93 protein-coding genes and 1 pseudogene (2 of these 94 running past the window's edge) are annotated in these 115,343 nt (G+C 39.5%); 47 read left to right on the top strand and 47 right to left on the bottom strand.

Features of this window, described 5'->3' with window-relative positions:
• Positions 1-1,249: the 3' portion of a SusD/RagB family nutrient-binding outer membrane lipoprotein gene (locus DVR12_RS12320; protein WP_116975974.1), read on the top strand. 236 nt of this gene lie to the left of the window's left edge; the window shows 1,249 of its 1,485 coding nt (coding positions 237-1,485); the start codon falls outside the window, past its left edge; the stop codon is at positions 1,247-1,249.
• A 91-nt stretch (positions 1,250-1,340) separates the two neighbouring features.
• Here DVR12_RS12320 and DVR12_RS12315 read toward each other — a convergent pair whose 3' ends face one another.
• Positions 1,341-5,027, bottom strand: a complete 3,687-nt coding sequence (locus DVR12_RS12315) for a hypothetical protein (RefSeq protein WP_116975973.1) — start codon at positions 5,025-5,027, stop codon at positions 1,341-1,343.
• Positions 5,028-5,368: 341 nt separating this feature from the next.
• Between DVR12_RS12315 and DVR12_RS12310 the strand changes: the two genes are divergently transcribed.
• Positions 5,369-7,111, top strand: coding sequence for a hypothetical protein (locus DVR12_RS12310; RefSeq protein WP_116975972.1), 1,743 nt, complete (start codon positions 5,369-5,371; stop codon positions 7,109-7,111).
• A gap of 139 nt (positions 7,112-7,250) precedes the next feature.
• A complete protein-coding gene (locus DVR12_RS12305) occupies positions 7,251-8,381 on the top strand; it encodes an acyltransferase family protein (protein ID WP_116975971.1) in 1,131 nt (376 codons plus the stop codon).
• Positions 8,382-8,462: 81 nt separating this feature from the next.
• On the opposite strand, the gene DVR12_RS12300 is transcribed toward DVR12_RS12305, so the two are convergent.
• Entirely contained in the window at positions 8,463-9,137 is a 675-nt protein-coding gene (locus DVR12_RS12300) for a nucleotidyl transferase AbiEii/AbiGii toxin family protein (RefSeq protein ID WP_199417094.1), read from the bottom strand.
• Entirely contained in the window at positions 9,109-9,588 is a 480-nt protein-coding gene (locus tag DVR12_RS12295; RefSeq protein WP_116975970.1) for a helix-turn-helix transcriptional regulator, read from the bottom strand. The genes DVR12_RS12300 and DVR12_RS12295 overlap by 29 nt, the downstream gene beginning before the upstream one ends.
• A gap of 292 nt (positions 9,589-9,880) precedes the next feature.
• On the opposite strand from DVR12_RS12295, the gene DVR12_RS12290 reads away from it, so the two are divergent.
• The 5 genes from DVR12_RS12290 to DVR12_RS12270 all read left to right on the top strand — a co-directional run bounded on the left by DVR12_RS12290 (position 9,881) and on the right by DVR12_RS12270 (position 15,361).
• Positions 9,881-10,489, top strand: a complete 609-nt coding sequence (locus DVR12_RS12290; protein ID WP_116975969.1) for a Crp/Fnr family transcriptional regulator — start codon at positions 9,881-9,883, stop codon at positions 10,487-10,489.
• An 87-nt stretch (positions 10,490-10,576) separates the two neighbouring features.
• Positions 10,577-11,371: a sterol desaturase family protein gene (locus tag DVR12_RS12285; RefSeq protein WP_116975968.1), complete on the top strand. Its 795-nt coding sequence runs from the start codon at positions 10,577-10,579 to the stop codon at positions 11,369-11,371.
• Between the two features lie 252 nt (positions 11,372-11,623).
• Entirely contained in the window at positions 11,624-13,477 is a 1,854-nt protein-coding gene (locus tag DVR12_RS12280; RefSeq protein ID WP_116975967.1) for a tetratricopeptide repeat-containing sensor histidine kinase, read from the top strand.
• A gap of 98 nt (positions 13,478-13,575) precedes the next feature.
• Entirely contained in the window at positions 13,576-14,664 is a 1,089-nt protein-coding gene (locus DVR12_RS12275; RefSeq protein ID WP_199417093.1) for a sensor histidine kinase, read from the top strand.
• The gene (locus DVR12_RS12270; RefSeq protein ID WP_116975966.1) at positions 14,639-15,361 is read left to right on the top strand and encodes a LytR/AlgR family response regulator transcription factor; all 723 of its coding nucleotides are present in this window, start codon (positions 14,639-14,641) and stop codon (positions 15,359-15,361) included. Before DVR12_RS12275 ends, DVR12_RS12270 begins: the two co-directional genes overlap by 26 nt.
• Here DVR12_RS12270 and DVR12_RS12265 read toward each other — a convergent pair whose 3' ends face one another.
• The 3 genes from DVR12_RS12265 to DVR12_RS12255 form a co-directional block, all read right to left on the bottom strand.
• Positions 15,362-15,907, bottom strand: a complete 546-nt coding sequence (locus DVR12_RS12265) for a cupin domain-containing protein (protein WP_116975965.1) — start codon at positions 15,905-15,907, stop codon at positions 15,362-15,364.
• Between the two features lie 65 nt (positions 15,908-15,972).
• A complete protein-coding gene (locus DVR12_RS27780) occupies positions 15,973-16,728 on the bottom strand; it encodes a hypothetical protein (protein ID WP_199417092.1) in 756 nt (251 codons plus the stop codon).
• Entirely contained in the window at positions 16,725-17,294 is a 570-nt protein-coding gene (locus tag DVR12_RS12255) for a cupin domain-containing protein (RefSeq protein WP_116975964.1), read from the bottom strand. Before DVR12_RS12255 ends, DVR12_RS27780 begins: the two co-directional genes overlap by 4 nt.
• Positions 17,295-17,776: 482 nt before the next feature.
• Between DVR12_RS12255 and DVR12_RS12250 the strand changes: the two genes are divergently transcribed.
• Positions 17,777-18,775, top strand: a complete 999-nt coding sequence (locus tag DVR12_RS12250) for a carboxypeptidase-like regulatory domain-containing protein (protein ID WP_116975963.1) — start codon at positions 17,777-17,779, stop codon at positions 18,773-18,775.
• A 164-nt stretch (positions 18,776-18,939) separates the two neighbouring features.
• On the opposite strand, the gene tssD is transcribed toward DVR12_RS12250, so the two are convergent.
• Both tssD and DVR12_RS12240 read right to left on the bottom strand, forming a co-directional pair.
• Entirely contained in the window at positions 18,940-19,326 is a 387-nt protein-coding gene (gene tssD, locus DVR12_RS12245; protein WP_116975962.1) for a type VI secretion system tube protein TssD, read from the bottom strand.
• Between the two features lie 52 nt (positions 19,327-19,378).
• Positions 19,379-20,071: a helix-turn-helix domain-containing protein gene (locus DVR12_RS12240; RefSeq protein WP_116975961.1), complete on the bottom strand. Its 693-nt coding sequence runs from the start codon at positions 20,069-20,071 to the stop codon at positions 19,379-19,381.
• Positions 20,072-20,727: 656 nt separating this feature from the next.
• Here DVR12_RS12240 and DVR12_RS12235 point away from each other — a divergent pair.
• The 3 genes from DVR12_RS12235 to DVR12_RS12225 are packed head-to-tail and all read left to right on the top strand — an operon-like array spanning position 20,728 to position 22,533.
• Positions 20,728-21,612 (top strand): AraC family transcriptional regulator, encoded by an 885-nt coding sequence (locus DVR12_RS12235; protein WP_116975960.1) that lies wholly within the window; start codon positions 20,728-20,730, stop codon positions 21,610-21,612.
• Positions 21,613-21,668: 56 nt separating this feature from the next.
• A complete protein-coding gene (locus DVR12_RS12230) occupies positions 21,669-22,268 on the top strand; it encodes a class I SAM-dependent methyltransferase (protein ID WP_116975959.1) in 600 nt (199 codons plus the stop codon).
• Between the two features lie 25 nt (positions 22,269-22,293).
• Positions 22,294-22,533: a hypothetical protein gene (locus DVR12_RS12225; RefSeq protein ID WP_116975958.1), complete on the top strand. Its 240-nt coding sequence runs from the start codon at positions 22,294-22,296 to the stop codon at positions 22,531-22,533.
• On the opposite strand, the gene DVR12_RS12220 is transcribed toward DVR12_RS12225, so the two are convergent.
• Positions 22,534-23,118 (bottom strand): redoxin domain-containing protein, encoded by a 585-nt coding sequence (locus tag DVR12_RS12220; RefSeq protein WP_116975957.1) that lies wholly within the window; start codon positions 23,116-23,118, stop codon positions 22,534-22,536.
• Positions 23,119-23,321: 203 nt separating this feature from the next.
• On the opposite strand from DVR12_RS12220, the gene DVR12_RS12215 reads away from it, so the two are divergent.
• The 8 genes from DVR12_RS12215 (at position 23,322) to DVR12_RS12180 (ending at position 34,303) form a co-directional block, all read left to right on the top strand.
• Positions 23,322-24,227: a bestrophin family protein gene (locus DVR12_RS12215; protein WP_116975956.1), complete on the top strand. Its 906-nt coding sequence runs from the start codon at positions 23,322-23,324 to the stop codon at positions 24,225-24,227.
• Positions 24,228-24,304: 77 nt separating this feature from the next.
• Positions 24,305-25,768: a DUF3375 domain-containing protein gene (locus tag DVR12_RS12210; protein ID WP_116975955.1), complete on the top strand. Its 1,464-nt coding sequence runs from the start codon at positions 24,305-24,307 to the stop codon at positions 25,766-25,768.
• 3 nt (positions 25,769-25,771) lie between these two features.
• Positions 25,772-26,365 carry a DUF4194 domain-containing protein gene (locus DVR12_RS12205; RefSeq protein ID WP_116975954.1) on the top strand — a complete coding sequence of 198 codons (594 nt, stop codon included), beginning with the start codon at positions 25,772-25,774 and terminating at the stop codon, positions 26,363-26,365.
• A complete protein-coding gene (locus DVR12_RS12200) occupies positions 26,346-29,738 on the top strand; it encodes an ATP-binding protein (protein WP_116975953.1) in 3,393 nt (1,130 codons plus the stop codon). The genes DVR12_RS12205 and DVR12_RS12200 overlap by 20 nt, the downstream gene beginning before the upstream one ends.
• A 258-nt stretch (positions 29,739-29,996) precedes the next feature.
• Positions 29,997-31,388 (top strand): cytochrome ubiquinol oxidase subunit I, encoded by a 1,392-nt coding sequence (locus tag DVR12_RS12195; protein WP_116975952.1) that lies wholly within the window; start codon positions 29,997-29,999, stop codon positions 31,386-31,388.
• Between the two features lie 4 nt (positions 31,389-31,392).
• A complete protein-coding gene (cydB, locus tag DVR12_RS12190; RefSeq protein ID WP_116975951.1) occupies positions 31,393-32,427 on the top strand; it encodes a cytochrome d ubiquinol oxidase subunit II in 1,035 nt (344 codons plus the stop codon).
• A gap of 238 nt (positions 32,428-32,665) precedes the next feature.
• Positions 32,666-33,622 carry a helix-turn-helix transcriptional regulator gene (locus DVR12_RS12185; protein WP_116975950.1) on the top strand — a complete coding sequence of 319 codons (957 nt, stop codon included), beginning with the start codon at positions 32,666-32,668 and terminating at the stop codon, positions 33,620-33,622.
• Positions 33,623-33,697: 75 nt separating this feature from the next.
• A complete protein-coding gene (locus DVR12_RS12180) occupies positions 33,698-34,303 on the top strand; it encodes a GyrI-like domain-containing protein (RefSeq protein ID WP_116975949.1) in 606 nt (201 codons plus the stop codon).
• A gap of 5 nt (positions 34,304-34,308) precedes the next feature.
• Here the strand turns inward: DVR12_RS12180 and rnc are convergent, their stop codons facing one another.
• The 3 genes from rnc to DVR12_RS12165 are packed head-to-tail and all read right to left on the bottom strand — an operon-like array spanning position 34,309 to position 36,552.
• On the bottom strand, positions 34,309-35,028 hold the full coding sequence (gene rnc, locus DVR12_RS12175) for a ribonuclease III (RefSeq protein ID WP_233522379.1): 720 nt from the start codon (positions 35,026-35,028) through the stop codon (positions 34,309-34,311).
• Between the two features lie 10 nt (positions 35,029-35,038).
• Entirely contained in the window at positions 35,039-36,292 is a 1,254-nt protein-coding gene (gene fabF, locus DVR12_RS12170) for a beta-ketoacyl-ACP synthase II (protein WP_116975948.1), read from the bottom strand.
• Positions 36,293-36,315: 23 nt separating this feature from the next.
• Positions 36,316-36,552: an acyl carrier protein gene (locus DVR12_RS12165; protein WP_012788038.1), complete on the bottom strand. Its 237-nt coding sequence runs from the start codon at positions 36,550-36,552 to the stop codon at positions 36,316-36,318.
• A gap of 439 nt (positions 36,553-36,991) precedes the next feature.
• Between DVR12_RS12165 and DVR12_RS12160 the strand changes: the two genes are divergently transcribed.
• From DVR12_RS12160 to DVR12_RS12145, 4 genes are all read left to right on the top strand, one after another.
• On the top strand, positions 36,992-38,068 hold the full coding sequence (locus tag DVR12_RS12160) for an efflux RND transporter periplasmic adaptor subunit (protein WP_116975947.1): 1,077 nt from the start codon (positions 36,992-36,994) through the stop codon (positions 38,066-38,068).
• A gap of 45 nt (positions 38,069-38,113) precedes the next feature.
• The gene (locus DVR12_RS12155) at positions 38,114-41,239 is read left to right on the top strand and encodes an efflux RND transporter permease subunit (RefSeq protein ID WP_116975946.1); all 3,126 of its coding nucleotides are present in this window, start codon (positions 38,114-38,116) and stop codon (positions 41,237-41,239) included.
• Positions 41,240-41,258: 19 nt separating this feature from the next.
• Entirely contained in the window at positions 41,259-42,593 is a 1,335-nt protein-coding gene (locus DVR12_RS12150; RefSeq protein ID WP_158563261.1) for a TolC family protein, read from the top strand.
• A 217-nt stretch (positions 42,594-42,810) separates the two neighbouring features.
• Positions 42,811-43,413 (top strand): family 16 glycoside hydrolase, encoded by a 603-nt coding sequence (locus tag DVR12_RS12145; protein WP_116975944.1) that lies wholly within the window; start codon positions 42,811-42,813, stop codon positions 43,411-43,413.
• A gap of 61 nt (positions 43,414-43,474) precedes the next feature.
• Here the strand turns inward: DVR12_RS12145 and DVR12_RS12140 are convergent, their stop codons facing one another.
• Positions 43,475-44,206 (bottom strand): carboxypeptidase-like regulatory domain-containing protein, encoded by a 732-nt coding sequence (locus DVR12_RS12140; RefSeq protein ID WP_116975943.1) that lies wholly within the window; start codon positions 44,204-44,206, stop codon positions 43,475-43,477.
• Positions 44,207-44,352: 146 nt separating this feature from the next.
• Here DVR12_RS12140 and DVR12_RS12135 point away from each other — a divergent pair, with 146 nt between their 5' ends.
• The 5 genes from DVR12_RS12135 (at position 44,353) to DVR12_RS12115 (ending at position 51,678) form a co-directional block, all read left to right on the top strand.
• Positions 44,353-45,285 carry a ribose-phosphate diphosphokinase gene (locus DVR12_RS12135; protein ID WP_116975942.1) on the top strand — a complete coding sequence of 311 codons (933 nt, stop codon included), beginning with the start codon at positions 44,353-44,355 and terminating at the stop codon, positions 45,283-45,285.
• A gap of 54 nt (positions 45,286-45,339) precedes the next feature.
• Positions 45,340-45,786, top strand: a complete 447-nt coding sequence (locus DVR12_RS12130; RefSeq protein WP_116975941.1) for a GNAT family N-acetyltransferase — start codon at positions 45,340-45,342, stop codon at positions 45,784-45,786.
• Between the two features lie 124 nt (positions 45,787-45,910).
• Positions 45,911-49,357 carry a SusC/RagA family TonB-linked outer membrane protein gene (locus DVR12_RS12125; protein WP_158563260.1) on the top strand — a complete coding sequence of 1,149 codons (3,447 nt, stop codon included), beginning with the start codon at positions 45,911-45,913 and terminating at the stop codon, positions 49,355-49,357.
• 11 nt (positions 49,358-49,368) lie between these two features.
• Complete coding sequence (locus tag DVR12_RS12120) at positions 49,369-50,859, top strand: SusD/RagB family nutrient-binding outer membrane lipoprotein (protein WP_116975939.1); 1,491 nt, start codon at positions 49,369-49,371, stop codon at positions 50,857-50,859.
• Between the two features lie 114 nt (positions 50,860-50,973).
• Positions 50,974-51,678, top strand: a complete 705-nt coding sequence (locus DVR12_RS12115; RefSeq protein ID WP_116975938.1) for a DUF2490 domain-containing protein — start codon at positions 50,974-50,976, stop codon at positions 51,676-51,678.
• A 600-nt stretch (positions 51,679-52,278) separates the two neighbouring features.
• Here DVR12_RS12115 and DVR12_RS12110 read toward each other — a convergent pair.
• The 3 genes from DVR12_RS12110 to DVR12_RS12100 all read right to left on the bottom strand — a co-directional run bounded on the left by DVR12_RS12110 (position 52,279) and on the right by DVR12_RS12100 (position 57,090).
• Entirely contained in the window at positions 52,279-52,770 is a 492-nt protein-coding gene (locus DVR12_RS12110; RefSeq protein ID WP_116975937.1) for a YcxB family protein, read from the bottom strand.
• A gap of 24 nt (positions 52,771-52,794) precedes the next feature.
• On the bottom strand, positions 52,795-53,301 hold the full coding sequence (locus tag DVR12_RS12105; protein WP_116975936.1) for a hypothetical protein: 507 nt from the start codon (positions 53,299-53,301) through the stop codon (positions 52,795-52,797).
• A 540-nt stretch (positions 53,302-53,841) separates the two neighbouring features.
• Positions 53,842-57,090 (bottom strand): vitamin B12-dependent ribonucleotide reductase, encoded by a 3,249-nt coding sequence (locus tag DVR12_RS12100; RefSeq protein ID WP_116975935.1) that lies wholly within the window; start codon positions 57,088-57,090, stop codon positions 53,842-53,844.
• A 342-nt stretch (positions 57,091-57,432) separates the two neighbouring features.
• On the opposite strand from DVR12_RS12100, the gene DVR12_RS12095 reads away from it, so the two are divergent.
• Positions 57,433-58,188: a geranylgeranylglyceryl/heptaprenylglyceryl phosphate synthase gene (locus tag DVR12_RS12095; protein ID WP_116975934.1), complete on the top strand. Its 756-nt coding sequence runs from the start codon at positions 57,433-57,435 to the stop codon at positions 58,186-58,188.
• 445 nt (positions 58,189-58,633) lie between these two features.
• Here DVR12_RS12095 and DVR12_RS12090 read toward each other — a convergent pair whose 3' ends face one another.
• Complete coding sequence (locus DVR12_RS12090; protein ID WP_116975933.1) at positions 58,634-59,362, bottom strand: LytR/AlgR family response regulator transcription factor; 729 nt, start codon at positions 59,360-59,362, stop codon at positions 58,634-58,636.
• Between the two features lie 52 nt (positions 59,363-59,414).
• Entirely contained in the window at positions 59,415-60,443 is a 1,029-nt protein-coding gene (locus DVR12_RS12085) for a sensor histidine kinase (protein WP_116975932.1), read from the bottom strand.
• Positions 60,444-60,659: 216 nt separating this feature from the next.
• On the opposite strand from DVR12_RS12085, the gene dxs reads away from it, so the two are divergent.
• The 3 genes from dxs (at position 60,660) to DVR12_RS12070 (ending at position 64,902) form a co-directional block, all read left to right on the top strand.
• A complete protein-coding gene (gene dxs, locus DVR12_RS12080; RefSeq protein WP_116975931.1) occupies positions 60,660-62,585 on the top strand; it encodes a 1-deoxy-D-xylulose-5-phosphate synthase in 1,926 nt (641 codons plus the stop codon).
• A gap of 52 nt (positions 62,586-62,637) precedes the next feature.
• Positions 62,638-63,684: a flavin reductase family protein gene (locus DVR12_RS12075; RefSeq protein ID WP_116975930.1), complete on the top strand. Its 1,047-nt coding sequence runs from the start codon at positions 62,638-62,640 to the stop codon at positions 63,682-63,684.
• An 87-nt stretch (positions 63,685-63,771) separates the two neighbouring features.
• A complete protein-coding gene (locus DVR12_RS12070; RefSeq protein WP_116975929.1) occupies positions 63,772-64,902 on the top strand; it encodes a PAS domain-containing protein in 1,131 nt (376 codons plus the stop codon).
• On the opposite strand, the gene DVR12_RS12065 is transcribed toward DVR12_RS12070, so the two are convergent.
• The 12 genes from DVR12_RS12065 to DVR12_RS12010 all read right to left on the bottom strand — a co-directional run bounded on the left by DVR12_RS12065 (position 64,894) and on the right by DVR12_RS12010 (position 74,071).
• Positions 64,894-65,274 (bottom strand): hypothetical protein, encoded by a 381-nt coding sequence (locus tag DVR12_RS12065; protein ID WP_116975928.1) that lies wholly within the window; start codon positions 65,272-65,274, stop codon positions 64,894-64,896. The two genes, DVR12_RS12070 and DVR12_RS12065, sit on opposite strands and share 9 nt — an antisense overlap.
• 124 nt (positions 65,275-65,398) lie before the next feature.
• Positions 65,399-66,121 (bottom strand): HAD-IIB family hydrolase, encoded by a 723-nt coding sequence (locus DVR12_RS12060; protein ID WP_116975927.1) that lies wholly within the window; start codon positions 66,119-66,121, stop codon positions 65,399-65,401.
• 96 nt (positions 66,122-66,217) lie between these two features.
• The gene (locus tag DVR12_RS12055; protein ID WP_116975926.1) at positions 66,218-66,931 is read right to left on the bottom strand and encodes a pirin family protein; all 714 of its coding nucleotides are present in this window, start codon (positions 66,929-66,931) and stop codon (positions 66,218-66,220) included.
• A gap of 148 nt (positions 66,932-67,079) precedes the next feature.
• Positions 67,080-67,490 (bottom strand): OsmC family protein, encoded by a 411-nt coding sequence (locus DVR12_RS12050; protein WP_116975925.1) that lies wholly within the window; start codon positions 67,488-67,490, stop codon positions 67,080-67,082.
• Between the two features lie 270 nt (positions 67,491-67,760).
• Positions 67,761-68,390, bottom strand: coding sequence for an NAD(P)H-dependent oxidoreductase (locus tag DVR12_RS12045; protein ID WP_116975924.1), 630 nt, complete (start codon positions 68,388-68,390; stop codon positions 67,761-67,763).
• A gap of 50 nt (positions 68,391-68,440) precedes the next feature.
• Positions 68,441-68,965 (bottom strand): YceI family protein, encoded by a 525-nt coding sequence (locus tag DVR12_RS12040; RefSeq protein ID WP_116975923.1) that lies wholly within the window; start codon positions 68,963-68,965, stop codon positions 68,441-68,443.
• A gap of 38 nt (positions 68,966-69,003) precedes the next feature.
• Complete coding sequence (locus DVR12_RS12035; RefSeq protein ID WP_116975922.1) at positions 69,004-69,873, bottom strand: pirin family protein; 870 nt, start codon at positions 69,871-69,873, stop codon at positions 69,004-69,006.
• Between the two features lie 101 nt (positions 69,874-69,974).
• Complete coding sequence (locus DVR12_RS12030; RefSeq protein ID WP_116975921.1) at positions 69,975-70,886, bottom strand: helix-turn-helix domain-containing protein; 912 nt, start codon at positions 70,884-70,886, stop codon at positions 69,975-69,977.
• Positions 70,879-71,673 carry a segregation and condensation protein A gene (locus tag DVR12_RS12025; protein WP_116975920.1) on the bottom strand — a complete coding sequence of 265 codons (795 nt, stop codon included), beginning with the start codon at positions 71,671-71,673 and terminating at the stop codon, positions 70,879-70,881. The genes DVR12_RS12030 and DVR12_RS12025 overlap by 8 nt, the downstream gene beginning before the upstream one ends.
• A gap of 134 nt (positions 71,674-71,807) precedes the next feature.
• Positions 71,808-72,752 (bottom strand): DUF3078 domain-containing protein, encoded by a 945-nt coding sequence (locus tag DVR12_RS12020; RefSeq protein WP_116975919.1) that lies wholly within the window; start codon positions 72,750-72,752, stop codon positions 71,808-71,810.
• A 96-nt stretch (positions 72,753-72,848) separates the two neighbouring features.
• Positions 72,849-73,265: a large conductance mechanosensitive channel protein MscL gene (gene mscL / locus DVR12_RS12015; protein ID WP_116975918.1), complete on the bottom strand. Its 417-nt coding sequence runs from the start codon at positions 73,263-73,265 to the stop codon at positions 72,849-72,851.
• Positions 73,266-73,324: 59 nt separating this feature from the next.
• On the bottom strand, positions 73,325-74,071 hold the full coding sequence (locus DVR12_RS12010) for a PPK2 family polyphosphate kinase (protein ID WP_116975917.1): 747 nt from the start codon (positions 74,069-74,071) through the stop codon (positions 73,325-73,327).
• Positions 74,072-74,187: 116 nt separating this feature from the next.
• On the opposite strand from DVR12_RS12010, the gene DVR12_RS12005 reads away from it, so the two are divergent.
• Positions 74,188-75,069: a DMT family transporter gene (locus DVR12_RS12005; protein ID WP_116975916.1), complete on the top strand. Its 882-nt coding sequence runs from the start codon at positions 74,188-74,190 to the stop codon at positions 75,067-75,069.
• Between the two features lie 69 nt (positions 75,070-75,138).
• Here the strand turns inward: DVR12_RS12005 and frr are convergent, their stop codons facing one another.
• Positions 75,139-75,702: a ribosome recycling factor gene (gene frr, locus DVR12_RS12000; protein WP_116975915.1), complete on the bottom strand. Its 564-nt coding sequence runs from the start codon at positions 75,700-75,702 to the stop codon at positions 75,139-75,141.
• Between the two features lie 106 nt (positions 75,703-75,808).
• Positions 75,809-76,951 carry a glycosyltransferase family 4 protein gene (locus DVR12_RS11995; RefSeq protein WP_116975914.1) on the bottom strand — a complete coding sequence of 381 codons (1,143 nt, stop codon included), beginning with the start codon at positions 76,949-76,951 and terminating at the stop codon, positions 75,809-75,811.
• Between the two features lie 162 nt (positions 76,952-77,113).
• Here DVR12_RS11995 and DVR12_RS11990 point away from each other — a divergent pair, with 162 nt between their 5' ends.
• Positions 77,114-77,950, top strand: coding sequence for a transketolase (locus DVR12_RS11990; protein ID WP_116975913.1), 837 nt, complete (start codon positions 77,114-77,116; stop codon positions 77,948-77,950).
• 84 nt (positions 77,951-78,034) lie between these two features.
• Here DVR12_RS11990 and DVR12_RS11985 read toward each other — a convergent pair whose 3' ends face one another.
• Entirely contained in the window at positions 78,035-79,258 is a 1,224-nt protein-coding gene (locus DVR12_RS11985; protein ID WP_116975912.1) for an FtsX-like permease family protein, read from the bottom strand.
• A gap of 14 nt (positions 79,259-79,272) precedes the next feature.
• Positions 79,273-79,656: a 30S ribosome-binding factor RbfA gene (gene rbfA / locus DVR12_RS11980; RefSeq protein WP_116975911.1), complete on the bottom strand. Its 384-nt coding sequence runs from the start codon at positions 79,654-79,656 to the stop codon at positions 79,273-79,275.
• A gap of 180 nt (positions 79,657-79,836) precedes the next feature.
• Here rbfA and DVR12_RS11975 point away from each other — a divergent pair, with 180 nt between their 5' ends.
• A complete protein-coding gene (locus DVR12_RS11975; protein WP_116975910.1) occupies positions 79,837-81,669 on the top strand; it encodes an ABC transporter ATP-binding protein in 1,833 nt (610 codons plus the stop codon).
• A gap of 104 nt (positions 81,670-81,773) precedes the next feature.
• Positions 81,774-83,282, top strand: coding sequence for a glycosyltransferase (locus DVR12_RS11970; protein WP_116975909.1), 1,509 nt, complete (start codon positions 81,774-81,776; stop codon positions 83,280-83,282).
• A gap of 80 nt (positions 83,283-83,362) precedes the next feature.
• Here the strand turns inward: DVR12_RS11970 and DVR12_RS11965 are convergent, their stop codons facing one another.
• Both DVR12_RS11965 and ileS read right to left on the bottom strand, forming a co-directional pair.
• Entirely contained in the window at positions 83,363-84,397 is a 1,035-nt protein-coding gene (locus DVR12_RS11965; protein ID WP_116975908.1) for a TraR/DksA C4-type zinc finger protein, read from the bottom strand.
• Between the two features lie 6 nt (positions 84,398-84,403).
• The gene (gene ileS / locus DVR12_RS11960) at positions 84,404-87,730 is read right to left on the bottom strand and encodes an isoleucine--tRNA ligase (RefSeq protein ID WP_116975907.1); all 3,327 of its coding nucleotides are present in this window, start codon (positions 87,728-87,730) and stop codon (positions 84,404-84,406) included.
• Between the two features lie 253 nt (positions 87,731-87,983).
• Here ileS and DVR12_RS11955 point away from each other — a divergent pair, with 253 nt between their 5' ends.
• A complete protein-coding gene (locus tag DVR12_RS11955) occupies positions 87,984-88,448 on the top strand; it encodes a PepSY-like domain-containing protein (protein ID WP_116975906.1) in 465 nt (154 codons plus the stop codon).
• Positions 88,449-88,807: 359 nt separating this feature from the next.
• On the opposite strand, the gene DVR12_RS11950 is transcribed toward DVR12_RS11955, so the two are convergent.
• Positions 88,808-89,725, bottom strand: coding sequence for a helix-turn-helix domain-containing protein (locus tag DVR12_RS11950; RefSeq protein WP_116975905.1), 918 nt, complete (start codon positions 89,723-89,725; stop codon positions 88,808-88,810).
• Positions 89,726-89,893: 168 nt separating this feature from the next.
• Between DVR12_RS11950 and DVR12_RS11945 the strand changes: the two genes are divergently transcribed.
• The 5 genes from DVR12_RS11945 (at position 89,894) to DVR12_RS11925 (ending at position 98,476) form a co-directional block, all read left to right on the top strand.
• Positions 89,894-91,573, top strand: coding sequence for a hypothetical protein (locus tag DVR12_RS11945; RefSeq protein ID WP_116975904.1), 1,680 nt, complete (start codon positions 89,894-89,896; stop codon positions 91,571-91,573).
• Positions 91,574-91,683: 110 nt separating this feature from the next.
• Complete coding sequence (gene gyrB, locus DVR12_RS11940) at positions 91,684-93,666, top strand: DNA topoisomerase (ATP-hydrolyzing) subunit B (RefSeq protein ID WP_116975903.1); 1,983 nt, start codon at positions 91,684-91,686, stop codon at positions 93,664-93,666.
• 329 nt (positions 93,667-93,995) lie between these two features.
• Positions 93,996-94,466, top strand: a complete 471-nt coding sequence (locus tag DVR12_RS11935; RefSeq protein ID WP_116975902.1) for a hypothetical protein — start codon at positions 93,996-93,998, stop codon at positions 94,464-94,466.
• 309 nt (positions 94,467-94,775) lie between these two features.
• Positions 94,776-98,012 carry a TonB-dependent receptor gene (locus tag DVR12_RS11930; protein ID WP_116975901.1) on the top strand — a complete coding sequence of 1,079 codons (3,237 nt, stop codon included), beginning with the start codon at positions 94,776-94,778 and terminating at the stop codon, positions 98,010-98,012.
• Between the two features lie 206 nt (positions 98,013-98,218).
• A complete protein-coding gene (locus DVR12_RS11925) occupies positions 98,219-98,476 on the top strand; it encodes a hypothetical protein (RefSeq protein WP_116975900.1) in 258 nt (85 codons plus the stop codon).
• Positions 98,477-98,990: 514 nt separating this feature from the next.
• Here DVR12_RS11925 and DVR12_RS11915 read toward each other — a convergent pair.
• A complete protein-coding gene (locus DVR12_RS11915; protein ID WP_116975898.1) occupies positions 98,991-99,704 on the bottom strand; it encodes an SIMPL domain-containing protein in 714 nt (237 codons plus the stop codon).
• 149 nt (positions 99,705-99,853) lie between these two features.
• Positions 99,854-103,231, bottom strand: coding sequence for a transcription-repair coupling factor (mfd, locus tag DVR12_RS11910; RefSeq protein ID WP_116975897.1), 3,378 nt, complete (start codon positions 103,229-103,231; stop codon positions 99,854-99,856).
• 134 nt (positions 103,232-103,365) lie between these two features.
• Between mfd and DVR12_RS11905 the strand changes: the two genes are divergently transcribed.
• Positions 103,366-104,085, top strand: coding sequence for a ferredoxin--NADP reductase (locus tag DVR12_RS11905; protein ID WP_116975896.1), 720 nt, complete (start codon positions 103,366-103,368; stop codon positions 104,083-104,085).
• Here DVR12_RS11905 and DVR12_RS11900 read toward each other — a convergent pair whose 3' ends face one another.
• The 5 genes from DVR12_RS11900 to dtd all read right to left on the bottom strand — a co-directional run bounded on the left by DVR12_RS11900 (position 104,086) and on the right by dtd (position 107,973).
• Positions 104,086-104,658, bottom strand: coding sequence for an outer membrane beta-barrel protein (locus DVR12_RS11900; RefSeq protein ID WP_116975895.1), 573 nt, complete (start codon positions 104,656-104,658; stop codon positions 104,086-104,088).
• 45 nt (positions 104,659-104,703) lie between these two features.
• Complete coding sequence (locus tag DVR12_RS11895) at positions 104,704-106,131, bottom strand: glycine--tRNA ligase (protein WP_116975894.1); 1,428 nt, start codon at positions 106,129-106,131, stop codon at positions 104,704-104,706.
• Between the two features lie 69 nt (positions 106,132-106,200).
• Complete coding sequence (locus DVR12_RS11890; protein ID WP_116975893.1) at positions 106,201-107,142, bottom strand: YihY/virulence factor BrkB family protein; 942 nt, start codon at positions 107,140-107,142, stop codon at positions 106,201-106,203.
• 22 nt (positions 107,143-107,164) lie between these two features.
• Positions 107,165-107,494, bottom strand: coding sequence for a nucleotide pyrophosphohydrolase (locus DVR12_RS11885; protein ID WP_116975892.1), 330 nt, complete (start codon positions 107,492-107,494; stop codon positions 107,165-107,167).
• Between the two features lie 26 nt (positions 107,495-107,520).
• Positions 107,521-107,973 carry a D-aminoacyl-tRNA deacylase gene (gene dtd / locus DVR12_RS11880; protein WP_116975891.1) on the bottom strand — a complete coding sequence of 151 codons (453 nt, stop codon included), beginning with the start codon at positions 107,971-107,973 and terminating at the stop codon, positions 107,521-107,523.
• Positions 107,974-108,083: 110 nt separating this feature from the next.
• Between dtd and arfB the strand changes: the two are divergent.
• Both arfB and DVR12_RS11870 read left to right on the top strand, forming a co-directional pair.
• Positions 108,084-108,467, top strand: a pseudogene (arfB, locus tag DVR12_RS11875) (alternative ribosome rescue aminoacyl-tRNA hydrolase ArfB); the annotation flags it as partial.
• Positions 108,468-108,514: 47 nt separating this feature from the next.
• Positions 108,515-110,059, top strand: a complete 1,545-nt coding sequence (locus DVR12_RS11870) for a lipopolysaccharide biosynthesis protein (protein WP_116975889.1) — start codon at positions 108,515-108,517, stop codon at positions 110,057-110,059.
• Between the two features lie 69 nt (positions 110,060-110,128).
• On the opposite strand, the gene DVR12_RS11865 is transcribed toward DVR12_RS11870, so the two are convergent.
• Entirely contained in the window at positions 110,129-110,770 is a 642-nt protein-coding gene (locus tag DVR12_RS11865; protein WP_116975888.1) for an MBL fold metallo-hydrolase, read from the bottom strand.
• Positions 110,771-110,832: 62 nt separating this feature from the next.
• Here DVR12_RS11865 and DVR12_RS11860 point away from each other — a divergent pair, with 62 nt between their 5' ends.
• Positions 110,833-114,282, top strand: coding sequence for a TolB-like translocation protein (locus DVR12_RS11860; RefSeq protein WP_233522378.1), 3,450 nt, complete (start codon positions 110,833-110,835; stop codon positions 114,280-114,282).
• Between the two features lie 238 nt (positions 114,283-114,520).
• Here DVR12_RS11860 and DVR12_RS11855 read toward each other — a convergent pair whose 3' ends face one another.
• The gene (locus DVR12_RS11855; protein WP_116975887.1) at positions 114,521-115,216 is read right to left on the bottom strand and encodes a DUF1361 domain-containing protein; all 696 of its coding nucleotides are present in this window, start codon (positions 115,214-115,216) and stop codon (positions 114,521-114,523) included.
• 4 nt (positions 115,217-115,220) lie between these two features.
• Positions 115,221-115,343, bottom strand: partial view of a diacylglycerol kinase family protein gene (locus DVR12_RS11850; protein ID WP_116975886.1) — the final stretch only. Its footprint extends 258 nt past the window's final position; the window shows 123 of its 381 coding nt (coding positions 259-381); the start codon falls outside the window, past its right edge — the gene reads right to left on this strand; its stop codon occupies positions 115,221-115,223.

Genomic DNA, 115,343 nt, shown 5'->3' with positions numbered 1-115,343 from the left:
ATCTAGTTTCACTCCCTATTCAAGAATGAGAGATGTTACCAAAATGATGGAAGAAGCGAAACGTATTAACAGTAACGCTTATCTTGGAATTGGTAAATTTTTCAGAGCTTTCTACTTCCTGAATCTTACCCTCACGTTCGGAGATGTTCCTTACTCTCAGGCACTACAGGGCGAAACACAACAAACATATATTCCGCCTGCTTATGATGCGCAGAAAGATGTATTCAAAGGAATACTGGCTGAACTGAAAGAGGCAAATGACCTTTTGGCTAAGGAAAACAGCATCATTGCCGGCGATATCATTTATAAAGGAGATGTTGCAAAATGGCGCAAGGCAGTAAATGCATTCCGTCTTAAAGTCCTGATGCTGCTGTCTAAAAAAGAAGCGGATGCTGATCTGAATATTAAAGCTGCTTTTGCTCAAATTGTAAACAACGAACCGCTATTTATCAGCAACGATGAAGATGCACAACTGGTGTTCCTGGATCAGGAAGGCAACCGTTATCCTGAGTTCAACTCCAGTGGCTATGGCTCCGGTATGTATATGGACTCTACCTTTATCCGCAGATTACAGGACAGAGAAGATCCTCGTCTTTTCATTTTCTGTACAAGAACTAAAAATGCAGAAGATGCCGGCTTAGCAATTAATAATTTCGCGGCTTATGAAGGAGGCGACCCTGCTGCTCCATATTCAGAAGTTAATACTAAAGCGGCTAATGGTAAAACATCAAAGGTAAATAACAGATACCATAAAGATCCTACAACAGAACCAATGGTATTGATTGGGTATTCCGAACAACAACTACTTATAGCCGAAGGTATTGTAAGAGGATGGGTAACTGGCGATGCCGATGAGTACTACAAAAAAGGAGTTAAAGCTTCTTTCAAATTCTACGAAACAAATGCAAAAGGACTTGGCCAATATGTAACTGAAAACATTGCAATAGCATACCTGGATAAGCCTATCAACAGCCTGGCTACTGCCACTACAACGGAAGATAAGATTGAAAAGATCATTATGCAACGTTATCTGCGTACTTTCTTACAATCTCCATGGGGCGGATTCTTTGATCAGATAAGAACCGGATACCCTTCATTCCGTCGTCCGGCTAATGTAAATATTCCTTTCCGCTGGATCTATCCACAAGCCGAGTATAATAATAATACCACTAATGTTTCTGACGCAATTAAGAGACAGTTTGGTGAAGGCAACGATAAAATCAGTGCTCAACCATGGTGGCTTAAATAAAATTATAATTATTCAAAGCGAAGGTTATAATCAACTTCAAATAATAAAACCCGCATTAACTGCGGGTTTTATTATTTACAGCTTTCAACAACTATTGCGATACCGGTTGTTGATACTGGTAATTTATTACTTTCAGGATATTACCATCCTTGTCTCTGGTAAGTTTTAATCTTCCTAATCCATCATACTCATAGTAAATGGTATTCCCCTTAGTATCTATTTCGCTTGTAGTTCCTATTAATGGCTGATAAGTATAACTTTTCATCTGTGCATCTACCGGATATACTCTAACGTCATCCACCGGCCCTGTTAATACCTTATTTGTAGTGTAAGGCTGCTCATTTAATATCCATTTACCACCGGAAAGATTCCACCACTGAATAATGTAACTCCTGTTATTAGGAGGTGTAAACGGAACCATATAATTCACGTTAATGTATTTTTTACCGGTATGCGCTACTCCACTGATAATGCCAGCATCTGTTGCTTCTTCAAAACCTTCGTAGAAAAACTCTTTAATCCCGGTAGAATCGTTAGCCATATAAATACTTTCAAAAGAAATTGAACAGTATTTACTAACACTAAAATTAGAATTTGGATAGGCAGATAATACATAATTGCCTGCCGGCATATTCGCAAAATCTATGGATGCAGTACCAGGACACCCTACGCCCTGACCATTGATGCAAAGGGTACCGCTTTTATTCGTAGGCCCTGTAAGTGTGTAATTGAGATATACCGTATAGGTCTTAGGATATTCTCCAAAATTAAAGTTCAAAGTAATGGTTCCCGAACGAAGGTGCTGAAAAGTAAGTGTTTGTGTATGGAATTGTGCTGGATCCCACGACATATATTTACTGTCTCTGCTGTTCCTTGCTGTTTGGAAATTCCTCTTCGTATTAAGTGCATTAAGCACCTTTACAACAGGATAATTTTTATTATAAGCCCATTCTATACTGGTTGGAATCCCATCTCGCTTTATATACGAAAGTATATTCCCCTTATTATCATAATTCAGATACTGATCATCCTGTTCAACAGGATTATTTAATATAGCCAACTGAGTATTTGCCGGTGCTAATACTGTATCTATATTTACAATAGTCTGGTAATCTACCTTACTATATTCCGACTGGTTGCTATTAATACGAACTACATTTTCGAGTGACTGATTGATTATATGTGCCTTCTTCATAGCTTGTTGCCCTTGCCATGCAACAGCAGGTTGATTAAGAATAGAATCGTACGGATATTTATAAGAAGCATAAACAGTATCCTTTTTGCTGTTGATAAATTGATCCCACTTTCTATTTCGATAATTATCGTAGCCAATATTCTTTGTAACAACCATTTCATTCGCCCCATTTTCATCATATGTGGTTTCTATGGTTGATTTCAGATAAGGATAATGCAGATAATTATTGATGGCAAATAGTGCCGGTAGCTCTCTGATAAAAGGCATTGTTTGAATATTTCCATCAGGATCGGTACCCAGCGCACCACCATTATAAATCAATTTATTGTGGTATTGATACCTTCTGATACCATCAGCAAATCTGGTTGAACTATCATTATATTGATATTGGGTTTTCTTTATTAAAGTTTTATTCTTCTTATATAAGGATTCCGATAATAATGCACCTCGTTCTATCTCATTGGAGCAATTTTGTAAGATAGCAAGTTCATTATAGCTATATCGTGTTACAATAGAAAACACTGCCGGTAAGTTCATATAACCATTATCATGGTTAGTATAGTTATAAACAGTAAAACTACTATCGGCGTTCATCTCGGTAACACTAGTATAAGTAATATGATTACCATTGGTATAGTGAAGTGGTAAAACATTGTTGCTGGAGAAAGACCGATAATGGAGTTTTAGTTGAATCACACCGGGATTATTGGCCTGTACCTCAGTATAATCATCTTCATCCATATATTGTGGTTGTCCGCTATTCAACACTCCACTGGATAAGGTATCTCCCGTCAGGAAGTTTCTTGTATAGAAATATTTCTTTGTAACAACCGGACTATTAAATCCGGCAGAAGAATTAATTTGCTTTATTCTTACGCCACCTCCTGGCTTATCCTGAGTCAATGTCTGTACTCCTATTGGTATCTGGTTAATATATTTGGAATAGGAATGTGGCTCATAAATGAATTCTGAAAATCCGCCCGTCGGGTATACAATTTTATTTATTAATCCGCATTGCATAGCACTGAATACAGGTGATCTTCTTTGAGTATAAGTATTCACCATACTGGCATTCATTATATCCGGAACAGTACTCCCCCAATAATTTATTACGTATCCCCTGGTGGGAGGAGGAGGTGAAGGAAACAGCAGATAAATAGGATCTACATTATTGAAGTATCCCCAATGATCTACTTTCAGCGTTGAATAGGAAACTCCGTTCAGTCCTGATGGATTAGTATAACTGAATTTATATGGTGCGGTTGAACTGTTATCTAATCCGGAAATATTCATGGAATCAAGAAACAGTCGATTAGTTGCACTGGAAGTATAAGAAAAGTTATATTTCTGTACTACAGCATTATCAGTACTTTTCAGTATTATCTGATCTAACTTGAAATAAGTTGATTTTACTGGATTATCTAATCCAATTACCTCATAGGTGTAAGCATCTTTTAAAGTTGTCCAATATTTGTTAAAAGGATCGCCCTGGAGATTATAATCCAATAATGTAACGGGTGACTTAACAAATTCAATAGAACCATTGGGGCCACTGATTTTGGAAAGATACACAGGATCTACAATGTATAATTGATCATCATAGGGAACTATTGTAAGTGAGGCAGGAGGTGAAAGTGGAAGTGTTGTTTGCTGTATTCCATATTCTGACCCAAAAGTTGAACAATTAGAAATTACCTGGTAACCATCTCTGGTATACTGCAAATTAATTTCCTGCCCATTTAGCGCCTTCATTTTGGTTAAATACCATGAAGTGGCTACAGTACCTCCATCTCTACGATCGCTAGTTCCTGCACCTACTCCCATTCTGTTATATTCTATGGCTGTAGGGGAACTACCAAAAGTATATTTAGTTCCATCTGGTCCTGTAATGATAAAATCAATAATACTATTCTTTAGCTGCGAAGCATATCTGCTATTGGGTTCTAATATTGATTGCGGACCGGTATGACATTCAATAGCCAAGTCAATTCCTTGCCTGCATTGAATTTTCCATTTACCATCAACATCCATAAAAAAACTGCCGCTCATACCCATAAAATCAAACCTGAACTCATCGGGAGAAAGATCCTTTCGTACATTAATATATAGACGCTTGCTACCAAACAGAGTATCTGCCTCTGCATTCAGCGCTGCTGCAGTTGCCCATGAAGAAGTACCCAATCTTCCGGGATTAAAGAAATGACCCTGTTTTATTTTTGAAGTATCATTGCCCTCCTGATAGGTATAGTTAATAAACTCATCTATCCAATCATTCTGGATACGTGAAATAACTCCACCAGCCTGTAAACTCCATCCCAGTCCTACCCAGGTTGGAATAGTTGAAGGCTTTATGCTTGCGGCATGATAGCTTAATTGTAATGGCAAAATAAGATCCCCTGCCTTAAATTGGTAAAGAGGAATACTGATTTCAGGCAGACCGCTAAATAGCGAAACCGGAATCTGTCCGTATAGGCCCAGAGACGCTGCATTAGGTGTGGGAAATAATTCTCTCTTGGCCATCTGGGCACGGGCATGCCCCATTAGGAATAGTAACAGTAAAACCTGTACATATCTAAGTTTCATAGGTTAAACATTAATGTGATTTATTTAGATTTTAGGTTAAAACGATAGAAATTTTAATGTGGGAAAACCAGGGTCTGCAGATAAGTCAACAACAATTTTATTTCGCTACTGAAAATAATCAAACAAATAATTATTGAAATCAGAAGTTTAAACTAGATAAAATAGCAGGCGTATACCGCAATTTTACCGCACCACCATTTCCTGGTATAAGATCTGATTACGAGAATAATAATGCTTCAAATTTCCTTGTTCAAATTTCCTCTGCGAACTGTTTATATTTTCTATTATTGTATTCATATACTGTTATACTTTCGTAATACTTATACCTAAATCATAAATCAATGAAAATTGTTTACCTATCCCTTTGTCTGTCAGTTTTTAATCTGTTAGCACATGCCCAAAAACCATCTATTCAGTGGGGAGATGAATTCAAATTGCGTAAAGGTAGTACTGATCTGAGAGTTGTTTCTGTAGATAAAACGGGCGCTTATCTTCAGGAAAGTCACCCGGCTTTAAAATCCTACTTCGTTGTTGGAGCTACAATGAGAGAATCGGCCTCGCTTGTAAAAGTTGATAATAACCTAAAGGAAATCTATCGAAACGATTTTAATAAAGAATTGAAAGGTAAAGAATTTGAACAATTTGTTCCTTTTGATGATAAATTATATTTGTTCTCATCTGATTATAGTAAACGCGACAGAACGCTTACTGTACACGCATCCGGAATTGATAAAAATACAGGAGAATTAACAGGAGAATGGAGGCTTGTTGCAACTTATGTGCAGGATGAAAAGAGCGATGATATTAATTTTAAAATCGCTTATAATGTAGATAGCTCTAAGCTTCTGGTTATTAGCAGTATAGAAAAGAGTGAAAGAAATGAATACCGAATCCAGGAACTTGGTAAAAATCTTAAAGCTGCCGGCAAACCTTTAATTATTAAAAATCAGTTCGAAGCCAATAAATATCAACTCGAAGATGTATTATATACAATTGATAGAAAAGTAATTCTGGTAGGACGCATGTATGAGTATGAAGAAGGTAAAAAGAAAAAAGAGAAATTCCTCGATTTTACTAATTACAACATTCGCATCTTTAACGATAAAGGCAAACAGGAAACAGAGATCAATACTACCATCAATGCCAAGTGGCTTGTTAGTACCAAATTGTTGCAGGAAAGAAATAAGGATCTGATCCTTACCGCCTTTTACAGCAACGAAAAGAAAGGCAAAACAATCGATGGATTATTAGTGCAAAGAATTAATGTGAATGATGGAAAAGTAATCTCCACCAGCGATAAAGCTATCAACAATTCATTATTATCCGGAGAGCAGGACAATGCTGGTAATGACGATGCAGATGATAAAGAGGAGAGTAAGGAAGAGAAAAAAATGAGAGATGAACTTAGTAAACTGAAAAATGAAGGCGAAGGTTTTTCGAAACATATGCAATTCAGGGATATTTTTTATACTCCGGATAATGGCCTTGTTATTCTTGCTGAGTATTTCGATCATTATACTACAACTTCTACTCGTTACAGTGGTGGGTCTAACGGCATTCCAGGATCGAGTAGTACTACTACCTACGAGAACTTTATTTCAAAAGATCTCATGATGTGTAAGATTGATGCTTCAGGAAATATTTCATGGTTACAAATTTTGCCTAAAAATCAACGCGAGATCATAACCTATCCAGGCCATAGTACCTATGGTAGTGGAATTTCATTTAGCATGAGCTATTTCATAAGTGGTAATATGCCTTATTATTCTGGATTTGGAGCTATTCAATCAGGTAATACCATACATATCCTGTTAAATGATAACTCTAAGAATGCTACAGTTGTACAAGCCGGACAAAAAGTGAAATCTACCTCCCGCTTTGGCAAAACTGATTGTTATGTCTTAGACCTGGATGCCGCATCCGGTAAATTCAACAGAACAACGTTTTTCTCTAATAAGGATGTACCTACCGCTATGCCACGTTTGGGTGCTGTAATAGGAAATGATATGTATATGGTAGGAAAATCAGACAGAATGCTTGGTAAAACAAAAATTGCAGTAGCAAAGATCACCATCGATAAATAAAAAATAAGAGATCAACTATATTTAAACCCTCAGACGCTACGATCTGAGGGTTTTGTTTTCATATCACTTGCATTTTAATCGATTTAATATCATCTTTATCGTCAGATACCTTGACAATATTCCACATTAATTGAAAACGATGTTTAAAATCAACAACAGTGAACTTTCGGTGGGGAAACCACATTTTGAAATTTTAGATGGACTCAGAGGCCTGGCAGCTGTTGCTGTAGTTGTATTCCATTTTATGGAGATTGCAGTTCCCGATTATCATAATAGCTTTATTGCGCATGCTTACCTGGCTGTAGATTTTTTCTTTTGTTTATCTGGTTTTGTAATTGCTTATGCCTATGATCAACGAATTAACAAAATTGGAATATCAGAGTTTTTCAGGCTTCGTCTCATACGCTTACATCCTCTGGTAATCCTGGGTTCTGTTATCGGGTTACTACTATTTCTTTTTGATCCATTTTCCAATCTTTATCTCAACTATTCAGGAAAAATACTACTGATGTTTCTGGCTTCCTGCCTGATGATTCCATATCCGATAGTTCGTGAAAGATATTTCAATCTCTTTCATCTAAATCCTCCTACCTGGTCGCTTTTCTGGGAATACGTTGCCAATATTGTGTATGCACTTGTTATTGTTCGCCTGGGGAAGAAACTGCTATGGTTGCTGACATTTATTGCTGCCATTGCACTCTTCTATGAATCAAAGCGTTCCGGAAACCTGGGAGTTGGATGGAGCGGAGATAATATCGGTGGTGGTGGTATCAGAGTAGCCTACTCATTCCTTGCCGGGGTTCTGACTTATCGGCTTGGCTGGGTCATTAAATCTAAGCTCGGATTTCTGCCCATCGGAATATTACTGCTGGCCAGCTTTATGCTTCCATTTTCTGAATCGTTCAACTGGTATGCCGAGCCACTGATTGTAATATTTTATTTCCCATTCATAGTGATGCTGGGAGCAGGAGCTCTAAGCACCTCCTTTGGTAATAAAATCTGCCTCTTCGCCGGCGACCTTTCCTATCCACTCTATATGGTACATTATCCTTTTATCTGGTTGTTTATGAGCTATGTTGAAAAGTATAAACCATCTCTGATGGAAATGACCATGATAACGATAATAGGTACTATTCTGCTGATAATATTTGCTTATCTGGTATTGAAGTTTATAGACGAACCAGTGCGTAGAATGCTGAAAAACAGGGGTGCTAAGGTTAATGTTGCTGTGGTGGGGGATTCAGGAGTACATCAGGAACAAAAACATTAATTATGTATGTTATAAAATATTAGAGCCTATTTTAAAAATAGGCTCTAATATTTTATATAGCAGAAAAAAATTCGGAAAAATTTATTCCATCAGCCTTTCAATATATTCAACAATATCAAGTTTAATTATTTCCCAATACTTATCCTTCAGACAAATAGGTTCAAAATCATCATCGGCAGTTGTAAAATCAACAAAATTTGATTTAATAATATTCACATCATGATTGTAAGGATAACGCTGATGATGAAGATCCAACAATTGATTGGGGGAGTAACTATCTATTAAATCATGTAAATCCCAGAAATCTTTTTTTCGACCTCCACGCTGTACAACATCCACCTTCATTGCAATTATTTCTTCAATTGTTGCCATCCTTATAGTCTCTACTATTAGTGGAGGCTGAATAAATTTATCTGTGTAATAAAGATCAAGTTTAATAGCGTTATCCTCATTTGTTCCAATGAAATAGGATTTTCCAATAGCGACCGGGCCAGGAGTTGGGCTAGATACATATTGAAAGGTCTTATGCAAATAAGTATCTATAACTTCAAAATTAATTGAATTATATGGAGCATCAGTAAATAAATCGATATCCACAGACATTCTATGGCCGATTTGAAGACTGAGGGCTGTTCCACCAACTAATCTGAACTCATCAAATATGGCACAAGTCATTAATTTTATCAGAGTAGATTTTAATAATGGAGTAACTGTATTCCAGTATAATTTATTTGGTATGTTTTGAAGATTTTTCATTTTTCAATACTTCATCAACAATAGGTTTTCCATAAAACCGGATTATTTCCTGTTTTTCCTTCTCAGTTCCACGTTCAAATACTCTTTTAATAATTGCCCTTTTTTGCTTTTGCCAATCAATTCTTTCTATTTGTGTGTCCCAGAACAATACCTTTCTCAATTTTGGAAGGTTAAGGGATTTACCGGCACTCTGTTTGCTCTTCTCTTCTTTAATATCATGAAATACTTGTAAAATCATGAAATACCCTTCTTCCATATTTAGAGCATGCTCTATCTTTAATGCAAGAGCAGTGTTCATATTTCTTTTCCCTTTGGTTATTGCACTGAGGATTTGGGGATAAACACTTATTGAAAGAGCAAAATCTCTCTTCTTAAGCTTCCTTTTTTTAAGCTCTCTCTCCAATACGATTCCTGGATGTATCCCTTTTAATATAGAAATATTCTCCTGCATAGTACTAAAATAAACAATTTTGTTTATTTTTTAAAAAAGGAGTAACCAACCAAATGCAATAATTTTAAATTCAATTATATACAAATAATAAAATATTAATTATAAATCAAAAAATGATTCAACCAATACTTTTTTTCTACTTATAACCAACAACACAATCAGAAAATAATTGCAGCTTATAAAAGGTTTAGGAAATGCTAAAAAGATATTGAAGGCCTTCAATATCTTCAGCTGCTTATAAATTTCCTATCTTGCTTCGTTGTTCTATGTCGCTGTAAACTATTTTAGATAGATGTCTGTTTCGATTAATGTTCTGGAAACCTTGTTACAGGAGCTGAGTGGTATTTTGCCAGGCAATATGGCTCCCTTATTTGCAATGACCACCCAGGTAAAGCTGGAGGAGGGAGAAGCATATATCCGGGAAGGTGATAAATCCAGAAAACTGGCCTTTATTGAAAAAGGAATTCTACGGGCTTACTCTGTAAAACCCAATGGGGATGAGGCAACCTTGTTTCTCAGGTGGGAAGGTCATTTCATCGCATCTCACGACACCATCATCCATCATTTACCGGCACGGTTTATTTATCGGGCCCTGGAACCCTCAAGATTAGTAGAAATCAACTACGATAAACTTGAGGAGATATTAAGATTACATCCAGAATTTGAACCTTTACGCAATTATTTTCTGCTTAAAATGCTGGCCGATGCCCTGGAAGGAATTGAAGGATTTGTATTGCTTTCTCCTGAAGAAAGATACCAGAAAATAATAGAAAGTAAGTGGGATATAGTAAACCGGGTTCCGGATAAGTATATAGCTTCCATGATGGGAATTACTCCGGTTTCATTGAGTCGCATCAGAAAAAGGTTACATATCAAAGGGAAAAAAGCCGATGGAAATTAACTTTTGTTAATTGTATTTATTATCGATTGTTAACCAGCCATAGCATGTTGTTGATCTATTTTTGACAAGCTAACTAAACTTGTGAAAATGGATACAATTATCAACCAATCATTACAAATATTCAATAGCTCCGTTCTGCGTTATTTCTTACTGGCAGGCATCCCGTTTATTATTTTCTATAAATTCCTTCCGGCAAAAATGGTATCACGGAAAATCCAGCAACGTAGTGCCAGCAAGAAGGACTTTCTTAGAGAAATATGGCATTCTATGCAAAGTACCCTGGTTTTTACTATCATTACCTGCATAATAATGTTTACTCCCGTTAGAAATTATACTCAGCTTTACACCAATATAAACGATTTTCCGATCTGGTATTTAATCCTGAGTGTTGCATTAAGCCTGGTAATTCATGACACCTACTTCTACTGGATGCATCGGATTATGCACCATAAAACTTTATTCAATCTTACTCACCTCGTTCATCACCGCAGCACCAATCCATCTCCCTGGACTTCCTACAGCTTTCACCTGCTGGAAGCTGTTGTTGAAGGAGGCGTATTACTGGTTATTACAGTAGTGATGCCAATGCACCCATTGTCAGTTTTGCTTTTCACCGTAGTAGCCTTCATGATTAATGTATATGGCCACCTGGGTTATGAACTAATGCCAAAAGGATTCAGGAAGAGCCCTTTATTTGAAGTTTTAAACTCCTCTGTTCACCACAACCTCCACCACAGCAAGTTTAAAGGCAATTATGGCTTATACTTCAGAGTTTGGGATAGATTAATGGGAACAGAACATCCCGATTATGTAAAGGAATACGATAAAGTACAGGCTCGCAGATTTCCCGAAACTGCACAGCAACTGAAACAAGCAGCATAACATTACATCAATATATGTATAAAAACGCCCTGTTTTCTGGCAATCAGAAAACAGGGCGTTTAAGTTTCAAGCCTATATTCAAAATTTTTACGCTACCTCAACCAGATTGTATATTTTTATCTTTCGCACAGGTTTCCGTCATTACCCTTGCCGTTAATCGACGAAACCCTGCGTTTTATCGATGGTACATAGATATACTCCAAAAGTGCTTTATCTTGAGCCATCCTTGCTATTTAGCATAATAGCTAGTTTATGAAGTACCGTTATAGAATTTATTGTCTTTTTATCTTATGTATCGGAGTTTGCCACCATTTATCTGCCAGGCAAAAATCGGTAGATACTACCTCTATTAATCAATGGTTGCAGATTGCCGATCAGAAAGAGGAAGACAAAAACTATGACTCTACTGAATATTACCTGAAAAAAGCATACGATAAAGCCAAAGAACTGGACTTACCACAGGCCCAAATCAAATGCCTTGGTACCTACTCCCAGTACTATTTCAACAGAATGCGCTACCAGGACGCCTTGAGGGTATCTGAAGAACAGTTAGACATCAGCCTCAAATCAGGGAACATGAAAGCGGCTGCTAACGCATATAATAATATTGCAATACAACAAAAAGCATTAGGACAATTACAGCTTGCCACCGAAAATCTAATTAAAGGTATTAAGATTGGAGAATCATTAAAAGATTCAATTAGCCTTCGCAGATATTATAACAATCTATCCTCTATCTTCCTTAGCCTGAATGATGCGAAAAATAGTCTTTATTATTCCAGAAAAAGCTACGAAATAGCTCTATTAATGAAAGACTCGCTCCTGATAGCCAATAGCATGGTAAATCTGGCAACCAGCGAGGTACTCATTCTTCAATACGACTCAGCTATTGTTCACCTGAAAAAAGTCACCGCTATCTCCGAACGATTCAATAACACATATCTGTTATTATATTCCTATGTCAACATTGGGGATATTTACAACAAAATCCTGAAGCCACAAATAGCACTTGAATATTATGAAAAAGCAAACCGTTTGCTTAAATACGATCCTGATCCCGATTTTGAAATGTATACCAATTGTGGATTAGCTTATACCTATTATAACCTTCATGATTATACGACATCCAGAAAATACTTCGATCTTGCCTTTGAGCCTGCTAAAGATCTGATGCCGAAAACTGATTTAAAAGAGTTGTATCAACTGGGAGCAAATATTCACGAAAAACTCAATAATCCCGCTATAGCACTCAAATTCTTAAAGCTTTCAACCATTTTAAATGACTCTATCCTGAATGAGAAAACGCAACAGGCCATTCATGATATTGAGATCAAATACCAAACCTCAAATAAAGAAAAAGCCATTGTTCAACAACAACTACAAATCAGTAATAAGAATATAGAATTACAGAATAAAAACAAAGTTATTCTCAGTTCTATCGTTGTAATAACCTTACTTGTCAGCGGTTGTATTATCATCTATCTGATCTATAGAAACAAAAACCAGTTAATCGAACTAAATCTGCTTAAAGCCCAAATCCATCCACACTTTCTATTTAATACACTCAATAATCTCTATGCTCTGAGTCTGAATAAATCTGATAAGTCGCCGGGTGTTGTATTGGAATTATCTCAAATACTACGATACATTTTATATGAATGTAATACGGCTACGGTAAATCTCGACAAAGAGTTGATAATGATTGAACGCTATATTTCCCTGGAAAAAATCAGGTATGAGAATCATCTGGAGGTAAATATGGTACTGGAAGGAGAGCTGGATAAATATAATATTGTTCCACTATTGCTGTTACCGCTTGTAGAAAATTCATTTAAGCATGGAATAAGTAAGTTAATGGAGGATGGGTGGATCAATATCTCCGCCAAGATGAAAGGAGATCAATTTACCTTCAAAATATCAAATAATAAATTACCGGAAAGTGATAGCCGTGTTCAACCATCTGCTTATGGGAATATCGGGCTATTCAACATCCGTAAACGATTGGATATATTATATCCGGGGAAGCACGATTTAAAAATCATTGATGAAGACGACGTCTTTGTGGTTGTTATGAAAATAACACTGCAAAAAAATAATGCAGGCTAATACGTTATTAATCGACAAAACAAAGCAGTATATCTTCATTAAATCTACAATGCAGAAAGAGGATATATCTTTGCCTTTTCAAATCTGTTCGCACTTTAATGGCTCAAGGAGTCTTTAAACATATTATCTTTTGGGTAATAGTTACCATTGTACTCACCATTTTCTATGGTATGGGGTTACCCGATTATGGCACAGCCTTGCTGGTCATCCTTATGATACTTCCCGTTCATATTCTTTACTTTTATACAGTAGCATATTGGATTCTCCCCAAATACCTGTACAGAAAAAAATATCTTCAATTATGCATATCCCTATTTGCTTGCGTATTCCTGGCTGGACTGTTTTTCAGACTCATTGAAATATTAGTTGCGGATCCATACATTCTTGGTATTATCAGGAAAAAAGACCCTCAATACCAATGGCACAAACTGGATGGTAACTTCTGGCAACAACTTAAGAAACCAGTATATATAATTAATGCATTAGAACAGAGTAACCTCGTAGTTTGGATAGGCATTTCTCTCAAATTTGTTCAAATGTGGTATGAAAAAAGACAACTAGCTGTCCAATCAGAATTAAGCGCCCTTAAAAGTCAGATACATCCACACTTCTTATTCAATACTCTTAATAACCTGTATGCTCTGACACTCAAACAATCTGAACAGTCACCCGCTATTGTTTTGGGATTATCAGATATTCTCCGTTATATGCTCTATGAATGTAGCACAGATAATGTAGAACTGAGGAGAGATGTTGAAATAATGAAGCATTATATAGAATTAGAAAAATTAAGATACGAAGAACGACTGGATCTGAGCTTCAGTATTACAGGTAATCTGGAGAATCAGCGTATTCCTCCGTTATTGATGTTACCTCTTATTGAAAATGCGTTTAAGCATGGAACCAGTGCCACAGTAGATGATGCCTGGGTTAATATCAACCTTTCTCTTAAAGGAAGCAGATTAAAATTTAAAGTTTCTAACAGTAAACCACTTGCAACAGAAAACAATAGTAAAAATCCAAGCGAACAAATTGGACTTACCAATGTAAGGAAGCGTCTGGAACTATTATTTCCTTTTGCTCACCAGTTACAGGTTTTCGACGAAGATGAAGTTTTTGTAGTTATAATGCAGGTGGATCTCAAACAAAATCTAATACAAAATGAAAATCAAGACGCTGATAGTTGATGACGAACCTCATGCTATTGAGGTTATAGAAAAGTACATTGAAAATTTTCCAGAGATCGAACTGGTAGCAAAATGTAATAATGCTATAATGGCATTTCAGATCCTGCAACAAAACAAAATCGATCTAATGTTTCTGGATATTAAAATGCCGGGCCTTCTGGGAACAGATTTTATTCGTAGTCTGAAACACCCTCCCAAAGTAATCTTCACTACTGCCTATCAGGATTATGCTCTTGAAGGCTTTGATCTGAGTGCAGTAGATTATCTGCTAAAACCAATTCCATTCGATCGATTCTTAAAAGCAATTGATAAGGTATTTGCACTATACAAAGTAAATACCAGTCAGAAAATTAATATAGCAGAAAAAGCGGTTGATCAGAAAAGTGATGTATTTCTGTATCTGCGTGTAGAGAGGAAAATGGTAAAAGTAAATGTTGCAGATATCTATTGGATCGAAAGCCTGAAAGATTATATTAAAGTAGTTCTAAAAGATAAAGTACTGATTTCAAAACAAAAGATAAGTTTACTAGAAGAGCTGCTACCAGAAGAAAAATTCATGCGTATTCATCGTTCATTCATTGTATCAACCGACAAAATTGAGAGCTATCACGCCTATTCTGTGGAATTATTAGGCATTGAATTACCAATTGGAAGGAACTATAAAACTGAGTGTCATAAACGATTAAAGAATATATAATTAATTAGCACAATAACGAGTCCGCAACTCTTTATCTATACCCCGGTGTTTTCCGATTTTTGCCAGCAATTGTAGAATTGAAGGCAAGAGTCGCAGCGTTCCGGGAAAATATAAGCCACTCATTTGCGAAACAATTGCTATAGGAATAATCCCGGCTTTAGCATCTATCCCTCTGTCTAATCGTTCTCCTACCAGTCCGCAAATAATCCTTAACGCATTCTCCAGCCCGGGCGCTCCGGGAGCTACAGTTATTCTAAAAGTTACGGCCACGGAGGCTGGATTATAAAACCGGTGCAACTGTTGCGGCGGAATTTTAAAATTAGTTCCTGAATAAAGTATTATAGGTTGTTTACCTGCCATTTCTATATGCAACTCACCTCCCAGAATAGTGAAAGTTTCGGTAAAGAATTTTGGGTAATAAAAAAGCGTAGAAGCACCAGGACTTAAAACAATTTCAATTTCCGTAAATGCTCCTGCTGTTTCTCTGGCAGTGCGAATAAAAGTCACCTGGTTTTTAATCAATGGATTTGTGATGGTTTCTTTCATAAGCCGGAATAATTAAAACCAAAAAAAACGGCCCCCGGAAAAATCCGGGCGCCATTACAGTAAACCTAAAACGTGTATTTTACACCGATTCCACCATATTCGGCCGAGAATCCTTTGTCTTCATAACCATCTTTCAACAGGTAAGATGGTTGCCAGTCTGCACTTACAGCAAGCGGAAGCCCTTTGAACTTATACTCTGCACCTAAAACAGCCGTCAACCCAAAATAGAAGCGACTTGTTTTTCCATAATACTCGTCAAAAAGATCCCTGTACTTGCCTTTCAGACTGAAATTACCAGCGAATGGTCCACCTCCGGCATACCAACGTAGGCCCGGAACAGGTATATCGCCATGATATTCATACATCACTGTAAGTAGCAAATCTGTACCTACAGCATGATATCCTCTGATTCTGAATATTGCTTCTCCAGCATGATTATTTGCAAAGAAATGCTTCCCCGTAAATGCAATACCCCACATCGCCTTAAGACCTACCGCAGAAGAGTAAAGTGCCTGCTGATTAGGATATGATGATGGTTTGGCAGACACCTTCTCCTCTTTTGGGGAAGTTGCTACTGGCTTTGTTTCAGTAGTTGTGTTTTCCGATTTTGCCACTACTTCCTTGTCTTTTGCCGCTGGTGTTGTAGCAGTTGTAGTCGTTTTCGCTGTAGTTTGTTTTGCTGCTGGCTTAGCAGCAGGTTTTGCAGCAGGTTTTGTTGTTTTTGCAACTGGTTTCTTTTGCGTTTGTGTAGTTTTCACCTGTGCATCTAACGATAATTGAAACATTAGCACTAAAGTGCATAGAGATAGAATTGCTTTCAATTTGTTGACTGTTTTAATGGATTATTGAATTTTTTTCTAAATTTCTTTAAGCAAAAAACCGGGCTAAATAATAGATACAACATTCTTAATGTTACTTCGCGGGGTTGTTCTAATCGAAATATTTTATTGTACTTTCTGAGCAGATATACCATTACATGCAATGATGGAACACCCTGAACATCTGTTTCTCCACTATTGGATAGTTGTGTCATCGTTCGTAAAAATTCGGCTGTCTCCAAAGCCGGATCCACTTTCCAATTCACTATAGTTTCCCTGAAACCAGAATTCCAGATGCTATGACGCGTATTCTTTTTAATATGAATTGCTGAACCAGATCTGTAAATATTGATTTCACCATCCATTCTTACTGTTAATTCTCCTTCCAATACTTTTATATATTCGTCTTGATAGGGATGATAATGAACAGGCGGTTCAATAGAAAATGGAAGATATAACGACTCCATTTCCAGCGTATCACTGCCTGTATCAGATGTTAAGAATTTCACTATCTGTCCGGTTATTACATTCTTTATCGTTTGATCGTCGTACATAAATCTACCGGGCATTTGAAATGATTTATTGAATATTTTTTAAGTTTTGTAGTGATAGTATCTATATCGTTTACTCTAGTTTTTTTTAACTACTCCAACCTCATCTTGGTCCAATCATAAATGTTTTCAATCATCTTTACTTGTTACATGACGCAAAAGCCGTAACCATAGTTGTTGCTTTTAGTGGCACTTTAAACATTTTGAGGTAACTTTTAAGGTTAATCATTTTATTTACTTTTTTGTGTTAGACACAGCAATATTGTAATGATTTTTTTTCCTTAGCAAGCACTATGGATATAGGGTTAAGCAACCTTTACATATGCCCGGAAATCACCTACCAACCCCACTTATGACAGATATAATGTTATCTGAAGTCTTAATGTTGTAGTTCGTCTACAAAAGCAGTGTATATAACTATTACAGCCGATTACCCATGTTACTTTTAAGGGTTATTTCTGAACATTGTGCAAGAATTTGACTTCAAAAAATGGAGAGACATGAAAACAAAATACTTTTTCGTAGCAGCGCTTATACTAGCAGGCTGCTCTAAATCTGGCGACTCCAGCGGAGCTCCGGAAGGAGAAAATATTACCTGGGGGCAACAACCCCAATTACCGACAGTGAGTGGTGATGTAACCTTCAATCTGTCTGCCACTCAAGACCAGGTAAATGTAATGGGCACTACCAACCCCCGTATGCCTAATTTCCCTAGCCTTACTGCAAAAGCTAAAACTCTGAGAGGATTTGTTGCAGATCTGAGTGGTAAACCCATTAAAGGCGCGTATATCGGAATCAGGGCCACACTGGATGGTGGCTTATATAGCGGAGCATCAGGCGAGACCAATGAAAAAGGGTATTACGAAATTTCATTGCCGTCCGGTGCCATCCACTTCTATGCTGCAGGCTATACGATCGATTACGGACAAGGCAGAGCAACCGTAGGACTTTATGCTGCCGATGGAAACGTAAATGGTTTTGCTTACCAAAATGGTGCTGTTAAAAACTTCGTACTGCTGTCTTATGGTGTTGCTAATCCGGATATGTTAAGTCAGCGACCTAAAGATGAAACAAATTATTTTGGAGGTTCTATCTATGTAAGCTACCCGCTACATGATCCGGATGATCCGATTCCAACACTGGGCGAGCTACCTCTGAATGCAGAAATAGTGTTAACACTGAAACCCGATGGAAACGGCCTTTTTGGCGAAAACAAAACTTTTATCATCAACAAAAAAGTCGGAACAAAAAATTTCAACATCAACAATATTCCGGTTGGAAAATATACTATTACGGCTAAACTAAAAGATGGTCGTCAATTGAAGATTAGAGGTATTGGTGCAAACAGTATCAATTGGCCAAATTATGGAGTGTTGCCGCGTGAGGCTACCGGCACAGCCTCCATTTTCTTTACACCACTTTATAATTCTACACCTGCTACTGTTCTTCCGCATGCTGGCAACTGGAGAAATGTAGAGTTAAAATTGGAATTGCCATAATATCTCTGATTCATCTCTTTTATGCAATACCATTTTTCCTATATTCTGATTCTATTACTTGTATGTTGTACCTCAGCCGCAATAAAGCAACCATTTTAACTTGCTCATAACCTCCAATTATAGCGGCAATGGTGCATAGTAGACATTGCCGCTTTTCTTTTTTATTATGGCCAGGGATTTTGGTATGCCGAATGGTTCAGTTTCAGTTCCCTGCAGGAAAGAGTTAAACTAATTTGCATTGGCTCTTCATTGAATGCATTAAATTTCTCCGTATAGGAAATACAATATCCATCCACAAAATGTAGTGTTTTAAGTCTCGACATCGCATCTCTTCTATAGAAAATAATACTCCCGCTTTTTGTCAACGTATTTGAAACCATCCAGTCGAACAGCCGGGTTTGACCGGTAGATTCCAACAGCAGATGTATTAGTCCTCCCTTGGCTCTGGAAACGGGTTTACCGGTATGATCAATGCTTTGTGCAAAGGAAAATTTGCACTCGAGGATATTCATTTCTTCCCCGTCGATGTTTAAAATTGCTTTGAAAGACATGGCATGAGTAGGTTAACAAAAATTAAAGATCAGTAAAAATAAGGATTACTAATCAAATCAGATCAAATGCCTGTGCAAAACTTGTAATATCGTAGCTCGATTGCGCTCCTATTTTTGCCTTAATATTCCTGCGGTGAGTAACAGCAGTTTTTTCAGAGATATTTACTTTAATGGCAATTTCAGCTGCGCTGAATCCCAGGGCCAGTAGCCGGAGTATTTCTTTTTCTCTTTTTGTTAGTGATGAAAAGATATGTTGATTACGACGAAGAAAATTATTCTCGTCCAGCAGCCGGTTAACTTTACTGGTAACATGATGTAAGGGATCTATTGGAATAACGCAGGTAATTATGTGGGTAGGAATTCCGCTGGAATCACGAAGAAATACACGTGTAGAGCCAAGGTGCCAGGCCCAGTCGCTCGATAATGTTGTTCTGACCTGTTGAAAAAAGGTAACAGTTACATTTTCGGCTGCCGGTGCTTTTAGCATTGCTTCGATTTTTGGTACATAATCGGCCGCATCATGTGGATTAAAGAAGGTTGTATAGTAGCCTTCGCCCATTGTCTTTAGCTCATCCAGGGTGACTCCCAGTTCGTGTATGCCACGTGGCGACATATATTCCACATGATTCTTCACAACGTTCATAACAATAATAACAGCCGGAATTTCTGTATCGATCATTTGTAAAGCCTGCAACTTTTCAGTCAGACTATTCGCATTATTATCAAATTCTCTGTGCTCAATCATGTAGAGGAAGTGATCTTGTATAGGTAATTGCTATATGTGTTACAGTTATCTGCCCATTTGTACTACAAATTTATAAAAAAAAAGAAAGGGTCCATTCTGTTGAATAGACCCTTTTTTGGGGATATAAATACGGTGATGGATAAAGTATAATAAAAAAGCTTAAAGACTAAAAGACTGTTGGTGCAAAGATAAGGCAGCAATAGTCGTTTACCAATACCTATTTATGAGTATTTTTAATTTAAAAGGTAAGACAGGGTGACGTTTCAGCATAAATAGTTATCTAGTTTAACCGTAAACGTTATAGATGCTGTATTGACAGGGATATTATCCCTGTCGTACAACACCACGTGGGTAATTAATCTGATTAACTATGGAATAGAAAAGCCAACGATCCAGTAAAAAGCTCTTCACAACCACAATATGTTCTTATACAAAAGAAGCAGATTATCAATCTATATCATAATACTTTTTTAGCCATTAATTATACTTTAACAACTGAAAAACAATGTTTTCTAAATATAAATGTTTAATTAAACATTGAATAATAAAGGGATTAATGAAATTTTATTTTTTCCGATAGATACATTAATTTCATAGTGCTTTTTTATCTTTAATAGTAAACTATTCCACGAAATTAATACCTGCTTATAATTGCAATGAAGAGCAAAATATTAAGAGAGATTACGCCGCTAACTCAGAGTGATTGTTTTACACTGTTCTCCAGAGAGAAGAGAGACTTTGATTTCCCGCTACATTATCATGATGAATTTGAATTGAATTTCATTCAATATGCCAGTGGGGCCAAAAGAATTATTGGAGATCATATCGAAGAAATTGAGGAGCTGGAATTGGTATTGGTAGGCCCTAATCTACAACATGGTTGGTTTACCCATAAACACGACGGGGATATTATGAAGGAAATTACAATCCAGTTTCACCGCGACTTATTCGATGAAAAGTTTCTTCAGCGAAATCAAATGAGTTTTATTAGAAATATGTTTGAGCGTTCATTGAGGGGTATTCTGTTCTCTCAGGAAACAACCAGACAAATTATGCCTCGTTTAATTAAACTTTCGCAGCAGCAGGGATTTGATTCCGTATTGGAACTGATGTCGATTTTACATGATTTGTCGACTAGTCGGAATATGCGCATTTTGTCTGATGCTACTTTCGGCAATGTAGAATCATTTTCCTACAACAGCCGGAGAGTGGAAAAGATCATGAATTATCTGAACGCCAATTTCGATAAAAATGTTTCTTTGGGAGAAGCTGCCAAATTAGCATCTATGACAGAAGTGGCATTTAGCCGGTTCTTTAAGGCTCGTATTGGTAAAACGTTTGTAGATACCCTGATTGAAATTCGCCTGGGGCATGCTTCCAGATTATTGATAGATACCACTCATACTGTAAATGAAATCGCCTATAAATGCGGGTTCAATAATATTTCAAACTTTAATCGCATCTTTAAAAAGAAAAAAGATTGTACCCCGAAAGAGTTCAGGATGGCTTATACCGCCTCCGGAACCAGAACATTTATTTAAAAAAATAACAGTGTTTACTTAATCGGCTGAGGGTAAAATCGTACCTTTGCGCCCTCATGCAAAATTTTACGTTTTTAAAGCCGAATTGTTTTATCAACGATGCAGCATTCGACTGGTTGTATCCAGAACAGATCCAACAACATTCAAGACGGCACTGGACGCCGCTTGGAATTGCCAAAACTGCTGCTCGTTTCCTGGCCACCGGCCCTGGGAAAAAGATACTCGATATCGGTAGTGGGGTAGGGAAATTTTGCCTGGTAGGAGCCCGCCATTTTCCGGAAGTCTTTTTCCATGGAGTAGAACAACGCGTCGACCTCCATCAGCACGCCCTGGAAGTTAAAGACGCTACTGGTATCCATAACGCTTTCTTTACCCATGGGAATTTTACGCAAATCGATTTTTCCGAATACGATGGCTTCTATTTCTACAATGCTTTCTTCGAAAATCTGACAGATTCAGATCATATAGATCACACTGTCGAATATTCCGCCAGTTTATACCATTACTATTGCCGCTATCTCTTTAAAAAACTGGAGGAATGCGCAAGCGGCACCCGCCTCGTAACTTTTCATAGCCTGGAAGATGAGATACCTCCTTGCTTTCAATTAGTAGATGCGTCTAACGACCTGATGCTAAAAATGTGGATCAGAAGATAGGATTCGATATATAAAAATTAATACAATGACGAAAGAGAAACATGCTTTACAGATTCTGGCTAAACTTTCTACAGCCACAGACTATTCACAGGCAGATCAGATTCTGAATAACTCAGAAAATGAGCTGCAGGCTTTATATAAAGAAGTCATTCCGGTTCTCGAAAATAAAATAACTGAACTCTCACCGCTTGACTGCAACAGCCTTCAATGGAGCATTTACAAATACACACTGGTGTATACCCGCTCTCAAATGGAGATGGCCTGATCAGGCACTTATCGCAAGCTGGTTACCGATAGCCGCTATAATCTTTTCTACAGGAAGTGAATTTTGTAAATAATGATCTACAAATGCAAAATTGATTTCTGAAGAAGGGGATAGCACATATACTGCTGGTACCGGTACATCTTCATTTACTCCTGAAACCCGGCCCCAAATTGGATCAGTTTCACTGTATATACCTGCTTTGCGGGCAATACGGTGCTGAGTATCATGTATTATATCAAACGCCGGACTGGTTGGATGAATCGCTTTAAATTGCTTTTTATCCTCCGTAGATATTACTACTAATTTTGCCCCTGCCGCTTCAACTGCCGCCTGCAATTGCTGCAACTCAGCAAAATATCTGTCGCCATACGCATTCCAATGCCAGGAATAAAAAGCTACTACCAACGGCTGTGTTCCTAAATTGAATAAACGCCCTCCTTCTTCCAACGATACCTCCGGAAAATATGCTCCCCGCTCCAATGGATTAATACGAACCCTGTTACGATTTGGACTAGGAAAATTTTCTGGCACCGGCTCTGTAAGAAAATCGGCATATCTGTAAAGTGTAGAAGAAGCTGTAGACATAATATTTCTTTTTTAATGGCTGATATCCGGCCGCTGTTTTAGGTTTGGTTTCGATTCTGAAAACAAATATAAAGCAAAAAATCAATTTCCCTACTAAATCTATAGACTATTAGGGTAAATAAATTATAAACTATTGGTTTCTAACATTATATTTTTCCTTTTTTTTATTTAAATTGATATAGTCTGTCTAAAACCCTAAAATTATGCTGCTGAAACACAGGCTCTCTATAAGCCAGATTTTTGCTTTCACCTGGAAAGTCGACCTTCTCCTCCTCGCATGCTGCACCCTTGTCTATTTCTTAGATGTCCACTATCTATACTTTAAACTCGAAATTCCTGTAGGCATTTCTGCCGTATTAGGTACTGCCATCGCTTTCTTTATTGGCTTCAACAACAACCAGGCATACGACAGATGGTGGGAAGCCCGCAAAATTTGGGGCGCAATTACAAACGATTCAAGATCCTGGGCCCGAAGCCTGTATAATTACCATAATTCAACCGAAGTGGCCACCCAAAGCCTAATTCGACACATGATCTACAGACACCTGGCATTCGTTTATGCCCTCAAAACCGCACTCCGTAAACGGCCAGACGATTACTATACCCGATATCTAGCTCAGGATGAAATTGAAGCCGTGCAAAAAGAAACAAATATCCCCAATGCCATTCTTAACCTCCAGGCCAAAGACCTCCAACTACTCCGAAATACCGGGGCTATTGACGGATTTACCTTCCTGGAACTAGACCAGCTGCTGGTAAAACACTGCGACTCTATGGGCCAGTCTGAACGCATCAGAAATACCGTTTTTCCACCAACCTACCTCTATTTCACCAAGGTATTCATTTGGTTCTATGTGATCCTCAACACCTTCCTGATGACAGATACCATAGGAGCATGGTCGATCCCCTTCGGTTGGATGTTCGGTTTCGTTTTCCACGCCACCCACCTCAATGGCACCTTCCTCCAAGACCCCTTCGACTTCCAGCCATTATCAATCCCCCTCGATAATATCGCCCGAAATATAGAAATCAATACAATTCAATTACTTGGAGAAGAACCCGTTCCAGGCCCGGTAAAACCCCGCATGGATGGACTATATATCATGTAAATTCCTTACTTTAACGACTAAACGCTGCCTTTACGAATTGCTTTTTACTAATTCGTAATTTCCTATTTTTACACTATATGACGTATGAACAATTATGTAATCTATACGCCCAGTCGGTAACTCTCAAAATTTTGCGGGCCCGTAGCGCACCCATGATGCTGTCATTTTTTCATTACACCTTTAAAGAAAAAAATCAGACAACCATTCCAAACGTAGAACTGGTAACCAGATTATCAGACTACCTGGGCGTAACCGGCTACATGACAACCGACGACGAAATAGATGCATCCGGATTATTGGATAACGACGACGAAAGAGCTAAAAAATATATCGATCAGTGGAGCAATAAAGGATTCCTCAGAAAATATCCCGATGACGACGGGGTCGACATCCATGAGCTAAGCAGCGATATGGAAAAAGTAATGCACTGGGTTTCTACACTCCAAAAAAGAGAATTTGTTGGTACCGAAAGCCGGTTTAAAGACATCTTCGCTAAAGTCAAAGAACTGGTAGACCAAAGCAATAAAGACCCTCAGCAAAGAATACAGGAACTCGAAAAGAAAAAATTTGAAATCGAACAGGAAATAAAAGCTATTACCATCACCGGTAAAGTCCAGGTATTCGACGATACCCAAATAAAAGAACGCTTTTATGATGTAAACCGAATGTCGAGAGAACTCCTCAGCGATTTCAAAGAAGTAGAACAAAATTTCGAACAAATCACACAGGAAATATATCGTAAACAAAGCGAAAGAGATATCGCTAAAGGTACACTCCTGGCATATACGCTCGATTCCTTCGAAGCGCTCCGGCAAAAAGACCAGGGCAAAAGCTTCTACTCCTTCTGGCAATTCCTGATGGACGAAAATAAACAAACGGAAATGCGCGACCTGATCGAGCAACTTTACATCCTGCTCGAAGAAAGAAACATCGAATATAAAAACGATCGTTTCCTTAAAAAACTAAAACAATTCCTCCACGCCTCAGGCAAAAAGGTAATTGATGCCAATAAAAAACTAAGCGATAAACTTAGCCGCGTACTTAGTGAAACCAACTTCACCGAACATCGCAAAGCCATGGAACTGATAAACGACATCCGTCAATTTGCCTTCCAGGCCCTCGAAAAACCTCCCGGCGAAGAATTCTTTATCGACCTGGAAAGCGAACCGGAAATCGACCTGTTCGACAGATGGGATATGGCAGAAGAAAAGAAACCTAACCTGCAGGTTGCCTTCCCGGAAGGACTCGGAGGAAACGACTTCGAAGCTTCCGATTTACAAGCCCTGTTCAATCAGTTTAATATCGACAGAGCCCAGCTGGAAGACAGAATCGCCACCCAACTTCAGGAAAAGAAACAGGTAAGCCTGAAAGAATTAATAGACGTATACGGCGCCGAAAAGGGATTAACAGAATTAATCACCTACTTCTCCATCGCCAGTCAATCGTCTCATCACATCATTCTGGAAACACCCGATCCGGTGACTCTGGGTAGCCGTACCATTAACATGCCTATGGTACTGTTTACCAATGCTCAAAACTAATCTATGGCCGAAAAAAATACATCCGCCTTTGCTCATGTTTTTCTAAAACTAATGCAGGGGCCCCTCTACGAAGAAGATAAAACCTACTGGAAGGATTTATTAAGCTGGCAAACAGAATTAAGCAAATACCTCCAACAGGTTGGATTACAACTGGTAATCAGTGAATCAGACGGTTTTGCAAGAATTGTACAACCAGAAGCCGACGAAAACCAGACAGAGAAACCATTACCCCGACTCATGCGTAAAACACGCCTCACATACGAAGCAACCCTGCTCTGTATCGTGCTGCGTGAAGCACTCGACGAATTCGATATCAAAGGCAATGGTACCAGACTTTTCCTTACCCAAAAAGAAATCAAGGAAAGACTGGCCATCTTCTTTAAAGAAAGACATAATAAATCTAAACTCCTTAAAGATCTTAATAAACCCATCAACAGCTTATTAAATGTTGGAGTACTGAAAGTTACCCGGGAAGACGCTGCAAACAAAGAGCTACATCAATACGAGGTAAAAAGAATTATTAAAGCACTGGTCAACAACGAAAAATTAGAAGAAATAAAATCAAAATTAAAACTGCATGTCAACCCTCTTCAATAGTGACGCTAAAGAAAGTGGATTCCGGTTGCAGTATTTTGAAATATACAACTGGGGCACTTTTCATAATAAAATATATCGGGTAAATACCAACGGACAAACCTCCTTACTTACCGGTGCCAATGGTAGCGGTAAAACTACCCTGGTAGATGCCCTCCTGACCCTGATGGTACCATCAGGCAAACGCTTCTATAACCAGTCTTCCGGCACCGATCAACGCCGCGACAGAGGTGAAGAATCATACTTCTGGGGATATTACGGGAAAACATTTTCCGAAGAATCACAACAATCAAAAACCGATCAGTTGCGACATAAGGAAAATAATCCCTACTCCGTTCTCCTTGCATATTTCTATAATGCCGCAACCATGCACCAGATCACTCTGGCACAGGTAAGGTGGTATGCCGGTGAAATGAAAAGACAATTTATCGTCTCCCCCCACAAACTCAATATCAACGACCATTTCGGTAATGGTAAATTTGATATGAAGGGCGATTGGAAAAAGAAATTGCGCCTCGAATATCCTAAAACCGAAATCACTGATAGCTTCAAAGAATATGCTGCTTTGTTTAGCAACATTTTCGGGCTACGTAGCGAAAAAGCACTTTCACTTTTCAACCAAACTGTTGGTATTAAAGTGTTGGGCGACCTGAATTCATTCATCCGCGGGCAAATGCTCGATGAACCGGAAAGTGAAAGTGAATTCCTTAAACTACGCGAAAACTACGATAGTTTGCTTACCAGCCACAGAGCCATTCAAAAAGATGAAACCCAGCTGAAAATGCTGGAACCAATCATCGAAAACAGAACTATCTGGCAATCGGTACAAACAAAAAACAGAGAGCTTCATGCCCTCCAGGATGTTCTGCCAACCTGGTTCAACAAACAGGAAAAAGAAATCCTCGAACAGGAGCTTCACCTGCTACAGCAAGAACAGGAACTTACCGCCACCTCATTAACTGGTATCAATGATCAGCTCAAATCCTTACAGCTAAGAAAAGATGAACTGATTGCTCAAAAAGCCAATAATAGCGTAGATGAGCAATTAAGATCCATAGAAAAATCCATTCACTACGAACAGAAGTCATTAGAGACTAAACGTAGTAAAATGGATGAGTATAATAAATTAGCCGAAAGACTTAATCTGATTTCAAACCCGGATGAACACAGGTTTCACGATAATATCTCCAAAGCTGAAAAACAGCTGGGAAGCCTGGATAAACAAATCGATTCCCTACAGGAAGAAATTTTTCATCATAAAAGCAGCCTGGCAGCCGAACAAACAGAAGCCCGCAGATTAGAAGAAGAAATCGACTCGTTCCTAAACCGTAAGAATAACATCCCTTATGAGCTGATCCGCATTCGCCAGCAATTGGCCGATATGCTGGAAATCTCTGAAGATGCATTGCCATTTGCTGGTGAGTTAATGAGGGTTAAAGACGAAGAAATCCATTGGGAAAATGCTATCGAAAAGGTACTGCACAACTTCGCTTTAAGACTGCTGGTGCCAGAAGAATATATTCGCGATATCAACAGATATATCAACGAAAATAACCTGCAAACCAGGTTGGTATACCATAAGGTGGAAGAGCAATCCTATACCATGTTGCGCATGCCCACCGAAAAAGATAGCCTGTTACAAAAGATTGAGATCAAGCCAAAAACTGCATTTAAAGACTGGCTCGAGCAACAACTCCTCGACCAGTTCGACTATACCTGCACCGATGATATGGAGGTCTTTAATAAGTCGAAAAAGGCAGTTACAGCTAATGGATTAATCAGGCAGGCTACCCGCCACGAAAAAGATGACAGACCTTCCCGTACACAGAAAAACAACTATGTGCTGGGATGGAATAATAAAAACAAACTTCGCCTGCTGAAAGAAGAACAGGACGAATGCAATGCCAGCATCGAAACTATGCAGCATAGCATCTCACAACTGGAAACAGCTCGCAAAGGCATCTTGGGTAACCATACTTTCTTAACTGCTTTCCTTTCACTCCGTAATTATTCCGAAATTAACTGGCAATCACATGCCGAAGTAATTGAAACTTTTGCAAGAGAGAAAAATGCACTCTTACAGACAAGTGATAAATACCAGGTAATCTGTGAGCAGCTGGATGATACCAGCAACAGTATCGTTGCTAAAGAACAGGAAAAAGAAAGAATATTACAGGAAAAGGGAAGACTGGATGATAAGGCTGCTGAAAAAATCAGGTATATCAACCAACTACGTGTTAATAAACTTGATGATGCCTCCCAACAAAAAGTACTGGAATTCCTTACAGAACTGGCCATTACAGAAACGGCTCAAACAGCGGCTCAATTAGCAGGTCATCGGAAAAAAGCAGATGAAAGTCTGAAAACTTCCATGAATGAAGCTTTACGTATTGCTACCGAAAAAGAATCAGAGATTACCAGACAACTCTCTGCTTTTGTAATGCCTCCAAAAGCCATTCATGACGCCTATCCCGATTGGTTGGGCGATGTAAATGATCTGCAACCCCATGTCAAATACCTGGATGAATTTACAGCCCTTTACGAGCGTATTAAATTCCAGCGCCTGATCGAGCATAAAGAACGTTTCAGAAAGTATATGGACACAAGCATGCTCAACGCAATCACTAACTATCGGGCATGGATATACGGGCAGGAAGATCTTATCAGAGAAGTAATTGAAGATCTTAACGAGCCACTGAGAAATATCACTTTCAATAAAAACCCGGATACCTATCTGCAGCTGGAATGCCGCCATGTCAGAGATGTTGAGATCCGCAACTTCAAAGAGAAGTTAAGCGGTGCTGTACCAGATTCCTATAAATATCATATGGAAAAGGATGAAGAATATGGTGATCAGCTTTTTAATAATATCAAGGCTTTGATTGATGAATTACAGCAAAACGAAGCGTGGAGAAGAAAAGTAACCGATGTACGTAATTGGCTGGATTTCGGTGCAAAAGAATTCTATATTTCCGATAATCGCGGGTTTAAATATTACGAAGATACCGCAAGCCTTTCCGGAGGTGAAAAAGCCCAATTCACCTACACTATTTTAGGTGCTGCAATTGCATATCAATTTGGTATCAACGAAACAAACCGTCAGCATCGTAGTTTACGTTTCATTACTGTAGACGAAGCATTCAGTAAACTAGACCCTGAAAAGAGTCATTACCTGATGGAATACTGTGGCCAGCTAAATCTGCAATTACTCGTTGTAACACCATTGGATAAGCTCAATATTGCTGAACCATATATTCATGCCTGTCATTTCGTTGCTAATAAAAATAAGCGCGATTCTGTAGTATATAACTTTACTATGGAGGAATATCAGGAACGAAAGAAGGAATTTGAATCTATGGCAGCTACGATGTCGTAAAACCGAATAAACCTGCCTTACATGATAAATGTCAGGCAGGTTTATCTTTTTCCCCAAAATTTACCCTTCTATCCCAAAAAATATTTTCGTTAAATCGTAATCACTCCTCACCAGGCAGGAAATCAGACACAACAACCTTTTTATTGAATTTTTGTTGATAAAAAGGGTGTAGAAATATTTATATTTATCTAAATACATGATAAACGTCAGGTTCATGAAATCCTACACCTACTACCTTTGTAACAATAATTCAAGATTATGCCTTCCGTAGAAATACTGTCCAGGGTCCAATTTGCATTCACTATTGCATTTCATTACATCTATCCTCCGCTGAGCATAGGATTAGGCCTATGTCTCGTTATTATGGAAGGGTTATATCTGAAAACAGGATTATCGTTGTATAAAGACATAACGCGTTTCTGGATTAAGATATTTGCACTCATTTTTGGAATTGGAGTAGCTACCGGTATTGTGATGGAATTTGAATTTGGTACAAACTGGGCTACCTATTCGCACTATGTAGGTGATATTTTTGGTAGTGCCCTGGCGGCTGAAGGAATTTTTGCATTTGCAATGGAATCGGCTTTCTTAGGAGTACTACTCTTTGGATGGAATAGAGTACATAAAGGAGTACACTTTTTCTCTACCTGTATGGTGGCTCTGGGTTCAATATTTTCTGCCCTATGGATCGTAATTGCAAATTCCTGGCAACAAACACCTGCAGGTTTTAAGATAGAAGGCGAGGGGTTAAAGGCCAGAGCTGTGGTTACAGATTTTTGGGAGATGGTGCTGAATCCTTCCTCAGTAGATCGATTTTCTCATGTAATAATCGGGGCTTTCCTTTCCGGAGCGTTTCTGGTGATTAGTGTAGGAGCTTATTATATTCTTAAACAGCGCCATACAAAGCATGCCCAGGCTATGTTTAAGGTAGGTCTGAGTGTTGCAGTCATAGCGGCATTACTACAACTATTTACAGGCCATCGTTCAGCCCATTACGTTAGTAAATATCAACCAGCTAAATTAGCCGCAATGGAAGGGCATTACGATAGTCTTGCTGTTGCACCTATGTATCTGGTGGGGTGGGTAGATAATAAAACTGAGAAAACAACAGGTATAAGCATTCCCGGGGGCTTATCATTTCTGACTCATGGTAGTTTTTCGGCACCGGTACAGGGTTTAAATGCAACACCAAAGGAAGACAGACCTACTGCTGTTAACTTTGTTTTCCAGATGTATCATTTAATGATATCAATAGGTATGATATTGATAGGACTTACTTTGTTAGGCCTTTTTCTATTGTGGAAAAAGCAGTTGTTTAATAAGCGTTGGTTGATGTTGATCTTTTGCTGGTCGGTTCTTCTACCTCAAATTGCCAACCAGGTAGGTTGGTATGCAGCCGAAGTTGGCCGGCAGCCATGGGTAGTATATAACCTGCTTCGGACTTCAGACGCCCTTTCCCGTAAGGTAACAGCAGATCAGGTTTTATTTTCTCTCATCCTGTTCACTTTTGTATATGTAGTATTGTTTGTATTGTTCATCTATCTGCTGAATAAGAAAATTCAGCACGGACCAGATATTTCAGAAGACTCAGAGATTCAGTACGACGGTTATTATCACGATAATATCACCTATCACCCTACAAAATTATAATGGTATGGAAACAATACTTGGACTAGATCTCCCCACCTGGTGGTTTCTTGTGATTGGTGGATTAATTACCGGATATGGCGTGCTGGATGGATTTGATTTGGGAGCAGGATCATTGCATTTGTTTTTTAATAAAGAAGAAAGCAGGAGACTGGCACTTAATGCAATTGGACCTGTATGGGATGGAAATGAAGTTTGGCTGGTAATTGCCGGCGGGGCTTTATTTGCAGGATTTCCATTGGTTTATGGAGTAGTTCTTTCAACCTTTTATATACCCTTCATGCTATTTCTTGTAGCACTTATATTCAGGGCTATATCAATAGAGTTCAGAAGTAAGGAATCCTGGAAATGGTGGCGCAAAATGTGGGATATAAGTTATACGGTTTCCAGTACCACCGTTACCTTGCTGTTAGGGTTGGTATTGGGGAATCTTATTCATGGATTACCAATTAATAAAGATCATGAATTTACTGGCAATCTGCTTACGTTCTTCAATCCATATGCTATACTGATTGCAGTAACAACATTATCATTATTTATGTTGCATGGGGCTATTTATCTGGTGATGAAAACAGAGCACAGGCTTTATACAAAACTTACGGTTATAGTAAATAACTGCAGCAAATTTTTTATTCTCTGCTTTATTCTAACGTCAATGGCTACCCTTATTTATGTACCGCATATGACGGAGAGATTTAAACAATTTCCTGAGTTATTTGCAGTTCCACTATTGGCAGTATTAACATTATTAAATATTAAGAGGAATATTGATGCCCGCAAATACTTTACAGCATTTCTTTTCTCATGTATCATTACAGCTTGTCTATTAATTCTGTTTGCTGTTGGATTATATCCAAATATTGTAATATCTACAATAGATCCGGCTTATAGTATTAGTATTTATGCAGCAGCCTCATCCGTAAAGTCATTGAAGATTATGTTACTTATTGCGGCTATAGGCACTCCTATGGTAATAGGCTATACAACTTTTCTGTTCTGGACTTTCAGGGGTAAAGTGAAGCTTAATGAAATGAGTTACTAAAGGGCTTAAAAAACAGGTCCCCGCAAAAAATTGCAGGGACTTACCATTTAACCTATATTCTGTACTGTAGCATCGTTTTAGGAGATCTCCCACCTCGTCAGTTCTCTTTACCTCTTTTCCTACAATTGGGAGACTTCCAATATAAGACGGTTTATTATTGTAGAAGTTTAATAATTAGAAAAAAATTCTTAAAATAATTTTAGGCATCCGAAATTAGTAGGCGAAAATAAGCATTTCCATGAATCGTATTGACCGCCTAACTGCTATTTTAATACAACTTCAGGGTAAAAAAATTGTTAAAGCCTCCGAAATTTCAGATCGTTTTAATATAAGTCTGCGTACTGTATATCGTGATGTTAAGGCCCTGCAGGAAGCTGGTGTTCCTATTGGAGCCGAAGCCGGAACCGGCTATTATATTGTAGATGGTTACCATCTTCCCCCCATTATGTTCTCCAAAGAAGAAGCCGCTGCCTTATTAACAGGAGAGAAATTAATGGCCCAATTCAGTGATGAAAGTAATCGCAAACAATTTGGCCTGGCTATGCAGAAAATCAGATCTGTGCTCCGGGGTGCCGAAAAAGATTATCTGGAAACACTTGAAGATAATATCGCCGTACTTCGGGTACAACCCAAATTTGAAGATATACAGTTTCCCAACCGGTTTATGACTGAAATTCAACAGGCTTTGGGAATGAACCAGGTAATTAAGCTAGATTATTATTCACTACAGAATCAGCCTTCTATCAGAGAAATAGAACCTATGGGAATGTTCTATTCCAGTGGATATTGGCATCTCATCGCCTGGTGCAGATTGAGGGAGGGATATCGTGATTTCCGTATAGACAGAATACGAAAACTGAGTATCCTTTCAATTTCCTATAAGAGAAATGCACATCCTTCACTTCAAACCTACCTGGAAGAACATAGATTCAAGGACGACCAGCCAACTTTCCTCGTAAAAATTGCAGTACAAAATGATGTGATGTGTTTCGTACATGGCCAGAAATATTATTTTGGTCTTATGGAGGAGAAAAAAGTAGGAGATAAAACTGAATTGACTTTCCTCCAATCTTCCTTTACCAATTTTGCACGTTGGCTCATCATGCTAGGTAATAAAGTAGAAGTAAAGCAACCGGAAGAATTAAAAACCATGATTAATGGTTTGATTAAAGAACTTCAGGTACATTATTCATAATAGTCTGAAGACTACTGACATAGGGCTGTCAGTACCTCATTTGTATTTTTGAGATCAAACATACTTCTGGCAACTATGGTAAAGTTAGATCTTACAAAAGCATTCAAAAAGTATTTTACAGCAACTCCACAACCTCAATTGGTAAATATTGAGAAGGGATTATACCTGACTATCACGGGACAGGGCGATCCCGACGGGGAAGGCTTTGCCTCATCAATTTCCGCATTGTATAGCATTGCTTATGCGATTAAGTTTAGTAATAAGGAAAAAGGAAAAGATTTTGTGGTATGTAAGCTGGAAGGATTTTGGTGGGTAGATGTTAAGAATGTAGACCCATTAACGGTTCCCAGAAGTGAATGGCACTACGAACTTGCAATTATGCTACCCGACGATATTTCACAGCAACAATTTGAAATGGCTGTTAAAAAGGTTATTGAGAAGAAAAAATCACCTTTAGCATCACAGGTCGAGCTTAAGAAGATAGAGGAGGGGCTTAGTATTCAAATCTTACATGAAGGTCCTTTTAAAAAGGAACCAGAGACCCTGGCGATATTACATAATTATATTCTGCAGGAAGGTTATACCATGCATGGCAGACATCATGAAATTTATTTATCAGATTTCCGGAAAACTGCTCCTGAAAAATTAAAAACGATTCTCAGGTATCCGGTAAGGAAGTGATCAGATTATTCGGTTAACCCCAGTTGAACAATGGCTTGTTGGGCAGCGATCTGACTGGCGTCTTTCTTATTAAAAGCTTTTCCGCTACAAATAAGCTGACCATCCACAACAGCACCCACTGTGAAGATGCGTCGGCCATTGTCTACCTGCTCTTCCAGCAATTCAAATTCAAGGGTTTTGCCATTTTTGTTAGCCCACCCATACAGTTTATTCTTATGGTTCATTTCAACTGCTTCCAGTTGATCCATATCGATATATGGCATAAGAATACGTTTATGTACAAATTGTTGGGTTTTGGTATAGCCTTTATCCAGATAAACCGCACCCACCAGTGCTTCGAGTGTATTTCCGAAGATCTGGCTGATTTTAAGAAAGCTATTGTATTTATCGTAAATAGTGAGCTTGCGCAATCCCATCTTGATAGCGATGTCGTTGAGTTGCTGACGGTTAACGATTTTTGATCGCATTTCTGTCAGATATCCTTCTGTTTTATAGGGATATTTTTTAAACAAATAATCGCCCACGATGGCACCTAGAATGGCGTCACCGAGGTATTCCAGCCTTTCGTTGCTTTCAAGAAACTTTTCTTTGCTTGAACGATGGCTCAGGGCTACTTCATAGAGCGCAAAATTACCCGGAGGAAAGCCGAGTAAATTGTGAAGCTCTTTATATAAGTGCCTCTTTTTGGAAACAAATCGATATAAAAATCCTGGCAGTAATCTCACACAATCAAAATCAAGGAACAAATTTTTTGAAAATTACGGAGGCATTATGCCCACCAAAACCAAAGGTATTGGAAAGCGCAGCTCTTACTTCTCTCTTTTGTGCGATATTGAAAGTAAAGTTTAGTTTCGGGTCCAATTGTGGATCATCTGTAAAGTGGTTGATCGTAGGAGGAATTATGCCATCAATCATGGACATAATCGCAGCTATTGATTCAACGGCACCGGCAGCCCCGAGTAGGTGACCAGTCATGGATTTTGTAGAACTGATGTTTAAGTTATAAGCATGTTCTCCAAAAACCTGTTGAATGGCTTTTACTTCGGCAATATCTCCCAATGGAGTGGAAGTACCGTGAACGTTGATATAATCGATATCGGAAGCCTGTAAGTTTGCATCTGCCAACGCATTACGCATTACATTCATTGCTCCTAAACCCTCCGGATGAGGAGCTGTGATATGGTATGCATCCGCAGTTGCGCCTCCACCGGCCAATTCTGCATAAATTTTTGCACCCCTCGCCTGAGCATGTTCCAGCGATTCAAGCACCAGGGCTCCTGCTCCTTCTCCCATCACAAAACCGTCACGGTCGAGATCAAAAGGTCGGGAAGCAGTCTTAGGGTCATCATTTCTTTCTGATAAAGCCTTCATGGCATTAAAACCACCAACACAAGGCTCATTTATCACATTCTCTGACCCTCCGGTAATAACCATATCAGTTTTACCATATCGGATACTGTACATTGCCTCAATAATTGCATTGGTAGCTGATGCACAAGCAGATACAACAGAAAAATTAGGCCCTCTGAATCCGTGACGAATAGAAATATACCCGGCAGCAATATCCAGAATCAACCTCGTGATTAAGAAAGGACTGAAACGGGGAGTACCATCCCCAGAGTGAAATTCTTTGAGCTCTTGACTGAAATTGATCATTCCACCTACTCCTGTGCCCCAGATAACACCAACGCGATCCGCATTGATCTTTTCTTTATCAATTTTGGCATCCAGGATAGCCTGATCTGCAGATATAACTGCTGTTTGTGTAAAGGGGTCCATCTTACGGGCCTCCTTCTTGTCCAGGTAGTTAGTAGGATCGAAATTTTTCAGTTCGCAAGCAAAACGGGTTTTGAACTTGGAAGCATCAAATTGCTTGATATAATCCGCGCCGGATACACCGTTCGTCAATCCGTTCCAAAAATCGGCTACGGAATTGCCGAGCGGTGTAAGAGCGCCTAAACCTGTAACGACAACTCGTCTTGGTTGCATTAAAACAATTCTGATTAGTAGGATTATTTTACATGTTCTTCCAGGTAAGCAACTGCCTGGCCAACAGTAGTAATAGTTTCAGCTTGTTCGTCAGGAATGGAGATGTTGAATTCTTTTTCGAATTCCATAATCAGTTCTACCGTATCCAAAGAGTCAGCGCCTAAGTCATTGGTGAAGCTGGCTTCAGGAGTTACCTCGGCTTCGTCAACGCCCAATTTGTCAATGATGATCTTTTTAACTCTTGATGCAATGTCTGACATAATTTTAAGTGTTTTTGGTTTAAAACTTGAGTGCAAAAATATAATTTTTATTGAATTGCCAACAGATGACCCAAATTTTAAAGGCATTCCATCTTATACATTCCGCCCAAATCCTCTACAGTACACATATCCATCGCTTTGTTAATAAAAGAATTTATACAATTTTGATATTCCTTCTCTTACAGATTCACTTATTTTCACTCAAAAGTCATGCTTTTTACCCTAATATCATCATTCTTTTCTCAACAACCATTTTTACCTTCCATTCACCCTCTTTTTTTGCCACTTATAGAATCCATTAACGCTAATTAACAGTTCCCCATAGCATTCAGCCCCCTGTTTGCTTAAATTTGTCCGGCTTCTGAGGAACGACTCAAATAGTCGACCAGTTTCTCTATGCTACAATATATATTAACAGCTGAATTTTATAAAAACTGATATGGCCATCACCAAAAAGTCTGTTCGTTCAATCCTGATTCTGGCAGTAGCCAGCATCATTATTTTCTTCCTATACAAGAAAATAGCAGGTAGCAAATCCTCCAAAGAACCTGCTTCCCAAGCCAAAGGAGGACCCAAATTGCTATCAACCGATGCCTGGATCGTTAAAACAGCCCTGCTTAATCAAACCATCGAGGCCAGCGGAACCCTCCAAAGCAATGAGGAAGTTGACGTAAAACCCGAAATAAACGGCCGTATCATTAAACTTTTCTTTAAAGAAGGTACTAATATAAGAAAAGGCGAAATCCTTGTTAAATTATATGATGAAGACCTGAAAGCTCAGCTTCAAAAACTGAAACTGCAGCAACAATTAGCGAAAACTACCCTCGAACGTCAGGAAAATCTATTAAAAATCAATGGAATAAGCCAACAAGATGTAGATGTTACCCGTAACCAGGTGAGCGCTTATCAGGCCGATATGGAATATACTCAAACCCAACTCCAGAAAACTGAACTCCGCGCTCCTTTCAATGGAAAACTTGGCTTACGAAATGTCAGCGAAGGTGCTATCGTATCTTCTGCCAGTATCATCACTACTCTTCAGCAAATAGATCCTCTGAAAATGGACTTCGCTGTAGCCGAAAAATACAGAAACTCCGTAAAAGTAGGTGATCAGGTAATTTTTACAGTCGCCGGTGATGCAAATGATTATAAAGGAAGTATTTACGCAATAGATCCGAAAATCGACCTCACCACCCGCACCATGAAATTAAGAGCCATCGTTCCTAATAATAGTGGCCTCCTGTTCCCCGGCTCTTTCGCTAAAGTGAAAATTATCCTTAAAGATATTCCTGATGCTATTATGATCCCTTCTCAGGCCGTAATTCCGGGTACCAGAGATAAAAAAGTAATCATATCCGACCAGGGTATCGCCAAATTCGTAGTAGTTGAAACCGGCCAAAGAACAGAAAGCAGCGTGCAAATCACTAATGGACTCAAACCTGGTGATACCGTTATCACTACCGGAATGTTGCAACTAAAACCCGGAATGCCGCTGAAGTATAATAAAATACAATAGTGAAGACTGGATAACTTTTCCTTCTTCATTCTAAAAATATTGAACATGAGTTTACCTTCCTTATCTCTTAAACGCCCGGTATTTGCTATCGTGATGAATATCATTATCGTGATATTCGGTCTGGTGGGCTTCACTTTCCTGGGGGTAAGAGACTTCCCGGCTATCGACCCTCCTATCGTAAACGTACGTACGTCGTATGCCGGTGCCAACTCCGATATCATTGAAACTCAGATTACTGAGCCTCTCGAAAAACAAATCAACGGTATCGCCGGTATCAAAAATATTTCTTCCAGCAGCAGCCAGGGAAGTAGCAATATCACCGTAGAATTCGAACTGGGTCAGGACCTCGAAGGCGCCACCAACGATGTACGAGATAAGGTTTCCCAGGCCCTCCGTAGTCTGCCTCCCGATATCGATGCTCCTCCTGTGGTATCCAAACAGGATGCAAACTCCGATGCGATCATCTCCATGACCGTACAGAGTAATACACGTAATCAGCTCGAAGTAACTGAATACGGTACCAACGTGCTACTGGAAAAACTTCAGACTATTCCCGGCGTTAGTGCCATTCAAATCTGGGGTGAAAAAAAATACGCTATGCGTATCTGGATGGACCCCGCCAGATTATCTTCCTATCGCTTAACACCTGGCGATGTGCAATCTGCCCTGCAACGCGAGAACGTGGAACTGCCTTCCGGTAAAATCGCCGGTAATGCTACCGACTTTACTGTGCGTACCTTCGGCCGCCTAGTTACGGAAGATGATTTCAATAATCTTATTATCCGCAATATCAATGGTAGCGAAATCCGGATCCGCGATATTGGCCAGGCTGTACTAGGCCCTGAAAATGAGGAAACTATCCTGAAAGAATCCGGTATTCCGATGATTTCACTCGCCCTGATTCCTCAACCTGGCTCCAACTATGTAGCCATCGCAGATGAATTCTACAAACGCTATAATCAACTTAAAAAAGATATTCCCGACGACTTTACAGTAAATATTGCAATGGATAATACCCGCTTCATCAAAAAATCTATTGAGGAAGTGGAGGAAACTTTAATCATTGCATTAACCCTGGTTATCATAATTGTATACCTGTTCTTCCGTGACTGGCTGATGGCTTTACGCCCACTAATCGATATTCCGGTATCGCTGATCGGTGCTTTCTTTATCATGTATGCCTGCGGATTTACCATCAATATCCTGACCCTCCTGGCCATTGTACTGGCAACCGGTCTGGTAGTGGATGACGGTATTGTGGTTACGGAAAATATCTATAAGAAAATTGAAGCCGGAATGCCGCGCATGAGAGCAGCCAGAGAAGGCTCCGAAGAAATCTTCTTCGCCGTAATTGCTACCTCTATCACCCTCGCTTTCGTATTCCTGCCTATCATATTCCTACAGGGATTCGTTGGACAGCTATTCCGTGAATTTGGTATCGTGGTTGCGGGTGCTGTATTGATCTCTGCTTTTGTATCCTTAACACTCACACCGGTACTAAACGTTAAACTTGGTCGTAAAACTCATACTCACGGATGGTTCTATCTGAAAACAGAACCTTTCTTCCGTTGGATGGAAGATGGCTATAAAAGCTCATTGGAAGCGTTTATGCATTTCCGTTGGATAGCCGGATTAATTATTACTGCCTGTCTGGTAATGATCTATTTCCTGTTCAGAACCTTACCGGCCGAATTGGCTCCAATCGAAGACAGAAGCACTTTCCGCCTGTCTATCACTACTCCGGAAGGTACGGCTTACGACTACATGGATAGTTATGTCGACAGGCTCACCAAATTCATGGTCGACTCTATTCCGGAGAAAAAAATTATCTTAAGCGTTACTTCTCCCGGCTTCAGTGGTTCCGGCGCTGTAAATACAGCTTTTGCCAACGTAATGCTCAACGAACCTAACGAACGAACCCGTTCGCAAAAGGATGTTGTGAATATGGTAAACAGGAATATGAGTAGGTTCCCGGAAGGTAAAGTATTTGCCATAGAACAACAGACAATCCAGGTAGGACGCCGTGGTGGCTTGCCGGTATCGTTTGTGCTCGAAAATATCAACTTCGATACATTAACCTCTGTACTTCCGAAATTCATGGAGGAAGTTAGTAGCAGCCCGGTGTTTCAGGGTACAGATGTGGATTTAAAATTTAATAAGCCTGAATTAAGAATCCATATTAATCGTGATAAAGCCACTCAGTTAGGAGTATCTGTACAGGATATTTCACAAACATTACAGCTGGCCCTCAGTAATCTGCGCTATGGATACTTTATCAGAAATGGTAAACAATACCAGGTAATGGGGCAGGTGTTCCGTGCAGACAGAGATGATCCGACGGATTTACAAAATCTGTATGTCAGGAATAATAATGGAGATGCTATTCAGTTAGATAACGTGGTTACTATTGAAGAAGAAACCAGCCCGCCAATTATTTATCACTTCAACAGGTATAAATCTGCTACTGTTTCTGCAGGCTTAGCGCCTGGTAAAACTATTGGAGATGGTATTAATGAGATGTATCGTATTTACAACAAATTGCAAAAAGAGGGTGTACTAAACGATTCATTCCAGACTGCATTATCAGGTTCATCCCGTGACTATGCCGAAAGTGGCTCAAATACTATGTTCGCACTGGGCTTAGCACTGGTATTGATTTATCTTGTACTGGCAGCACAATTTGAAAGCTGGATAGATCCATTGATCATCATGCTAACGGTGCCACTGGCCTTTGCAGGTGCGTTGCTTTCATTATGGGTCTTTGATCAGACCTGGAATATCTTCTCTCAGATTGGGGTAATTATGCTGATAGGGTTGGTTACTAAGAACGGTATCCTGATCGTGGAATTTGCCAACCATCAGAGAGATAGTGGCATGAATAAGGCTGATGCAGTAATAACAGCATCATCGCTACGTTTGCGACCAATTTTGATGACAAGTCTGGCAATGGCCCTGGGTGCTTTGCCAATTGCCTTATCACTTGGAGCTGCGGCTACCAGCCGTATCCCATTAGGTATAGTAATCGTAGGTGGTATAGTTTTCTCGCTGGTACTTACACTATATGTAATTCCGGCAATGTATACTTTCTTCTCCCGCAGAGGTAACAAATCGCACGACGATGAGGAGGAAGAAGAAACAGAAACATCAACCGCTCATGCAGCCCATGCCTAACAAAAGACGAATACTTTTTATGAAAAATATTATGATCAGGCGTTGTTTATTTTTATTGGGATTGATGTTTTGTGTAGGTAGCCTGCAGGCACAACAGCAACTGCTTACTTTAGAACAGGCGATAGACGTAGCGCTAAAAAGCAATTACGATATCCGATTAGCCAAAAATTCCGCAGAGGTATCCGCTAACGATTACGCCTATGCGAATTTTGCTTTCTTTCCGAGAGTAAACGCAACTGCTGGTACTTCCTGGTCCCGCACTGCCACAAAGCAGGAATTCGTAAACGGAACCAGCCGCGATACCAGTGGCATTAAAGGCAATAACCTTACTGGTAATGTTACTTTAGGCTGGACTTTATTCGATGGTCTGAAGATGTTTGCTACACGCAACAAATTAGAATCGATTCGTGATTTTGGAGAATTGGTGATTAAAGATCAGATTCAGAATACAATCGCTACTGTGATTTCCGGTTATTACAACATTGTTCAACAAAAACAACAACTGAAAGCATTGGCCGAACAAATGTCGATCTCTGAAGAAAGAGTAAAATTGTCTGATGCAAAATTCAGTACCGGATTAGCTCCAAAAACTGATCTGCTTCAGTCGCGGGTCGATTTAAATGCGCAGAAAGCCTTGTATATCCGGCAGCTTACGGTTATTGAACAAAGCAAAGCTTTATTAAATCAGTTAATGGCAGTACCTCCTGGCGCAACCGGCTATGAAGTAGCAGATTCTATTCCTTTAAATAGTGGATTATCCTATGCAGTGTTGCAACAGAATGTGGCTAATAACAATACTTCTATAAAAGTGCAGCAGCAAAATGTTAATATCTCTGCACTTACAATTAAGGAAAGAAAAGGCGATTATTTTCCAGTAATATCATTTAACTCAGGTTACAATTATAATCGGAATCACTCTAATGCTGCATCAAATGCTTTTAGCCCTAAGTTCAACAGAAATGGAGTACTTAGCTATGGCCTTACTGCCGCTATTCCTATTTTCAATGGCTTTAATGTAAAAAGACAGGTTCAAAATGCCCGGCTCGATTTCGATTATCAAAACATCACGCTAGATAATGTAAAATCACAGGTAGATTTATCTTTAAATAATGCATTTAAAGATTATGAATATTACAAGAAAGCTGTTGAATTAGAAGAAGAAACAAATGATCTGGCAAGAGAAAACGCGATGGTGGCGCTGGAGAGATTCAAGCAAGGAGTGTCTACTATCTTGGAAGTAAAAATTGCACAACAAAGTCTGGAAGATTCCTACTATCGTCTTATTCAAGCCCGGTACAATACTAAGGTAGCTGAAACCGAACTTGGAAGGCTGAATGGAGCTTTACTAAAATAATTTTATCAGGGTGGAATATTTTCCACCCTTTATTTTTTATAAACCTGCAACTGTCATGAATAATCCCGAAATTCATTGCCCTTTATCGTGCGCCCCCGAACGGAGAAATATCCAATTTCGAACAAATACATCACAATAATATATTTAATCAACTGATTATTAATAAAAATCAAGGTGGCATGGTTTTAAAAACCTTTCTCAATATTAAATTATTCATATGTGGTTACGATTTATCATCCTCTTTAGTTATCTTGTAGTAATCGCAGAAATAAGTACTGCTCAAAATCTGAAAGTGGTGAATAGAAATCTGACTGTAGATTCTACCATTCGCCTCAATGAAGCTCCTGGTGCTGGTATTGCCTGGTTTAAAAACAAGTTTTCCTATAAGGACTTTTCAAATGGAGTAATTGAATTTGATGCACGAGGCCGAAATGTGCCACAAGGAAGCTTTTTAGGCATAGCATTTCATGGAGTAAATGATAGTACTTACGATGCTGTTTATTTCAGACCATTTAATTTTCAGGCTGCAGACATAGAAAGGCAGAAACATTCGGTACAGTATATTTCGATGCCGAAATACGATTGGGAATCATTAAGAACGGATCACCCTGGTAAGTACGAGAACAACATTATACCTGCTCCTGACCCCTCAGATTGGTTTCACGTCAAAATTATTGTGGAGTGGCCTTTGGTTACTGCCTTTGTAAACGACAAACAGGTGTTGAGTGTTAAACAACTCAGCGAACAAAAGAAAGGACATATCGGTTTTTGGGTTGGAAACTATTCGCCTGGCGAATTTAAAAACCTGAAAATAAAATAAAGATTGTTGATTGTTAAGTTAGAAGTCGGGCTTTAAGGCGTAAGTCTTAAAGCCTTCTTTTTTATGGTTCTTTCTTATCCACTTTATTTTTCTGGTATTCGTCGAACGATTGTTTGATAAATAATAACAAATCATACTCATTCGCTGTATTCAGAAACTGGTAAGTAGGTCTGTATTTCAGCATGAATGAATCCAGTTCCGCACCTTGTAGTTTTGTCATTCTGGCAACCACATCCGGAGAATACCGGTGATCTATGAATTTTTCTTTTTCCCAGAATAATAACTGCTGATGGAATTCTTCCTTTCGTTTACGGGTTTTACTTGGAACCAGGTAAGTAAGAGCCGTTATCGGATTAGCTGGTAATGTTTTTAAAACATCCATTGCACCCGGCTTCTTATAATCGAAATATCGCCCATACTCATCCCGCATCGCTAATGAGTCATTACGATAATTTCTTCCCTTTACATCCACTCCCTGCAAATCAAATAAACGTTTTTGCATATAAATGTCATGCGTCGATGACATCCCAGGTACTGTAAACAGCCTGGTTGCATAGCTCAACATAGAAAACTCTAATGTATCGCCAGGAACAGCTTCAATATAAAATCTACCATTCTCATTACTAAGTGTGCCTGTCATAGTCCTTTTGTTGAGAATGGAAACAAAAGGCAATCCTGTTTTTGTATCCTGATCCGCTACCATACCTGATATCCGTACCTGTGCTAAAGTATCCTGTAGGCTAATGAAAAAGAAAAAAAACAGTGCTCCGATATATGCCGTTATACGAATCATAAATAACTATCCTTCAAATTTAACGTTCCACCCGCAAAAGAAACGTTAAAACCCAATTACAGATAAATGCTCAATCTCAAAATTATTAATAATCAACCCAATAAATATCCTGTCAATAACATATTTTTACACATATACGCATCATTATGCCGCAAAAAATCATCTTCGCAACACAGCATTACGAATACTTAAAAGATCGCATTTTGTCAATCACTGGCAAAGCGTGGGAAAATGGGGAGTTAGAGATACGCGATTTCCCGGATGGGGAACATTATCATCGGATCATTAGTGATGTAAGCTATAAAGAAGTTGTTTTGATCGGAGGAACAATTGACGATAAAGAAACATTGGAACTATATGATCTGGCAAGTGGTTGCGCACAATTAGGTGCATATTCTCTCACTATTATTATCCCATATTTCGGTTATTCTACCATGGAAAGAGCCGTTAAATATGGAGAAATCGTAAAGGCGAAAACACGTGCCGTTCTATTTTCTTCTCTTCCCAATACTTCTCGTGGAAATAGAATTGTAATGATCGATTTGCATGTTGATGGTATTACCTGGTATTTTGAAAATGATATCAGACCGGTACATCTGTATGCTAAATCCTTTGTAATGGAAGCTGCTCAGGAACTTGCCGGGAATCATCCTTATGTTTTGGCAAGTACTGATGCTGGCAGAGCAAAATGGGTAGAATCACTGGCCAACGATCTGCATGTTCCTGCTGCATTTGTTTTTAAAAGAAGAATCTCCGGTGAAGAAACTGCCATCACCGCCATCAGCGCAGATGTAAAAAATAAAACAGTTATTATTTATGATGATATGATCCGTACCGGTGGCTCATTAATTCATGCTGCAGAGGCATATCACGATGCCGGGGCCTCCGACATTTGTGTAATAACAACTCATGGAATCTTTGCCGGCAAAGGATTTGAGCGCATTAAAAAATCTGGCCTTATCAGAAAAATCATCTGCACAGATACTCATCCCAATGCATTAACTATTCAGGACGAAATGCTCGAAGTAAAATCAGTGGCTCCACTGATTATCGATTATTTTCACTTCCTACCCATTTGATTGGCAGGTTATTTGTCGTTCCCCGATTGTGAAACGCTTTAAATAAAATCATGCATGTTAGATCTTCGTATAATCGAGTACGGTAGCTGTGAATATCAGGAGATGGTGGAGCTTAGAACCGAAGTATTGCGTAAACCACTAGGGCTAAGCTTTTCAACCGATCAACTCCAAAAGGAAATTAACGATGTACTAATCGGCGGATTCCTGACAATTGATGGAAAACAGCAACTCGTTGCCTGTTGCATTCTTACTCCGGTAGATAACGATAATGTACAACTCCGTCAAATGGCCGTTTCAAGTCTCATACAAGGGAAAGGTCTGGGTAGCGAAATTGTAACCTTTGCAGAACAATACGCTGTGAACAATGGATTTAAAGTTCTTCTTATGCATGCCCGCAAAGTAGCCGCTGGCTTCTATTTGAAACTAGGCTACGCAATTCATGGCGATGAATTTATCGAGGTAGGCATACCACACTACGAAATGAGGAAGAACTTAAAGTAATTTTTTTTCCTTTTCAACACATTGTAAAGAGGAGTTTGATTGTATTGTTATATTGATGGACCAACAGTATAACAATAGACGAAACTCTGTCAGAAAAAATTGTAACCAAATTTTTAATCATATCATGAGAAGCCAAGTACTAGCCTGGTCGGGGCTGTGCTATGCCTTTTTCTGCTCAGTCAGCAGCGCATATGCAAAACCCGATAGGCACCTCACTGCCATGCAAGCTGATACCTCTGTGCCAGTAGTTATAAAACCCGCTGCTGATTCAAGTAACCCAACTAAAGACACAACCCAACCCGCTCAGGATACCACTAAAAAACCTGTTAAACCAAAAGAAGACACAGCTCTGATTTTACCTCCTGATCCGGCAACTGCAAAAAGTGAAGCCAATAAATTTTCTGTAACAGGTGAAGTAAAAGACGATAAAGGAACTCCAATTCCTGGCGCCATTATCAGAAATAAAACAGCTAAACTCAATGCCCAGTCAGATCCTACCGGTAAATACAGTATCAAAGCACAGGTAGGTGATACCTTGCTGATTACGGCTCCTACCTACAGCGAACAATCCTATCATGTTGCAAAACGCGGTGCCGCCAATTTTAAACTTATGGCTGCTAGTGCAACCAATAAAGTATTGAACGAAGTAGTCGTTACCGCCCTCGGCATCAAGAAAAATCCACGCTCTGTAGGTTATGCCATTCAGGAAGTTAGCGGGAATGCTGTTCAGGAAGCTAAAGAAGTGAACTTTGTAAACGCCCTTGCCGGTAAAGTGCCTGGCGTACAAATCAATACCAATACAGGCTCTATGGGTGGTGCAAGTAAAATCACCATTCGTGGGGTCAAATCTATATTAGGCGATAACAATGCTTTCTTTGTATTGGATGGTGTACCTATGCTCAATAGCGTTACCAACGATCCTGGCCAGCAAAACGGAGGCGGGGGATACGACTACGGTAGCCCAATGCAGGACATCAATCCGGAAGATATCGAAAACATTTCCGTGCTGAAAGGCGCCGCCGCTACTGCTCTCTATGGCAGCAGAGGTGCCAACGGTGTGTTATTAATTACAACAAAAAAACGTCCGGAAACCGAACGTGGATTAGGCGTTACTTACAGCCTGAATGCACAGATAGACCAGGTAGCCGTACTTCCTAAATATCAGAATATGTATGGTGGTGGCAGTGCAGGAAAATTTGATACCCTGTATTATAACCAACACCCCGAAGCTTTCTTAAACGAACAAGCTGCAACATACGACGATAATAATGGTAAAGGTAGATATGATCTCCTCCCTCAATATGCCGTTGATGAATCCTGGGGCCCAAAACTGGATGGTAGATTAGTTCGCCATTACTGGTCCTGGGATCAAAACAAAAACAATCCGTACTTTGGGCAAACCGCTCCCTGGATCGCACATCCGAATAATGTAAAAGACTTCTACAGAACAGGGTTTACACTCACAAATAATATAGCCCTCGCCGGTAGTAATGATAAAGGGAGCTTCAGACTCTCATACGGCAATATGGATCAAACCTTTGTTTTACCCAATGCCACCAATAAAAGAAATAATCTCTCTGTTAATGGTAACTATGAGGTAAGCAAAGGGGTTAGGGCCGTAGCCAGCATCAATTATTCCTCCTTAAATGTGAAAGGCAGGCCAGGCACCGGATTTACTGGTCCAAACCCTACTCTCCAATTCACCATGTATGGTCAGCGCCAGCTGGATCTGGATATGGAGAAACGCTATAAATATGATGATGGCTCTCAGATCACCTGGAACCGTAAAGCATGGGATAATCCTGGTATTGCATCCAGCAACGGCCCTTACTGGAACAGATATATGGATTACGAAACTGACTCCAGAAACCGTATTTATGGCTATGCAGGGGTTGATATAGAAGCTAATAAATGGCTTTCCTTCACCGGTCGTGTATTCATGGACGATTACAATACCCTTGAAGAAGAAAGAACTGCCAAGGATTATTTAGTAGGTGGTTACATCAAACGTGTACGCACTACCCGTGAAATGAACTATCAGGTAACAGCAGACATCAGAAAAAATTTAGGTACGGATTTCCAGCTAAATGCAACAGTCGGTGGTAATGTAATGCACCGTAAATGGACAGTTACAGGAGGTTCTACCGTTGGAGGATTGATTACTAAAGATGTTTATAATCTAGCTAATTCTATTCAAACAGCCACTCCGATAGATCAATTCTACGAAAAGCAGATTAACTCAGTATTTGCCACGGCAAATCTTGGATATAAAAATTTCCTTTTTCTTGATTTAACCGGCCGTAGCGATTGGTCATCTACCCTTAAAAAGGGTAATAATCAATACTTCTATCCTTCCAGCTCCCTGTCTTTTGTGTTCTCTGATCTGCTGAAAGAATGGAAATGGCTGTCATACGGTAAATTAAGAGCCAGTGTGGCCGCTGTGGGTAGCGATGCTGCTGATCCATACAGAATTTACAATACCTACGATTTTGTTCCTCCATTTGGCACCAATCCGGTATCACAATTTACTGCTACTCTCTATAATGAGAATCTGAAACCTGAAAGAACAACAGAAGTTGAAACTGGTACTGAATTGAAATTCCTGGATAATAGAATTGGAATTGATTTCACCTATTACCGCCGGGTAACCAAAGATCAGATTATTACATTGGCACTTCCGTCTGCAACCGGCTTCACAGGAGCATTTGTTAATGGTGGTAGTGTAGAAAACAAAGGGATAGAAATAGGCATCAATTTAAATCCTATTCGCCTTAAAAATGGCTTCCGTTGGGATATTAGCGCCAATGTTGCCCGTAATCGCAACAAAGTATTAAACCTGAATATCGAACAATACAAAACCTCTCTGGATTATCTGACTATTGGCACCGATCGCCGTACCCAGAAAGTATCTGTGGTAGGTCAGGTTGGAGAGCCTTTAGGTACTATCAGAGGAACAGATTATACCTATCTGAACGGAGAGAAAGTAGTTGATGCTTTAGGCAGATATGTACCAAGCGCAATAAAACCAATCGGAAATGCCTATCCTGATTATGTAGGAGGTATTACCAACAGCTTTACCTTCAAAGGCATCTATCTCAGTGCCCTGGTAGATTTCCAGCATGGAGGTGATTTCTTCAGCTACACAAATCTTTACGGAAATAAATCCGGGTTATTGGAAACTACTGTGGAAAACGGTATTCGTGAAAATGGCATTATTGTTCCAGGTGTTACAGCAGATGGTCATCAAAATACCACCAAAATAACCGCCCAGGACCACTTTAACTATAATGGAGGAAATGTAATCAGCAAAGCCAATTTATATGATGCCAGTTATATCTATCTGAGAGAAGCTAAAATCGGCTACAATCTCCCGGAGAATTGGTATAAAAAGATAGGGGCTCAAAGTGTAAGACTATCATTATATGGCCGTAATCTATGGCTAATCAAGTCTAACGCCCCGAATGTAGATCCATCTAATATCCTCAACTCAGCATCCAATGTGCAGGGGATAGAAGGAGGAGCCTTACCGTCTCTTCGTTCCTATGGATTTAACCTGAATGTATCATTCTAAATTTTGTGACGATGACTAAAAAGCAATTACTCAAATATAGCAGCGCCATACTAGTATTGGTTTTTCTGATCACCGGCTGTAAAAAGCTGGATGATATGGCACATGACCCAACGAAGCCAACTACTGCCGAACCTAAGTATTTATTGACAGGTGCTCAAAAAACCGCAATGGATATGCTGTATAGCGGTTTACAGAATGGCTTCATTGCAATGAACTATGCACAGTACTGGACAGGAAATTCAAGAACCAACGACAGTCAGTATACCCTCGATGAAGGAAATAATGCAGCTTTATGGAATAACCTTTATAGGATCTCATTACATAATCTCGATGATCTGATCAAACAAAATAACAGCAAGCTAAGCGAACCGGGCATCGTTAATCAAAATGCTATTGCACGTATTACAAGTGCCTGGATTTATCAGATTCTGGCAGATGCTTATGGTAATATTCCATATTCTCAAACATTTGAAAGTACTACCAATATTACTCCCAGATATGATGATGCAGCTACTGTATATCAATCTCTGATAGATACATTGGAGCATCAGATAACAATAATGGATGAAGGCCAGATCAGCTTCGATGCAGGAGATGTTATTTATAACGGAGATGTAAAGAAATGGAAAAAGCTGGCTCATTCCCTGATTCTCAGATTAGCAATCAGAATGGCCGATGCAAAACCAGATATTGCACGCCAGGCCATTGAAGCACACTATTCACAAGCCTTCAGCAGCAATGCCGACGATGCTCTGTTTAAATACCTCGATGCCGCTCCAAATAAATTTCCTTTTAACGAATCAGAACGTCCGATCATTGATTTCTCCGTTAGTGAAACATTGGTCGATTATTTGAAGCAGGTAAATGATCCCAGACTGACCATTTATGCACGCCCTGCAAAAAATACTGATACTATTAAAGGTATGCCATATGGCTGGGCAGCCTCCGATACATTAAGATTGGCGCTCGACTATTACTCAATGCCAGGTAAACAGGTTTATAGTGCAACAATGCCAGGAATCCTAATGAGTTATTCGGAAGTAGCATTTATTCTTGCTGAAGCCTCAGCAAGGGGAATGAATGTAGGAGAAAGTGCAGCCAGTTATTATGAAAATGGTATAAGGGCTTCTATGCTTTTCTGGAAGGGATTAACTCAAAGTGATAATATCAACGATGTTAGCATTGCAGCTTATATAAAAGGGGTGCCTTTTGTAGCTGCCGACTGGAGAAATGTGATAGGTTCACAGAAGTGGCTTTCCCTTTATCCACAAGGTTTCCAGGCATGGTTTGAAAGAACCAGACTGCATTTCAACAAACCAGGAGGAAAATCATTGTTCATTGCACCGGTTTCAGGGTCACTGGACCCAAGTGTAAAGATGGTACCGCTCAGGCTTACCTATTTGATTTCTGAGCAAACGCAGAACAAAGCCAGCTATGAAGCAGCTGCAAAAGCAATTGGTCAGGATACCAAAGGAAACGCCCTGTGGTACAATAAATTTTGATACAACAATCAACTATAGCTAAACAACAATCTGCCGGCGCCTGCTTCTGCGGGCGCTTTTCTTTTTTCCACCTGTTTTTACCTATCTTTAACGCTACCTATATTTTCAAATTTTATGAAGAAAGTACTGTTAGCGTTGGCTATGACCGCCATTGTTCGAATTTCGTATGCACAAACCACAACACATGCTTATCAAAATTGGTATACCTATTTTGGTACCTTAAAAATGAATAACAAATGGGCCATCCCCTTTGATATTCAGGGCAGGATCCGCGATGGTATCAGCAATAAAGGCCAGTTATTGATGAGAGCCGGACTTCAATATTCTCTTACATCACAGGATCAGGTGTTATTGGGATATGCTTTCGTTCCGACCTATAACAATGTTAGTGAAACCTGGCTGCCGGAGCAGCGGATCTTCGAACAGTATATTCACAAATCAAAGCAGATCGACATGACGCATAGGGTAAGGCTGGAGCAGCGTTGGGTGGCTCAACCCTCTGTGCCCGGTTCTCCGCATGCGATAGGTGATTGGAAATACGGCAATCGGGCCCGTTATTTCAACCGAACCCAACTGGCAATTAAGCCAACTCCATTCTATGTAGCATTACAGGATGAAATATTCCTGAATTTATGGGGTAATGATATCAGCAACCTGTTATTTGATCAGAACCGTTTCCTGGCAGCTTTTGGGTATCAATTCAATGCTAAACTAAAGGCTGATATCGGTTATATGAACCAATTTATTCAGGTGAATTCAGGAGCCAAGACAATGAATCATATTTTGCATTTTAGTGTATTCCAAACCATCAATCTGTAGCAATAATTGATTTTTTAATCGTAGAGGTGGGTTTAGTTTTATATTGATTTCAAATTTTATTTGATCGATATCTGATTTTATTTATATGGATGTGATTGGTAAGTTTCTTTGACTGTTAGTAGGGTGAGGAAAAGCCCAACGCTATTAAGTTAAGAGGAATGGGCTTCGATTTTATTGTCTTTAAATGATTGATAAATTTCCTTTACCGTAGTTGGGCAGGGGTAAATGTATTGCCCCTACAGGGTTTCAGCGAATTGCAGTTTCTATATTGTAGAATTGTTCCTTTACAGAATTGAAATTAGTAGATCGACTTTTAACATGAAATATTACTACCAGATGAAAATATAGTTTCGCTGAAACCCTGTAGGGGCGGGGCTTGCCCCCGCCCAACCGACGGTAAAAGAAGCCAATCCTTTAAATTGAATTCAATTTGCTCAACATCCGTCCTCTTAACTTAAAAGCATTGATCTCGCTAGTCTACAATATAGTTAACCAAAAAGCTCATCAAATTAAAGTCGATCTACCCAGCTTTTGCAAGCCAACAATACTATACAACCAATACTACCCAGCCTGTATTCTTGCTGGCAAAACATTGTATTATCATTTATAATTTGAAAACTTCTCCTTTAACATTTCAGCGAACTGAGAATAGGCTTCCTGGGTTTGGAATGCGGAGATAGGGATGAGGAAGAATGTTTTTTTATCTCTGTACAGGAAGAAGAATTTTTTTGTTTCCACTACCTGAGAGAAGTTGTTCCAGCCGATAGCACGTTGGTGATCGCTGGATCTTGTTGAAATCAGGAGTCCGTCATCCGAGTAATTCAGACGAATATTATCCTTGAATGTAGCTGCTTTATTATAGATGGAAATCGGTAAAAGGTACCAGAATACCCATCCTATTACCAGGATCATGATAACAATACCGGTAAAGGTGGCAGGTGTAACTACCCGATAAAAATAACCCGTAAGGGTGGCTAAAAACAGAATAATGAGGGTATTGCGAAAGACCTTGATCTCTCCACGTTGCATAAAATGGTAGCGCAATGCATGTAACACCTCACTCTTGTCGTAACTAAACTCTAAACTCTGCATGCAATTCGAACTCCAAAACGAATTTTATCTGTTAACGGAAATAGACATAGGGTTATCCATTTCATCCCGCACAGTAACAGGAGCTTCTTTCTTCCTGGTGCGTTTTATGTTGGATAGGTCATCCTCTCCGAAGCCCGGAAAGTTTTTCTTGATGAAAAGGAAATATTGTTGCAAGGTCTTAGGATCCACTTTAAAAGGGAAAGCCATCTCCTTACCACCTCCTTTAAGGAAGTCGTCTGTATTTATCTTGTTTTCGTTTTGTAAATACCACTTGTACAAATCTACTATAGCTTTCTCCAACTCTGCTTCGTCAACTTTTTCAGTTGGCTCTAATCGTGGAAACATTAACACAAACTCTTCAACCCTAACAGGCTTGGCAGCGGCATTTGTGTTCTTGGAGGAGGTATTACGGTTGTCATTGTTATCACCGTTTTTATCCCCGTTATTATCCCCATTTTTGAAACCAGTGCTGGCATTTGCTGAAGCGACTGCGGTCAAAACTACCAACAGTAAGAACAACAGCTTCTTCATAAGGTATCAAAATTTTCGATCCTAAAAATACAATTATCTTTTGAAGATTTATAACAGGCTCAAAAAAATCGTGGAAATCTTCTAAAAAAACAAAAGCAATGGACGAACCATTGCTTTCGAGAGTCATTTACAGTGCATGATGATTCACGCGGTGTAGGAATATTTGGTTTTTCATAGGACAGTAACCATAATAAAAATTAATACAATAACAAATATAATAAAATTATATCGTGAGTTGGGCAAAAGATTAAATATTAGAAAAAATCAAATATTTGAAGCCATAATTTTAAATGCTTCAACAAAATCGATTTTTTTAGAAAATTTTCAAATACAAAAAAGGAAACCACAATCGACAGAGCCGTCGATCGCTATACTTAGAAGGAGGAGTTTTCTTAAAAAGTAAGGGCGCCTAGAAAAGCGCCCTCAATTTGTTACTATCCTATGAAAACCCTATTTGAATACAAAGGTAAGGGCATGTTATTTTTCTTTGAAATTTTAAAGGCACAATAACATATCATTAACAAGAAGTTGCAACATCAATCAGCTACAACCCATACTGGTACCGCAGTTCAGACACTTATAACAAGTTCCGGACCGGACCGTAATATGCCCGCATGTCGTACATGCTGGTGCATCGCTTTGCATCTGTTTTAAATACTCCTGTTCCTGCTGCTGACCCGCTGCCACCTTCACCGGCGCGGGTTTTACATGAACTGTTGACGCCGAAGGCGCTTCTGCTTCATTTACCTCTGTATCTTCCTCATCAGGTACATGCACTAAATCACTCCGCTGCAAATATTCATACCCCAATACCCTGAAAATATAATCCACCAATGAGGTCGCCGACTTAATATTTGGATGATCTACCCGCCCCGCCGGCTCAAACCTGGTAAATATGAACTTATCCACAAATTCCTCCAACGGAACTCCGTATTGCAAACCTACCGACACCGCTATCGCAAAACAATTCATCAAACTACGAAGGGTAGAACCCTCCTTAGCCAGATCAATAAAGATCTCTCCTAATGTTCCATCATTATACTCTCCGGTTCTCAGAAAAATTACTTGTCCACCTACATTCGCCTTCTGCGTAAATCCCCCTCTTTTACTCGGCAAGGCCTGCCGTTCTACGATTCTTGATAACTGCCTCTTCAATTTGGTATCCCGACTCGCCAACATACGCTGATTTACTTCTTCCAGTAAAGCCTCTGTGGGGAGCTGTTTCAGGTCACCACCCTGAACATTTGCCTGTTCTGCTTTCTTCTTCTTTTCTGTTTTATTACTAAGTGGCTGGCTCAATTTGCTACCATCTCTATATAATGCACATGCTTTTAATCCCAATTCCCAACTCATCATATAGGAGTCAGCTATTTCGGCCACTGTAGCTTCATGTGGTAAGTTAATCGTCTTGGAAATCGCACCGGAAATAAATGGCTGTACAGCTGCCATCATCCTTATATGACCATGCGGATGAATATATCGCTCTCCATGTTTTCCACATTTATTGGCTGTATCAAAAACCGGCAAATGCTCTGTTTTGAGATAGGGAGCACCTTCTACGGTCATAGTACCACATATATAGTCATTTGCCGCCTCTATCTGTTCATCTGTAAATCCAAGTGCATGCAATAAACTGAATTCAAGGTTAAAGTATTCTTCTGCTTTAAATCCAAGTCTTTGCAAACATTCTTCGCCCAACGTATACACATTAAATACAAAGGAAATATCGAAAGAGGAAGCAACTGCTGTATCTAATCTTTTAAGTTCTTCTCCGATAAACCCTTTCTCACTAAGGGTTTGGTGATTGATATACGGAGAGCCGGAAAAACTTCCGGCACCTTTTGCATAATCTACTATTGCTTTTATTTCATGTTCATTATATCCCAGATTTTTTAAAGCAGAAGGAATAGATTGATTAATGATCTTAAAATATCCACCTCCTGAGAGCTTTTTAAATTTCACCAGTGCAAAATCAGGTTCTACGCCGGTTGTATCACAATCCATGACTAATCCTATTGTTCCTGTTGGGGCAATAACAGTGGTTTGTGCATTTCTGTAACCATATTGCTCACCCATTTTTACGGCTTCGTCCCAGGCTTTGGTAGCCGCTTTAAGCAAATAATCCTCGCAATAACGGGCATTAATTCCCTGAGGCTTAATTTCCAATCCATCGTAGGCTTCTGCGGCATCATAAGCCGCCGCACGGTGATTGCGCATTACTCTCAGCATGTCGGCGCTGTTTTCTTTATATTTAGGGAACGGACCTAAAATTGAGGCCAGCTCTGCCGATGTTTTATAGGCAACCCCTGTCATAATTGCTGATACTGCCCCGGCAATTCCGCGGGCTTCTTCGCTGTCGTAAGCAATTCCATCTACCATCAGCATAGAACCCAGATTGGCATATCCCAGCCCCAGCGTTCTGTAATCATAACTCAATTGTGCTACCTCCTCAGACGGAAACTGTGCCATTAGTACCGATAGTTCAAGAACCACCGTCCATAGTCTTACAGTGTATTCAAAACCAGGCACATCAAACAAACGCGTCTTTTCATCGAAGAAACGTCGAAGATTTACAGAAGCCAGGTTACAGGCGGTATCGTCCAGGAACATATATTCAGAACAAGGATTGGAGGCATTAATACGACCTCCTTTGGGGCAGGTATGCCATTCATTGATGGTAGTATCGTATTGGGTACCCGGATCGGCACATCTCCAGGCAGCATAATTAATCTGATCCCATAATTCGGTAGCTCTGACAGTTTTTATAGTTTTACCGGTGGTTCGGGCAATTAACGGCCATTCTGCATCTGCTTTCAATGCTTTGAAGAAACTATTTGGTACACGAACAGAATTATTGGAATTCTGTCCGGATACTGTTTTATAAGCCTCCCCTTCGTAATCTGATGAATATCCGGCAGCTATCAGCGCAGCTACTTTCTTTTCTTCTTCCACTTTCCAGTTTACAAATTCCATTATTTCGGGGTGATCGAGATCCAGGCATACCATTTTGGCTGCCCGGCGGGTGGTACCACCGGATTTTATTGCACCGGCAGCTCTGTCACCAATTTTCAGGAAACTCATTAAGCCGCTGGAGGTTCCTCCACCGCTCAATTTTTCGCCATCTCCGCGAATAGAGGAGTAGTTGGTGCCCACTCCAGACCCATATTTAAAGATTCTGGCTTCCCGCAACCAGAGGTCCATTATTCCACCTTTATTTACCAGATCGTCCTTTACGCTTAAAATAAAGCATGCATGGGGCTGAGGACGTTCGTATGCGGAAGTCGATTTTTCCAGCTTCCCGGTTTGCTGTTCTACATAATAATGGCCCTGTGGCGACCCTTTAATTCCATATGATGAATATAACCCGGTATTGAACCATTGTGGCGAATTTGGCACACAAGATTGGTTTAGCATGGAAAATGTCAGTTCATCATAAAAAATATCTGCATCCTCCTTACTTGCAAAATATCCATATTTCTCGCCCCAGCTTTTCCAGCAATCAACCATGCGATGCACTACTTGTTTGATGGAAGTTTCCCGGCCTGTAGACCCATCTGGTTGCGGTACTCCTGCTTTCCGGAAATATTTCTGTGCAAGTATATCAGTAGCAATTTGCGACCACCCCGATGGTACTTCCACATTATTCATCTCGAAAACTACGTCACCACCCGGATTGCGGATCACAGACGAGCGTAATTCGTACGTAAACTGATCGTAAGGACTCTGACCTTCTTTAGTAAAATGGCGGGTAAAATTGAGCCCACTCAAAGGATTGCCTGGATTTTTCATGCCCAATGTTTTTCTATGTGAATGGAATGAGGTTAGTGAATGAGGGTTATCTAAAATTAAACTTTTAAAAGAAGCAAACAGAGGTTTTGTTATGCACAGATGTGAGAAAAATGTTAAAACAGTTTAGGCTGGCATTTGTTATAACTATGACGCCTATTTTAAATTCGGCTCAAAATTTGTCGGAAAAGTTAAAATTATAGATGTATAATAAAGAGTATCGTAGGTATCAAGAAGAATATGAATAGAAAATGAATTGAATTCATATATATTTAGTTTATTAAGCAATGTGTGTTATTAATAAAAATATTATACATTTGCGACAACCGGAACAATGCGCTATTGATGTACAATAAAATATACACTTCGTTCATCGAAAGAAAGGCTAAGAAAGAAAAGGCATTCGCGGTTTTAATAGATCCGGATAAGGTTACTCCTGCCGGTATAATTGAACTTGCAGCCAAATGTACTGCTGCCAAAGTTGATTACATCTTCCTTGGTGGTAGTTTAGTAATATCGGACCATCTCGATGAATGTGTGCAACAACTCAAAGCAAGCTGTGATATTCCAGTTGTGTTATTTCCTGGTAGCCCTTCACAAGTTTCTAAATATGCCGATGCCTTGCTATATCTTTCGGTAATCTCTGGGAGAAACCCGGAATTATTGATTGGTCAGCATGTGGTATCAGCTGCTGCTGTTAAGAAAAGTGGATTAGAAGTAATTTCTACTGGTTACATGGTAATTGATGGTGGTGCGCCTACCACTGTTTCTTATATAAGCAACACTACTCCTATCCCAGCAGATAAAGCCGATATTGCTCTCTGTACTGCCATGGCAGGCGAAATGCTTGGCATGAAAGTAATTTACATGGATGCCGGAAGCGGTGCCAAAGTACCAATTACCGAAAGCATGATTAACAGAGTTGCCAGTCACGTTCAAGCTCCTATCATCGTAGGTGGTGGTATTAAGGATGCTGAAAAAGCTTATCTGAACTGCAAAGCAGGTGCCGACATATTAGTTGTTGGTAATGCAATCGAAAAAGATCTTTCTCTGATAAAAGAATTGGCAGATGCTGTACACTCAGTACCAGTAAACGTTTAATTCAATAACTTTTTAAAGAAAAAGGGTTTGATCAATAACTGATCAAACCCTTTTTCTTTTAATACCCCCAATCAAAATATCTTCATCAATCTATATAAATCATCCTTTTCAATCCCTTCAAACTACTTTCTGAACATCACTTTCAGATAAATTTAAGCATCATGAAAAAAGATTCATACAAGATTCCAATCGTCACTTCATTTGGGCTTAATTAATTCGCAGAGGTCCCAGGAATTTTGATATTTACCTTTCCCTTAAAAAACATTATTTATTCAGAAGTTACTATACAAATTTACTAACAAAGAATTCTTTCAACAAATAAATAACTACACAACTTATTAATAATCAATATGTTAATTTAAGTATCAAAATAATAAAGGATTTTGTTTTCGAATTAAATTCGTCAACAAAATCCTTTATAAATATTCTTTTAGATTGATAAAAATTACAAGCTCATCATTTCTTTGAACTTAACAGCCTGACGCCTGCTCACCTCAATTTTCTCTCCTCCCTTCATTTCCAGCAATAATCCACCGTTGAAATACGTATCAATTTTTTCAATCATTCTCAGATTCACAATATGCTTTCTGTTGGCTCTGAAAAAAGTACGTTCATCCAAACGTTCTTCCAAAGCATTCAGAGATTTGAGGATCAGCGGCTTATTTGCTTCAAAATACACCCTGGCGTAGTTTCCCACACTTTCAAACAGGCGAATTTCCTGCAATTTCACAAACCAACAACGATCTCCGTCTTTTACAAAAACCTGATCGTTCTCTGAAAGTAAAGAACGAATTCCTGTAGAAGAAGCCATTCTATCTTTTTCATCCTGCTGATGCAGCTTATGAATTGCATCCGCCAAACGCTTAGGTTCTATTGGCTTAAGCAAATAGTCTAATGCATTATACTCAAATGCTTTCAACGCATATTCGTCGTAAGCTGTTGTAAATATTACCTGTGGTGCTTTTTCAAGATCTGCCAGTAAATCAAATCCTGTTTTATCGGGCATCTGAATATCAAGAAACAGCAAGTCGGGATGCAGCGACTCTATCTTCTCTATACCATCCTTCGCATTCACAGCTTCTCCTACCACCACTATTTCCGGGTGATCAGCCAGCAGTTTTTTAAGTTCACTTCTGGCCAGTCGTTCATCATCTATTATCAATGCTTTTTTCATTGGCAATATGAAGTTTGGTTGATGATTTAAAATTGTTAAACATCTATATTTTTTAGAGCAATGGCATTACTACTTTAGCTTCAACCGTTTGCTCATCCTTATTTCTGATTTCAAAGGAAGCTTTACTTCCAAATAGCAGGCTCAGACGCTGTCTGGTGCTCTGTAATCCAAACCCTTTTCCCTTATCATCCACTATCTGACCTGTATTTTCAATAGTAATAATATGTTGGGATCCCTTTATTGAGGAGTGAATATTCACGTAACCACCCATTATAATACGCGAAATTCCATGCTTTATGGCATTTTCAACCAATGTCTGCAACATCATCGGAGGTACCTGAAGTTCCAGGGTATCCGGATCTATTTCATACTTTACGCTCAATCGTTCCTCAAATCGGATAAGTTCAAGTGCAAGATAATCTTTTACGATGTTTAATTCGTTCTCCAGACTCACTGTTTCCGCTTTTTCCGTTTGCATGGAGCTTCTCAGAATATTAGATAATTCTGTAATGGCAGTTCTGGCTCTTTGTGGATTTTCATCTATCAATGCCCTGATACTATTCAATGCATTGAAAATAAAATGAGGGTTCATCTGAGCTTTAATGGTTTTAAGCTCAAGTTCTTTAACAGTGGCCTCTAATTTCAACTGATCTACCTGTGCCATCCGGTTCTTCTCCACATAATGCCATAGGAAATATAAAATCCACCACAATAACGCTATCACCGTGGCCGACCCGATTACCACAAATACCGGAGTTGTTACGATTTTTAACCATATACCGCCAACCAGGTAATATCCAACATATAGTGTTAAAGCTGAACCTATCATCAGGCTCAGAAAAAGCATTATTTGTTTCTCAATACTGAAATAAACCCAGTTTAACTGGTGAATCAGTGTACGAAACAGATGTGTGGATAAAACCCCAAAGAAGGCAAACAACACCAGGGTTAATGCATTAATCCAGAAGTATGGAGAATAAATGGATACTCCGTTCGTTAATGTAAAAAATAAATTGATCAGAAGATAAATAGACCATCCCACTATCTGACACCACCAATATTTGTTTATTTGCCTAAACATTTGATCAAATTAGTAAACTTACAGTTATTCCAAAAATACCCCTCACATACCCCCTTTTTATACTGAATTGTTATAAATGGCGAATCAGCATCGGTAAATGGCAGATGAAAATACCTGAATGGTGAAATATACGAAAACCTGCCTAATTTCCGTGGTTCAGATCATATTTTATATGTATTTTTGTCTCCTAACAAATCATAAAATCCGAGCCACATTATGAATATAAAGGCAGGTCAACTGTTAAGCCAAATCGAATACCCCTCTGATTTGCGTAAGCTGAATAAAGATCAGCTTCACCAGGTATGTGAGGAATTACGTCAGTACATCATTGACGTAGTAAGTGTGCATGGTGGCCACTTTGCGGCCAGTTTGGGAGTTGTTGAACTGACGGTGGCATTGCACTATGTATTCAATACGCCTTACGATCAACTGGTTTGGGATGTTGGTCACCAGGCTTATGGCCATAAAATACTTACCGGCCGTAGGGAATCATTTCCTACAAACCGGAAATATAAAGGAATCAGCGGATTCCCGAAAAGAGACGAGAGTGAATACGATACCTTCGGGGTTGGTCACTCCTCTACTTCCATTTCTGCCGCTCTGGGAATGGCAATGGCTTCTCACTATAAAGGAGAATTCGATCGCCAGCATATTGCAGTAATCGGCGATGGCGCCATGACAGCCGGAATGGCCTTCGAAGCACTGAACCACGCCGGGGTAGCCAACGCCAACGTGCTGATTATCCTCAACGATAACTGCATGTCTATCGACCCTAACGTAGGTGCGCTCAAAGAATATCTCACAGATATCACTACCTCCCCAACTTATAACAAAATGAGGGACGATGTCTGGAACCTGCTCGGCAAACTCCCTATCGGAAAGAAATTTACCCGCGATATGGCCTCAAAATTAGAAGCCAGCCTCAAAGGAGTAGTTTCTAAGTCGAGCAACCTGTTCGAAGCACTTAAAATGCGCTACTTCGGACCAATCGATGGCCACAACATCACTAAATTAGCTGATACCCTTCAGGATCTTAAAGATATTCCAGGCCCTAAACTGCTTCACATCGTTACCACTAAAGGTAAAGGATATGCTCTCGCAGAAAAGGACCAAACAACCTGGCATGCCCCGGGACTATTCGATAAAATAACCGGAGAAATCTTCAAAAAACCGGTTACCGCTCCACAACCTCCTAAATACCAGGATGTTTTTGGCCATACCATTATCGAACTGGCAGAAAAAAATGATAAAATATTGGGTATTACCCCCGCTATGCCCTCTGGCTCTTCCCTCAAATTCATGATGGAAAAAATGCCGGACAGAGCCTTCGACGTCGGAATTTGTGAACAACATGCTGTTACACTCTCCGCCGGTATGGCTACCCAGGGAATGCGGGTATTTTGTACCATCTACTCTTCCTTCTTCCAAAGGGCCTTCGATCAGGCCGTTCATGATGCTATCATCCAAAAACTACCGGTGGTCTTCTGCCTCGACAGAGCCGGACTGGTAGGAGAGGATGGCCCTACTCACCATGGCGCCTACGATATAGCCTACATGAGGGGCATACCAAATGTAATTATCAGTGCTCCGATGAATGAAGAAGAGCTGCGTAACCTGATGTATAGCGCACAATTGCCAGATAATAATCTGCCTTATGTGATCAGATATCCACGCGGCCAGGGCGTAATGCCTGAATGGCGCACTCCGTTTAAAGCAATTAAAACCGGTACCGGACGCAAAATCCGCGACGGAAAAGATATTGCCATTCTCTCACTGGGCCATACCGGTAACTTCGTTATGGATGCCTGCAAAGAATTGATGACTGATGGCTTGCAACCCGCACATTACGATATGCGGTTCGTAAAACCACTGGATGAGGCCATGCTTCATGAAGTATTCACCTCGTTCGACAAGGTTATCACCGTTGAAGATGGTACCGTTGTTGGCGGCTTCGGAACTGCTATCGTAGAATTCATGGCAGCTAATAACTACTCCGCTACCGTCAAAATATTAGGTATTCCTGACAGAATCATTGAACATGGCAAACCAGAAGAACTATACCGCGAATGCGGCTTCGACGCCCGCTCAATAGCCCAGGTAACCAGGGAATTGATGAAAGAAAAAATAACAGTTACTGTTTAAAATATCAAAAGAGGTTGTAATAATTACAACCTCTTTTTTTTAGCCATTTATCATGTATTTAACGCTACGCATAAGCAAAGTCATTGTAGAAACACCAGGCACCAAAACCTATATCCTAGAAAATATTTCTGATCAGCAACTCGATTATCAGGCCGGCCAATTCCTCACTTTCCTTATAACCCTGCACGGAAAAGAATATAGAAGATCCTATTCTTTTAGCTCATCTCCGGGCATCGATCCATTTATTTCTGTTACAATCCGGGAAAAAGAAAACGGAGAGATCTCAAGGCATTTACTGAGATCATGGAAAGTTGGAGATGTAGTAACAGCCCTTGAACCTTCAGGAAGATTTGTTTATCCAACAATTACAACTACTCCTAAAGATGTTTTCCTGCTCGCTGCCGGTAGTGGAATAACTCCTGTCTATTCAATTTTAAAACAAATATTAGCAGACGATCCATCTGCTCATATCAAACTAATATATAGTAATACAACTCCAGAAAGAACAATATTCTACGAGCAGCTCCAGCAATGGCAGCAACAGTATCCCGAACAGTTAAGCTGTATTTATCTTTTCAGTAACGACCCCGATAGTATGCATACCTACAGAAGATTGAACAATACTTTGCTGGAAACACTGGTATCTTCACATTTAAAGTATGATCCGGCCTCGGCGCTCTTCTTTCTCTGCGGTCCTCCTGATTATATGCGCACTATCTTACTAACGCTAACATATATGGGCTTTAGCAACGATCAGTTGCATAAAGAAAACTTTGTTGTTAACACAGAGGTAAAAATTGCAAAAACTCCGCTGCCAGATGATACTGATCTCAAACAGGTAATCATTCGTTATAAGAATGAAGATATAGAGATGATGGTTCCGGGTAACCAAACTATCCTCAATCATGCACTGGAACAGGATATCAGACTACCTTACAGTTGTAAGGGCGGGGTTTGCGGCTCCTGCACTGCCCAATGCATTAGTGGCAAAGTATGGATGTCTGTGAATGAGGTACTGACAGATAAAGAATTAACTGAAGGGTTGGTACTTACCTGTGTAGGCTATCCTGTTAGTAAGCAGGTAATATTGGAGATCTAGACAGGAAATTGAACTATTCATGCAATTTTTTTTATCAATATTTTTCTATTGATTGAATTTTGGTTAATTTATTAGTAAAATGAGATAATGCAGAATGCCCCCATGAAGGTTGTGTTTCTAATCTTATTGTTTGTTGTCATTACATCTAATGGCTTATTATTCTTCATAAAAGACACCGGTTTACACCACCTGTTGCTAAGTATCAACCTACTTACAGGTTGTACACTCCTCTATTTATTGTATCGTACATTTCGCTCTATTCAATACGAGCATTTGTTCGATAGTTATCCTATCCCTATGTGGATATACGAAAGAAAAACGCTCCGCTTTCTGTCTGTCAACCATGCAGCTGTAAGGAAATATGGATATAGTAAGAAAGAATTCCAGCAGCTAACATTAAAAGATATACGTAATAAGGAAGATGTTCACAAGTTCATGGAAAATACAAAAGAGAGATGTGCTACAGAAGGGGAGTATAAAGGGATATGGAAACATAAAAAGCGCGATGGCAGTAATTTTTATGTTGAAATATATTCACTGCCAGCCATTTACTACGGGAAAGATGCCAGATTTATAATGGCAAAGGATGTTGATGAGCAAATCAAGGAAGCTAAGGAAGCCCATGATCTGAGTGTAAGATTTGAATTGCTTGCTAAAGCAACCAACGATGCTATTTATGATAAAGATCTTATTGGTAAAAAGATAAAATGGAATCACGGATTACCCGAACGTTTTCATTATAAAAATAAAGACGGAGAGGCTATGCAATGGTGGGAAGATAATATACACCCTTCCGACTTCCTGCGAATCAAGAGCTCTCTTCGTGCGGCCTTTGAGGGATATTCACACTATTGGTCAGAAGAATACAGATTCCTGTGCGGTGACGGTAATTATAAACACGTGCTCGACAGAGGGTTTATTATTTATGATAACGAAATTCCTGCCCGCATGATTGGTATCATGCAGGATATAGATAAGCATGTTAAACAGGCAATATTGCTGGAGGAACAGAACAAGGCATTAAAGGAAATAGCCTGGATCAATTCTCATGAAATCAGACGGCCTGTGGTATCCATACTTAGCATCACCGATTTATTCGATAAAAGCAATCAGGATATCAAATTAAATACACAATTAATGGAATGGTTATATGAATCCACTCAACAATTGGATCATATCATTCATAAAATTGAGAATAAAGTAAAAAAGCTACAGTGATTCGTCGCCCGGCATAAAACGGTTGAAGTCGCTTTTTAGCTCCATATACAGTTGTTGAAAAGTATCCATACGGCGTTGCATGGCCTGAAAATTTGCAATGGGCGGATCGTGATGCACTATCGTTACAGGCTTATCTGATAATTTTTTTGCACACTGTTTTAGGTCGTGAAACATTTCATCTGCTACTTCTCTTTGACGGAGTAATCTGTTTTCGAAGTGTTCTACTTTTGCCATCACTTCTTTGGGAGCGTCGCTAAGTACAATTTGTTCTAATCTTTCCCTCATTAATTTTACTTCATTCCTGACTTCATTTACTTCTTCTTTCCAGGATGCAAGCTGATGTAATTCTTCGGAGAGAGTTGTCATTTCCATGGTACATGATTGTCTGGTTAATAATGCGCACTGGCTCATATCCAAACGAACGATCAAGACTTCAAATTACCGGTAATAGACCTCTATGAAGGTACAACTTTTTGATGATGGCTCAATTAATTCATTAACCTTTTGGTAAGAAACTTTTGAACTCGGAAAAGTAAGCCATTGCCTCTAAAATTCCTCCTGCACCTATATTGCCGGCCTGCAATACATGCGGCATGTTTGCAGTTCTGGTAACCAATTCCTCTTCAGCTCCTCCAACAACTACCCCTTTAAATCCTGCTTCAAATAGAGCCAGATCATTCATGGAATCGCCTGCTACCAATACCTTTTCATGCGGATATGCCATTACTTTCAGTAACTCTACCAACGTGAACCCTTTATTAACTCCGGGAGGTAATACATCCAAATATTTTCCGGCCGATAGCAAGAGATCGCATTGCCAGGTTGCCGCCATAGCCCGCGCATTTTCTATATCAGTATGCTGATCGTAATAGTAAGAACACCTGAATTGTTGTTGTGCTTCCTGATGTAATAACCCCTTTACCTCTTTCATCGATTCTCTAACCGCATCACCTGGCCATCTGCCTGCAATCAGCGACTGTACTGGTTCTACAGCTGCTAATGTAGAAAAATGCGTAACGGTGGCCCCCACATCACAAATCATATATTCCGGCTTAGGTATAAATTTATCTTCCAATAAATTTAATACACTTCGAATACCTCGTCCGGTTACAAATACTAATCTGATATCCTTATTTTCCTCAATCAGAGAATATAATTGTTGGCGAATGGTAGTATCTCCTCCTAAAAATGTTCCGTCAAGATCGGTTGCTAGTATCATGTATATACGCTATAGTGGCAAATAAAAGTATAAAAAAAAGATCAGCCTTTCAGCTGATCTTTTATATAATGGGTTAGTAAGAAATTCCAATAAGAACTATTGTAACATTGGAACATCTATTAACAAAAACTCTGCCGATTTGTTTACTTTAATTGTTTCAACATCATAATCTGATAATCCTATTGCATCACGGGTTCCTAAAGTTTCTCCTGCTACTTCCAATTCCCCATTCAATACAAACAGATAAGATCCAATGCCAGCCGCCTTTTGCGTTATATCTAAAGTTTTTCCTGCATCAAATTTTCCTAAAGAAAACCAGGCATCCTGATGTAACCATAAATTATCTTCACTACGGTCGGGAGAAATAATTACCTGCAAAGAATTTTCACGAGTAGCCGGATCAAATGTTTTCTGTGCATATCGTGGTGTCACATTCCGTTCATTCGGAATAACCCAGATCTGCAAAAAGTTAACGTCTTCTGTTTTTGATGCATTAAACTCCGAGTGTATCACTCCGGTTCCTGCACTCATCAACTGAACATCGTTCTTTTTAATTATCTCCTGCTTGCCGGTATTATCTCTATGTTCCAATGCACCATCCAGCACAATAGATACAATTTCCATATTATCATGGGGATGTGCACCAAAGCCCATTCCTCCTTTCACTGAATCGTCGTTAAATACTCTTAATGCACCAAAATGAATGCGATTAGGATCATAATAATTTGCAAAGCTAAAAGTATGATGACTCTTTAACCAACCATGGTTAGCAAATCCTCTGGTATCGGCGCGATGAATAATTTTTTTCATAACTCACTTCCTTTTTTTTAACAATACAAAGATCGATTATTTGACCCCGTTAAGGAATGGACCAACTGTTGAAAAGGATGGACAAATATTGGCAAAAAAATAGGTCAACCAGTTGGTCGACCTATTCATAACCTTTATGGTAAGTAATTTATACCAAAACAGCTTCACTGGTAATAGTTGCATTCAGCAATTTGCTAACCGGGCAGTTTGCTTCAGCATCTTTTACGAATTCAGCAAATTTAGCAGCATCCAAACCAGGTACACTTGCTTTTACTTCGAGGTGGCTGGTAGTAATAGTACCATTATCGAGAGTAATAGTGCATTTAGTATCGATGTTTCCCGGAGTTAAACCAGCACCTGAAATGATAAAGCTCAGTTTCATGGTGAAGCAACCAGCGTGTGCAGCAGCAATTAACTCTTCAGGGTTAGTACCGGCACCTTCTTCAAAACGGCTTGAAAAAGAATACTGAGTTTTATCTAATATAGTCGACTGAGTGGTTAAAGTACCTTTTCCTTCTTTTCCGGTACCTTGCCAGTTTGCAGATGCGAATCTTTTCATGTTTTATTTATTTTTTTCGTTAGAAAAATGCAGTGCGGAGGCCCAAATTACAAAAAAAAAGGAATTTTCTCGCAAAGGCGCAAAGAAGCAAAGACGCAAAGGGATTTTTTTAAGAAGCATAAGGATTGAAGTAGTTATTATTAAGAGATTTTGAAGGGTTATTATTTATAACAAAAATTCTTCAGATCCCTTAAAAATTGTATCAATCCTTATGCTTCTCAAAAAAATCCCTTTGCGTCTTTGCTTCTTTGCGTCTTTGCGAGCAACCCCTTAAATGATTTCTACTAAATCATTCAAAGGTTTACGCACTTTCTTAGCATGCTGCATCATATCTTCTTCTGCTCTGAACCCTACTGCCGCAATAACCACTGCCGATAAGCTTCTTTCTTTCAATTCTAAAATATCATCGTATTCTGCTGCATTAAATCCTTCCATCGGACAAGCGTCGATTCCTTCAATGGCTGCTGCTGTCAATAACGTTCCAAGTGCCAGATATGCCTGCTTGGATGTCCAGATAGCTGTTCCAGCCTCGCCTAATTTATTAACAGTTCCTTTCATTGCGTCTGAAAATCCTGCAAGATTTTCTTTGGCTATACTTCTGGTATCTGCAATGTTATTGATATATGCATCTACATGCTTTTCTCCGAGGTCTGCATGTCTTGCAAACACTACTAAGTGAGATGCATCGGTAATCTGACTCTGATTATTGGACACAGTTTTCAAACGTTCTCTGACAGCAGGATTTTCTACAACTATAATCTTATAGGGCTGTAATCCGAAAGAAGAAGCCGACAATCTGGTTGCTGCCAATAATTTCTCTAACTGCTCTTTATTCAATTTCTTAGTTGGATCAAACTTTTTCACGGCATAACGCCATTCCAACTTCTCTAAAATATCCATATCCTAAATATTTTAAGGAATGATGAAAACACCATTCCTTATTAATTATTTTATTGTTTAACCATTTGCACGCTAGCCAATAAACGTACTTCATCACTCAACAGAATTCCACCGGTTTCAGTAGTTGCATTAAAAGTAAGTCCAAAGTCTTTACGATTAATTTTACCACTAAGCTCAAATCCGGCTTTTGTCTGGCCATATGGATCAACCACTTCACCACCGAATTCTACATTCAGTTCTACTGGTTTGGTATTTCCTTTAATGGTTAAGTCTCCTACCAGTTTATAATTTTCGTCATCAATCTTTTTCACTTCTTTTGAAACGAAAGATAATTTCGGAAACTTATCAGCTTCAAAGAAATCGGCAGCCTGAAGGTGCTGATCACGTTGGGTATTTTGAGTAGAAATGCTATCGATATCTGCCTCAAAAGAAATATTTGCAGTACTGAAATCACTATCTGCGGTTTGCATGGTCGCATCAAATTTTGCGAACTGTCCGGTAACTGTAGTGATCATCAGGTGTTTTACTTTAAATTGTACATCACTGTGTGAAGGGTCAATTTTCCAGGTAGCCATAATAATTATAGTGTTTTAAAATTTTAATAAATATTGATTTATAAACTGCCCCATTTTCCGGCATTATAGTCGTTAATTGCTGTAATGATTTCTTCTTCAGTATTCATGACAAACGGACCATATGCGAAAATCGGCTCGTTGATTGGTTCACCGCTTAATAACAACAGGTTGGTATCCTGTGTAGCAACGATAGATATTTCAGTTCCGGATTGATCAAACAATGCGGTTTGTACTGCTTTCACTTCGGCGCCGTTTATCTTAACTGCACCTTGCATTACTACTGTTGCAGTATTGAAATTTGCCGGAATTGAAAAGCTCAGTTCATCACCGGCTTTGATATGAACATCCCATACGTTCACCGGAGAAAAGGTACTTGCAGCTCCTTTTACATCGTTGTAATTACCTGCTATTACTCTAACACTGCTTCCATTACCTGCACTTACAACCGGTATATCGGCTTTAGTAAGGTTTTGATAAGCGGGAGGTGTGTTTTTATTAGCCTTCGGCAGATTTACCCACAACTGTGCAAATTCTGCTTTACCGCCAAGTTTCGTAAAGTCTTCACTGAATTTCTCTTCGTGTAAAATTCCAGCACCTGCAGTCATCCACTGAACATCTCCAGGGAATAATTTACCATGGCTACCAGTAGAATCTCTATGCTCTAATTCGCCCTGATAAACGATAGTTACTGTTTCAAATCCCTTGTGAGGATGTTCACCTACTCCCTTAGGTTGAGGAGCCGGAGGTATATAATTAGGTGCGGAATAATCCAGCATGATAAACGGACTGATCCTGTTATTTTCAGATCGGGTACCACCGGGTAAGGTGCTTTGTACCCTGAATCCATCTCCCACCATATGTGGTGCGGCAGCTATAACGATTTGATTTACATTTTTTTGTGTTTTCATAATCACTCCTGTAACTTGATAACACAAAATTACGTGTTACAACATCGTTTAGGAATGGATAAAACACCGCGAGTGATGGACTTTTTTCAAAAAACGGTAATTCAGGAAGAAAATGGGCTTACGGATGAGCGGGAAGCATCCTTAAATTCGGAAGGGCTCTGATTAGTATATTTTTTAAAGAAGCGGCTAAAGTAATGGGGGTCATCAAACCCTAGTTTATAGGCAATTTCCTTAGCAGTGAGGTCGGTATTATAAAGATAGCGCTGAGCTTCTAAAATAACCCGGTTACGGATGTGTTCACCCGCTGTAATACCAGACAATTGTTTACTGATTTCATTGAGTAAAACAGGCTTAATATGCAATAATTCGGCATATTCAGACACTGTTTTCAGGGTCGTATATTTCTCCTCTATGAGGTTTTTAAATTTGAGGAAAACCGAACTATTATGAGCAGCATGCTGATCTGCGGTTATAGCCACGTTTTCGCCCTTAATGCGGGAAGCTAACACAAGGAAGTATCTTAATAATCCATGTAACGCTGTTTCATATTCAGGTTCACGGGTAGTAAGTTCCTTCATCATTAATCTTACAATTGCTTCAATATCTTTTTCCTGTTCATCATTCAGATGAATAATACTGCTGAACTGGTTATTGAAGAAAAGACCTGAATTGATCCCTGAAACCTGCACCTGATCTTTCAAACACATGAATGCATCCCTGAAGGCAATCATATATCCATCTATCTTCTCACTTGCTTGTAAATTATGAACCTGGCCGGGAGCAATAAAGAATAAAGTATTCTTCTTTACTTCATAGGTAACAGTGTCGATAGTCTGGAGAAGTTTACCCTTCTTTATCCAGTAAATGGTGTAAAAATCGTGTCGATGCGGCACTCCGATCTGATCGAAGAAGCTATTCCCTAATTCACACAGTCCGGATACTACAAATCCAGGATCTGCCTGAGCATACTCAGGTAAGGTTACTATCTCTATATTTCCACGTTTCTCAGCCATCTATTACAACTCCTGCAGGTTCTTCCTCTCTGTCGGAAGGATCTATGTATTCAATGATAAAATTGTTTCTACCTTCTCCCACCATAATCCCCATATGCTTCATCTGTACCAGTTCTAGCATACTTAAGAAGAGGAATATGGCGTGTACTCTGTCTTTACAATGGTCGAATATTTTTTCGAAAGAAAGTGTTCTTTCTGCTCTTGCTAATTCTTCCATGTACATTCTTGAGCCCTCCATGGTGTAATCGTATTTATACACCACGTGCTGAGGTTTATTATCCCGCTCTTTCATGCGTTGAATAACCTTTTCAAAGGTTTTCGTGAGCTTAAAGAGGGTAAGTGTCTGAACTTCAGTTCCTTCGCTGGTTATTTCACCAATTTCTGCCAGTTCTTTGGCAATATTCCCACGTTTCACCTGAAGCATGCGCTCAGCTTCCATTTCGGCTAATTCCGCTGCCGCAATTTTGTAGCGCTTATATTCCAGGATTTTGTCGATCAACTCCATGCGTGGATCTATTTCATTGCCTTGCTCATCCAGTTCTTTACGGGGCAACAGCATTTTAGCCTTGATTCGCATGAGGGTTGACACAAACAATATAAACTCGCTGGCCAATTCAATATTGAGAGATTCTATATGATGTATATAGTCCAGGAAATCCTGTGTCAGACTATTGATTGGGATATTATAAATATCAAGTTCATCACGCTCAATAAAGAACAGCAACAGGTCAAAAGGACCTTCAAATTGCGGTAGCTTAATTTTATAAACAGGTGCTTGCTCGTTCACGTAATGAATTTAAAATGTGATAGTATTGCTCGCAAAGAAGCTAAGGAGGCTAAGTGGCAAAAGAGATAATTTAAAACTCATATTTCCTTTCTTCCTTAGCAACTTTGCTAGCAAGATAACAAAAATCCAGCGAATCACAGTTTTGCGGCAAACCCAACCCCAATCACCTGTTTGACCTGTAATCGAGGGCCCATCACCCCAGTTTTCTTATTTTCAAACACTTTTACATCATCATCATATATCATATCTAGGGTCAGCAAAGCTGAAATCCATTTGTTAACTTTTAATTCCAAAGCATTTGTGAAGAATACATCTACGTTCTGCGGATTATGCCGATAATCCGAGAACAGATCGAGACGGCCTTTATAAGTCATATTTTTCGCAAAGGTTTTCTTAAAGTTTGCCGATAAATAAGCGCCTATCTCGTATCTGAAATGCTTTCCAGTATCAACTCCGTATGCTCCTTGTTTGGATAAATAATCGTTCATCACGAATACAAAACGGGAGGTAACAGGAGAGAGGAACAGGGAGAAAGAGTTATCAGGCTTATAATCAAAACCCGGCGATACCAGCACATATGCAGGAGCAAAGAATTGAGACGATAATAATCTTGTAGTGTCGTTAGGATATTGATATCCGTTGGCAAATTGGGTACGTAGATTCACTAATCCGCTTACATACCATTTTCTTCCTATGTCATAACCGTATTTAGTTGTCAGATCGATACGGTCGTCGCTTTTCCGGCCGCCCAGACTTGTGGTGTTGATATAGCCAAATGCCAGATCAGCCACATTATCCCAGGATCTTCTTCCTCTTTTATAAAATGCCCAACCATAAACATTGGAACCGAGTGAAAAGGTAAATTTATCACCGCCGGCAGCCCAGTTGGTAAGGCTTCCCTGGTTAACATTTACATTGAAGTTCATTCCTTTTCTCCAAACTCTGGTGGAGGTGTCGGAGGCATCTTTTTTAATTTTTCCGGCAACTTCTTCTCTGGATTTCTTAGTCCAATCATTTTGGGCCTGCAACGATAATACTCCAAGTAGCATGCAGGTAATGGATAAACCAAATTTCTTCATTGATCTGTGTTTAATATAAGTATAAATGACTCTACCGCCAGGAGGTTGATAGTTACCTGGCGGTTTGGGGAGGGATGAAATATTATAAATAAAAAACTATGGTTTTTTCAACTCATCTCTGATTTCTGTCAGTAATTTTTCAGATGTAGTTAATGCCGGAGCTTCTGCTTTTCTGTTGGTCAGTTTATTCATAAACTTTACAATTAAGAAAATACAAAAAGCAATAATTAAAAAGTCGATAACACTTTGTAAAAATGCTCCGTATGCAAATACAGCAACACCTTTATCCTTTGCTTCTGTAAGAGTGTGCATAACACCTTTACTATCATCGAGCTGGATAAAATAATCATTAAAGTTTTTGCCTCGGGTGAACAGGCCAATTACTGGCATGAGAATATTGTCTACCAGCGATGTAACAATCTTTCCAAACGCCCCTCCAATAATCACAGCCACAGCAAGATCCATTACATTGCCCTTCATGGCAAATTCTTTAAATTCTTTGATGAACGACATAATGCAAGGTTTTTATTGATAAAAATGAATGACAAAGCTAAACAAATAGTAAAATATTTTTACTTCTTCAATCGAGGATATTTCATATTAAGCGATTTAAGTGTATCCCTCAACGTTAGAGCAACCAGGTATTCTTTATACCAGTTCTGATCAGAAGGTACAATCAGCCAGGGGATATCGTTACAATTATTAATCGCATCTTCATAAGCATCCATATACTGAGGCCAGAGCTTAGATTCTGCCAGATCATTCTCATTATATTTCCACATTTTACGTGGATCTTCAGTTCGTTCCACCAATCGTTGTTGTTGTGCTTCATGCGAAACATGCAGATAGCACTTGATGATTTGTGTATTGTTATGTTCGGCCAGTAATTTTTCGAAAGCATTGATAGCTTTCATTCTTTTGACTGCGGTTTTATCATCAATCCATTTATGAACACGTTGCACCAGAATATCTTCATAATGAGAGCGATTAAAAACCTCTATCATTCCTTTGGCGGGAGCATGTTTATGGATTCTCCACAGGAAGTCATGGTCCATTTCTTCCGGTGTGGGAGCTTTAAAAGAAGATACCATTACCCCCTGCGGGTTTAAGGTTCCGGTTACATTTTTTATTAGCCCATCTTTTCCACTGGCATCCATTCCCTGGATCACCAGTAATACAGAGTACTTATGTTGGGCATATAACAAATTTTGCAATTCATCCAGCTCAAGTAGAAGTTCCCGGGTTGCAGCCCTAACTTTATCTTTATCTAATTTCTTGGGAGCAGTTGTGCTGATTGCTGAGAGTTTAATTTTGGCCATAATAGAGCATTCTTATAACTAAATTTAACAAAATCAGTCCATAACTGTTGCATTGCGAATTTATATTTTGTTAGTCAATCCGAATCCCCGCACTTTTGTATCCTGAATCAAATATCATGGATCAACGATTTGCTAACTGGGGAGTTTTTGTTTTGTTATCTCTTACCTGGGGCAGCTCTTTTATTTTAATGAAAATAGGTTTAGAGGCCTTTACCTCTTACCAGGTTGCCAGTCTGCGACTCGTAGCAGCTGGATTAGCGCTATTGCCATTTTTGCCAAAAGCATTAAAACAAACCCCGAAAAACAAGCTACCCGTGATCTTTCTTTCAGGATTATTGGGCAATGGTATACCTGCTTTTCTGTTCTGTATTGCAGAAACAGAGATCGACAGTTCATTAGCTGGTATTATGAATGCGCTTACACCATTAATGGCGCTACTTTCTGGAATTCTGATCTTTAAAAGCCCATTTCGTAAAGAACAGCTTACAGGTATATTCGTAGGATTGGCAGGTGTGGTTTTATTATTCACCTCAAAAGGGATAAGTGCAAACCATCATTGGTACTATGCTTTTCTTGTAATACTGGCTACAATCAGTTATGGAGTTAATATTAGCCTGGTACATCATCATCTGAAGGGTTTTTCTTCTATTCAATTGGGGAGCATAGCCATGTTTTTTTGTGGACTAATTACTTTCCCGATTCTATGGTTTAGTGATTTTTTTCCTCAATTTGCCACAGCAAATGCGCCCTGGCGCTCGTTAAGCGCAGGTTTGGTGCTTGGAGTAATGGGTACCGGAGTTGCAGCAGTATTATTCTTTTTATTGATAAAACGGGCCGGTTCAGTACTGGCATCGATGGTTGCTTACGCATTACCAATAGTAGCAGTGGGATGGGGGCTTGTAGCTCATGAAAGTATAAACTGGGTGCAGATTATCAGTATGTTGATTATACTTGCGGGAGTGTATTTAGTGAATCTGGCGAGTAAAAAAGGTCATTAAAACAAAATCGGTTGCCTCTACAGTGTAGAAACAACCGATTTTTTACTTTATAAGTAGGAAAACGTTTAATTAGATTGCCATGATCTCTTTCTCCTTAACATCACAATGTTTATCAACCAACACGATGTTTTTGTCGGTTAATTGCTGAATGTCCGCTTCTGCATCTTTAGCGCTGTCTTCGCTCAATCCATCTTTCTGAAGCTTTTTAATTGATTCGATAGCATCTCTGCGGATATTGCGAATAGCCACTTTAGCCTGCTCTCCTTCGTTATTTACTCTTTTTACGAATTCTTTTCTGCGTTCTTCGGTGAGAGGAGGTAAAAATAAGCGGATGATTACACCATCGTTTTGAGGGTTAATACCGATGTTAGCTGCGATGATAGCCCTTTCGATAGGTTGCAGCATATTTTTCTCCCATGGTTGTATAGTAAGAGTACGAGCATCGGCCACACTTACGTTAGCAACTTGATTGAGGGCGGTAGGTGCACCGTAGTAGTCAACAGTAATACCATCCAGAATCTGTGGATTAGCCTTTCCTGCTCTGATTTTTGTAAGCTCCTGCTCCAGGTGTGTTAGAGCTTTCGTCATTGTGCTTGCAGCATCTTCAATGATAAGCGTTAGATCGTCTTGCATAACATATAAAGTTAAGTGCGTGCAAACCTACAGGTTTTCTTTTAATCGTCAAAGTAACGATCTGAGAATAGGCAGGGAAATGCTAACCGTAAATTATAAAAAACGATTATTTATCTTGTAATACTCCGTTTGTAGTAACCCGAAGGATCTTATTGGTATCCTTAACAGTTGTAATGGGTTGGACTACCGGCTCTGGTACCAATTGAGCTGCAGCAATCTTTTTCTTGCGGGAAACATATAGTAACCCGGTAAAGAAAGTAGCAGACCCTATAACCACCATCAGTAGTAATGTAGCACCAAGACCTTGTAAGATAAAGGCGCCAAGGATATAAGATGCGTTGATGGCAACAGATACCAGGGTAGTTTGTCTGTGGTTTAATCTTAAATCTAGCAGATAGTGGTGAATATGATTTCTGTCTGCCGAGAAAGGCGATCTGCCTTGTAACATCCTTACAGCAAAAACCCTTAATGTATCGAATAAAGGTACTATCAGGATGGCAAACGCTACTGCCGGAGTAGATGCAATTGGCATCTTGGCGGCAGGGTTACCTGCCACTTCAATGAACTTCAGGACTAAGACAGCATTGACCAGGCCAATAAGCAGTGATCCTGTATCGCCCATGAAAATTCTGGCAGGAGAGATATTATATATAAGGAAACTTGCTAAGCCTCCGGCCATTGCAAATCCTATTACCGCATAAGTAACTTCACCAACGTGAAGGAAATAAGCACCCAATACAGCACTCACGAGTAAGCCTATACTACCAGCATGCCCATCCACTCCATCAATCAGATTGAATGCATTAATTACAACAATAAAAGTAAAGTAAGTGAAGATCAGGCTTACATTAGGAGGAAGTGTATGAATGCCCAGTACTCCGTACATGCTTGTTATTTGCAAATTACCTAGATAGATAATGGCAAATGACGCGGCTAATTGTCCAATTAATTTCTTTAACGGTGACAGACCTACTAAATCATCCTTCATTCCAACCATGAAAATGATAAAGAAAGCAGCCATCATATACTGGAACGGGGAATTTGCCACAGCAGGTACACAGATAGCTGAAGCAATGATGAAACCGGAAAAAAATCCGATTCCTCCCAGCGTAGGTATACGCTGTTTATGGGTTTTTCTTTCGTCCGGCTCGTCGTATAAATGCTTTAATTCCGCGACTTTGATTAGTATTGGAATTGAAAAATAGGTTACCACAAAACTTAGGACGGTAGCAATTAATACATTCTCCATTGGTGGGGCTTGATAGTACAAAGATATTAATTTCAATCAAATATGAAAAGAAACCCTTAAAAATTTCAATTTTTTGAATACTTTGGAAGCGCAAAAAAAATAACAACCGCCACAAATTCTTATAAAATCTATTAGTTTTGCGGCTCTAAAAACACAACTATCATGCCACAGCTCAAAGATATAGCTACCCAGATCAGACGGGATATTGTAAGAATGGTTCATGGCGTTCAAAGCGGCCACCCAGGCGGATCTTTAGGGTGTGCAGATTTTCTTACGGCTCTTTATTTCAAGGTAATGGATCATCAACCTGCTCCATTTGATATGGATGGTAAAAACCAGGATGTATTCTTCCTCTCTAACGGTCACATCTCTCCGGTGTTTTATAGTGCACTTGCCCGTTCAGGTTACTTTCCGGTTCAGGAACTAGGTTCTTTCCGTAAACTGAATAGCCGTTTGCAAGGTCATCCTACTACACACGAGCACCTGCCAGGTATCCGTATCGCTTCAGGTTCTCTTGGTCAGGGTATCAGCGTGGCTATCGGTGCCGCCCTAACGAAAAAATTAAACAACGATAAAAATCTTGTCTTCTGCCTGACTGGTGATGGTGAACTGGAAGAAGGACAAATCTGGGAAGCATTAATCTTTGCTCCTCATAATAAAGTCGACAACTTAATCGTAACCGTAGATCTGAACGGTCAGCAAATCGATGGTACCACCGAAGATGTTGCAGGCCTCGGAGACGTTGGCGCAAAATTCCAGGTATTCGGTTGGGAAGTCTTACATATGAACGGTAACGATATGGATGACGTAGTGGCTGTTTTAGAAAAAGCTAAAGCACTCGCTGGTAAAGGAAAACCTATTGCTATCATGATGAAAACTGTGATGGGCCAAGGGGTTGACTTTATGGAAGGTCATCACGAATGGCATGGTATCGCTCCTAGCGATGAACAACTGGCTAAAGCATTAGCTCAATTACCAGAAACTTTAGGTGATTACTAAATCATTTTATTGCTATAAATAAAATAGGGCTGACCAAATATTGGTCAGCCCTATTTTATAGAACTATTATCGATTTAAAATAAATTATGTCGACTTTAATGACATCGCTTCTTTCGCGGCTCTCCTGGCCGGATACCAACTTGCCCCCACTCCAATAATCAATATCGTTATAAACACCAACACAAAATCTGCAAGGTGCATACTTACCGGATAAGAGTCGACCACGAATGATGTTCCTTCCAATTTTATAAATCCAAAATGTTGTTGCAGCAAACAAAATAATATTGCTATCCCAAAACCAATTCCCGTTCCTATACCGGCTATAATTAATCCTTCTGCCAGAAAAATTCGCATCACTAACGATTTCTTTGCCCCCATAGCCTTTAAGATCGTAATATCCCTTTCCTTCTCCATTACCAGCATATACAGCGAACCTATCATGTTAAATGCTGCTATTATCATTATGAAAGTCAGGATCACATATACTGCCCATTTCTCTACATTCATGATAGAATATAAAGACCGATTTTGCTCAAATCGAGTCTGAACAACATACTTTTCGCCCAAAATATGTTCTAATGCTGATTTTACTTTATTATCATTTGTTCCTTTAGTAAGAGACATCTCCAAAGCCGACATCTCTGTAGGTCCAAACTCCAGTAATCCCCTCAGGAAGTCGATATTCGTGATTACAAACTTACTGTTAAACTCTTGCTGAATGGCAAAAGTGCCAACAGGATATAATACACCATTATTCAGGGCATCTTCGGGCGTAACAATGGTAGTTACATTTCGCCGGGGCAAATAAACAGTAATAGGAGCAAGACTGTGCACCACATCTACTTCCATAGCGCCCTCAAGCTCTAATCCAAGTACCGCCCTGTAAGCAACCGAATCGCCCGTATCGAAACGCCCTCTGACGATGTTACTTTTAACGTCTGTAACTTCATTATAATTACTATCAACCCCCTTCAGAATGGCTATGGTAGGCTCATCGCCATATCTCAATACCGCCCTTTCTTCAATTACTTCTGAATAATGGGCCACCCCGGGAATGGATTTAATTTCATTCAGTTGCTCCGGGGTTAATAAAATGGTTTTCCCGGTAGCAGGGATTACCTTGATAGCCGGATAAAATGAGGAGTATAAAGACTTTACTAATTCTTCAAAGCCATTGAAAACACTCAAAACAATAATGAGCGCCCCAGTACCCACAGCAATAGCCACCACGCTCACCCATGCAATAATATTTATGGCATTGGTTGATTTTTTAGCTTTGAAATAGCGGGAAGCAAATTGCCAAACCATGAATCCAATATTGATTATTTATTCTCTCCTTTAATATTGGCGTCGTCTTCCTTAATCTTCTTAAATAATTCCTCCATCTTAAACACATAATCCAATGTATCATCAATGAAGAAACTCAGTTCAGGAATTCTACGCAAATGCTTTCCTAATCCAATTCCCAACAATTTCTTGATCTCTCCCATCCTCTCTTTTCTGATGTGATCCAACATTTCCTGGGGAGAATTGAACTTAAACATGCTCAGGTAAACCTTGGCTTCCAATAAATCGGGAGTCATCTTTACTGCAGCAATTGATATCATTCCGCCATCTACCACATTCAATCCAATACGCTGGAATATACCGCTAAGTTCTTCCTGCACCAGTTGTCCTACTTGTTTTTGCCTTTTAGTTTCCTGCATCGCTTTCAATTTTAATCATATTTTAAACAGGGGCTTTTCCTCACTCAGTCGCTTTCTTCACCCCGTCATCCGCGAAAATAACCCAATTCCGGCAAAGTATGGTGTCAATTATACCCTTCCACTGGTAATTATGTTATTTTTGTCCAACTTTCAAGAAAAACAGCTAAAAGTTCAAGAGAAATGAAGACATTTAAGCGATTACTGAAATTTGCCACTCCTCTACACCACTATCTTCCCGAATACGTCATCTATACCTTTATAGGCATCCTGTTCGGAATGGTAAATTTTGCAATGCTCATCCCGCTGCTAAATGTCATCTTTGAGCAGGTAGAAGCTGTTCCTAAAGAATTGGTTCATCCAACTTTTACATTTTCAATTCAATATTTTGTAGATCTGTTTAATTACTACTTCTACAATTTCATTCAAACCAGCGGCTCCATCAAAAGTGCGCTGTATTTTGTTTGTGCCGTTATAGGAATTTGTATTACCGTGGCTAACCTTGGCAGATATATGAGCGCCAGGGTCATGGTTCGGCTCAAACTCACCATGATGTCAAAACTTCGTACACGACTATACGAAAAATTCAATCAACAATCTCTCAGCTACTATAGTTCCCAACAAAAAGGCGATCTGTTGTCTACCATGACAAACGACGTGCAGGAGATAGAAAACAATGTAGTAAGTGCGATTCAGATTTTATTACGTGATCCGTTTATCATTATAGGCTACTTCATTGCACTGTTTTATCTTTCAGTGAAATTAACCATCTTCACCATTATCTTCTTTCCTGTTTCAGGCGGATTGCTTTCATACATTTCAAAAAAGCTAAAACAAAAAAGCTGGTCGAGCCAAACACTCTTAGGAAAAATTCTTAGCGTTACGGATGAAACCCTTAGTGGTATCAGAATTATTCAATCGTTTACGGCTGAAAAATTCATGAAGAAAAAATTTGCAGATGTAGATAACAGCTTTGTGAAGATCAGTAAGAAAATTTACAACCAACGTGAACTAGCCTCTCCAATTTCAGAAATCATTGGCGTAATAATCATTGTTGTAATTGTTATATATGGAGGAACACTTGTTTTAAATGGCAGCGATCTGCTTACTGGCGCTACTTTCATTACCTACCTGGTTTTTTACAGCCAGATCATGCAGCCGGCAAAGAATATTTCTTCAGCTATTACCACCATGCAAAAGGGAATTGTATCAAGCGAAAGAATATTTAAAATACTGGATGCAGAGGTGAGTATAGAAGAAAAGCCTACAGCCAAATCTATTGATTCCTTTAATGATGCAATTGTTTATGAAAATGTGAATTTCCGATATGAGCAACAGGAAGTATTAAAAGGAATTAATCTTAAGATCAGCAAAGGTAAAATGGTAGCGCTTATCGGAAGGAGTGGAGCTGGTAAATCAACGATGGCTGATTTGCTGCCAAGGTTTTATGATGTAAATCATGGCTCAGTACGTATAGACGGTAACGATGTAAGGGATTTAAAACTCAATGACCTGCGAAAGCTGATTGGCATTGTATCTCAGGAAGCCATTCTATTTAATGATACTGTAGTAAATAATATAGCATTCGGAGATCCTGATCCGGATATGAACGAAATTATTGCAGCTGCCAGGATTGCCAATGCGCATGAATTTATTGAACAACTCGATGAAGGATATAATACGTCGATTGGCGACAGAGGCTCTAAACTCAGTGGAGGCCAGCGTCAACGTCTTACTATCGCAAGAGCAATTTATAAAAACCCGCCTATTCTAATACTTGATGAAGCTACATCTGCATTAGATGCTGAAGCAGAGAAACTTGTACAATCGGCATTAGATAATTTGATGCAGCACCGTACTACCATTGTTATTGCGCATCGCTTAAGCACTATACAATATGCCGATGAAATAGTGGTGATGGATAAAGGAGAAATCAAGGAAAAAGGTACACACGAAGTATTAATGCAGCAACAAGGATTATATTATAGACTGGTAGAAATGCAGGAGTTCAAATAACCAGATTCGTATAGGGGTATGGTTTTTGATAGTTGCGCACTTGTAAATGCCAACAGGCGCTCTTTGCAGCACTATTTATTAACCTTTTAACATAGTGAACTCCTATGATATCAATCGTAATTCCTGTATTAAACGAAGGTGCTACCATACGCCAGGTTATCAGAACCGTTAAGAAAACATCACGTAGAATTGAAGTAATTGTTGTGGATGATAATTCTACAGATAACACTGTAGAAGAAGCCATGAAAGAACAAGTCAGAGTTATTACCAGTAGCCAGAGAGGTAAGGGAATTTCTATGCGTGAAGGAATGATGGCCGCTAAATATGACATCGTAGCATATGTAGACGGAGATATATTAACCTACCCCGATAACATTATTGATCTCCTTACAAATCCTATCGAGAATGACGAAGCCGACTTTGTCAAATCCTATTTTGAAAGGCAGGCTGGCAGGGTCACTCAATTGGTGGCCAAGCCGCTGCTAAGTATTTTGTATCCCGATCTTGCACATTTTCAACAACCTTTAAGCGGAATGATTGCAGCCCGCAAATCATTTCTATCCAATGTTCATTTTGAGAATGATTATGGGGTTGATATTGGTCTCCTCATCGACATGCATCAATCGGGTGCCCGCATTGTGGAAGCGAACATAGGGAAGATAGAAAATGCTATGCAAACCTGGGAACAGCTCAGCAAAATGTCGAGAGAAGTATCCAGAACTATTTTGAAAAAAGCAGAGAATATACCACAGGAAAATCTGGAGACACTTGGAAATATTAATCTGATCAGAGAACAGATGGAATATTCAATTCTGGAATCTATTGATAAGCTGCAAAAGATGGTTATTTTCAATTTAGACCAGGTAGTTTTCAGGGCAGATTATCTCGAATGTGCAGCTCTGGCCTTTGAACAGGAAGAAACATTGGAATATATCAGATCATCTAAATTTGATACACTTACCTCATTACAATTAGCAGCGCAGTTATTTGAAGGAAGAAATATTGCTGAATTACTGGAGATAGCAGATGCAATTCCTTTAGTACCAGGCATCAGAGAGATTGTCAGGGAATTGAAAAAGCGTGGCTATGCCGTTGGTCTGATCACCGATGGATTTGATACAATTGGCAGGCATATTAAGAATAAGCTAGGGATGGATTTCGTATTTGCCAACAAATTACATATGGTAAATAGTGTAGCAACGGGTGAGTTTACAGCAGCGGAATATTTTATGCAGGGTGGAGAATATTGCAGAAGTAATATGTTTCCGTATATCGACCGGCAGTATAACATTAATGCGCAGAATATAATTTATGTTGGGGATCCTTCCAGAGACCAGGAATTGCTGATGCGTGCAGGCGTTGGCGTAGCATTTTGTCCACAACCTTGTGGAGGTGCTGTAGAAAAGGTTGCCGATAAAATTATTTACGGTTTATCGTTACATGGATTATTGGAGATAGCTCCGGCCAGTTCCAAAAATTTAAAATTACCTTCAATTAATAAGCGTCAGGCAAAGAGAATAGGGATTGGAAGCCTGGTTGCATTGGCAGGAGCGGGGGTATTGTATCTGGCGATCAGGCAGATGAAAAAGAAGAAAGATGTAAATAGAGCGTAAGGCCGGAAATACTTAAGGAAAAAAAAAGAGGGCCGACCAAAGTAATGGTCGGCCCTCTTTTCGTTTATACGTTTAAGTAATTATTTACTTTTAGCCAATTTAGCTTCAATACTTAAAGTAGCATGCGGAACAGCTCTGAGGCGTGCTTTGTCTATGAGTTTACCGGTTACGCGGCAAATGCCATAGGTTTTATTTTCGATACGCACCATTGCTTTTTCCAGGTGATCAATAAATTGAATCTGACGGCTGGCCATTTGGTTGAGTTGTTCTCTTTCCTGAGAGCCACTGCCATCTTCCATGCTCATATATTTATTTTCAGTATCGTCGGTTCCTGCTTCATCTTTACGGGTGATGAGTCCTTGCAAATAGATTAGTTCTTTTTTAGCTGCTTCCAGTTTCTTTTGGATAAGCTCTCTAAATTCTTGCAAGTCAGTATCACTATATCTGAAAACAGGACCGCTTGGTGTGGCGGGTTGGTCCAGCACCGACTTGGTAAACTCAGGTTGATAAGATACCAAAGTAGATTTTCCACCCTTTTTTTCTGATTTTTCAGTTTTCTCGGGTTTCTCGGATTTTTCCGCCTTTACTGATTTTTCAGCCTTAACAGGCTTTTCAGCTGCTTTCTTTGAAGATTCTTTCTCCTTAGCAACTTCTACCTTAGGATCTGCTTTCTTTACTGCCATCGTTTTAAGTTCTTTTTCTTCTGACTTAGAAATAAATGGTTTTGTCTCAGCGGAAACACTTTTCGTAACCACTTTCTGCTTTACAGCAGGTTCATTGTTAACGGTCGATTTTGCAGGTACAGCAACTTTCGTGACGGATGTTTTAGCTTGGGCAGTTCCTTTTTTCTCCACTGTTTGAGGTGCAGACGCAACCTTTTGGGCTGTTTGAGCTGGCTCTGCTTTAGAAGGCTTTGCTAGGGCTTTAACAGTGCTTGCTTTGGGTGCTGTTTTAGCAGGGGCTGCAGTTTTAGCAGCCGCTTTAGGAGCAGGCGTTGTTTTTTTTGCCGGAGCAGGTATTGCAGCCTTTTTAGCAGGAGTAGCCTTAGCCACAGTTTTTTTTGCCGGAGCTGCCTTTTGAGTCGTTTTAGTAGCAACTTTCTTTTTTGTTGCCATGGGGGATTAGCTTTTTTTGTTAACTAATACATTAAATTTAAGGTCGTTCACCTCTATTTCTGTACCATCATGTAATCGCTCCACTAGTTCCAGGCTGTCTGCCAAAATTTCCGTGCAAATATAGTCATTATAGTTCACAATGGCCGATTTAAGGGCTTCCGGACTCTGTATCGAAACATCAATTCTGTCAGTTAAAGCAAAATCACTGTCTTTTCGAATCTTTTGGATTCTGTTCACTAATTCCCTCGCATTTCCTTCATCCTGTAATTGTGGAGTAATAGTAATATCAAGCGCTACCGTTAAAGCACCTTTATTAGCTACTGTCCATCCTGGGATATCTTCAGAAATAATCTCGACATCAGATAATTGGATTTGCAGCTGCTCTCCGTCTAAATGCAGGGCAAAGTGACCCTCACGTTCAATAGTAGCAATATCAGCCTCTGTAAAGGCAGTGATAGCGGCTGCTACAGATTTCATCTTCGCACCCATTTTTTGGCCTAGCGACTTGAAGTTGGGTTTGATTTTTTTCTTGATGAAACCCGCTGTTTCTGTAAGATAATCAATCCCTTTGACATTCACTTCACTTTTTATGAGATCAGCTACTTTTTCTATTTGTTCCTGCATTTTTGGATTAGAGACCGGAATTAAGATCTTCTGCAGAGGTTGCCGTACCTTGATATTCACTTTTTTACGCAAGGATAATACCAGGCTGGAAATATCCTGGGCCAACTGCATTCTTTCTTCCAGGTCGGTATCTAAAGCAGCCTCATTCACAACAGGGAAATCAGTATGGTGAATGGATTGGGCCGCTATACGCCCGGAAACCTTATTCAGATTATTGAATAACCAATCTGTAAAGAATGGGGAAACCGGAGCCATCAACTGTGTAATTTTTTCCAGACATTCATACAAGGTCTGATACGCACTAATCTTATCATGTTCGTAATCCCCTTTCCAGAACCGGCGACGACACAGTCTTACATACCAGTTGCTCAATTGCTCATCCACAAATTTTTCGATAGCTCTACCCGCCTGAGTAGGCTCATAGTCATCGTAGTAGCTGGTAGCATCCTTAACTAGTGTATTCAGTACTGAAATGATCCAACGATCAATTTCCGGACGCTCTTCTAATGGTATGTATGCTTCCTTGAAAGTGAAATTGTCGAGATTTGCATACATAGCAAAGAAGTTATATGTATTGTACAGGGTACCGAACAGCTTACGCTGAACCTCACCAATACCTTTAATATCGAACTTCAGGCTATCCCATGGCGATGCGTTGGTGATTAAATACCAACGGGTTGCATCAGCACCAAATTGCTCAATTGTATCAAAAGGATTTACAACATTGCCCAGACGTTTACTCATTTTCTGGCCAAACTGATCCAATACCAAACCATTGGAAACCACTGTTTTATAAGCTACGTTATCAAACAATAAAACTCCCAGTACGTGTAAAGTATAGAACCAGCCACGGGTTTGGTCAACCCCTTCCGCAATGAAATCTGCCGGGAAAGCTGTTCCTTTTTCTATCAGATCTTTATTTTCAAACGGATAGTGCCATTGTGCATAAGGCATTGCTCCACTGTCGAACCATACGTCCACCAAATCCGGTTCCCGACGCATTGGTTTTCCTGAATCACTTACCAGTACGATTTCATCTACATATGGTTTGTGTAAGTCAAGAATTCCGTCGTGGAGGAAAGACTTATTAACATCACCTCCTAAAACTTCATTTGCCTTGCGGATTTCAGTATTCAATTCCTCAATGCTTCCAATACATTTTTCTTCTGTTCCGTCTTCTGTTCTCCAGATTGGAAGAGGAGTACCCCAGTAACGGCTACGGCTAAGATTCCAGTCAACCATATTTTCCAACCAGTTACCGAAACGTCCGGTACCGGTGAAAGCAGGTTTCCAGTTGATGGTTTTATTCAATTCCACCATTCTGTCTTTCTTCGCAGTAGTTTTAATAAACCAGGCATCCAGCGGATAATACAGTACTGGTTTATCGGTACGCCAGCAGTGAGGATAGGAGTGTTCGTACTTTTCTACTTTGAAAGCACGATTTTCCTTTTTCAACTTAACAGCTATATCAACATCCACATCTTTGTAATCAGTTTCGTTTTTGTAATTCTTTACAAAACGTCCTGAAAACTCACCTACATTGTCGGTAAACTTACCTTCTCTGTCGACCAGGATGAGGATACCCAGATTATTCTTTTTACCAACGCGATTATCGTCGGCACCAAAAGCCGGTGCAGTATGTACGATACCTGTACCATCTTCGGTAGTTACGAAGTCGCCCAGGATTACTCTGAACGGATCTCCTTCTTCAGGTTGTGCGTATGGCAATAACTGCTCATAGCGGATATTTTCCAGGTCTTTTCCTTTAAAACCGGTTAATATCGACCATGGAATTACTTTATCACCTTCCTGGTAAGCAGCGAAATCGGCGTTCTCACCTTCCGGCTTAAAGTATTTACCCAGCAGGTCTTTCGCGATAACAACATTGATAGGAAGATGTGTATACTGGTTTAAAGTTTTAACCAGTACGTAATCTATATTAGGTCCTACTGTTAAACCCAGGTTAGATGGTAAAGTCCATGGGGTGGTAGTCCATGCCATGAAAAATACTTCATCAGAACCGGCAGCATCAAACAGGAATTGAGAATTAGCCGCTTTAGTAGCTTTAAACATGGCTACTATAGTGGTATCCTTTACATTCTTGTAAGTACCTGGCTGGTTTAATTCTGCGGAGCTCAAACCTGTTCCGGCAGCAGGAGAATAAGGTTGGATGCTTACGCTTTTGTAAAGGAATCCTTTACTATAAAGAGTTTTAAGCGCCCACCACAAACTTTCGATATAGTTATTATCGAAAGTAATATATGGATCCTGGAGATCAACCCAATAGCCCATTTTACGGGTAAGGTCATCCCACTTGTCTTTATATTTCAATACTTCGCTACGACAAGTATCATTATACTCGGCAATGGAAATTTTAGTTCCGATATCTTTTTTAGTGATACCTAACATTTTTTCTACGCCCAGTTCCACTGGTAAACCATGGGTATCCCATCCTCCCTTACGTTTTACCTGGAAACCGCTCATAGTTTTGTAACGGCACACCAAATCCTTCAAGGTACGAGAAATCACGTGGTGAATGCCAGGCAAACCGTTGGCGCTTGGAGGGCCTTCATAAAACACGAAAGGGGTCGCGCCTTCGCGTACTTCCACGCTTTTTTCAAAAGCCTGGTACTGCTCCCAGTGTTGCAGTATTTCTTTCTCGATCTGAGGTAAATTCAGCTGGTTATATTCCTGATATTTGCTGGACATAAAACAATTCCCCGTCCTTTGATGTTATTTAATGATAATTGTTTAAAATTGTGCAAAGTTACGAAAATACGCCGGCTCCGAAAGGGTGAACTTTATTAAAAACCGGGCTTTCTGAATATTTTTTATTGTTTTTTTACTAATTTGCAATAAAGAGTGCTTGTTTTGCGTTTTTGGCATTGTTTTAGCTAATTTGCAAGGAAGAGTTAGAAAAACCTGTTATTAATCTTTAACCCAACGGTAAACCATATCGAACATGAAAAAGTTGACGTTAATTTTTTGTGCGGTTCTATTCACTTCCGGCATAACTTTTGCTCAGCAAAAAAAATCAGTTAAAAAAACAAAAATAGAAGCCAAACCGGTAGTTGCTCCGGATGCGGTGAAAAGTTCTTTTGATCAGACTTTTGCGGGTACTTCAGTGGCTAAGTGGACTAAAACCAGTGCTGGTCATTGGACCGCAAATTTCCAGAAAGAAAATATTAATACTACTGCAGAGTATGATGCAGATGGCAAATGGGTTGCCACCAGAAGCGCATATGATGCTCAAAATTTACCGGAATCAGTGGCTAGTACCCTGAAATCAAAATATCCGGATGCAACCATAAAAGATGGTTGGAAAATTGAGAGATCAGATGTAGCTGCATACTACAAAATCAATATTCAGGAAAATGGTACAGAGAAATCTGTGTTGCTGAACGAAGCAGGTACCGTAACTGAATAATTCAAATTCGTATTTCATAGGTATAGGGATAAATAGGACAGACCCTGCTCTTTTGGGCGGGGTTTTCTTTTTTAGTTATCTATCCAAATTATCAGGATTACTACCAAAAATCAAAAGCCCCTTGCTAATGCAAGAGGCTTTATTATAAGTTAGGTAGATAATTTTCCGACAATTATGGCTTAGATGGTGTTTGACATTCATGCTTATTCTCGGAAAATTTCTTCCTATGGTCAAATCTATTAAGGAAGCTTATAGGAAACGCAAATAGATATCTGCCTATCGTGTTACAAAGAAACGACGAGATTATCTCTTTGGCTTCTCAATTCGGGAAAAGTAATGATCGAAAAGGGAAAAATGAATTAGCGAAGTAATAATTCACACGGTTTCAGCCCTGTATGCTTCTTAAAGGCAGTAGAAAAGTGTGAAATACAGGAATATCCCATCAACATGGCTACTTCAGATACAGACATGCCTTTCTCATATAAAAGCCCTTTTGCCTTCTCCATTCTCTCTTTCTGGAAATAGTCGTAAATAGTAGTGCCATACATAGCTTTGAACCCTTTCTTAAGGTAACACTCGTTCATGGCAACTTTACGGGCCAAATCCTTGATAGTAATGGGCGCATCCAGTTGTTCGAGCAAAATATCACGGGCTTTCTCAATCTTACCCCGATCTTCCATCTGAGTAAGGAATCTACAACCATAACGCTCATCAATATCGTTCTTCACAAACTGATCAGAACTATACAGTAACAGATCCAAAGCCCTGCTTTGCAGGAATATATTTTTCAGAACCCCTTCGTAATCATTATGTACCATGGTTTCCAATACCGACTTGGATTTTGTACATGGTTGTATATTCTTTACGAAAGGCTTACGGGATTGATTATCAAAGATGGAGAAATTAGTTGCTCCCTTCTGTAAAGCCTGAATGAAAGTAGGCTGGAAACGTACAGTAATTAAGTCTACAGAATCCTTATTGCTGCAAGGTTCTTTTTTGGCAGCACAAAGCTGATCTGTACATCCAGGGTTCTTACAGTATTTATTGCCCGCTACACAATAACGAAGCTCAATTGCTGCAGCCTGGCCTCTTTTGGCAGGCTGATAAACCACCATTGCCACGTCTTCTACCGGCAAAGGAGAATCATACGTAAATCGCTGTAGGGTAAATTCCAAACAATCAGGAACAGACACGCTGCTCTCTTCTGCCAGCTGCAATTGATGGCTCATTGCTGGCTGCGGTATTGCCAATGCTAATAAATCCTGTAAATCTTTCACTTGTAGCTAATTTTAATCGTCCGGATTGTTATAAGAATCACAAATTTAGGGATTCATTTTTTAAGCGTTGAGGTTTTGACAGTCAGATTACAATAGTAACTTAACATATAGAATTTTTCGTAGATTGATCAAAACTTCCTTGGTATAAATTTAGTTTTATCTGTACGGATGGCAAACGAGCAAAAAAACAATTCGAGATTCCTGAAAACTCTCCTGATAATATTCAGTTCCCTGATATTAGGCATGTTCTTTATCGGATGGTATCTAAACAATCATTGGAACACACTCCTGAAAAAAGAACTACCAGCTTATGTAAGCGCAATTTCCGACAGCTTATATGACGTAAGATTTCAAAACCTGAAACTGGATGTTCTATCGGGCAGCGTATTGGTCGAACACCTGCGCATGGCCCCGGATACACTGGTATATCAACGATTAAAAGGTGAGTTAAGAGCACCGGAAAATCTTTATGTCGTTGAGATTGATAAACTGGAACTCAAATACTTTAAGCTCCTCAAATACTTCATTGGAAAAAAATTAAGTGCAGGTGAAATAGTAGTTTCAGGATCAAGAGTAGAAGTAGAACAGAATCAAACAACTATAGATACTACTGCTCCTAAAACTGCCTATCAGCAAATCACCCGAAGTATTAAATCTCTCTATATTGGTAATATTAACCTAGATAGCATTGCTATCAAATATGTTTTTATAAAAAAAGATTCTTCCAGGATTATTCATCAATTCAGAAACCTGAAGATGAATATCAATGATTTGCTGATAGATTCTGTTGCCCTGAAAGACCCTACCCGTTTTCTGTATGCAAGGAATTACGAAATAGGGATGAAAGATTACACCCATAAATCCAAAGACAGCCTATATACGGTTTATGCGAAGAAAATCAAGTATGACGCGGCCAACAGAACTTTTCATATAGGTCAGTTTCAAATAGAGCCGAGATACGATAAAGATGAGTTCCAGAAAATAAACGGCGTACAAAAGGATCTTTATGATATCGTATTCAATGATATCAGTATCAAAGAATTAAATCCGATGCTCCTATTACAGGAGCAACAGATCTGGGCGGAAAGAGTAGATATAGGAGGAGGAAGATTTAATATTTACCGTGATCGTTCTCTACCTGAAGAACCTGGTAACAAATTAGGAAAAGCACCGCAACAGCAATTAGAAAAAATAACGATCCCTTTTAATTTCGATACGCTGGTTGGTAATAATGTGAGTATCCAGTATGCAGAGAAAAATCCGGCTACCCAACAAACAGGTGTAATAAACTTCAGAAATATCCACGGGGTATTTACAAATCTGACGAACATCGACTCAATAATTGCCCAAAACAACCATTTGATTGCCAATTTGGACGCGATCTTTATGCAAAGCGGGAAATTAAGGGCGAAATTTGATTTTATATTGAATGATAAAACCGCCAGATTCAGTGTAACAGGCAAATTGAATAATATGAATGGGAAAGACCTGAATGTGGCAACAAAAGCATTGGCAATGCTGGAAATAAGGTCTTGTGATTTGCAGGAGCTGGACTTCAATATTAAAGGAGATGAGAGAAAAGCTACAGGAAATATGCGATTACTATATAAAAACCTTAGAATTGCTGTTTTGCAGCAGGATAAGGAGCATAAAGAATATAAACGCAGGGGATTATTGAGTTTTGTAGCTAACATAATGGTTATCAAGGACTCTAATCCGTCTCCGGGAGATAAGGAACGTGTTGCAACAATGAACCATAACCGGGATATTCATAAATCATTTTTCAACCTTGTGTGGAAAACTTTATTTGACGGTACCAAGGAGATAGTAGGCGTGGCCAATTTATAGCATATCCATACCTCTTTAAAACCAGTATTCTTTTGTGGAAATAAGGCTTATTTTTCGTATTTTTGCGTGATTGTCTACCGATTTTATTTCTAAAAGATTTTACCCAACATATGAGCGAAGAATTAGTGCAAACACCTAGCCCCAGCAGCAGCGGATATGACGCGGGGAGTATACAGATTTTAGAAGGTCTGGAAGCGGTACGTAAGCGCCCGGCCATGTATATTGGCGATATTGGCATCAAAGGGTTACACCATCTCGTTTACGAGGTTGTGGATAACTCCATAGATGAAGCCCTGGCTGGTTATTGCAAAAATATTGAAGTAACAATTCTGGGCGATAACTCCATTCGGGTAAAGGATGATGGCCGTGGTATTCCTACCGGCATCATTCCGAAAGAAGGACGTTCGGCACTGGAAGTTGTAATGACCGTATTACACGCCGGTGGTAAATTCGACAAAAACACATACAAGGTATCCGGAGGTTTGCACGGAGTAGGGGTAAGCTGCGTAAACGCATTGAGCGACAGACTTCACGTTACAGTAGAAAGAGAAGGCAAAATATTTGAGCAGGAATACCATCGTGGTATCCCTCAGTATGCCGTTCGTGAAATTGGTGTCAGTGAAGGAACCGGAACCACTACATTATTTAAACCAGACGGAGAGATTTTCAAGGAAACAACCTACAACCGTGAAATCTTAGCCAGCCGTTTAAGAGAGTTATCTTACCTGAATCGTAAGATCAACATTACCCTGATCGACGAGCGGGAAAAAGATGACGATGGCAATTTCTTCTCTGAAAATTTCTACAGCGAAGGTGGTATTAAGGAGTTTATCCAGATGCTGGATAAAAGCGGTCGCCGTAATCCTTTATTACCTACTCCTATTTATGTAGAAGCGCATGATGCTGCATCTAACGTTGCGGTAGAAGTAGCACTTGTTTATAATGATGCTTTCAGTGAGAATATCTTCTCTTACGTAAATAATATCAATACCATTGAAGGTGGTACACACGTAGCCGGTTTCCGTAGAGCGATTACACGTGTATTCAAATCCTATGGTGATAAGAATAAATTATTCGAGAAATCTAAGGTTGAAGTAACCGGAGATGACTTCCGCGAAGGATTAAGCGCTATTATCAGCGTTAAAGTTCCTGAGCCTCAGTTTGAAGGTCAGACCAAAACCAAATTGGGTAACTCTGATGTAATGGGGGTTGTAGATAGCTCAGTTGCAGCAGTATTGGATGCATACCTCGAAGAAAACCCAAGAGAAGCTAAAACCGTAATTAATAAGGTAGTTTTAGCAGCTCAGGCACGTGAAGCAGCACGTAAAGCACGTCAGCTGGTACAACGTAAGAGTGTAATGACTGGTAGCGGATTACCTGGTAAACTGGCCGATTGCTCCGACAATGATCCTACAAAATGTGAGTTGTTCCTGGTTGAGGGTGATTCCGCAGGTGGTACTGCCAAACAAGGTCGTAACAGAAACTTCCAGGCTATTCTGCCGCTCAGAGGTAAAATCCTGAACGTAGAAAAAGCAATGGAACACAAAATATATGAGGATAATGAAATCAAAAATATCTTTACTGCTCTTGGTGTAACCATTGGTACTGAAGAAGATGATAAAGCATTAAACCTCTCTAAACTCCGTTACCACAAGCTGGTTATTATGACGGATGCCGACGTGGATGGTAGTCACATTGCTACTCTTATCCTCACTTTCGTTTTCCGTTACATGAAGGCTTTGGTAGAACAGGGTTATGTTTATATTGCACAACCACCTTTATACCTGGTTAAAAAAGGTAAGGAACAGATTTACGCCTGGACAGAAGAAGAAAGAAAAGCAGCTACTTCAAAATTAGCTGGTGCCGGAAAAGAAGACAGTGTTACTGTTCAACGTTATAAAGGTTTGGGAGAGATGAACGCAGAACAATTATGGGATACTACCATGAATCCTGAGTTCCGTACCCTCAAACAAATTACACTGGAAAGTGCAGCAGAAGCAGACCGTGTATTTAGTATGCTGATGGGCGATGAAGTACCTCCACGCAGGGCCTTTATCGAATCGCATGCGAAGTATGCAAAGATCGACGCTTAATTGTTTATGTTAATAATTAAAAGGTCGTCTCTACTATGTAGAGGCGACCTTTTTACTTTCTGATCTTAATGCATCAATACCTGCATCTACCTTGTTTTACTGCGCTAATGCTTCAGCCTCAATAAGGTACATTTCGGCAGATCTGTTGTGGGAAAATCCACATCCATGCAAAAATTTTATAATTTGTATTTTTTATATATATTGCAGCCGTAATTATCCCTATGCCAACGAAAAAGACCAGTATCCTATGATAAATTCCGCTGGCCGCTCGACCAGGCGGCCGGCACTGGTTGCTTCAGCTAGGAGAACAGCTAACCAAAAGAAGCATTATGCAATTCAAGAAATTGACACTAGCCCTATCAGCTATATTGCTGGTAATATTTAGCGCCTGCAGTTCGAATAAAGACAAAGTAAACGCAATAAGCATCTTTTCCTTTAAGATTGATAATGTGCTTTATCAATCGAATGCTACAACCGCTTTTATTACAGATACTTTATATGCTGGTAAGAAAACATTAATTATTGATGGTTTAACCAATAACTTCAGAAATCATATGGAGTTAATGATCACATTCCCTGATACTATTGGTACTGGTACCTTCGAAAACATGGTAGAAATGGCCGTTATGAATATTGAGCCTAAAGAAAACGGGTATGTCGATAAAACGGTTACTGTAAACATCACAAGTATTAATAATAGACACGCCGAGGGAACATTCTCCGGTGTATTAATAAATGGTGAAATTGAAAAACCTTTAACGGACGGAACTTTCAAAGTCGAAATTCTTGATCATCAATAATGATGATGGATTTAAGGTAAAGCCACCCTGCTTTTAGAAGCAGGGTTTTTCGTTTATGCGTTAAGGTTATATTATCTTATTTATTGTTCACATTCTCTTAATAATTATTTCCTATCCCATATTTTTCATTTTGTTAACACTCTTCTCAAAACAACGCCCAAAACTGATAGTATTTTAACCCAAATTAACCGGTTAACGAGTTTTTTAAGGTGGCTTTAGGTCTTCCTTAACAATTCCGTAATAATCAGTTAACATTCTGGTTGTTTTGGACTGGTTTCTTTGCACCTGTAAAATACTTACACACAGTTTATGAAATCATTCTTTACGCTACTAGTTAGCCTCTTTGTAATCGCATTTTATAACAACGCTGATGCTCAGGTAACCACCGCTGTTATATCAGGTAAGGTATCTGACCCTGGAGGCCAGGCCATTCCGGGTGTTACTGTAGTTCTTGTAAACACAAGTACTGGCGCAAGATCAGGAGTACAAACGAATACAGATGGTCGCTACATCCTCCCTAACCTCAATCCGGGTGGTCCATACACCATTACTGTTTCATTTATCGGCTATAAAAAAGAAACTAAAAGTGATGTAAACCTTCCATTAGGTTCCAGCACTTATAACTTTAAATTACAGGAAGAATCTACTGCTCTTAGTGAAGTAGTAGTAACCGGTAATGCTGGTGCAGGTAAATCCGGTACCAGAATTGGTCAGGAGCAAATTAAAAACATGCCATCTACCAGCCGTAGCTTGCAGGATCTGACTAAAGTTACTCCACAAAGCAATAACAACTCTTTCCTGGGTACTAACTACCGTTACAACAACGTAACCTTAGATGGTGCTATCAATAATGATGCTATCGGCTTTAGCCCTTCATTAGGTGGACAAAGCAATACCAGCGGTCAACCTGGTAGCAGCACCCGTACTAACCCTGTGTCTATCGACGCTATTCAGGATGTTCAGGTATTATTAGCTCCATTTGATGTTAAAGTTGGTAACTTCCTCGGAGGTAGCGTTAACGCTGTAACCCGTAGCGGTACCAACGAAGTTCATGGTTCTATCTATGGCTTCGGTCGTAACGCTTCTATGATCGGTAAAAATAATGCCGGTGATGGTTCTAAATTGCCTAGCGATTTCCATGAATATCAAACTGGTGTTAGAATCGGTTTCCCTATTATCAAGAACAAATTATTCTTCTTCACTAACGAAGAAATTACCCGCCGCGTAGATCCGGTTATCCTTGCTGCAGGATCAGTTGACAACAAAATTCTTACTGTCGCCGATGCTGAAGCTATCACTAATAAGATGCTGGAATATGGAGTTAATCCGGGTACTGCAGGTAACACCAGCATGTATTCCAACTCCAATAAATTCTTCAACAGATTAGACTGGCATATCAACGACAAACATCAGTTGTCTTTACGTAACAATACTATCACTTCTGAAGCTACTAACCTGGAGCGCGATCAACAAAACTTCCGTTTCAAAGGTATCGACTTCAAACAAGTGAATAATCAGTCTTCTACCGTTGCTGAACTGAAAAGCAACTTTAGCAGCACACTTTCTAACAGCTTGATCCTGGGTTATTCCAACATTCATGACTACAGAGATCCACTGTCTGATCCTGCTGTTCCTCAGATCCAGATTGGTGGCCGTATTCCTGGTTCTACCATCTTCCTGGGAACTGACCGTGAAGCAAGTATCTTCAACATGAAGCAAAAAACCTTTGAAGTTACCGACAACGTAACCATCTTTAAAGGTAAACATACCTTCACCATTGGTACTCACAACGAATTCTATAACATTACTTACGGATTCGTAAACTCCTGGAACGGACGTGTTGATTATAAAACAATTCAGGATTTCCTTGATAACAAACCTAGCCGCGTACGTGGTAACTATAACTACACTAATAACTCCCGCGACTATATCATGGCTAATCCTCCTGCTCAGTTCAAAGTTAATCTGATGAGCTTATACGGACAGGATGACATTCAACTTACCGATCGTTTCAAAATCACTCCAGGTGTCCGTTTCGACTACGCAGGTATTCCTAACAAACAACCTTTAAGTGATAAAACCATTAAAGCTCCGATAGATCCAAACTACGGTAATACCTATACCTACACTAAACCACAGGATATCAAAAACAACTTCCTGAACAACGTTCAAATCTCTCCTCGTTTAGGTTTTAACTACGATATCAAAGGTGATAACAGCATGATCTTACGTGGTGGTAGCGGTTTATTCACCGGTCGTATTCCTTTCGCATGGTTAGGTTATGCTTACTATAACAACGGTGTTACTTACGGTGCTTACGATGCAACCAGCCCGGCTGTTAACACTCCTTTACCAGCTGCTAAGCCTTCAAAAAATGGTATTGCTGATTACGCGGCTCAAAATGGCCAGAAAGTTAATGATGCAGGTAGCGCTACTCAGGTAGATATGATCGATAACAACTTCAAAATGCCACAAGCCTGGAGAAGTAGCCTCGCATTTGAATATAATACCCGCGATATGTGGAAATTCTCTATCGAAGGTATTTATACAAAAGTTATCTATGACCTGATGTTCCAACAGGTAAATATCGCTGATGAAGTAAAATACTATGAGTATGATGTAAATCATCAGCAACCGATCTACGTTAAGAACGCTGGTAATAATAATGGTAAGATCAACACCCTGTTTACTAACGCTTACCTGTTGTCTAATACTAATAAAGGTTACCGTTACAGCATCACTGCTCAGGTTTCTAAATCATTCCCATTTGGTCTTAGCTTCATGACTGCTTATACTTACGGTCAGGCTAAAGATATCACCAACGGTATCCGTAACTCAATGGAATCTAACTGGCAGCTGAATCAGGCTTTAAATCCTAACAATCCGGGATTGGCTTACTCTAACTTCGATATCCGTAACAGAATCGTTGCTACTGCAAACTACAAACAAGACTGGGGTACTAAAAACAAATGGGTGTCTAACTTCAGCGTGTTCTTCAACACTTCTTCAGGTACTCCATTTACTTATGGTTTCGTAAACGCTACTGTTCAAAATACTCCTCAACAAGTTAGTTTGGCTTACATCCCTAAAGATGTTGCTGAAGCTACCAACTTCTTCAATGATGGATATAACGGTAAAACAGCAGCTCAACAAGCTACTGAGTTTATGAACTACGTTAGCAGCAACAAATACCTGAATAGCCGTAAAGGTCAGTTCACTGAGCGTAACGGTGGCCGTACTCCTTGGAATACACAAGCCGACTTCCGTTTCAGCCAGGACTTTAACTTCACCGCAGGTAAGAAAACTCACACTATCACCCTTACCTACGATATCATCAACCTGACTAATCTGTTGAATAAAGAATGGGGTATCCAATACTTCACTTCCAACACCTTCAACTCTACTTCAAGTGTTGGTCTGACTTCTGCCGGTAAAGTAGTAAACAATTATCCGACTTATACTTTCGGAGATCCGGGTACTCCTTACTCTAAAGATTTCTTCTCTTCACGTCACCAAATGCAGTTAGGTCTTAGATATAGTTTCTAATCCGAACTTTATAATAAAAGAGCGAGGGGCTATTCCATCCAGAATAGCCCCTCGCTCTTTTATTATAAATCTACAATCATTTTGAAAAATCATTTATCAACAAAAACTCTAAGGATCACAAATCTTCAACATTAAAATTTTTAAACGTTATTTCCTTGTTCATAAAAAACCACTTCCGTAAATTACGATAGTAAAAAAATTCAACCTTGCATTCAAAACTTATAGACATTCAGGAATATTTACAGCCGAAAAAATATAAACAGGTAGTCGACGCAGCCACATTTATTAGAATTGTAAAAACTAAAAGAGAAGCAATTGAAAGTACACGATTCATTCTCCCGGAACCTGGTACTTATTGCTATGGAAAATTTGAAATAACCTATAAATATAATCCATATGTTAGCTCAATCCAACCTTCCGCATCAACACTCTTCGCCCCAATCAGAAGAAAATATGGATTCTGATTTGCCATCATCAATTGATGTTCAATCACAAATTGAAAATATTATATCAAACTAAAAGAAAGAGAATTAGAACAGAATTTTCAACTAGCATCTTTGGCGATGAAATCTAATGATGAATGCTTACAAAAGATGCCAAAAGAACACAGAAAGAATATAATAGCATATTCAATTATAATTATGTCCTTTCTAATTTTAATCTTCTCATTTTTAGGATATTGCCTATATACCGGTCATGAAACGTTTTTAATTAAATTCATTCAGCTTGTTGTATACTTTTTAATTACTGCATTAAGTTATTTTGCGGGTCTCCAAAGAGGGAAAAGAGTAATGACCAAAGCTGGCAAATCAATATTGCAAGATTTACCTCATGAGTAAAATTCAATTATAATATAAAAAAGAGAAGGTCGGCTTGTAGAGCCGACCTTCTCTTTTTTATCAATGTAATTATTAAAAAATGTCTGATTTGAACATACGATTTTAAACCTGATGTTCGCTCTTCAACTATCAAATTTTCTTAGTACTTCCATTTAATTTCCCATACAGTTCTTACTTCTGCACGAACCTTAATGGTTTTAAAATCAATATTAGAATCTTCTGAAGCACCACCACCCTTTGCCATATAATTCGCAGCCAGAGGACGGAAATCTGCATAGTTATCGGTATTAATTTCCTGAACTTCCAGCAGATTATCCAGTTTGTTATTTACAGCAGCCAGCATGTATTCTGCTTTATCTTTAGCAGCCTGCATAGCTTTAATTTTCACTTCTTTTCTATACTGTTCCATTTTACTTGAAGAGAAAGAGGAAACTCTTGCACTTTCAATACCTTCCGCATCTACAGCTCCGAGAATAGCATTGATTTTATCCAGTCTGTTTAGTTTCAGGCGATATTGTTTACGAGCCATAAACTCCAATGGATCTTTCTTTTTACGTACATCCCAATCGTAGTTACTACCATAAACATTTTCGATAGTAAAGTTTTCTTTTGGAATACCTGCTGCGGCTACAGCATCCTGTAATTGTTTTTCAAGTGTTCCTATCTCAACTTTGTTTTTACCTTTCAGATATTCACGTAAAGAAATAGTAAAGTTGATTTCATCCGGAGTAATTTCCATTTCGGCAGAGCCTATAACTTCAATTTTCTTTCTGGTATCTACTTGTTGTTGCTGTTGGGCAAACACACCTAAAGACAAAATCAATCCAGTTGCAAGTAACATTAACTTTTTCATGGTTCTTCGTTTTATAATTGTTCGATTATTTGCCAACATGATGCATTTGAATAAAGGATTTCCATAGGGGTAATCCTTAAAATTATGTTAATGCATTATGTAGCATCCATAAGAAACGGATGTCATGTAATTATGTTACAGGAAAGAAATTATTTACGGCTGTCGGTCATCGCCTTCAGGAAGTCGTACAGGTCGCTCATACTACGTATTCTCGTAGCCACCAGCATAAAGTTTTTACCAACCTGTTTTAGTTTCGCGTTATTGGTGCGGGTTTGTATATAAGTGAGTATATGATCAAAAGTAGGGGAGGTGAAATATGGAGAATCAGGATTGTTGATGAAATAACAACGCAGGTTTTCTTCTTTCAGCATCATTTTCTCGAAGCCAAGCTGAATGGCCATCCAGCGGCAGCGGATCATCGTAAACAGATCTTTTACCGGCTCTGGTAATGGGCCAAAACGATCTATCATACCTGCTATGAATATCTGCAGTTTGCCTTCTTCAGTAATATTATCTAACTCCTGATAGAGGTTCAGACGTTCCTGAATACTTTCTATATATGTATCCGGAATAAGGATTTCAAGATCTGTATCGATGGTACAGTCACTCACGAAATCTTTCTTTTCTTCCAGTTGATCTTTAAAGAGATCCCGGAATTCATTTTGTTTCAGTTCACGGATTGCTTCATCCAGAATTTTCTGGTACATATCGAAGCCTATTTCGGCCATGAAACCGCTTTGTTCTCCACCCAACAGGTTTCCGGCGCCACGGATATCGAGATCGCGCATTGCAATCTGGAAACCACTTCCCAGTTCACTATGTTGCTCTAATGTTTGCAGGCGTTTACGGCTATCCTGTGGTAAAGTGCTCATAGGAGGAGCCAACAGATAACAGAATGCCTTCTTATTGCTACGTCCTACACGGCCACGCAACTGGTGCAAATCACTCAGTCCGAAGTGATGTGCGTTATTGATGATGATAGTATTGGCATTAGGAATATCTACACCGCTTTCAACGATGTTGGTACAAACCAATACATCATACTTTCTGTCTATAAAATCAAGGATTACTTCTTCCAGCTTATGTCCTTCCATCTGGCCATGAGCAGTGGCAATAGACAAATCCGGGCATAGGCCCTGAATAAGTCCGGCCATTTCAGCTAAGCCTTTTACTCTGTTATGCACAAAGTATACCTGTCCGCCTCTTTCGGCTTCGTAATAGATAGCTTCACGAATCTGATCCTGGTTGAATACCAGTACTTCCGTTTCGATTGCCTGGCGGTTAGGAGGAGGTGTGTTAATAACTGAAAGGTCGCGGGCCCCCATCAGCGAGAACTGCAAAGTTCTTGGGATAGGTGTAGCTGTTAGAGTAAGGGTATCTACATTATGTTTGATTTGCTTCAGCTTTTCCTTAGCTGATACACCAAACTTCTGTTCTTCATCTACTACTAATACTCCAAGGTCTTTGAATTTAACTTCTTTTCCAAGGAGAGCATGAGTACCAATGATAATATCAATTTTCCCTTCTTCCAGCTTCTTCAGTGTTTCCTTTTTCTCTTTGGAAGATTTAAATCTGTTGAGATAATCAACAGTACAAGGGAAATCTTTTAAGCGGTCTGCAAAAGTTTTAAAGTGCTGGAATGCAAGAATGGTAGTAGGAACCAATACAGCAGCTTGTTTACCATCTACGATCGATTTAAAGGCAGCACGGATAGCGACTTCTGTTTTTCCAAAACCCACATCTCCACAAACCAGTCTGTCCATCGGTGCCGGCGATTCCATATCCCTTTTAACATCGGCGGTAGCCTTGCTTTGATCGGGAGTATCTTCATACAGGAAGGAGGCTTCCAACTCTGTTTGCAGGTAAGTATCGGGGGTATGTGCAAAGCCTTGCTGAGCTTTTCGGACTGCATACAGCTGTATGAGGTCTTTAGCAATATCTTTAACCTGGGTTTTAGCCTTTTCTTTCAGCTTATCCCAGGCATCGCTTCCCAGTTTATTGACACGAGGTTCTACGCCTTCCTTGCCGGTATATTTACTGATTTTATGCAGGGAGTTGATATTTACGTACAACAGGTCGTTGTTTTTGTAAATAATCCTGATGGCTTCCTGCATTTTACCACCTACTTCTATTTTCTGTAAACCACTATACATTCCCACACCATGATCGATATGTGTAACATAATCTCCTGGTTGCAGCTCTCTCAGGGTTTTCATGGTAATCGCCTTATTCTTGTTATAGGCTTGTTTTACCTTGTATTTGTGAAAACGCTGGAAGATCTGGTGATCGGTATAGCAAACGATTTTAAGAGAATTACCTATAAATCCACCACTGATTGCTACTGGGATAGGATAAAACACGAAATCAGCTTTCAGGTCCTCAAAAATACTTCTGAGCCTTTCTAATTGTCGTGGATTATCTGAGAATATAAATAGTGAGTATTTGTTTTTGTTATGTTGATCGAGATCTTTGATCAACAGATCAAACTGCCTGTTAAATACAGGTTGTTCCTGCGTATCGAAAGCCAGTTCAGTAGGAGTTAAGCCTTGTTCGGTCAGCCAGGTTTTACCACCAAATACAATTGTACTGTGTTTCAGCAATTGTTTCATTAGTGGAGCCGCCTTCACAAAGTCATCTTCCTTCAGGATCATTTCTTCGTCATCATCAATTTTCACTTTTTGTCCTGAAAGCAGAAAATCGTCGAGTCGTTGTTCCAGTTGTTCAATAACTCCCTGTACATAAGACGGATCTTTGATCCAGACTACAGTATTTTCCGGAAGAAATTCCAGTAAAGAGGTTTTATGATGATCACCTCCACCACCGTGGGTATCCATGTTTGCGATGAGTGTAACCTGTGTAAGTTTACGCTCACTCAATTGGGTTTCGGGATCGAAAAGCCTGATTGAATCAATATCTTCACCGAATAACTCTATTCTGTATGGTTTTTCGTTACCGAACGAATAGATATCGAGAATTCCTCCTCTTACAGCGTATTGCCCTGGCTCATATACAAAATCGGTAGCATGGAATCCCCATTCTACTAATTTTTCGAGGAGAGGATCTACCACCAATACATCACCGACTTTTAACTGCACCATATTGGCACTGAAAGCCTGATTCCCGGAAACCTTTTCCCATAATGCTTCGGGATAGGTAACCAGAATTTTCTTATGGATGGCGGCTCCGGAAAATTTCATGAGCGCTTCAGTTCGCAACATGCTATGGCTGCTATTGATCTCATGGAATTGACCTACTTTTTTGAATGAGTCGGGGAAATAGAAGATATCTAATGCCTGGCTGATTTGCTCCAGATCGTTATGAAAATAAGCGGCCTCCTCTTTATCGTTTAGGATAAAGAGATGGTTTACATCTGCATTGGACCAGGTATTCACTGCCACGAAACTGATAGCGCTTCCGTTTAAGGATGAAAGCTGAAAGTATTGAGGAGTGGGAGATTGAACTCCTTTCACCAGTGATTGCAGGCGGTTATCCCGCTGAAATAATTGTAATACAGCCTCTAAATTCATGAAGAATGCAAAGGTACGAAGATTTAAGGATTAAAGATTTTGGATTTTATGTTTTTGGAATTCAGTAACTCGACATTAAGACTGTTGGTTCCATATATTTTTATTATATTCATAATAACCAAAATTTACCTCGCATGGTTGACGGATGGCACACTGGTATAGTAATAAAATTGGTGGATGCTACACCCAATACCCGTCGGTTTTGGATCCAGATCCCCACGTTAGATGTATTCGATTTTAAGCCCGGGCAGTTTGTAACGCTCGATTTACCCATTCATGAGAAAAAGAATAAGCGTTGGCGAAGCTATTCCATAGCTTCAGCTCCGGATGGTACAAATATTATTGAATTAGTGATAGTATTGCTGGAAGGCGGTGCGGGTAGTACCTATCTGTTCAACGAAGTAAAAGTAGGATCAGAATTGTTACTTAAAGGTCCACTTGGTGTTTTTGTGCTGCCACCATCGTTAGACCAGGAGATTTTTCTTATTTGTACCGGAACCGGGATTGCACCATTCAGATCGATGGTCACTTACCTTCATGCACATCAGATTCCCCATGCCCCGATCCATCTTATTTTTGGTTGCAGATATCAGGAAGATTTGCTTTATGCAACTGAGCTTAGTCAATTAGCTACGAAGATGCCTGATTTCCATTATATCCCCACCTTATCGCGGGAAACGAGCTGGCAGGGACATAAGGGATATGTACATCAGGTTTATGAAAAAATTCTGAGTGAGAAGCGACCGGCCAATTTTTACTTATGTGGTTGGAAAGCCATGATAGATGAAGCTAAGCAGCGAATCATGGCATTAGGTTACGATCGCCATGCTATTCATCTCGAATTATATGGATAATTAAAATCTATAGCCAATACTCCATTCAGGAACTGGTAATCGGGCAGCCAGGTTATTGCTTGTGGAAATAAAACCACTTATGCCGGCACGCATACTAATACGGTTACGCAAATTAAGGCGATAGTTAACAGACCACCATCCGAGCCAGGTATAGGAGGTAGTTACATCATCGTACCAAAGCGAATCACCAGACAAATAAGTGGCACCTGCCCCAACTTCAACATGATGTTTTTTCTTTCCCAATACGTAATTTAATCCGAATGGTATAGAAACTATGGTAGGCCTGTATTCTGTTCTTTGTTTTTCGCCATTTATATTCCGGCGGTACTCTGTATACTGAGGAATGATACCAAATCCGGCTCTGGCGCCTATTCCGTCTTCTCTGCCGGTAAATCGTACATCATAATTAATACCAGCGAATGCAGTAGGGCCCCAGATACTGAAGTAAACCTGTTGGGAATAAGGCCGGGCGGGAGACTGAGACTTAGGAGAGAAGTCGTTCGATTCTTGTGCTGATACAGTACAGGTAGAAATAGTTAGGGCTATGACAGCCATCAGTGTAAATTTCATCATTGCATGGAATTTAAACTGTTAAACGGTCATAGCCCTATTATGTTACTAGATAATCTTACTTAGTACCAATGCTTTAACATCAGACATAGGGATGCGTTCCTGTTCCATGCTATCGCGGTGGCGTATAGTAACAGTACCATCTTCTTTGGTCTGATGATCGATAGTTATGCAGAAAGGAGTACCGATGGCATCCTGACGACGATATCTTTTACCAATCGCATCTTTTTCTTCATAGAAGCAATAGAATGCTTGTTTGCAATCATCCATCAGTTCTCTTGCCAATTCTGGTAATCCATCTCTTTTAGTTAATGGAAAAATAGCCAGTTTGATAGGCGCTAATTTGGCAGGAAAACGCATTACAACACGGCTATCAGCCTTCTCAGGAGTACTCAGATCTTCCTCTTCATATGCATTACAAACAGTCAATAAGAACATACGATCCAAACCAATTGAGGTTTCAATTACGTATGGTACATAGTTCTGATTGATTTCTGTATCGAAATACTGAATTTTCTTACGGCTATATTCCTGGTGTTGTTTCAGATCGAAATCGGTGCGGGAGTGGATACCTTCAACTTCTTTGAAACCAAATGGGAATTCGAACTCGATATCTACAGCTGCATCAGCATAGTGGGCCAGTTTAACGTGGTCTTTGAACTGATATTTAGCAGGAGATGTACCCAGGCTCAGATGCCATTGCATACGCTCTTCCTTCCATTTCTCGTACCATTCTTTCTGAGTGCCAGGGCGTACGAAGAACTGCATTTCCATCTGTTCAAATTCACGCATTCTGAAAATAAACTGACGGGCAACAATTTCATTTCTGAAAGCTTTACCAATTTGGGCAATACCAAAAGGTACTTTCATACGTCCTGTTTTCTGAACATTCAGGAAGTTTACGAAGATACCCTGAGCGGTTTCAGGACGGAGATAAATCTCGTTAGCTTCGTCGGTAACGCTACCCAGCTGAGTAGAGAACATCAGGTTGAACTGTCTTACATCTGTCCAGTTAGCTGTACCACTAACAGTACATTTTATTTTATTTGATTCGATGAGTGTTTTTAAGCCTGCAAAATCATTTTCTTTCAACAGTTCATCCATCTGAGAAAGCAATTCTTTTGCCTGATCGGCCGACAGGGTTTCTGCATGGCCTTCGATCAGATGATCTACACGATAACGTTTGTTGCTATCCTTATTATCGATCATTGGATCGCTGAAATTATCTACGTGACCGGAAGCCTTCCATGTAGTAGGGTGCATGAAGATGGCAGCATCAATCCCCACGATATTTTCGTGCAGTTGAGTCATGCTCTTCCACCAATAATCTTTAATATTCTTTTTCAATTCAGCGCCATACTGACCGTAGTCGTATACAGCACTCAATCCATCGTATATTTCACTGGATGGAAAAACGAATCCATATTCTTTACAATGCGATATAATCGCCTGGAATTTATTCTGATCTGTAGACATAGTGGCGCAAAGATAAATGGCAATTTTGAATATACGTATGCCATTATTATTGAATTTATATTTTATTGGTTATTCTTCATTTACACTTTCAGGCTTATGAGGTATCTCAATTTGCTTAATCCATACCGCATATTCATTCGGATAAATTTGCGCCCCGGAATATTGTACATATACCCGGGTAAAAACTGCACCGAAATAGAGGATTGCAGCTGAATAATATACCCAGAGCAATATAATTACGATAGAACCAGCAGCTCCGTAGGTCGACGAGACTTTGCTGGCGCCAAGGTAATAGCCTATTGCAAATTTCCCCACCATAAACAAAATAGCCGTAGCAAAAGCGCCAACCCGAACATCTTTCCATTTTATCCGTGCGTCTGGCAACACCTTGAAGATTATTGCAAAAAGTGCAGATATCACAATAAAAGGAACTATAAAGTCGGCCAGCGAAAATAGAATACTTGAAGTGATTTTTCCCGGCAGCAGGTTGATTATTACTGTCGAAAAAAGCTCAACCAATCCATTTATTGCCAGCGAAACCAGGAGAATGAATCCCAGGCTTACTACCAGTGAAAAAGAGAGTAACCGGTTCAGCAGCACTCTGAGCAAACCGTTTTTCTTTGGTTTAGACTTCAGTCGCCAGATGTAATTTATAGAATCCTGAATTTCAGCAAATACTCCCGTAGCACCAATAATTAAGGTTACAAAACCTACAATAGTAGCCCAGTTCATATCGCCAGACAAGGAGGCATTCTTAATCATAGCCTGAATCTGTAGTGCCGCTTCGCTGCCGACGAGGCCCTGAATCTGTCCGTAAATATTACCTTCAATTGCATCCTGCCCGAGGAACAGATCGCAAAGGAAAATAATAATAATCAGCATAGGAGCTACTGAGAATATAGTATAATAGGCGAGTGCAGCACTTAACTTCAACACCTTATCATCAATAAAATCACTAAACGACTGCTTTAATACTGCCCAGAGTTTTTTCAGCTTGCCAAATTTTTGCATAGCAGAGGGTTTTACCGGAGGCTTATTGTTTTAATTTAGGGTTATTATGATGTCGTTGGGCATCCCGGATATTTTTTTTATCGAAATTCTTCTCCAGGGCAACAGTCATATCAATACCTGTTTGATTGGCAATACAGAGCAAAACCCACATCACATCTGCCAGTTCATCAGCCAGTAATTTTTTGTTGTCACTTTCTTTTGAAGATTGATCGCCATATTTCCTGGCCATAATCCGGGCCACTTCTCCCACTTCTTCAGTAAGAATGGCCATATTGGTTAGTTCACTGAAATAACGAACACCAGTAGTATTAATCCAGTTATCGATTTTTTCCTGAGCTTCCTGAATAGTCATGGGCTTGTATTTTATTAAAGTTAATCTTATTCCCGATTATGTGAGTCGATGATAATAGTTACCGGGCCATCATTGACCAATGAAACTTTCATATCTGCCCCAAAGATGCCGCGTTCGATAGTTGTTCCCAAATCCTGTTCCAATTGCAGAATCATTTTTTCATATAATGGAATAGCAATATCCGGTTTACTGGCCCGGATGTAGGAAGGTCTGTTCCCTTTTTTAGTTGATGCAAAAAGGGTAAACTGGCTAACCAGCAACAGGTCTCCGTTTGCATCCTTTAACGAAATATTCATAACTCCTGCGTCATCATTAAATATACGCAGGTTTGCGATTTTGGAGCTCAGCCAGGTAATATCCTCAGTTGTGTCGCTATCCTCTATTCCTAATAATACCAGCAATCCCTGTTGAATAGCCCCGGTTACCACTCCATCTACCTTAACGGCAGCTTCGCTAACGCGCTGAATTACAGCTCTCATATTTTAGATATTATTTGTGGAAAGTTAAACCAAATCCATATTCCACAAAGGTTTCCAATATTTAGAGTAACTTTGCGGATCACAAAAATAGAAAAATGAACATCGATTTAACCCCTGAAATCACATTCCGCACTGCTCGTAGCGGTGGAAGCGGAGGTCAAAATGTGAATAAGGTGGAAACCATGGTGGAAGGCTATTGGAATTTTCAGGCTTCCCCTTTGTTAACCCAGGAACAAAAAAATCAGCTACAGGAAAAATTGGCCAATCGTATCACTTCAGAAGGTCTTTTACAGGTAAAATCTCAGGAGGCCCGAACCCAACTTGGAAATAAGCACCTGGTAATCGCTAAAATGAACGATTTGGTAAATAAAGCCCTCATCCCAAAGAAAAAAAGACTGCCAACAAGGCCGTCTAAGGCCTCCAAAGAAAGAAGACTGGATTCAAAGAAACGGCAATCAGAAAAAAAGCAGTTCAGAAGGGGTAGGTTTGAATAGGGATGATAAGCCTTAATTTGTAATTTGCGTCAAAATCAACTGGGAACTTGAGCAGCATAAAGAAACTGGCAGGACAAACGGTATACTATGGATTGAGTAACATAATGAGTAAACTGCTCAATTATTTCCTCACGCCACTTTACCTTGGAGTATTAACCGGAGCCGCATATGGCGAAATTTCTAATGTATACGCATTCATACCATTTGCCAATATTATATTGACTTATGGGATGGAAACGGCTTTTTTCCGGTTTGCAAAAAAGGATAATGAAAAAATGGTATTAAGTACCTCTACCATTTCCCTGATAGTATCTACCATTTGCATTACCGTTCTCTTATTACTGCTTACCAAACCTATAATCAATTCCAGTGAAGGAGAGCTGGCTGGGCTTACTGGTCATGCCTCGTGGTATGTATATATCGTATTTCTAATGGCTTTTGATGCTTTGGCAGCTATTCCGTTTGCACAATTACGCCTGGAAAACCGCCCTATCAGATATGCAATCATACGTACAGCTGGTATATTCACTACCATCTTTTTCAATATCTTCTTCCTGGTAATAAGCCCTAAACTTTATGCCAGTGGGTGGACCTGGCTTCCCGATATCATTGGCAATAAGTCGCAGACCGGATGTATTTATCTGAGCAATTTGCTGGGAAGTGGCGTCACCTTATTGATGTTTTTACCTCAGATTCGTCGTATTCAATGGACCTTTGATGGCAAACTGTGGAAAGAAATGATGCATTATGCCCTGCCACTGATCATTTTTGGAATGGCGGGCATGGTAAATGAAACATTCGACAGAGCCTGGTTCCTTCCGGAATTCCTTCCGGTTGCGGATCTTGAAACTAAAAAAGAACTTATAGGTATATATAGTGCCAACTATAAACTGGCTATTCTTATCACTATGTTCATTCAGGCCTTCAAGTTAGGGGCCGAACCGTTTTTCTTTAAACAGGCAGAAAGTGGTGATCCAAGGAAATTATATGCCCGTATCATGAAGTTATTTGTGATTCTGCTATGCTTCATGTTCCTCTTTGTTGCATTATACCTGAATATCTGGAAAATATTCCTCAGAAAACCTTTCTATTATGAAGGGCTTCGCATTGTGCCGGTATTGTTGCTGGCCAATATGTTCCTGGGGATTTATTACAACCTTTCTATCTGGTTTAAACTCACTGATCGTACCAGAACCGGGGCAGTAATTACTATTATTACGGCAGGACTGGCATTTTTGCTGAACTATTTATTAATTCCGGTACTTGGCTATTATGGAGCAGCGCTTACCACAATGGTTTGCTACTTTATTCAGATGTTGATTTGTTATCTGTTGGGTCAGAAACATTATCCGATCCCTTATCATATTCCAAAGTTGGTAACTTATATAGGCCTGGCCGTTATTACCTATTATTTGTTTAACTGGTTGAATGTACACTACCTGTCACCAGCCGATAAATATGCAGCTTCCGCACTTTCATTAGGGGTAGCCACTTTATTCTTCGCGGCATATGCGTTATTTATCTTCCGCATGGAGCGTAAAGAATTTGAGCGCTTACCTTTTGTAGGAAAATATTTTGCCAGTAAGGCATAATCAACTATAAAGTATTAAAGGGCAGATTTTAGTCTGCCCTTTAATACTTTATGATAAATCAACATATCTCTACTCCACTAAAAAAGGATTGGTCCTTTTCTCAAATCCAATTGAAGTACTTGGTCCATGCCCCGGGAAGACTCTAACTTCATCCGGTAGTACGAAAAGTTTTTCTCTGATGCTTTTTAGCAAAGTTGCATGATTTCCTCCCGGAAGGTCGGTACGTCCTATACTCTGATAGAATAATACATCTCCCCCGATCAGGAATTGCTGGTCTTTACAATAGAAAGAAATACTGCCAGGAGAGTGGCCTGGGGTATGCAATACCGTTAGCACATGCTCACCAAAGATAATTTCGTCGCCTTCCTTTAAATAGCCTTTAGGCATAGGAGAAGGATCGAATGGTAAATTGAACATAACACCGGCTTCCTGACTGCGATCCAGGATCACCTGCTCCATTTCGTGTATCTCTGGCCGTACCTTATATGTCTCCGACACCAATTTATTGCCGAAAATATGGTCAAAATGGCAGTGAGTATTCAACAATCTTGTAACATTTAACCCCTGCGTTTGTATATATTGTAATAATTCTTTTCTTTCGTCTTGAAAATAACACCCAGGATCTATAATTATACATTCCTTTTTTCCGTTAATAAGTAGGAATGTGTTTTCTTGGAGGGGACCAAAAGTGAATTGTTTTATTTCAATCATTGTTACCCGATTTTTTTAGTCTAATTTTAAAACCGATCACAATATTATTCAATACTTTCTGTATGAACAGATTTATTACCCGGTTATTATTCCTTAATGCCCTATTACTTGGAACGATGGTGTCGTTGGCTCAGACAAATACAGTTGAATTCGGCCAAAATCGGGTGCAGTTTAAGAATTTTAAGTGGAGATACTACCAAAGTCGGCATTTCAATACCTATTTCAGTCAGAATGGGCTGGAACTAGGAAAGTATGTTGTTCAGGTAGCGGAAAAGGAGTTACCCCAGCTAGAGCAGTTCATGGAAACCAATCCAAGACAGCGTATTAATATTGTGGTTTACAATAGCTTCGGTGAAATGAAGCAATCCAATATAGGCATTGGCGTTGAATGGCAAAATACCGGAGGGGTTACCAAACTGGTTGGTAATAAAATGATTGTTTATTTTGATGGTAATCATGAAAACCTTCGCCGCCAAATCCGTCAGGGGATTGCCCGTATAATGCTGGAAACCTTGTTATTTGGTGAAGATATTGGAGAATTTGCCGGTAATGCAGCTTTGATAGATTTCCCTAAATGGTTTACTGATGGCTTTATTGCCTATGCTGCAGAAAACTGGACAGCCAAACAGGATGAAGATCTGAAACTTATTATAATGTCTGGCAAGTATAACAACTTCAATCAACTTGCCTACGATCATCCCTTATTAGCCGGACATGCCTTCTGGTATTATGTGGAAAGTAAATATGGTAAAGACGCCGTTCCTTACCTGATGTATATCACCAGAATTAACCGTGGCCTTAAAAAAGGCTTTGAACAGGTACTTAACCTGACTCCTAAACAGGCAACCAAAGACTTCTTTGTATTCTATCAGAAAAGATTCCTGGAAGATAACAGAAGAAGAAAAACCTCTGCAAAAGGTAGAACAATTGTTGCCCAGGAAATTACTCCCAAAGCAGATTACTATCGATTCAACCCAAATCCTAAAAATAATTCTTACGCCCTGGTTGAATTTAAGAAAGGTGTTTACAGGGTGCAAATACAGCTGGGTTGGAACAAACCTAAAGTATTACTGCGTAGTGGCGTAATTCAAATGGCTAATCAGGTAGATCCTAATTATCCACAAATGGCCTGGAACCCTAAAGGCAACAGATTAGCAGTTATATACGAGCATGAGGGTAAAACCAAACTGATGATCTATGACCTGGTTACCCGTACAACCCTCAGACAGGAGTTACCACAATTCGACAGGGTTGTAGATTTCAAATATATACCTGTAATGGAAAATACATTGCTCCTTTCGGCAGTTCGTAATGGCCATACAGATATCTTTACCTACAATATCAGCAATTCAAAAACCGATCAGATTACCAATGATGTATACGATGATCTGGACCCTTCATTTGCTGCATTCCCTGGTAAGAGCGGTATTATCTATTCTTCCAATCGTCCTGGCCCTAAAGGCAGAGGAAGCGATACATCATTACTGAATAATCGCTACAATATCTTCATGGTCGATAACTGGAACAGAAGTTCCGATAAGCAAATCACTCAATTAACCGATATGTCGTATGGCAATGCAAGATTGCCAATGCAATATAATACCACCCACTTTACCTTCGTTTCTGATGCAAACGGTATCCGTAACCGTTATGCAGGTTTCTTCAAATCGCAGGCAGATGGGGTAGATTCTCTGTTCTATATCGGTTCAGAAATATTGCATAATCCGGATCAGGAAGAGCTGGATTCTACATTAGCTGCATATGGTTCTACAGCTCCTGATTCAGTAGAAGCAGTAGCGATTACTAAAGATTCTACTTATACATTCCCGATCTCCAACTATCCATATGGTATTCAGGAATCAAGAATTACCGGTGAGAAAGGTGAATTATCTGAAGTTGTGCAATATGCAGATATTAAGAGATTAATGAAATTGAAAGTAGATACTGTTGTATTGAAGAAAAGAAATATCAATGCACGTCCAACCAATTTCAGAAAAGCAGAAATGCATGCAGATAGTATCAGAATGGGATTACCAACTTATATGGCCCCTAAAGTAAAAGATACTACCACTCATACTAACTTCTTCCAGAACGAATTTGCAAATGAACCGGCAGATACAACAGCCAGGACAAACAATAATACTGAATCAAAACCTTTCCTGGTAAATGAGTCGCCACTCTTTGAACCTAAGAAAGAAAGTAATCAGACATTAAAGAAGTCGAAGCTGTTGCCTTATAAATTCAAATTCGCTTCCGATTATCTCATCTTACAGATAGATAACTCTGTATTGATTAATAAATACCAACCTTTCACGGGTCAACCTACTGCACCGATCAGGTTAACCGATCCGGTGAACGGATTAATTAAAATTGGGGTAAGCGATTTATTTGAGGATTTGAAGTTTAATGGTGGCTTCCGTATACCTTCTTCCTTACAAGGATCGGAATACTTCTTTACTGCCAATTATCTGAAGAAACGCTTCGATTATAAATTTACCTACTACAGGAAAGTAGATAAAAACGGTAATTTCCAATTTGTAGATACATCCGGTAATGTAACATATGCACCATCCAAACTGATTACTAACATCTATCAGGTGGAAGCACGTTATCCATTCGACCAGGTAAGAAGTATACGTTTATCAGGAGGACTACGAACCGACAGGCTTATTGCACAAAGCACCGGTAAAGATCCTTTGCGTTTCCCTGATCTGACAGAGCGTTATGCTTTATTACGCCTGGAGTATGTATATGACAATACTATCAATCCGGCTATTAATATCTGGAATGGAACCAGATTTAAAGTATATGGCGATATGAATGCACAGCTGACCAACGGAGGGCTAAACGAAATGTTTAATAACCCTACAACGGCAGCGGCACAGGGAAGATTCACCTATAATATGGGAGTAGATATTCGTCACTACGAAAAGATCTACCGCAACTTCATATGGGCAACCCGTTTTGCGATGGATATGTCGTGGGGTACCCGCAAGTTGCTGTATTATCTGGGAGGTGTTGACAACTGGTTAAATCCACAGATCAATCCAAACACCCAGGTAGATATGAGCGCTAATTATGCATTCCAGACACTTAGTGAAAATCTCAGAGGTTATAAGCAAAATGCAAAGAATGGTAATAATGTAATGTTACTGAATACAGAGTTAAGATTGCCTGTATTTGCAACATTCATTGAAAAGCCTATCAACTCTGCATTCCTGCGTAACTTCCAGGTGACTTCGTTTATGGACATTGGTACTGCCTGGAATAAGAAGTTATCATTTAAAGATGCTAACTACGCTACTTATTCCAATGCTACCGCCAACAACCCAGTTCCAACTGTAATTACCAGAGTTAAGGAAGGTTTCTTAGGCCCATTTGTTGGAGGTTATGGCTTTGGCGCCCGTACAACAATTGCAGGCTACTTCCTGAGAGTGGATGCAGGCTGGCCGGCAGTTGCCTTCTTCAGAGGAAGTCCGATCTGGTACTTTGCAATGGGTGTTGACTTCTAGAAATAGTTAGTATCAATTATATAAAATCCCTGATCAGAAATTGATCAGGGATTTTAGTTTTATAAGGGGCATATACATCTTTCAACAACTTTTATCATCAATAAAAAATCCCTGATCGATTACCGGTCAGGGATTTAGTTTCTTAAGGGGCATTTACATCCATCAATAACTTTTATCATCAATAAAAAAATCCCTGATCGATTACCGGCCAGGGATTTAGTTTTATAATAGGATATATTTACTCTTGATGATCTGGCTTATATCTTCTGAAGCTATTAATAACCATTGGATACATGATGCAAAGGAAAATGCTCATACATCCAATAAATGCCCAGGCGCCTCTGTTTGCGGCAGGATTCAATAAAATACCCTTTACATCACTTAGTAATGTTATAGGATCTTTAACAACATCCCAACTATTATAACGCAGATATCTTCCTATATAAACTCCCAAAGAGCATAAGAACATAACAGGTAAGGTAAATAACCAGGATGGCCATCTGGAGTGGCGGCGGCTCCACATACCTTCCATACTACGGATAGAAAGGTATCCTAACACCATTCCATTCCAGGCAAATGTAAAGATCAGGAACAGATCATACCATACAGGAACTCCACCATCAAACAAGTGGAACAGATCTGTTAAAATATATGGTGCATTGGGTATAAATAAAAGCCATACAATAAAACAGAGATACCAATTGTATCTGTTTTGCAGTAGAGATGGTCGCTTTTCCATCCAGGCTGTAATAGCAAAAGGAATATAGGCCAGAAACAAATTCCATATCAAAGTAGCACGTAAATACGTGCCTGTATGAATAATTCTATACAGGAGCAACCCCATACCAAATAACACGAAAGCCAGCAGCATATAATGCTGTTGTGAATTTCTAATCTTGCTTATCATTCTTCTAAAAGCATTTTTCAACTGCATATGGTTAGAGGTTTATTGCATTTGGAAATATATAGGGAATAAATATGACAGCCCCGATTATTGCTGCTGCTATAGCCCCTATTAATACTGCTCCTGCAGCTACATCTTTGATAAACTTAATATTGGG

This window comes from Chitinophaga silvatica (assembly GCF_003419895.1).
Classification (GTDB): domain Bacteria; phylum Bacteroidota; class Bacteroidia; order Chitinophagales; family Chitinophagaceae; genus Chitinophaga; species Chitinophaga silvatica.
Note: the sequence above shows the minus strand (reverse complement) of the source record. Positions and strands in the feature narration are given on the sequence as shown.

Excerpts from the sequence above, each read along its gene's own strand:
- DVR12_RS12315 (WP_116975973.1), bottom strand. The coding sequence starts at position 5,027 with ATGAAACTTAGATATGTACAGGTTTTACTGTTACTATTCCTAATGGGG.
- DVR12_RS12310 (WP_116975972.1), top strand. The coding sequence starts at position 5,369 with ATGAAAATTGTTTACCTATCCCTTTGTCTGTCAGTTTTTAATCTGTTA.
- DVR12_RS12305 (WP_116975971.1), top strand. The coding sequence starts at position 7,251 with ATGTTTAAAATCAACAACAGTGAACTTTCGGTGGGGAAACCACATTTT.
- DVR12_RS12300 (WP_199417094.1), bottom strand. The coding sequence starts at position 9,137 with ATGAAAAATCTTCAAAACATACCAAATAAATTATACTGGAATACAGTT.
- DVR12_RS12295 (WP_116975970.1), bottom strand. The coding sequence starts at position 9,588 with ATGCAGGAGAATATTTCTATATTAAAAGGGATACATCCAGGAATCGTA.
- DVR12_RS12290 (WP_116975969.1), top strand. The coding sequence starts at position 9,881 with ATGTCTGTTTCGATTAATGTTCTGGAAACCTTGTTACAGGAGCTGAGT.
- DVR12_RS12285 (WP_116975968.1), top strand. The coding sequence starts at position 10,577 with ATGGATACAATTATCAACCAATCATTACAAATATTCAATAGCTCCGTT.
- DVR12_RS12280 (WP_116975967.1), top strand. The coding sequence starts at position 11,624 with ATGAAGTACCGTTATAGAATTTATTGTCTTTTTATCTTATGTATCGGA.
- DVR12_RS12275 (WP_199417093.1), top strand. The coding sequence starts at position 13,576 with ATGGCTCAAGGAGTCTTTAAACATATTATCTTTTGGGTAATAGTTACC.
- DVR12_RS12270 (WP_116975966.1), top strand. The coding sequence starts at position 14,639 with ATGAAAATCAAGACGCTGATAGTTGATGACGAACCTCATGCTATTGAG.
- DVR12_RS12265 (WP_116975965.1), bottom strand. The coding sequence starts at position 15,907 with ATGAAAGAAACCATCACAAATCCATTGATTAAAAACCAGGTGACTTTT.
- DVR12_RS12255 (WP_116975964.1), bottom strand. The coding sequence starts at position 17,294 with ATGCCCGGTAGATTTATGTACGACGATCAAACGATAAAGAATGTAATA.
- DVR12_RS12250 (WP_116975963.1), top strand. The coding sequence starts at position 17,777 with ATGAAAACAAAATACTTTTTCGTAGCAGCGCTTATACTAGCAGGCTGC.
- tssD (WP_116975962.1), bottom strand. The coding sequence starts at position 19,326 with ATGTCTTTCAAAGCAATTTTAAACATCGACGGGGAAGAAATGAATATC.
- DVR12_RS12240 (WP_116975961.1), bottom strand. The coding sequence starts at position 20,071 with ATGATTGAGCACAGAGAATTTGATAATAATGCGAATAGTCTGACTGAA.
- DVR12_RS12235 (WP_116975960.1), top strand. The coding sequence starts at position 20,728 with ATGAAGAGCAAAATATTAAGAGAGATTACGCCGCTAACTCAGAGTGAT.
- DVR12_RS12230 (WP_116975959.1), top strand. The coding sequence starts at position 21,669 with ATGCAAAATTTTACGTTTTTAAAGCCGAATTGTTTTATCAACGATGCA.
- DVR12_RS12225 (WP_116975958.1), top strand. The coding sequence starts at position 22,294 with ATGACGAAAGAGAAACATGCTTTACAGATTCTGGCTAAACTTTCTACA.
- DVR12_RS12220 (WP_116975957.1), bottom strand. The coding sequence starts at position 23,118 with ATGTCTACAGCTTCTTCTACACTTTACAGATATGCCGATTTTCTTACA.
- DVR12_RS12215 (WP_116975956.1), top strand. The coding sequence starts at position 23,322 with ATGCTGCTGAAACACAGGCTCTCTATAAGCCAGATTTTTGCTTTCACC.
- DVR12_RS12210 (WP_116975955.1), top strand. The coding sequence starts at position 24,305 with ATGACGTATGAACAATTATGTAATCTATACGCCCAGTCGGTAACTCTC.
- DVR12_RS12205 (WP_116975954.1), top strand. The coding sequence starts at position 25,772 with ATGGCCGAAAAAAATACATCCGCCTTTGCTCATGTTTTTCTAAAACTA.
- DVR12_RS12200 (WP_116975953.1), top strand. The coding sequence starts at position 26,346 with ATGTCAACCCTCTTCAATAGTGACGCTAAAGAAAGTGGATTCCGGTTG.
- DVR12_RS12195 (WP_116975952.1), top strand. The coding sequence starts at position 29,997 with ATGCCTTCCGTAGAAATACTGTCCAGGGTCCAATTTGCATTCACTATT.
- cydB (WP_116975951.1), top strand. The coding sequence starts at position 31,393 with ATGGAAACAATACTTGGACTAGATCTCCCCACCTGGTGGTTTCTTGTG.
- DVR12_RS12185 (WP_116975950.1), top strand. The coding sequence starts at position 32,666 with ATGAATCGTATTGACCGCCTAACTGCTATTTTAATACAACTTCAGGGT.
- DVR12_RS12180 (WP_116975949.1), top strand. The coding sequence starts at position 33,698 with ATGGTAAAGTTAGATCTTACAAAAGCATTCAAAAAGTATTTTACAGCA.
- fabF (WP_116975948.1), bottom strand. The coding sequence starts at position 36,292 with ATGCAACCAAGACGAGTTGTCGTTACAGGTTTAGGCGCTCTTACACCG.
- DVR12_RS12165 (WP_012788038.1), bottom strand. The coding sequence starts at position 36,552 with ATGTCAGACATTGCATCAAGAGTTAAAAAGATCATCATTGACAAATTG.
- DVR12_RS12160 (WP_116975947.1), top strand. The coding sequence starts at position 36,992 with ATGGCCATCACCAAAAAGTCTGTTCGTTCAATCCTGATTCTGGCAGTA.
- DVR12_RS12155 (WP_116975946.1), top strand. The coding sequence starts at position 38,114 with ATGAGTTTACCTTCCTTATCTCTTAAACGCCCGGTATTTGCTATCGTG.
- DVR12_RS12150 (WP_158563261.1), top strand. The coding sequence starts at position 41,259 with ATGAAAAATATTATGATCAGGCGTTGTTTATTTTTATTGGGATTGATG.
- DVR12_RS12145 (WP_116975944.1), top strand. The coding sequence starts at position 42,811 with ATGTGGTTACGATTTATCATCCTCTTTAGTTATCTTGTAGTAATCGCA.
- DVR12_RS12140 (WP_116975943.1), bottom strand. The coding sequence starts at position 44,206 with ATGATTCGTATAACGGCATATATCGGAGCACTGTTTTTTTTCTTTTTC.
- DVR12_RS12135 (WP_116975942.1), top strand. The coding sequence starts at position 44,353 with ATGCCGCAAAAAATCATCTTCGCAACACAGCATTACGAATACTTAAAA.
- DVR12_RS12130 (WP_116975941.1), top strand. The coding sequence starts at position 45,340 with ATGTTAGATCTTCGTATAATCGAGTACGGTAGCTGTGAATATCAGGAG.
- DVR12_RS12125 (WP_158563260.1), top strand. The coding sequence starts at position 45,911 with ATGAGAAGCCAAGTACTAGCCTGGTCGGGGCTGTGCTATGCCTTTTTC.
- DVR12_RS12120 (WP_116975939.1), top strand. The coding sequence starts at position 49,369 with ATGACTAAAAAGCAATTACTCAAATATAGCAGCGCCATACTAGTATTG.
- DVR12_RS12115 (WP_116975938.1), top strand. The coding sequence starts at position 50,974 with ATGAAGAAAGTACTGTTAGCGTTGGCTATGACCGCCATTGTTCGAATT.
- DVR12_RS12110 (WP_116975937.1), bottom strand. The coding sequence starts at position 52,770 with ATGCAGAGTTTAGAGTTTAGTTACGACAAGAGTGAGGTGTTACATGCA.
- DVR12_RS12105 (WP_116975936.1), bottom strand. The coding sequence starts at position 53,301 with ATGAAGAAGCTGTTGTTCTTACTGTTGGTAGTTTTGACCGCAGTCGCT.
- DVR12_RS12100 (WP_116975935.1), bottom strand. The coding sequence starts at position 57,090 with ATGAAAAATCCAGGCAATCCTTTGAGTGGGCTCAATTTTACCCGCCAT.
- DVR12_RS12095 (WP_116975934.1), top strand. The coding sequence starts at position 57,433 with ATGTACAATAAAATATACACTTCGTTCATCGAAAGAAAGGCTAAGAAA.
- DVR12_RS12090 (WP_116975933.1), bottom strand. The coding sequence starts at position 59,362 with ATGAAAAAAGCATTGATAATAGATGATGAACGACTGGCCAGAAGTGAA.
- DVR12_RS12085 (WP_116975932.1), bottom strand. The coding sequence starts at position 60,443 with ATGTTTAGGCAAATAAACAAATATTGGTGGTGTCAGATAGTGGGATGG.
- dxs (WP_116975931.1), top strand. The coding sequence starts at position 60,660 with ATGAATATAAAGGCAGGTCAACTGTTAAGCCAAATCGAATACCCCTCT.
- DVR12_RS12075 (WP_116975930.1), top strand. The coding sequence starts at position 62,638 with ATGTATTTAACGCTACGCATAAGCAAAGTCATTGTAGAAACACCAGGC.
- DVR12_RS12070 (WP_116975929.1), top strand. The coding sequence starts at position 63,772 with ATGCAGAATGCCCCCATGAAGGTTGTGTTTCTAATCTTATTGTTTGTT.
- DVR12_RS12065 (WP_116975928.1), bottom strand. The coding sequence starts at position 65,274 with ATGGAAATGACAACTCTCTCCGAAGAATTACATCAGCTTGCATCCTGG.
- DVR12_RS12060 (WP_116975927.1), bottom strand. The coding sequence starts at position 66,121 with ATGATACTAGCAACCGATCTTGACGGAACATTTTTAGGAGGAGATACT.
- DVR12_RS12055 (WP_116975926.1), bottom strand. The coding sequence starts at position 66,931 with ATGAAAAAAATTATTCATCGCGCCGATACCAGAGGATTTGCTAACCAT.
- DVR12_RS12050 (WP_116975925.1), bottom strand. The coding sequence starts at position 67,490 with ATGAAAAGATTCGCATCTGCAAACTGGCAAGGTACCGGAAAAGAAGGA.
- DVR12_RS12045 (WP_116975924.1), bottom strand. The coding sequence starts at position 68,390 with ATGGATATTTTAGAGAAGTTGGAATGGCGTTATGCCGTGAAAAAGTTT.
- DVR12_RS12040 (WP_116975923.1), bottom strand. The coding sequence starts at position 68,965 with ATGGCTACCTGGAAAATTGACCCTTCACACAGTGATGTACAATTTAAA.
- DVR12_RS12035 (WP_116975922.1), bottom strand. The coding sequence starts at position 69,873 with ATGAAAACACAAAAAAATGTAAATCAAATCGTTATAGCTGCCGCACCA.
- DVR12_RS12030 (WP_116975921.1), bottom strand. The coding sequence starts at position 70,886 with ATGGCTGAGAAACGTGGAAATATAGAGATAGTAACCTTACCTGAGTAT.
- DVR12_RS12020 (WP_116975919.1), bottom strand. The coding sequence starts at position 72,752 with ATGAAGAAATTTGGTTTATCCATTACCTGCATGCTACTTGGAGTATTA.
- mscL (WP_116975918.1), bottom strand. The coding sequence starts at position 73,265 with ATGTCGTTCATCAAAGAATTTAAAGAATTTGCCATGAAGGGCAATGTA.
- DVR12_RS12010 (WP_116975917.1), bottom strand. The coding sequence starts at position 74,071 with ATGGCCAAAATTAAACTCTCAGCAATCAGCACAACTGCTCCCAAGAAA.
- DVR12_RS12005 (WP_116975916.1), top strand. The coding sequence starts at position 74,188 with ATGGATCAACGATTTGCTAACTGGGGAGTTTTTGTTTTGTTATCTCTT.
- frr (WP_116975915.1), bottom strand. The coding sequence starts at position 75,702 with ATGCAAGACGATCTAACGCTTATCATTGAAGATGCTGCAAGCACAATG.
- DVR12_RS11995 (WP_116975914.1), bottom strand. The coding sequence starts at position 76,951 with ATGGAGAATGTATTAATTGCTACCGTCCTAAGTTTTGTGGTAACCTAT.
- DVR12_RS11990 (WP_116975913.1), top strand. The coding sequence starts at position 77,114 with ATGCCACAGCTCAAAGATATAGCTACCCAGATCAGACGGGATATTGTA.
- DVR12_RS11985 (WP_116975912.1), bottom strand. The coding sequence starts at position 79,258 with ATGGTTTGGCAATTTGCTTCCCGCTATTTCAAAGCTAAAAAATCAACC.
- rbfA (WP_116975911.1), bottom strand. The coding sequence starts at position 79,656 with ATGCAGGAAACTAAAAGGCAAAAACAAGTAGGACAACTGGTGCAGGAA.
- DVR12_RS11975 (WP_116975910.1), top strand. The coding sequence starts at position 79,837 with ATGAAGACATTTAAGCGATTACTGAAATTTGCCACTCCTCTACACCAC.
- DVR12_RS11970 (WP_116975909.1), top strand. The coding sequence starts at position 81,774 with ATGATATCAATCGTAATTCCTGTATTAAACGAAGGTGCTACCATACGC.
- DVR12_RS11965 (WP_116975908.1), bottom strand. The coding sequence starts at position 84,397 with ATGGCAACAAAAAAGAAAGTTGCTACTAAAACGACTCAAAAGGCAGCT.
- ileS (WP_116975907.1), bottom strand. The coding sequence starts at position 87,730 with ATGTCCAGCAAATATCAGGAATATAACCAGCTGAATTTACCTCAGATC.
- DVR12_RS11955 (WP_116975906.1), top strand. The coding sequence starts at position 87,984 with ATGAAAAAGTTGACGTTAATTTTTTGTGCGGTTCTATTCACTTCCGGC.
- DVR12_RS11945 (WP_116975904.1), top strand. The coding sequence starts at position 89,894 with ATGGCAAACGAGCAAAAAAACAATTCGAGATTCCTGAAAACTCTCCTG.
- gyrB (WP_116975903.1), top strand. The coding sequence starts at position 91,684 with ATGAGCGAAGAATTAGTGCAAACACCTAGCCCCAGCAGCAGCGGATAT.
- DVR12_RS11935 (WP_116975902.1), top strand. The coding sequence starts at position 93,996 with ATGCAATTCAAGAAATTGACACTAGCCCTATCAGCTATATTGCTGGTA.
- DVR12_RS11930 (WP_116975901.1), top strand. The coding sequence starts at position 94,776 with ATGAAATCATTCTTTACGCTACTAGTTAGCCTCTTTGTAATCGCATTT.
- DVR12_RS11915 (WP_116975898.1), bottom strand. The coding sequence starts at position 99,704 with ATGAAAAAGTTAATGTTACTTGCAACTGGATTGATTTTGTCTTTAGGT.
- mfd (WP_116975897.1), bottom strand. The coding sequence starts at position 103,231 with ATGAATTTAGAGGCTGTATTACAATTATTTCAGCGGGATAACCGCCTG.
- DVR12_RS11905 (WP_116975896.1), top strand. The coding sequence starts at position 103,366 with ATGGTTGACGGATGGCACACTGGTATAGTAATAAAATTGGTGGATGCT.
- DVR12_RS11900 (WP_116975895.1), bottom strand. The coding sequence starts at position 104,658 with ATGATGAAATTTACACTGATGGCTGTCATAGCCCTAACTATTTCTACC.
- DVR12_RS11895 (WP_116975894.1), bottom strand. The coding sequence starts at position 106,131 with ATGTCTACAGATCAGAATAAATTCCAGGCGATTATATCGCATTGTAAA.
- DVR12_RS11890 (WP_116975893.1), bottom strand. The coding sequence starts at position 107,142 with ATGCAAAAATTTGGCAAGCTGAAAAAACTCTGGGCAGTATTAAAGCAG.
- DVR12_RS11885 (WP_116975892.1), bottom strand. The coding sequence starts at position 107,494 with ATGACTATTCAGGAAGCTCAGGAAAAAATCGATAACTGGATTAATACT.
- dtd (WP_116975891.1), bottom strand. The coding sequence starts at position 107,973 with ATGAGAGCTGTAATTCAGCGCGTTAGCGAAGCTGCCGTTAAGGTAGAT.
- DVR12_RS11865 (WP_116975888.1), bottom strand. The coding sequence starts at position 110,770 with ATGATTGAAATAAAACAATTCACTTTTGGTCCCCTCCAAGAAAACACA.
- DVR12_RS11860 (WP_233522378.1), top strand. The coding sequence starts at position 110,833 with ATGAACAGATTTATTACCCGGTTATTATTCCTTAATGCCCTATTACTT.
- DVR12_RS11855 (WP_116975887.1), bottom strand. The coding sequence starts at position 115,216 with ATGCAGTTGAAAAATGCTTTTAGAAGAATGATAAGCAAGATTAGAAAT.